The following is a 113,633-nucleotide window of genomic DNA, read 5'->3' as shown; positions in this document are numbered from 1 at the left end:
ATAGCCTTCGAAATCCAGCATCATCGCATCATTGAAGCCTTGACGCTCAACCTTGTGCTTGGACAGGGTGCAAATCATGTAAAGACCAGCGGCCTTGGCACGGCAAGGAATGGTACGTGGATCCGGGCGACGCCATTCAGCAGTCGCCAGACGCAGACCTTTGAGGCGATCTTCCGGTTTGAAATAGGATGGCCATTCCCAAGCGGCAACAGCAACATTGATCCGGTTCGACTGGGCAGAGATGCCCATCATTTCGGAACCGCGCCAGACAATCGGCCGCAGATAAGCGTCCTGAAGGCCTTCTTTTTCAAGAATGTCGATCTGAATCCGGTTCAGTTCTTCCCGGCTGTAAGGCATTTCCATGCCAAGCATGTCTGCCGAGGCGAAGAGCCGGTTGGTATGCTGCTCCAGCTTAAAAATCTCGCCACCATAGGCCCGAACACCTTCAAACACGCTGGAAGCGTAATGCAGACCGTGGGACAAGACATGCATCTTGGCATCCTTCCAGTCGACATAGTCACCATTATACCAGATATGGCCTTCGCGTTGATCAAATGCAGGTCCTGCCATCGTTTCACTCCTGTACAGACAGTCGGTTCGGTCCGGCTGTGGTTGCTTGCCCGAAAGACTTTTGCTTTGTCCGATGACTGTCGCTATGGTCTGGGCAGCTTTATGATTCCAATCAGCGAAGGAACAGATCTCCAAATTTCCGCATGAAAATGATCATTCCTTTCGCCTGTCGTGCTATCTAGGTAACAAATGACACAAATTAAGTCAACAATGCTGACTTAATTTTTTATCTCCCCCTGTGCAGCAACACAGGCAAGAGAAAACGGTTCCATCCGGATGTAACAATATTGTAAGAATATATTTCCAGATGACGCTGCCAAAACGGTATACATCTCGCAGGAAGACCAAAAAAGCGAAACAGAAAAATGGTTGAAAAAAACTCTGACTCCGGATCAGTCGTGACGCTCCCCATGTCTGAACAGGATGGAATCTCGTTTGAAATGATCGAGCTTCTCTTCTTTGCCTACCGCGATTTCGTTGCCGACCCAGACTCGATGCTGGCTCAATATTCCTATGGCCGCGCCCATCACCGGGTGCTGCATTTTGTCAACCGCACCCCGGGCATCCCCGTTGCCACCCTGCTCGAAATCCTCAAGATCACCAAGCAGAGCCTTGCCCGTGTCTTGAAACAGTTGATAGAGGACGGCTATATCACCCAGCAGACAGGCGAGCAGGACCGCCGCCAACGGCTGCTTTATCCCACTGAGAAGGGTCGCGCGCTGGCGCTGGAAATTTCCCGCTGTCAGGCCCGCCGAATAGAGGACGCCCTGCAAACCCTGCCAGAAAGCACCAGACAGGCCAGCAAGGCCTTTCTCTATGCCATGATTGAGCCACAAGACCGCCCCATGGTGCGCCACCTCAACAAGGGTCTTGCCGCCTTGAATAACGCGGACAGCGATGCTGACGTCATCCGCATTTCGAAATAAAGGACACATCAATGCCCAGCGCAGATCACGCTCTGCCCGACAATGCCCAGCATCTGCTGGTGATTGACGACGACAGCCGCATTCGCAATCTTCTGCAACGCTTTCTGGTCAAGGAAGGCTTTCGGGTCTCCACAGCGCAAAATGCCCTGGAAGCCCGCAAGATGTTTTCCGGGCTGGCCTTTGATCTCCTGATCCTCGATGTGATGATGCCCGGCGAAAGCGGCATGGAGCTTGCCCGCGACCTGCGCAAAGATGACGACGTACCCATCCTGATGCTGACCGCTCGCGATGAGAGCGAGAGCCGCATTCAGGGTCTTGAAATCGGTGTTGATGATTATCTCACCAAGCCCTTCGAACCGCGCGAGTTGCTTCTGCGCATCCGCAACATCCTCAAGCGCCACAATCTGCGTGCCGCAGTCCCCATTGATCAGGTGACCTTCGGCCCCTTCTGCTACAAGCTGGAACGCCAGGAACTGCTCTGCGGCGAGGATGTCATCCGCCTGACCGACAGAGAGCGCGAATTGCTATCGCTCTTTGCGGCCCAACCCGGCGCAACCGTCACCCGCACTGCCCTTGCCGGAGAAGACGGCACCGGCGAACGCACGGTCGATGTGCAGATCAACCGCCTGCGCCGCAAGATTGAACCGGACCCGTCCAATCCGATCTACTTGCAAACCATCCGCGGCATCGGCTATCGCTTGCTGACCGACTAGAGGCAGAAGGGGCCAACTCCGAACCCTGTCACCTGATCCGAGACATACAGGCATGAGCGACCAGAAACCCAAACCCGACCAGCACAAGACGTCCGAGCGCTCGAAGGCAGCAGCAGACGAGGATATGTCCCGCGCCTTGAGCGCCCGGCAAGCCGTGTTGCGGCTGGTTGGTCCCCTTGGCTGGCTTTATCGTGGCTATGGCAAGGTTGCGCGGCAATTGTCCAGATTGATGCCCAAGGGCCTTTATGCTCGCTCACTCATCATCATTGTCGCGCCGATGGTCATTCTTCAATCGGTTCTGGCCTTTGTCTTTATGGAACGCCACTGGCAGACCGTCACCAACCGCCTATCGACGGCTGTAACACAGGATATTGCCGCAATCATCGCGGTGCTGGAAACCTATCCGCAGGACGAGAATTACGACCGGATCATCAATCTGGCCAAGGACAAGCTGGATCTCAACATTTCGATCCTGCCCGACGGCCCCTTGCCTCCCCCGGCCCCGAAGCCCTTTTTCACCCTGCTTGATCACGCCCTGTCGAAACGCATCACCAATCTGATCGGCAAACCCTTCTGGATCGACACGGTCGGCCGTTCCAACATTGTTGAAGTCCGCATCAAGCTCGACGACAAGGTCTTGAGGGTCTTTGCCCGCCGGTCACAGGCCTATGCCTCCAACTCTCACATCTTTCTGCTCTGGATGATTGGCACGTCACTGGTCTTGCTGGTGGTCGCCATTCTCTTCCTGCGCAACCAGATCCGCCCGATTCAGCGCTTGGCTGACGCCGCCGAGCGTTTCGGCAAAGGACAGGAGGCCCGTAACTTCCGCCCCTCGGGTGCCCGCGAAGTGCGCCGCGCCGCCCATGCCTTCCTTGAAATGAAGCGCCGCATTGAGCGCCAGATTGAACAGCGCACCACCATGCTGGCCGGTGTCAGCCACGATCTGCGCACCATTCTGACCCGCTTCAAACTGCAGTTGGCCCTGTTGGATGACGAACCGGAAGTGCGCGACATGCAGCGCGATGTGGACGAAATGCAATTGATGCTGGAAGACTATCTGGCGTTTGCCCGAGGGTCCTCGTCTGAGACAGCGGAAATGATCTCGATCCCCGAATTGCTTGAAGAACTAGAGCATGATGCTCAGCGCACTGGGATGGCCCTGACCATCCAGCACACGGGTGGCAACCGTGTCGAAGTCAGGCCCAACACCATCAAGCGCTGCCTCCATAATCTGCTGAGCAACGCGGAACGCTATGCCGACCGGATCGAACTGACCTCCGAACGGCTCGGCAACTGGTGGCTGATTGAAATTGATGACAATGGCCCCGGCATCCCGGAAGCCGAGCTGGAAAGCGTCTTCCGCCCCTTCCATCGCCTTGATACGGCCCGCAATCAGGACACGCCCAACACCGGACTCGGTCTTGCCATCGCCCGCGACATTGCCCGCGGCCATGGTGGCGACATCAAACTGGGCCGCAGCAAACTGGGCGGTCTCAAAGCCACCCTCCGTTTGCCTTCCTGACGATGCGACAACGTGCGCCCTAGTGCAGACGTGACCCGTTCGGTACCGGCTTGTCGACCTTGGCCAACACAATGTTGCCTTCGCCATCATCATAACCAAGGGTCAGCACTTCGGACATAAACGGCCCGATCTGGCGCGGCGGGAAATTGACCACTGCCATCACCTGCCGCCCAACCAGATCCTCCGGTTTGTAATGCACCGTGATCTGGGCCGAGCTTTTCTTCACGCCAATGGCGTCGCCAAAGTCGATTTTCAGCTTATAGGCCGGTTTACGGGCCTGAGGAAAATCCACCGCCTCTACGACCGTCCCAACACGAATATCGACTTTCAGAAAATCATCAAACTGGATTTCGGGGGTGATATCCGTCATGGCGGGCTCCTTGGCAAATTGTCAAAGCCCGAATGGTTGCCGATCAGCCCGTCCCGTTCAAGAAGGCATTGGCTGAGCCGGTGGCTCATCCACAGCGGACATGTCGGTCACATTGCCTTCAGATGGAGTCAACCCGTCGGTTGAGGCCGCCTCATCACGCCCAGTTCTGCGAGCGCTTTTCCGGCACCGCCGCCCTGCCTTTGGCAACAGACAGGCAATCCGCTCGGCCCTCCGCAAGGCACTTTCCCCTTGCTTGAGATATTTATCAAGCGCCGACATCGTCTTGGTGAGGTCGTCACTGTCATCCTCAAGCCAGACCCGGAACACCCGTGCATAGGTCGCCAAAGCGCCCTTGCTGCGGATGATGCCGGAGATCCCGGCTGGCGAAATCTGGGCGATATCGAGAAACCAGTCCGCGGTCAGGCGTGACAGGGCCACCAGATGCAGCGACAGCATCGGATCCCGGCGTGCCGCCTTGCTCAGGGCAACGATCAACGCCCGATTGCCCTGCATGGCCTCGAACCGCGCCATCATCACGTCAAGCAAGCGTTCACGCGCCGGTTCGTCCACCATCTCCCGATCATAGGCATCCAGCATCGCCGCATCGGTCCGGCGGATCAGTTCGGTGACATAGGCATAGCGGTTCCGAAACTCGACAAAGGCGATATGCAAGTCGACCCCGGCAGCCGTCGCAATCTCGGCGCACGAGACGCTCCGCCAGCCATCAGCCAGCACGGAGCGGGAAAACTGGTCGAAGAGTGTCTGACGGACATCCTGATTCTGCTGCATTCTATCCCCTTTCACGAGTATGGTTCGACGTCGGGTTGCTTGTCCCATCTTTACGGCCTGTAGAGCAGCAATGGATCATCCAAAGCGCTTCAGCCGTGGCAAAAGCAGACAAACAGTCTACCACACTTTAGGGACAACCGCTCAAAGGATTGGATATCAATCCCCTCACACAGGCATCACTTCGACAGTTCGATGGAGCGATCGCGCGCGGCCTCCGTCGCCTTGGCCATCAGAGGGGACAAACCCGATCCCTCGTCCATCAAAACCGCCAAGGCCGCAGCAGTGGTGCCCCCCGGCGAGGTGACATTGGTCCGCAAGGTCGCGGCATCCAGATCAGACTGATGCATCAATTCCCCTGCTCCGACCACCGTCTGGCGGGCCAGCAAGGCCGCGACGTCAGGAGCCAATCCCAGAGCTTCCCCGGCTTTCGCCATGGCTTCGACCATATGAAAGACATAAGCCGGGCCGGAGCCGGAAATCGCCGTCACCGCATCCATCTGCCCTTCATCGCCAACCCAGACAAAAGCCCCCATTGAGGAAAGCAAGGTGGCGGTCACCGCTTTCATGCTTTCATCCACGCCAGCGCTGGCAAAGGCCGCAGTCATGCCACGCCCCACCTGCGCCGGAGTGTTCGGCATAGCGCGCACCACCAAAGCATCCGTACCAAAATGGCTCTGAAAGGTCGAAACCGGCGTGCCCGCTGCCACCGAGACCACCACAGTCTTCGGCCCGACCAATGCTTTCAGGCCGGGCAAAACCTTGTCCATCATTTGCGGCTTGATGGCGATCACCACCATGTCGGGGGCATCAACCCCTTCGGCCGATGATGCCAACGTGAAGCCCTTTTCAGCCGCCGCGCTGGCAATCTCCTCAGGCTGGCTTGGATCGATGACCACGGTCTTGGACGCATCAAGCCCCATATCGAGCCAGCCAGCCAGCATCGCACCGCCCATTTTGCCAGCCCCAACCAACACCAGAGAAATATCACCAATCGTCATTTTACCTCGCCTTTCTAAGCGCCTGAAACCGAGTATTTTATCGACTTCTGCCACATCGCCTATTGTTTATCAGTTGCAACGGCCAGTATCAGGCAATCAAAGCGCCAAACAAAAAGCCCACCAAAACTGACAGGCTTTCCATTCAGGCCACTTAGTGCCCGTCACCTCTTTCAACGCCACAGCCAATCAGGCATCGGGCCCGCTTGCCGTGTCCTCAGACCCGCCAAGTTTGGCTTCCAGCACAGCAAGCCGTGCTGCCAGACGATCATTTTCGTCACGCGCCGCTACGGCCATTTCCTTCACCGCTTCAAACTCGTCGCGGGTGACAAGATCCATGTCACCCATCAAGCGCTCCAACTGCGCCCGAATTGCGGTTTCCGCCTCGTCGCGCACCCCTTGGGCCACACCGGCGGCATCGGTCATCAATTTGGCAAATTCGTCAAACAGCCGATTGTTGGTATGGGTCATAGCACTTGCTCCTCGCTGCGGCGGCCTCGGTCTTGCATGGGACCGTGCCTGCCTTTGCCTTCAATCTGTCACTATCTGAGATATAGTATCGCCAGCGATTTTCACAACGAATATTTGCGCTTTCCCTTGACTTGTTGCGATCAAGGCAACACACCCTCTAGACCCATTCATTGAATTGCAGAGGCAAAGCCCGTGACCTTTCTGGCCATTCCCTTCCCGATGATTGATCCCGTTCTTCTGTCTCTTGGTCCCGTTCAGATCCATTGGTATGCCATCGCCTATATTGCGGGCATCCTGCTGGCCTGGAGCTATACCAAGCGTGTTGCCCGACAGTCCCATCTCTGGCCCCATGCCAAAAGCCCGATGAGCAGCCTCGCTCTGGATGATTTTGTTCTCTGGGCCACTGTGGGGATCATTCTTGGGGGACGGCTCGGCTATGTGCTCTTTTACAATTTCGGCGCCTATCTTGCCGACCCGACCCAGATTTTTGCGGTCTGGAAGGGTGGAATGGCCTTTCATGGCGGTTTCCTCGGTGTCACGCTGGCGATGGTGCTCTTCGCCCGTGTTCGGTCGATCCCGCTTTTGTCGATGTTCGATCTGATTGCTCTTGCAGCCCCTTTCGGACTGTTGTTTGGCCGCATCGCCAATTTCATCAATTCCGAACTTTGGGGCCGGGTCACCGACCTGCCATGGGGCGTTGTCTTTCCCAATGGCGGTCCAGAACCACGCCACCCCAGCCAGCTCTATGAAGCCGCGCTCGAAGGCCTGCTGATGCTGATCCTGCTGCGTATTCTCAGCCATTCCCTCGGCGCCCTGAAACGCCCCGGTCTGGTGGCAGGCTGCTTTGTCATTCTTTACGCCCTCTTCCGCTCGCTGGTCGAACTGGTCCGGGTGCCAGATGTCCAGATCGGCTATCTCTCCCATGGCACCACCATGGGCATGTGGCTCTCCGTCCCGATGGTGCTGGCGGGCCTGCTGCTGGTACTCCTTGCCCTGCGCAAACCAGCCGCAAAGTGAGAGGCCCCATGCGCGACAAAGCAACACCACTTGAAAGCCGCCTCAAAAGGCTGATTACCGCCTCCGGCCCGATTGATCTGGCGACCTATATGAGCCTCTGCCTTGGCGATCCGGAGCATGGCTATTACACCAGACACACACCGATTGGTGCGGACGGTGACTTCACCACGGCACCAGAGGTCAGCCAGCTCTTTGGCGAATTGCTTGGTATCTGGATGTTATCGGTCTGGCAACAGAGCGGATGCCCGTCGCCTTTCCATCTGGTCGAGCTTGGCCCCGGCCGTGGCACGCTGATGCAGGACATGGCCCGCACGATCCAGTCCCAGCCGGATGCCTTTGCTGCCCTCCATATTCATCTGGTTGAGATCAGCCCGACCTTGCGCGACCAGCAGGCCCACCGCCTTGAAAGCGTCAAACGTCCCATCACGTGGCATGACACGATCGAAAGCCTACCCGAAGCGCCCCTCTTCCTCATCGCCAACGAGTTTTTCGACTGTCTGCCGATCCATCAATGGGTCCGAAAGGGCGACTCTTGGCATGAGCGCGTGGTCGGCCTTGATGACAATGGCAACCTCGCCTTCGGCCTTGGCCCGGTCCGGGCGCTAAGTGCCCCATCGCCAGATGCCGAGACAGAAGATGGCGCAATTCTCGAACAATCCCCGGCCAGTGATGCCGTCATGGCCACCCTCGCCCACAAACTGGCCAGCCATGGGGGCGCGGGCCTTTTCATCGATTATGGCTATGCCAAACCCGGCTATGGCGACACCCTACAAGCCATGCGCAATCATGCCTATGCCAACCCCTTGGCCAAACCCGGTGAGCAGGATCTGACGGCCCATGTCAATTTCAGCGCTCTTGCCCACGCGGCAAGCAGCGCCATTCAAACCAATCCGCATGGCCTCACGGTCTCTCCAGCAATCAAGCAGGGCGATTTCCTTCTCGCCATGGGGCTGCTCGAGCGCGCCGGACGCTTGGGCGCAGGCAAGAGCGCCCAAGAGCAGGAAGCCATCCGCGATGCCGTCGAACGCCTCGCCGCACCCGACCAGATGGGCAGTCTATTCCATTGCCTCGCCATTCTGCCTCACCACTGCCCAATTCCTCCGCTCTCTTGACTTGAAGAGCCCCACAAGGAACAGTGGCTTGATCCCGTCCGCCAAGGGATTGACGCCCCGATAATTGACACAACCGGAGCCCCCATGCGCATCGAGCATCCTGCCCTCGCCTGCCTACCTGCCATCGATCATGGTTTTTTCACCCGCAAGGGCGGCACCTCCAAGGATACCTATCACAGCCTCAATTGCGGCTATGGATCGGCTGATGATCGCGCACAGGTGACCGAGAATCGTGGCCTTGTCGCCGACAGTCTGGGCGTGGCCCGTGACCGGCTGGTGACCGCCTATCAGGTCCATTCGCCGCTTGCACTGGCCATCGACGCACCGCTCGACCGCGACGCCCTGCCCAAGGTTGATGCGTTGGTCACCAACAAACCGGGCCTTGCCGTGGCGGTCCTGACAGCGGATTGCGGCCCGATCCTTTTTGCCGACAACAAGGCCGGTGTGGTCGCTGCCGCCCATGCTGGTTGGCGCGGAGCCTTTGAGGGCGTTATCGAAGCAACCATCAAAACCATGGAGGAGAATGGTGCCAGCAAGGCCAACATGACGGCCATACTGGGCCCCACCATTTCGCTGGCCAACTACGAAGTGGATGATGGTTTCATGGACCGTTTTATCGCCCGCAACAAGGACTGGAGCCGGTTCTTTGAGGCCGGAGACCGCGATGGCCACAAACAGTTTGATCTGCCCGCCTTTATCCTCGCCCGACTTGAAATGGCAGGGGTCGGGTCTGCCATCAATCTGGATCGCTGCACCTATGGCGAGTCGGACCATTTCTTCAGTTACCGCCGTTCCACCCACCGCAACGAACCCGATTATGGACGGCAAATCGCCGCAATCGCCTTGCGTGATTGACCGCAAGACAGAGTAAATGGCCTATCTGCAAGGCCTTGGAGCTGCCGCTCGATACAAGCAAGGCGAGCGTGGAAACAGGGCCGTCGCGCTTTATCCTGACGGTTTTATCTGCAATGATGGCCTCGACAAAAGGTCAGGTCGAGAGGATTGGATTTATGGCTTTGCATTTTTCCCCTGATGAATATGAGCGTCGCAAGGCGTCCGTTCTGGCGAAAATGGCGGATCGGAAACTGGATGCCCTGCTGATTTTCTCACAGGAAAGCATGTATTGGCTGACCGGCTACGACACGACGGGATTCCACCTGTTCCAGTGTCTGGTGCTGCGCAAGAATGGTGCAACGGACCTTTTGACCCGCTCGGTCGATTTACGGCAGGCCCGCCAGACCTCCAACATCGAAACCGTTCACGTCTGGTCAGACCGGGTGAAGAAGAAAGCCTCCCCGGCCATGCAGCTGCGTGGATTGCTTGATGAGCTGGACCTGCTGGGTGCCAAGATCGGCATTGAATATGACAGCCACGGCCTGACAGCCAAGGACGGCAAGACACTGGATGAGTCCTTGCGCTCCTTTGCCGACACTGAAGATGCCTCTCGTTTGATTCCCCCCTTGCGCGCCATCAAGTCCGGTGCGGAAATCACCTTCATGCGCAAGGCTGCCGAGCTGACCGATCTGGCGCTGACCGAAACCCTGCCGATCATTCAGGCCGGCGCCGACGAAGGCCGGATCCTAGCCCGCTTGCAAGGCACCATTCTGGAAAATGGTGGTGACTTTGCTGCCAACCATTTCGTGGTCGGGTCAGGGGAAGCCGCGCTTCTTTGTCGCTATCAGGCCGATCGCCGGGTGCTCGACAACAACGATCAGTTGACGCTCGAATGGTCCGGCGCCTTCCGCCACTATCACGCCCCCGCCATGCGCACATTGGTCATTGGCCAACCCTCGGCTCGCCACCGTGAGCTGTTCGAGATCGCCTTAGAGGCACTTGCTGCTGTCGAGGAAATCCTGCGTCCGGGCACCACCTTTGGCGAAGTGTTCGACACCCATGCCCGGGTGATTGACGAAATGGGGGCCAGCAAGCACAGGCTTAATGCCTGCGGTTACAGTGTGGGCGCACGGTTTGCACCAAGCTGGACCGACTGGCCGCTTTTCTATCGTGGCAATGACAATGAAATTTGCCCGAATATGACCTTATTTGCCCATATGATTTTGGTGGATAGTGAAGCAAGCACGGCCATGTGTCTGGGACGCACCTATTTGACCACCGAAGAGGCACCGGAACCTCTCTCCAAGCTGCCGCTGGACCTGATGATCCGCTAAAGGCCTCTCGACAGGCGAGCATGGCCCCGGCCTTCAAGGCGCTGCGATGGAAAACTGTGTCAGGGAGCGTCGTCCTGATGCCCGCGGCGTCAGGGGCAGAGCCTGCGGCCAGGCCGTGAACCGACGGGTGGAACATGGCTTCCAGATCGATAAGAGCCTAACCGCTCAGTGCACACAGACCCAATTGGCCACAATTGGCACTGTGCGAAACGGGAAATCGGATAAGGTTAAGAATTGGAAAACCCAAGCCGATTATAGTGAAAGAGCAAACGCGGCCATTCTGATGCTCAGTGCGTGAGGAAGGCCGGGTTTTCGTGTGTTTGAGTAAATGTCGATGCGGAGATAGACAATATGCAATCTGTGCAGTCCGGTTTCATCACCAAGCTTGGCCTTGCCGCCCTTCTGGCAGTGTCTCTGGCGGCCTGTTCCAGCAATGGATCGCCAACCCCTCCAGGCACCATTGGCAACAGCTCACCACCTTCCATCACCGAGACCATGCCTCCGGATGACACCCTGATGGATCAGCAGCAGCCAGAGATGGCGGCCAACAATGACGATACGGCCAATCTGCCACCTGCCAACCAGATCCCGTCCGCGGCCGAGTCCAACCGCTATCAAACGCCCGCATCGAGCGCGATTCTGACCTTTGAACCGATGGTTGGCGCGCCCAAAACCGTGGCACGGGAATTGTCCTCAGCCCTCGGCATGCGCGTTGCGCAGCATTCCCTGCCGGTTGTTGCCCGCAGCGACAAGAAGGCAACCCATCGCATCAAGGGCTATTTCACCGCCAACCAGTCCGGTGACGACTGTGTGGTCGCCTATGTCTGGGACATTTTCGACGCCTCTGGCAAACGGATCAACCGTGTGACAGGCTCTCAGAAGACCCCCATGGTGTCTACGGACCCTTGGGACAGCGTCAAAGGCCCCGTGCTGGACAAAGTCGCGGTCGATACCGCCGCGAAACTGAAGAGCTGGCATGCCAGCATCTAGAACCAACATCTAGAAAGTGCATCTGAGGCGAACCGCTGGGACAGGCGAGCGCGGACCGAAGACCGCGATCCGATGGGATCGAACCGGAAGCGAATCTGTTTTTCGCCTTCCCGTTATCAGAAGCATCAACCCGACGCCTCATTCCGCCGAGAGGACGGCAGCCCCAGTAGACTGGCCGCATTTTTCATCCTTTCTCAACGACACCTCCCAAATGATGCACCCGACTGTGTGCTTTTAGGCGTAAAATTGGCGCAACGCTGTCACTGAAACTTTACATTCACCAGCTTCCATGCTTACAACGCCCCTGTCACAGGGCGTATCGGAGCCATCCCCGCATCCAAAGGCTCCCATCTCATCGAATCGACAGGGCACAGGATTCATGAAACTTCTCTCCGGCAATTCCAATCTCACCCTCACCAAACGCATTGCCGACTATCTCGGCATCGAAATCAGCGACGTTTCCGTCCGCCGCTTTGCGGATCAGGAAATCTTCGTTGAAGTGCATGAAAATGTACGTGGTGAGGACGTGTTCGTGGTTCAGCCAACTTCTTACCCGGCCAATGACCACCTGATGGAACTTCTCATCATCATTGACGCATTGCGCCGTGCATCCGCGCGCCGCATCACGGCCGTCATTCCATATTTCGGCTATGCGCGTCAGGATCGCAAACCTGGCCCACGCACGCCGATTTCGGCCAAATTGGTTGCCAATCTGATCTCCAATGCCGGGGCCGATCGCGTCCTGACCCTCGATTTGCACGCAGCCCAGATTCAGGGCTTCTTCGACATTCCAACCGACAATCTTTATGCAGCACCAGTTTTGTCCCGTGACATTCTGGAGCGCAACGAAGTCGAGAATGTCATGGTGGTCTCCCCTGACGTGGGCGGCGTGGTTCGTGCCCGTGCATTGGCCAAGCGCATCGGAGCGCCTCTGGCGATCGTTGACAAACGCCGTGAGCGCGCCGGCGAATCCGAAGTCATGAACATCATCGGTGACGTCTCCGGCCGCAACTGCATTCTGGTCGATGACATCATCGATTCCGGCGGCACCCTGTGCAACGCCGCTGAAGCCCTGATCAACAAAGGCGCGGAATCGGTCACCGCCTACATCACCCACGGCGTCTTGTCCGGTGGCGCGGTTGCCCGCATCACCGCATCCAAGCTGCGCGAACTGGTGATCACCGATTCCATCGAGCCAACCGAAGCCATCATCAATGCCCACAATATCCGGGTCTTGAGCGCCTCCAATCTGCTCGGCGAAGCCATTTCGCGCACCGCCAACGAACAGTCAGTATCGAGTCTCTTTGATTAAGGGTTTGGCGCAGCCAAACCCGTCCCCAGCGGCAAGCGCTTTTGCAAAGCAAAACGCCGATAGCCTTACAAAAAAAGCCCGGTCACCGACCGGGCTTTTTTGATCGACATCCGCCTCACACATTGGGGCGATACAGCGCCAATTTGGCACCAAAGCCAAGGAAAACGACGCCTGTCACACCCTTCAACCAACGCTGGAAGCTGCCATTTTGGGCCATCGCCGTCAGGCGCGACAAAACCAGCACCATCGCCGAGAACCACACCGCATTGATCAGCGAATGAACAAAAACCAGCGAGAACGACGCCGCCAGTGACGTTTCTCCAACACTGATAAATTGTGGGAAGGCAGCGAGATAAAACATCGACACCTTTGGATTGAGGGCATTTGTCAGCAGTCCTTCCAAATAGGCACCAGCCAGACGGCGCTTTCTTTTGGCGGGCTGGACAGAAGCAACCGCAGAGCCACCCTTATAAGCCGCAATCAGTGACTTGATCCCAATCCAACACAAATAGGCAGCCCCGACATACTTGACGATCGCGAAAGCCGTAGCGGATTTCACAAGCAAGATGGAAATGCCCAGAATGGCCATAGCCCCATGCAAATAGAAACCGGTGACGAACCCCGCCACATTGGCGAAACCCGCAGCGCGCCCGGACGTCGGAACGGTTCTGGCAATCAGCACCCCATTGGGGCCAGGCGAGATGACCAGCAAACTGGCCACAAATGCAAATGTAAGAATGTCAGATAGTGTCATCGCAGTCCCCCTAATGAGCGTTCCACGCTACGCACATTTCCTCAGAAACACAATATGAGCGCGCGACCGAGTCCAAGCCGAACAAATGTTGAAAGCGCCCCCAATCCGCATTTTCCCATAGGCGATCTCTCAACAACCGCCTATATAAGAGCCATGATGAATAGCGCTATCAATTGGACCGACCTGATCAGAGAGCTGATCACGATATTCGTCGTGATCGATCCGATCGGCTCCATTCCTGTCTATCTGTTTGCAGTCCAATCGGTGCCAGCCCATTTGCATCGACGCTTTGCTGTGCGCGCTGTTGCGATTGCCACCCTTGTGTTGCTGGCCTTCCTGATTGGCGGGCAAGTCGTTCTTGAAACCATCGGCTTGCGCCTCGGCTCCTTTCAGATTGCCGGGGGCCTTGTCCTTTTCCTGTTTGCTCTGAGCATGATTTTCGGTGAATCAAAGCCCAATCTGGAAATCGCCGAAGCGGAACGGGACCATTTATCGAGTGCCGTCTTCCCCCTTGCCATCCCAAGCATCGCATCCCCCGGGGCCATGCTCGCCATTGTCATTCTGACTGAGAATCGCAGCAACACGCTCGCCGAGCAAACTGTCACGGCAAGCCTATTGCTTCTCGTCTTGCTCTTCACTTTGCTATTGCTGCTGGCGGCGACCTTCATCTTCAAACTGATCGGCAAGACTGGTGCCTCCATCATCTCACGCGTGATGGGGCTGATCCTCGCCACCATTGCCGTTGACGCCATCCTCAATGGTCTGGATGCTGTCGGCATATTGGAAGTGGCTAACACTGGAACCCCTGCCCTTTGAGCAGGCTTTGCCGATTGGCAGCAATCAGACCATCAGAATGACGCCCAAAACAGCAAAAAACCGCACCTTTGCGCCCTTTGCCTGCTTGCCATCGTCGCCATCTTGCCCTATAAGCCCTCCAGCTGCCTCTACACCCTTGGAGGAGTTGCAGCAAATGGGCCGATGGATCGGCCCTTTTTTGATCTTTTTAGGAGTTCTCAAATGGCTGAATTTGAATTCAAAGCAGAACGCCGTGACCGGGCCGGTAAGGGGGCCGCTCGTGCATTGCGTCGCGCTGGCCGCGTACCTGCCGTAATCTATGGCGACAAGAAAGACCCCATCTCCATTTCCATCCCTTACAAGGAAACGGAATTGCAGATCCAGAAGGGCGGCTTTCTGTCCCACGTCATCACCGTTGATATTGATGGCGAGAAAATCCGCGTGATCCCACGTGACTACCAGCTCGACGTTGTTCGTGACTTCCCTGTCCATGTTGATTTCCTGCGCGTTTCCCGCAGCACCAAAATCACTGTTGGTGTGCATGTTACGTTCCTCAACGAAGAGACCTGCCCAGGCCTCAAGCGTGGTGGTGCTTTGAACATTGTGCGCCGTGAAGTGGAAGTCCTGTGCCCAGCGACTGAAATTCCAGAATCCATCGTCATCGATCTGAAAGACGCTGACCTCGGTGATTCCATCCACATTTCCGCAGTTGCTCTGCCGGAAGGTGTGACCCCAACCATCACTGATCGCGACTTCACCATCGTCACCATCGCAGCTCCTGCCGGCTTCAATGAAGCAGAAGAAGGCGAAGAAGACGAAGCAGCGGAAGCTGAATAATAGGTCCTGTCTAACAGAACCTGACGAAATCAGGGTTCGGGAGGATATTCCATGTATCTGCTTGTCGGACTTGGTAACCCCGGACCCAAATATGCGTCCAACCGCCACAATATCGGCTTCATGGCAGTGGACGAGATCGCCCGCCAGCACAATTTTTCCCCTTGGCGGCGCAAATTTCAGGGTGAAGTCTGTGAAGGCCAGATCGGTCGCCACAAAGCCCTGTTGCTCAAGCCTACCACCTATATGAATGAATCCGGTCGCTCTGTTGCGGAAGCCTGTCGCTTCTACAAGATTGAGCCGAAGGATGTCTTCGTCTATCACGACGAGCTTGATTTGGCCCCCGGCAAGGTCAAGGCCAAGCTTGGTGGCGGTGTCGCGGGACACAATGGCTTGCGCTCCACCGGAGCCCATATCGGCAACGATTTTCATCGCGTCCGTCTGGGGATCGGCCATCCGGGCCGTGACCGGGTCACTCAATGGGTGCTGGGCGATTTTGCCAAGGCCGATCGTGATTGGCTCGAGCCATTGATCGATGCGCTCGCCAAGTCTGCACCAAGCCTTTTGGCCGGAGATCTCGGCCGCTTCATGACAGATTTCAGCCACACGCTGAACCCTCCCGTCAATGGCCACAAAAAGGCGCGCCCGGAGAACAAGGCCGAGCAGAACCAACCAGATAATTCAGACAAATCAGTCAAATCAGACAAGGGCGCGACGCCAACAAGCACGTCGGACGCGGCCCCGAAAAACGCAATGGCCGAAGCTCTCAAGAAGCTGATGTCGGTCAAGAAGGATAACTAGTATGGGTTTCAAATGCGGCATTGTCGGCCTGCCCAACGTCGGCAAATCCACCCTGTTCAACGCACTGACCAAAACGGCAGCCGCTCAGGCCGCCAACTATCCCTTCTGCACCATTGAACCAAATACCGGTGACGTGGCCGTGCCGGATTCCCGCATGGATGCCATCGCCAAGGTTGCTGGGTCCAAGGAAATCATCCCGACCCGCCTCACCTTCGTTGACATTGCCGGTCTGGTGCGTGGTGCCTCCAAGGGTGAAGGCCTCGGCAACCAGTTCCTCGCCAACATCCGCGAAGTGGACGCCATTGTTCATGTCTTGCGCTGCTTTGAAGACGAAGACATCACCCATGTCGAAGGCAAGATCGATCCGGTGGTCGATGCCGACACGGTGGAAACCGAGCTGATGATCTCTGATATGGAGAGCCTTGAGCGCCGCGTCGCCAACCTGCGCAAGCGCGGCCAGACCGGCGACAAGGAAGCCAAGCTTCAGGTCGCCCTGATGGACCGCATCCTCGAGCTGCTGCATGACGGCAAGCCTGCCCGCATGCTCGACACGGCGGACGAAGAAGAACGCAAGGCCGTCAAGGCCCTCAACCTGCTGACCACCAAACCAGTGCTTTATGTCTGCAACGTCGACGAAGAAAGCACAGCCACAGGCAACAGCTTCTCCAAAGCGGTCGAGGAAATGGCCGCCGCGCAGGGCAACGGCGCCGTGGTCATTTCGGCCGCCATTGAAGCCGAAATTTCTCAGCTGGACGCAGAGGAACAGGAAGAATTCCTCGAAACCCTCGGGCTGGAAGAACCGGGCCTCGACCGGATGATCCGCGCTGGCTATGACCTGTTGCACCTGATCACCTATTTCACCGCAGGTCCGAAAGAAACCCGCGCATGGACCGTGACCAAAGGCTCCCGTGCCCCGCAAGCTGCTGGCGTCATTCATACCGATTTCGAGCGCGGCTTCATTCGCGCCCAGACCATCGCTTATGATGATTATGTCTCTTTGGGTGGCGAGACCGCGGCCAAGGAAGCGGGCAAGGCGCGCGACGAAGGCAAGGAATATGTGGTGCAGGACGGCGACGTCATGCTCTTCAAGTTCAACACTTGATCACGCCAACAACCACACATAAAAAAACCGGTCTGGATTGCTCCAGACCGGTTTTTTGTTGTCTGAGCGGCAAGTCTTACTTGCGGACACCTTCAACATTCAAGGTCAGATCGATGGTTCCGAAATCCATTTTGAAACCATAGTCTTTCAACGCAATCGAAGTGGTGCCTTTGAAGCCTGCACGATAGCCACCCCAAGGGTCTTTGCCTTCACCAACGAATTCTGCATCGATCACCACTGGCTTGGTTACTCCGCGCAAGGTGAAGTCGCCCGTGATTTTGGCGGTTTTGTCGCCGGTCAGCTCAATGCCGGTGGATACGAAGGACGCAGTCGGATATTTGCTGACTTCCAGGAAATCGGCGGTGCGCAAATGCTTGTCACGCTCGGCATGATTGGTATCAACGCTGTCTGTTTCGATTTCGACGGCCACTTTGGAGGCTGCCGGAGCATCTTTGTCGTAGGAGAAGCCACCACTGAAGGTGTTGAAGCGACCGGTGGTGTAAGAAATACCAAGGTGAGACGCAGAAAAAGCGATGGAAGCGTGCGCCCCTTGGGTATCAATCACATAGTCAGCAGCCAGTGCAGGGCTGGCAACTGCAGCAGCGAGACCGAGGCCGCCAACAACGGCGAAAGCGCGAAGATTTTTGATGAACATGGGAAGTTTCCTTTTGAGTGGGAGATGTTACGTCTGAGATCCAGTTTGAAGCAAGGTCGCCCTAGCCGCGAAGCATGCGCTTCAGGGTGACGTCCTTATCGAGAAAATGATGTTTGAGAGCTGCCAGCGCGTGAAATCCGGCCAAGCCAATCACGCCCCATGCGAGCCATTCATGGACAAGACCGGCGACATCTTCCAAGCCGCGTTGCTCGATGAGCGAGGGCACTTCGAACAGACCGAACACGACGATGCCGCGGCCATCAGCGGTGGAAATGAAATAGCCGGACACCATTATGACCAGAAGCAGACCATAAAAGGCCAGATGCGCCACGTGCGAGCCAAGTCGCTCCCAGCGGCCCAGATGATTATCGGACGGTACTTTGTTCACCTGACGCCAAACAAAGCGGAGCAGCAGCAAAGCCAGCAGAAGCAAGCCAACCGATTTGTGCAAATCCGGCGCAGATCGATAATAAGGGCTGTAATAGTCGAGCCCGCGCATCCATATTCCCAGCCCAAACATTATGAATATTGCCAAGGCCATACCCCAATGCAACAGACGGGAAAGCCATCCATAGGTACTATCACTGTTCTTGATGGTCATATGCGGGTCCATTCATGATCTACAACTCATTGCTATGCACTGTTTCATGCCTTCATATACATAACAGTGCCGATGGCTGATAAAATGGAGTGCCAATGCTGAGACTTAAACACCAGAATTGGCAATTCATAATCAATGATGTATTGATAATCCCATGGATACACTTTTGGGGATGCGCACCTTCTGCGCCGTGGTCAATGAAGGCTCCTTCATCAAGGGTGCCGAAAGCCTTGACATGTCAGCCGCCTTGGCCAGCAAATATGTCGGTCAGTTGGAGGAGCGCCTTGGCGTGCGGTTGCTGAATCGCACCACCCGCTCCATGGCCCTGACGGAAGCGGGGCAGGCCTATTTTGATGAATGTGCCCAGCTGATTGCCGATTTTGACATGCTGGAGACGGTCACGCGGGATCGACAGGCCACACCGGTGGGCCATTTGCGGATCTCCGCCCCGGTCTCCTTTGGTCAGGACCGCCTGACGGAGGCTCTTGCTGCCTTCTTGCGACAGCATCCGGGCATTTCCATTGAAACCAAGCTGACCGATCGCTTCGTCAATATCGTCAACGAAGGCTATGACATGGCAATCCGTATCGGCAAACTTGAGGATTCAAGCCTCATTGCCCGCAAATTGCTGCCAATTTCTATCAGCTTCTTTGCCGCGCCAACTTATCTCGCTGCCCATGGCACCCCGCAACGCCCCGAAGACCTGCTCGCCCATCAATGCATCGTCGACATGAATCATCGAGGCCGCAACAATTGGCAGTTTGAGACGGATGAGGGCACACGGATGATCAGCGTCAAAGGACAGTATCTCACTGACAGCGCCGATTCCTGCCGCATGATGGCCCTTTGTGGCCTTGGCATAGGCTGCGCGCCCTCCTTCGTGGTTGAAGATGACGTCAGGAACGGGCATTTGGTCCCCCTGCTGACGGATCTCACCCATGCTGAGCACAATTTGTATGCGCTTTATCCTCACAGCCGCCACGTGGCCAGCAAGGTGCGCCTTTGTGTCGATTTCCTCGCGCACTATTTTGCCGATGGCAATCCCGCCCTTTCGTCGCGATAATCAGAGCAGCAGCTGTCAGGCAACAAAAAAGCCGGGCTTGAACCAAGCTCGGCTATTGACGATCCGCCAGGGATCAATTGTCCGGTCTCCATGCTGCGGCATCCCCACGGCTTACCGCACTGCAGCAACGGTATTTAAGCCAACAAGATTATAGAGTGGGCAGAAGCGGAAAATACCGGAAATGTAAGGAGCAAGTCCAAGCAATCCCCACCAGCCAACTGGTTCGAAGAAAATCATTCCGAGCAGCACGAACCCAATAATGATCCGAAACGTGCGATCGGTAGAGCCAACATTTTCTCTCATGAGCCTTCTCCCTTATTGTCATACAAGGGAGATTGTACCGCAAAACTACGCAATTTCGGTTGGTACGCCCGTATATGTGCGCATCGGTCACAGATCCAAAAGTCGACAAAGGCAGACATAACACGGAGAAGTTGGTCGCAACTTCATTGTAAGTGTTTGAAAATAATAAACATTGCTTTCGCTTCCGCCTTTTGTAAAGCCATGAATAAAACAGTGGAGAACAAAAAAAGCCACCCCATTTTTGCATAGCAGGGTGGCTTCCACAGATGGCATCAAACGGATCGCGCGTAAGTCGCCCGATTTACAATCTCAAAGACCTTCAAAAGCCATCAAAGTATGCACTTCGATGCCTTTCTCGCGCAGCAAGGCTGCACCGCCCAAATCAGGCAAATCGATCACGAAAGAAGCAGCGACAATCTCGCCACCAACCCGGTCGAGCAGATCAAAGGCCGCCACAGCCGTTCCGCCAGTGGCAATCAGGTCATCAATCAGCAGGATTTTCTCCCCCGGAGCAATCGCATCTGCATGCAGCTCAATCCGGTCGGTGCCATATTCGAGCGCATAGTCCTGACCGACCACCTCGCCGGGCAACTTGCCCTGCTTGCGGATCGGCACAAAACCGACGCCCAGCAGATCGGCAATCGCCCCACCAAAAATGAAGCCACGGGCCTCGATGCCTGCCACTTTGGAAATGCCCTTGCCCTGATAAGGTGCCGCCAGTTCGCGCACCGACTGACGAAATCCCTCGCCATGCGCGATCAGGCTGGTGATATCGCGGAAGATAATCCCGGCTTTGGGATAATCCGGGATCGACCGGATCAGGCTTTTGAGGTCGAGTGCTTCACTGGTTTGCATGGGTTGCTCCACTTGTCATTTCTTCAGAATGCGCCCGGCCACAGCGTCCAGCTTGGCCATCAATTTCGGATCACGTTGGTCATAAGCGGTCACCAATGCATATTCAAGCGCCCTGTCCGACCCAATCGGGCACTCGACATGGTCCTTTGGCATGATCTGGGCCAAACGGGCCACCAACCGCTGCGCTTTTTCGGAATTTTCCTGCAGCACGCGAATGATATCCTTGATATCAACACTGCCATGGTCCGGGTGCCAACAATCATAATCGGTCACCATCGCCACCGTCGCATAGCAAATCTCTGCCTCACGGGCCAGTTTGGCTTCTGGCATGTTGGTCATGCCGATCACGTCGCAGCCCCAGCTGCGATAAAGCTGGCTCTCGGCAAGCGAGGAAAATTGCGGCCCCTCCATCGCCAGATAGGTGCCTCCCTTGGCATAGTCGAGCCTTTCTTGCTTGGCGGCATCCTCAACCATATCCATCAGCGCCGGACTGATAGGGTCAGCAAGCGAAACATGGGCCACACAGCCCGAGCCGAAAAAGCTTTTCTCGCGCGCAAAGGTGCGATCGATAAACTGATCCACCAGCACAAAACTGCCCGGTGCATAGGCTTCCTTCAAGGAGCCGCAGGCGGAGACAGACACCAGATCGGTCACCCCGGCCCGTTTCATCACATCGATGTTGGCGCGATAATTGATCTCGCTGGGACTATGCACATGACCGCGCCCATGGCGGGGCAGGAAAACAGTTTTGCGGCCATGCAACTCACCAATCCGCACGGCATCCGAAGGTGCGCCCCAGGGACTGTCGATGGTCACCCACTCACCATTTTCAAATCCGGGCAGATCATAAAGCCCCGATCCTCCGATAATGCCCAACACCGCTTCTGTCATCGTCCCCACTCCATTGTCTGCCTGCATCCAGCCTCTCGCCCATTGCTCCGGGCCGAAACGCCTCGCCGGGCAGTTTGCCAAAGCCTGATGGCAACCGAAAGGAAAAAGCCATTTGCACACAAAAAAAGGGGCTCCGAAAAGCCCCTTTCCAATCTTGTCACCCGGCAGGCCCTAGTGATCGACGTTGGACCACAGCTTGCGCTTGGTGAAGAACAGCAGACCGGCAAAGACGATCAGGAAGATCAGGGCGTTGATACCAACGCGCTTGCGTTCTTCCAGCTTCGGTTCTGCCGTCCACATCAGGAATGCGGTGACGTCCTTGGCATATTGCTCAAGCGTCATCGGCGTACCATCGGTATATTCCACCAGCTCATCAGACAATGGCGGCGCCATGCCGATAGCAACACCATTGGCGAAGAATGGGTTGTAATGCTTGTCACCGACTTTCTCAGCCAGTTCGGCAGGCACTTCATCCTTGTAACCGGTCAGCAGGCTATAGACATAGTCGGCGCCATATTCCTGATAGGTGGTGATCGGATGCCAGATCATGCGCACCAGATCGGTGAGCAACTGATTGTGCAGGTCCGGACCAACATTGGCAGCGCGTGCCTTGGTGATCAGCGACAGATCAGGAGGATAGGCCCCACCGTTGGCAGCCTTGGCTTCCTCCGGATTGGCAAATGGAGACGGGAAGCGATCGAACGGTTTGGCGGGACGGGTGAACATCTCGCCATCGCTGTTCGGGCCATCTTCGACTTCATATTCGGCAGCCAGAGCCTTGATCTGCTCTTCGTTATAGCCAAGCGCACCCTCTTCGCCGAGGTTACGGAAGGCAATATACTCCAACGAGTGACAGCTGGAGCAGACTTCCTTGTAGATCTGGAAGCCACGCTGCAATTGTGCCTTGTCAAACTTGCCGAACGGGCCAGAGAAGCTCCAGTCCTGCTTTTCGACATGCACGCCACCACCTGCGGCCAGTGCTGCGGCGGATGACACCGCCATGGCACCAGCTACAACGAGCGCGCGAACCGTGTTTTTGGTCAGCGTAATCATGGTTTTACCCTTTCCTCGCCCGTTATTCTGCAGGTTCTGCAGCAGCAGATCCGCCATGTTTCGCCAAGACCGCTTCACTGATTGAAGCAGGCAGCTCCTTCGGCTTTTCGATAAAGCCGAGCACAGGCAGAACAATGATGAAATATGCGAAATACAGCGCGGTGAAGATCTGCGACGCAATCACATAATTGCCTTCCGCCGGCTTCGCACCCAGATAGCCAAGGGCCAGACAGGTTACAGCGAAGATCCAGAAAGCAATACGACCGATTGGGCGATAGTTCATCGAACGCACCTTGGAAGTATCCAGCCAAGGCAGAACAAACAGAACCGCAATCGCACCAAACATCAGCAACACGCCGCCCAGTTTATCAGGCACAGCACGCAGGATCGCATAGAATGGCAGGAAGTACCATTCCGGCACGATGTGCGGAGGCGTGACAAGCGGATCAGCCGGGATATAGTTATCCGGATGGCCCATGAAGTTCGGCACCATGAACATCATCCACGCAAAGAAGATGAAGAAGACGATGATCGCATACAGGTCTTTCACCGTGTAGTATGGCGTGAATGCGACGGTGTCTTTGCTGTCCTTGACTTCAACGCCGGTCGGGTTGTTGTTGCCCACTTCGTGGAAGGCCCAGATATGCAGGCCGACAACGCCAGCCAGCATGAATGGCAGCAGATAGTGCAGCGAGAAGAAGCGGTTCAGCGTTGCGTTATCAACGGCAAAGCCACCCCACAGCCACTCAACAATCGGACCACCGACAACCGGGAAGGCCGAGAAGAGGTTGGTGATAACGGTCGCACCCCAGAAGGACATCTGACCCCAAGGCAGAACATAGCCCATGAAGCCGGTTGCCATCATCAGAAGGAAGATGACCACACCAAGAATCCAGACAACCTCACGAGGCTCTTTGTAGGAACCATAGTAAAGGCCGCGGAAAATATGGATATAAACGGCGATGAAGAACATCGACGCGCCGTTGGCATGCATGTAACGCATGAACCAGCCCCAGTTCACGTCGCGCATAATATGCTCGACGGAAGAGAAAGCCATCGCGGTATTGGGCGTATAATGCATGACCAGCACAATGCCGGTGATGATCTGGACGACAAGGCACATCGCGAGGATGGCACCAAAGGTCCAGAAGTAATTGAGATTCTTCGGAACAGGGTATGCAACGAAGGAGCCGTGCGCGAAACTGATGATCGGCAGGCGGCGCTCCATCCATTTAACCAACCCGTTCTGCGGCTCGAAAGTCGAATGTCCGCTCATAACTGGTCTCCTTAAGACAAATGCCGTGCGTCAGCCGATCTTGATAACAGTATCGGACAGGAATTCGTAAGGCGGGATTTCCAGGTTCAGCGGAGCTGGCCCCTTACGGATACGCCCTGCGGTGTCATAGTGCGAACCGTGGCATGGGCAGAACCAGCCCTCATAGTCGCCGGACTCACCCAGTGGCACGCAGCCAAGATGCGTACAGATACCGATTTGCACCAGCCATTGTTCTTTTCCTGGCTTGGTACGCTCTACATCGGTCTGTGGATCTCGCAAGCTCGCGACATCAACGGCCTTGGCCGCATCAATCTCTGCCTGTGTACGATACCGGATGAAAATCGGCTTTCCGCGCCATTTGGCGACAATGCCCTGGCCTTCTTCGAGAGAAGAAACATCCACTTCGATCGAAGCAAGTGCCAGTGCGGAAGCATCGGGATTCATCTGGTCAATAAATGGCCAAGCAAGCGCAGCTGCGCCAACGGCCCCAAACGCGCCAGTTGCGATGTAAAGAAAATCGCGGCGGGTATGTTCTGCCTTATCGCTGGTAGCCAAGGCTAGGTCCTCTTCTAACCAGTGTCCAACTCAAGCTCGCCCTCTCCAAACCTTAGTCAGACATCCTTACTGCTGGATGTTTCGGTCCCACGACGTCAGACGAGCCAATTCAATAAAAGACGTCCTAAAGGCGGACATCTGCGGATATCTTTTTGCATTGAAACACCGCCTTGTCCAGAGCGGCAAACCAATCTAGTGCGATTTGTGGCTATATGTGCATCACACATTCGTCTTATGCAGCTCTACGTTGGGACAATATGTCTCAGACCATCCTTTCCGGGTGGAAAAGACGCGCAAAAACCCGCCGACCTCCATCAAGGAGCCCGGCGGGCTGCGATTTTGGGGAAGGCTGCACTGATTCTCACCATCACAACCATGCCGCCTGTTTTACACATCAAATGTCGGGGCGACGCCCCGAATCCGACGCCATCAAGCGATGAAACCACCCGATTGCCGTTCCCACAGGCTGGCATAGAGACCACCCTTGGTAAGCAGCTCCTCGTGACTGCCCATCTCGATGATCCGGCCAGCATCCATGACGATCAGCCGGTCCATCGAGGCAATGGTCGACAGGCGGTGCGCAATCGCCAACACCGTTTTGTCTTGCATCAACAGATTGAGGCTGTCCTGAATGGCCGCCTCGACCTCGGAGTCCAGCGCCGAAGTTGCCTCATCCAGCACAAGGATCGGCGCATTCTTGAGGAGAACCCGTGCGATGGCGATCCGCTGCCGCTGACCGCCGGACAACTTGACGCCCCGCTCACCAACCTGTGCATACAGACCCTTGCCACCGGAATTGTCCTCAAGCCCATGAATGAAGTCCAAGGCTTGTGCCTTTTCTGCCGCAGCAATGGCTTCAGCTTCAGACGCCCCTTCCCGGCCATAGACGATATTTTCCAGCACCGTCCGATGCAACAGCGAGGTATCCTGTGTCACCACCCCGATCTGGGCGCGCAAGCTGTCCTGCTGCACTTCGCAGACGCTTTGGCCGTCGATCCGGATCGCCCCGGACTTGAGATCATAGAAGCGCAGCAGCAGATTGATCAGCGTTGACTTGCCCGCTCCGGAGCGGCCAACCAGACCGATCTTTTCGCCCGGTCGAATGACCAGATCGAGCTGATCGATCACCGGATCTTCCTTGCCATAATCGAACGAGACCTTGTCGAACTCGATTTTTCCGTGAGGAACCGCAAGAGGAACAGCGGATGCTTTGTCGAGCACGATCTGGGGTTGGGAAATCGTGCCGATCCCGTCCTGAATCGTCCCGACATTCTCAAACACACCGCCCACTTCCCAAAGGATCCATTCCGACATGCCACGCAACCGCAGCACCAGACCCGTTGCAAGTGCCACGTCACCGGGTGTGACCACACCCTGATGCCAGTAATAGATGGCGACCACCACAGTGCCCAGCAACAGCAACTGGTTGATCGTCTTGAGCGCAATCTCGAGCACGGTCACCAGACGCATCTGCCGATAGACTGCATCCATGAAGCCGACCATTGAGCCTTTGGCATAATTGTCTTCCCGCGCCGCATGGGAGAACAGCTTGACGACAGAGATGTTCGAATAGGCATCGACAATCTTGCCGGTCATGTCAGAGCGCGCATCCGCCTGCTTGCGGGAAATCTCCCGCAGGCGTGGCACAAAGATCACCAACACGCCGATATAGCCGACGATCCACATCGCCATCGGCATGGCCATCTGCCATTTCGCCTGAGACAGAAGAAACAGCGCCGACATGAAATAGACCGTGACGAACACGAACACATCGGCCATCCGGGTGATGACCTCACGCACCGCGAGCGCCGTTTGCATCAGCTTTTGGGCGACACGCCCGGCAAACTCGTCCTGATAAAAGGACATCGACTGGCGCAAAAGATAGCGGTGAACCCGCCACCGGATCGACATGGGATAGTTGCCCATGATTGTCTGATGAAACAGGAACTGCCAGACAAACTCGATCACCGGCATGACCAGCAGGACCAGAATACCGATCCACAGCAATTCGTCGCCATGATCGTCAAAAAAGGTCTCTGGTGTCGAGGTTGAGAACCAGTTGACCAGATCCCCGACAAAGCCATAGAGCGCCACTTCAATGACCGCGATGGTGGCACTCATCAGCGAGACGAGCAGCAGATAGGGCGCAATCGGCTTGGTATAGTGCCAGCAGAAGCCCCAGAAGGACTTGGGCGGCTGTTCCAATGCATCCAGCTTGAACGGATCAACCAGTTTTTCAAAACGCGAAAACATCGCATGGCTCCAAAAGAACTGCGTGAAAAGGATTGGTTTGGTTGAATGGATGTTCGAACAGGCGACAGACGCGATACCAGCTTGGGGCCCATCCAGCGAAGAGAGCCGGACCCTATCATATCAGGGAAGAAAAGGTGAACAAATCAGCCATTTCCCGCAGTTGCGGCAAATCTGTGACATTATTCCCACGATTTCCCGTCAAACCATCCGGTTTATCCTTGCTGCATCGGACCAGCCAATAGGGCCGCACCGTGGCTCCCTGCGCCCTCGAGCAAAGCAGATGGCAAGCAAAGCGCGGGGAAATCACCGTACCAAGACGCAAAAGTTCGACAAAGACCATTGCCATTGCCGGTCACTTGCGCGAAACCAGATGTATGACTGACTTATCCATTGCCCTTTACCAGCCCGACATCCCGCAAAATACCGGCACCATTTTGCGGATGGCCGCCTGTCTTGACCTGCATGTCCATATCATCGAGCCTTGCGGGTTCGCACTCAGCGATCGCACCTTGAAACGGGCGGGCATGGACTATCTCGAACGCTCCCGATACACCAAGCACCTGTCGTGGGATCACTTTTCGGACTGGGTGCGCGATGAACACAAACGCCTCGTGTTGGCCACCACCAAGGCCAACCAGAGCTTCCTCGACATACCCTATGCCGACGGCGACATTCTGCTCTTTGGTCGCGAATCCGTTGGCGTGCCAGACGATGTGCATGCCAGAGCCGACATCCGCATGACGATCCCGATGAAGCAAGGGGAGCGTTCCCTCAATCTTGCCATTTCCACTGCCATGGTCGCGACCGAAGCCATGCGTCAATTGAAAGCCTTTCCGAGATGACCGAGACCATCAATTCGACCTTGCCGGACGGCCTCCCCCACGACATCGAAGACAAGAAGCAATTGGCCGCCCAATGGTTCGCCGTGCTGCGCGACCAGATCTGCGCAAGCTTTGAGGCCATTGAGGATGACATCAAAGGACCGAATGCGGAGATGAAGCCGGGCCGGTTCGAACGCACCCCATGGGAGCGCACCGACCATACCGGGACCAAGGGCGGCGGCGGCACCATGGCGATCATGAAGGGCCGGGTGTTCGAGAAAGTCGGTGTGCACGTTTCCACCGTTCACGGTGAATTCGCCCCACAGTTCCGCGACCAGATCCCCGGTGCATCGGACGACCCGCGCTTCTGGGCGGCGGGCATTTCACTAATCGCCCACTTGCACAATCCCAATGTCCCGGCGGTTCACATGAATACCCGGATGATCGTCACCACCAAGCAGTGGTTTGGCGGCGGGGCTGACCTGACCCCGGTATTGGATCGCCGCCGGGTGCAGGACGATCCGGACAGCCAAGATTTCCACGCCGCCATGAAACGTGCCTGTGACGCGCATGCTGTGGCCGACTATGACGCCTATAAAGCCTGGTGTGATCGCTACTTCTATCTGCCCCATCGGGATGAGCCGCGCGGCATTGGCGGCATTTTCTATGATCGCCACAACAAGGGCGACTGGCAGGCGGATTTCGACTTCACCAAGGATGTCGGCCTTGCCTTCCTCGACATCTATCCCAAGCTCGTCCGCCGCAACATGGAAGATCCATGGACGCCGGAAGACCGCGAAGAACAGCTCATCCGGCGCGGGCGTTATGTGGAATTCAACCTGCTTTATGATCGCGGCACGATCTTTGGCCTGAAGACCGGCGGCAATGTCGCCTCGATCCTGTCCTCCATGCCGCCAGAGGTCAAATGGCCCTGAAAGCTGACCAGCCTTTCAGCCCATGAAACAATCAAAGCGACCCTCAGTCCTCTGTGGGTCGCTTTTTCAAATCATCCTGTATGATGACAATCGGGTCCGGAACGGCTAACACACGACCCAGTCAGTGACGCATACGCTTGCGGGCCAGCAAAGAAGCCTTGCCCATCGCGAAACCGCTTTCCACCCAGAGCGTCTCCAGATCATGCAGCCATTCGCCCATCTTTGGACCGGGCTTGATGCCAAAGGCAATCAGATCCCGCCCATTGATCGGAAAACGCGGAGCGTCCCAAAGATCAAGATTGCGCATCATCATCGACAGGGAGGTGAGGTCAGGCGCGATTTGATGGTAGACAAGGGCCAGCATGGCCAGATCCTGTGCCACATCCTTGCCATGCCAATAGGCAAGCTGCTGCAATCTTTCCTCAGACATATCATCAATGGGGCCAACCCCATTGACCAACCGGACCATGTGGTCCCGCATACGGTTTGGCAACCGCAGGGTCCGCGCCAGCCGCAAAGCATCTTCCTCGACCTTGACGCACAAAACCGTTAGCAACAAAGGCACGGTCGGTTTCAGGTGCATTTCGCGCGACATCGACACCAGACGGTCAAACCGTCCCAAGCGCGGCACGCAGCGCAAGATATCGCCCAGCATACCACCTTCATGCATCACTTGAAGAGCTTCGGACGCATAGGCTCCGCGCAACAGCTTGGTCATTTCCGCCCCCACCCGCTCGGCAGACAGGGAGGACAGATTGCTCTGCGCCTCGATGCAGGCGTGATAGTCCTGATCGGTGAAATGCTTGCCATAATGGGCATAAAACCGGAAGAAGCGCAGCACCCGGAGATAATCCTCGGCAATCCGCTCTGAAGCATCACCAATGAACCGCACACAGCGAATGCGCGCATCCGCAATGCCCAGCCCGGTCGGATCATAAAGGCGCCCCTCATGGTCCAGATACAGGGCATTCATCGTGAAGTCTCGACGCCGGGCATCCTCCGCCCAGTCGCGGCCAAAAGCCACCTTGGCGTGCCGCCCGTCCGTTTCGACATCTGAACGCAGGGTGGTGACCTCAAAAGGCGTGTCATCGATCAACAATGTCACGGTGCCATGGTCCAGCCCCGTTGGCAGCACCCGAATGTCTTCGGCCCGCGCCCAATCCATCACCAGCGAGGGTGGCGCCGTGGTGGCGCAGTCAATGTCCCCGACAGGTTCCCCGAGCAGAGCGTTCCGGACAGCCCCGCCAACAACCCGAACCTCGTGTCCGTCGCGATTGAGCAAGGTGAAGAGCGCCTGCAAATCCGGCCGATTGAGCCAATCAAAGGCACAATCATCCGTTACGAGAAAAAACCGTTCGTTCGCACTCATTCCGCTCTCTTGAATTCCCCGGGCACAACCACCCCATTGTCAAAATGCGCAGGAACATAGGTCCCACCGGGCGAGTTGTTGTTAATTTGCGACATGATCAGAAAGCCAGCCAGGGTGAAAACCAGCCCGGTGACAATCAACCAATAGCGCGGCGCATCGATCCACGCCTGACGGTTCAGTTTCTGGGTCAGGAACAAATAACCCGCATACAAAAGGAAGGGCAGCAGGAACAGGATGACCTGAGTGATCAAAACGCGGATCATGAAGAATACACCGTCTCATAAAGGTTGCGTAAAATGCCAGCAGTAACACCCCAGATATAGTGTTCTCCATAAGGCATTGCAAAATAATGGCGGGTTTTTCCGCGCCACTCCGCGCTTTTTCTCTGATGGTTGGCTGCATCCATCAAAAAACGCAGCGGCACCTCAAATACATCAGACACTTCCCCCGGATTGGGCACCAGATCAAAGCCCTGCCGAACGGTCGACAAGACTGGAAAAATCCGATAGCCGGTCGAGGAAATATAGGGACGCATCTGACCGAAAATATCGACAAACTCGGCCTTCAGACCGATTTCCTCATCCGCTTCACGCAAGGCGGCCATCTCTGCCGACAGATCCTCCGCATCCACCTTGCCGCCGGGAAAGGCGATTTGCCCCGCATGGGACGCCAGATGGTGGGTACGCTGGGTCAGGATCACCGACGCTTCGTCTCCCCGATCGACGATGGGGATCAGCACCGCCGCATCCTTGAGCTGCAACACTTCGCCTTCATGCCAAGCCAGATCCTTGATCGGCGTGCGGTCTTCTGGCGCCCGTTGTTGTTCTTCGCACTGTTGCAGAATGCCCAGCACACGATCCCGAAATGACGGGGCAGAAAAATCGCTCATGCATGCACCTCGAAAGCCTCAAGCTCTGCCAACGAGCAAATCGGAAAGAAAGCATCACCGCTGGCGATCCCATACTGATCCGCATGGGGCCCCTTGCCAGCATCGGCCAAAGCGATCAGGTCATACATCAAAGCGCGCGTCAGGCGCGCTTCAAGACGACCGCGCACGCGGATATAGGCCTTCAGGCCGCCTGTCTCTGCCTCGAGCTCGAACCGCATGGGATGATCCTGATCGAGCTGGACGAGATCCCCCAATTGTGTCCGGAACGTCAACCGCCCGCCCGTCTCCGGGTTGCTGTCGCTTGCCATTTCAACGGCCTGAAAATGCGCATCCTCTACTGAGATGCCGATTTTCTCGACCGGTGTCACCAGATAGGTCTTGCCATCGGCATCCTTGCGCAGAACCGACGCAAACAGCTTGACCAACGGCAACCGCCCGATCGGTGTGCCAAGATAGAACCACGTCCCGTCTGCCGCAATCCGCATGTCGAGATCACCGCAAAATTCCGGATTCCATTGATCGACCGGCGGCAGCGGGCGGCCCGCAGGACCATCCGACCGACGGATCAAGGCCGCAAGGCTGGCTGGCATAGACGCCAGAGCAACATCGCCCGCATCCTTACCATCGTCAGCCTGCTTGTCATCATGCATGTATCCGTCAGACATTCCCCAATTTCCTTGCCCCAATTGCTTACTCAGTTCCCTTGCCTCAATGCCCTGACGATCACGCACAAGGACCACCCCACCCGAATGCTCATTTCGGATGCGGCTTCCAGTCCATCGTGAATCGCGCATGACATTAGAATGGGTTCACAACGACCCAAAGACAAGGGTTATTCCAATGGGAACGTGGCAAGTCCTGACTGAATGCAAAGCAAGGCTGGGCATTGCATCCCGCTCAGGGTCAGGAAAGAGCGAGCAAAGGGCCGGCGGAAATCAATTGACGCCAGCCTGCACAACCCCTTCGCAAGCATGCGCTTCGGCCTTGTCAAAAGGTAGCAGCAGCACACGCATCGGATCCACCGGGCCGGGTAAGGCGATTTTGCCAACCGGCACCCGCTGGAACCCGAAGCGGCAATAATAGTCATAGTCACCGACCAGCAGAATGGCACAATAATCAAGCGCCTTGGCTTCCTCGATCGCCTTTTCCATCAACAAGGCGCCTGCACCCTTCTTCTTGAAGTTCGGATGCACCGCCAAAGGTCCCAGCAACAAGGCCCGGCATTTACCAATCGCAATGGGCGACAGACGCACGGATCCGGCCATATGCCCATGACACAGGGCGACATAGCTCAGGGATGGTTCGGGTTCCACCGCCTCGCGCACACGAAAAGCCGTACGGGCAAACCGTCCGGGGCCAAAGGCGTCCCTGTGCAATTGTTCAATCGCATCCACATGGAGCGGCAATTCGCGCTCCAGATTAAAGTCAGACCGGCACATGTCGGAGTTCCATTTCCATTGCCCAGGATGGGCAATCACACACTCTAGTGAAGCTTTGAAGGTGAAACAGCTTTCCTGTTATCCCCCTTGACGAGATCATTCAACACCGCTCATACGGCCTGTGGCCTGCATGAGGAACGGTGCCTTGCATTTGTCATCGTCGTCGCATCATTTCAGTGGTCCAATTCTGTTTGTCTGCCTCCCCTAGCATGGCATCGAAATCCTGTCTACATGATATTTTATGATATAAAGACAAATTTTGCCGCATAATATGCCACAGAAAACAGATAAACAGCATTTAATCAAACCCAGTCAAGCCCGCCGCAGCCACTGGTCATCGACCGGCCCATCTTCGATAATTTCCTTGATGCGCGCGCGTGTTGCGGCCGTGGCCCCGTCTGGCAAGGCTTCAGGCGCGAAAAACGCCCCTTCGACAATCTCCCCATCTCCAGACGCGCCATTGGAATTGGCACCGTCCATTGGGATCCACTGCCCATCCCGCACGATAAAACAGCAAATGTGATCAGGCACTGCATAGCCATCATAAAGAAACACCCCGTGCAATTCAGGTATTCCGGTCATCTGAATGCCCGCTTCCTCGGCGACCTCCCTTTTTGCCGCTTCCAGCGCGGTTTCTCCCCGCTCAACACCACCGCCGGGGAGGTACCACCCCTTCATATAACTGTGCCTGACCAAATAGACAGCACCTTCTGCATCCAAAATGACCACCCGCACACCAAGCGAAACCCCTCGAAACCCCGACTGGAAGAGGACAAATAAACTTATCAACCACTTTGGCAAATGGAGAGAAATTTTCGCTTTTGATAACATATTGAGAACGTTCATTTTCCTTAGCCTATTCACGGAATGCAAAGCTGTTATGCACAATTATCGCTACTGAAAGCCGCCTGTTTGAGGCATATCAGCGCGCAATTAAGAGTTTTGCTGTAAATTTCAGCACACGATGCACAAAAATTGATCAACAGGAGCCTGATCATGATGAAGTTTCTGAAAAAGTCCAAAAAGGCTGCTGCTTATCATTGGCGTCCGGCAGTCGACATGACTGACCGCAAGGTTGTCAACACCCTGATCAACCCACTGGTCTAATCATCAACTGCCAGGCTCCGAATGGTGGCCAGCAGACAGATAAGACACTCTGAACAAAGCGGCGAGACTTCGATGAAGTCTCGCCGCTTTGTTATTTTGGCCCATTTTTACCCAAACCGAACCGGAATTTGCAAGAAAGCGGCTGGACCTGACTGCAAAAAGAGACTAATCGCTGTCGCATGTGCCAGAGCGATGGCCCAAGCACTTGAATGACATCATACGGCTTCGACGGGCCAAAGCGGCCAGACCAAGCCTGCCCCTTCGACTGACAGGCTCAAGCTCTATGTTTCGTCTCGCCCATATTTCCGATCCGCATCTCGGCCCCTTGCCAAGCCCAACCCTGCGCCAACTGGCCAACAAGCGCATCTTTGGCTATGTCAATTGGCGGCGCAATCGCAAGGGCGTGCTGACCACTGCCATTCTCGATGGCCTGATCGATGACCTGCAAGCACAGGCACCTGATCATCTGGCGGTCACAGGCGATCTGGTCAATCTGGCCCTGCCCAACGAGATCGACAATGCCCGCGATTGGCTCGAGACGCTGGGAACACCGCATGACGTCTCCATCGTGCAGGGCAACCATGATGCCTATGTTCCCTATGCGCGCCGGATCGCGGAAAAATCCTGGACCCACTATCTGACGGGCGACGAACCGGTATCCGAAGAGCACGCCTTCCCTTATCTGCGGGTCCGCAACAATGTGGCCCTGATTGGCGTCAATTCTGCTCGGGCCACCTTGCCTCTGATGGCAACCGGCTATTTCCGCTCCAAACAGGCCAGACAGCTGGGACAGATCCTTGACCATTGCAAGGCAAACGGGCTTTTCCGGGTGGTGATGATCCATCATCCCCCCTGTCGCAACGCCACCCACTGGCACAAGCGCCTGATTGGCGCCTCGCGCTTTCGCGCCGTGATCAAGTCACACGGAGCCGAGCTCGTGCTCCATGGGCACACCCATCTGGCAACCAAAAATGTCCTGCCCGGTCCTGACGCTGCCGTACCGGTCGTTTGTGTCCCCAGCGCCTCACAGGGCCTCGGCAGTCACAAGCCACCAGCCCGCTACAATCTGTTCGAAATTTCAGGAGAACCCGGTCAGTGGTCCTGCCGGCTCATCGAGCGTGGCTACCCGCAAGGAGAGCCTTCCGAGACCGTACCGCCCGTCATCGAAATCAACAGCCAGATACTGCCCTTTTCCGACGCGTAACGAACGGTACCAGCACCAAATGCAAAGAGCCGCCTTACAGTTCGTAAGGCGGCTCTTTGCATTCAATTGGCAAGATCAGGCAACCCCCGATCAGAAATTGGTAGGCAGAAACCAGGCATAGAGCACAAGGCCGATGGCCCCGGCCAAAATGCCCAGCAGGAACCACCACACGCCGCCAAAGCCACTGCCTTCCTTGGCAGTCTTGGCGCGCTTGGCGCCCTCGACCGCTGTTTCATCGACGGCACTCTTGCCCATTTTCTCCAACAGATAGTCGGATTCCATCGCCTTTTCGCGCTCGATAATCCGCTCTGCCAGATAATGGGTCACTGCATCAGCAGTGTCTTCCACATCGGTGCTCTCCGACAGAACGACCCGGCCAAGCCGCGTATCTTTCAAGAAGCGATAAGTCCGCTTGTCGCGTGCCATCTCGACAAAGGAAGTGATATCCACCCAGAAGCGGGGCTTGCGGCCCGGAACAATCTGGAAGGTCAGCATATCCATGTCGTCGGGCAATTCCTTTTCGACATCAACCAGCGCCTCGCCGAGCAGTTCAAGCCGCGCCCGCTCTGTATCGCCCAGCTCGACAATGACGCTATTCTGCTCAACATCCGCAATCCTCACATCGCGAATGGCGCGACCAAGACTGCGAACCGGTTCAGATTTTTGCTGCTCATCCATGTCTCGTACCATCTCACAAATGCGTCCATGCGCGCCGATTGATCATCTGACCGGGAGTGATTCCCTTGCGGCCAACAGGGCCCCATTTGCTAGAATCGCAGGCCCCTTGCCAATGGGCATTTTTTCGTAAGACACTATAAGCGGTTAAGGAAGGTTAATCAAATATGAAGACATATGCGCAACTTGGATTCACCCGCAAAAGGCGCGCCCCGTTAAAACACCCCAGTCCGCTTCAGGCAGCGCGCCCGGCTGCAATATTTTGCCGGATCAATGCCAACACGCCACGCCCCACTTCCAGATGCGGCATGTGACCGACCCGATCAAAAACATGCACAGCAATCATCGGCGGCAGCTTATGACTATGACGGGTTGGCAAAACACGATCCTGCGTCCCCCAAATCACCTTGATCGGCATGGACAGCTTGCCCAGTTCCTCAAGCGGCAGCACCTTCTGCACCTTGCCATCGATGATCGCCTCTGCGGTCGCCTGCAAGGCCTCGAGCGCCCCTGCACAGGTCCGATGTCTGGCCTCATGTTCGGCCAGAGCCCGAGGCACCTCAAACTCCCAGCCGAAAAACTGCTCAAGCAGCATATGGATGGTATCGACATCGGCTGCCTTGGCATAATTGCGCAACAGGGATTGGTTGATCTCATAGCCAAAGCCCCCCGGCGCAATCAATGTCAGGGACGCCACCAAAGAAGGCTCTCGGAGCGCGATCAGCGCCGCAACAGCGCCCCCCATTGAGTGACCCACAAGATGCACTCTGGACAGCCCCAACGCCTTCATATCGGCCATTACGGCCTTGGCAGCCACAACGGCATTGCACGGATCGGGATAATCAAGAGATTTGCCGTGACCGGGCAGATCAAACGCGATGCTGCGGACAGAGGATGACAACCCGATCTGCAAGTTGGCCCACCCATTCAGATCTCCGGCAAAGCCATGCAGGAACACCACCACAGCCCCCTCATAACCCTCCTGATCCGGTCCCATGATGGTATGATTGAGCTTGGCATTGGACATGGATAGGTCTCCGGCTGTGCTTGGTCTGAAAGTAGGACGCATTCCTGCACAACCGGACCAGCGAGGCCAGCCCTGCGATAGTCGCGTAGACCGCAGAGCAAATTGGCTCCGGATTCAGGCCCGAAGATCAGCTGTTGCTGATTCCATGGAAGATCAGAGAGGAGTATTTCTCGACCAGATCTGCAATCGAATAGCCGCCACGCGGGTCATACCAGACACAAACCCCGGTCAGCATCGGAATAAGCGCTTTGGCGGTCATCCGCATGTCGGCGGCAGCCCAGCAACCTTCTTGTGCACCGCGCTCGAGAATGTCCACCAGCTTCTTTTCATACTGGTCACGCAGAACAACAATCTGACGATAATTTTCGCCCTGAAGGCTGCGCAATTCGAAATTGCCGATAAAGACCTGCTTCTTGCGTGCAGCATAATAGGTGATGTGAAAACGAACATAGGTCTTGAGCTGCTCAACCGGATCTTCGATGCCGCGCAACTCTTCATCAAGCGCGCCGTTCAGTTCCACCATGATGGTCGATGTCAGCTTGTAAAGCAGGTCCTGCTTCGAGGCGATATGGTTATACAGAGACCCAGCCTGAATGCCCACCGCACTTGCCAGCTGTCGCAAGGACACCGCCTCATAGCCATTCTGATAAATCAGGTCGGTTGCCGCCTCATAGATCGCCTTGAGAGTCTTTTCGCCATTGGAGCCTGGGATGCGAGCCATGGGATATCTTCTGTTTCTCTGGGTCAGCTTTCGCGGATCAGGGACCAATATGCCTGCCCCGTCATCGTGCCAGCCGGACCGGCAAAATGCAGGCCCTTCACATTCACTTATGGAGGCGACATCACGACGCTTCCCGCGCCGTTATGCACAAATTCGCAATTTCTGTCCACTTGTGCCAATGCCAGCTTGACAGCTCCAAACACGATGCCTATAACCCGCTCACGTCTCATCCAATGAGGCTTTTTGTTGGTTTGGCGGAGTAGCTCAGTTGGTTAGAGCAGCGGAATCATAATCCGCGTGTCGGGGGTTCAAGTCCCTCCTCCGCTACCAAAATTTCCCTTATTTTTCAAATTGATAGATACTGGATGCGCTAAACGTTTATGCTAGCGTAGAACGTGGGTGCCGTTTGGATCCGTTTTTCCTCTGAAATTGAATGCAAAAGACCGCATCAACCCGCAGGGAAATTGAATTGCCCCTAGAATTGTAGACACCTTGGTGCTTCAAATTTTTCTGTCACTCATACTCGGCTGGTGAGAGCAGATAGCCAATAAGTGGACTGAAAAGAGATACAGCGTTATTTATCCCCTTATTGTCTCTTTTCGTCTCGCAGCATGTATTGTGTGGCGAATGACGTACATTATCAACGCGATGTAATTAGTCCGCATTTCTGGATATGCCATGCTCGCCGCACAATTGGGCCAATAGACCATGCAACCGATGAATGACATCGCCTCGTGGGGCGTTGATCCGTTCGACAATACCAATCTGCCGATTGACCTGAGGCATACCAAAAGGAATGCGGACCAGTGAGCCATCATCAGGGGAAGGCAGTGAGACATGGGGCACCACGGAGACGCCGAGCCCTTGCCGCACGCAGGAGACAATCGATCCGATGGTATCAATCTCCGCAACATCGAGGGTGATGACACCCATTCTAGATATTTCAGTATCGATCAGATTGGCCAATGGCACATTGTTGACATAGCGCACAAAGGGGTAGGTGCCCAGAATATGCACTGGATCTCGTTCCTTGACTGAGCCCGGCACAATCAACCAAAGAGGTTCACACAGAAAGGGACTCCATCTGAGCTGTGGTGGCAAACTCACATGCTCTGCAACCAAAGCTGCGTCCAAACGTCCAGAAGCGACATCGGATATCATTGACGACGACAGGCCAACACGCAGATTGATCTTCAACGCAGGATATTGGTCATGCATCTTGACAATCGCTTCGGGCAGCAGGTTAAGGGCATTTGTACGCACCGTCCCCAGACGCAGAACACCCGAAATCCGATTGCCCTTGAGACTGGCAACCGCATTTTCTTCCAAACGCAAAATTTCCTTTGCCAAGTCAAGCACTTGGACTCCTTGAGGAGTCAGACTGGGCGGGCGTGACGAGCGTTCGAATAGCTGCACATCCAGCTCTGCTTCAAGCGCCTGAATCTGCTGACTGACAGCAGAGGGCGTCAGCCCCACCACCTCGGCAGCCTTGGCAAAGGTTCGGTGGGCGGCAATTGCAACCAATGTTTTGAGTTGTCGAGTATCCATCACTACATCCAGTTTTCCTTAATATAACAACCAGAATTTTTCGCTTCCATAAAGATATTTTTTTCAACTACCCTTTTGGGTGAGGATAACCGCAAAGCCTGTTGGGAGACGGCGGCGGGATCAACCGAAAAAGCAAGACTTATCACTTGCCGTTGGACGGCAAGCTGGGAGGAATTTATCATGCCGAACACGATTCTCGTGACCGGGCCTGATCTGGCACCCGCAGCTCAAGCGCTCGTGGAATCTCATGGTTTCGAAACGGTGCATACCCCTGCCTATGCAGCCAGCGATGTCATCGCTGATTTTCTGATCAAGACCGAAGCCGTCGGCGTGGTTTCTCGCCTCGGGCGCATTGATGCTGCCGCGATTGCGCAAGCCCCTGCCCTTCGGGTCATTTCCAAACATGGCGTCGGTGTCGACAATATCGATCTGGACGCGGCTGCCGCGAAAGGTATTCCGGTTCTCAAGGCGACCGGAGCCAATGCAGTGTCCGTGGCCGAACACGCGATCGCCCTGATGCTGACCACCGTCAAGCGTATCCTTCCTCTTGATGCCAGCCTGCGGGCTGGTCGCTGGGACAAGCCCGGCTTTAAAGGCCGCGAGCTAGCCGGTTCGACCTTCGCCTTGATGGGCATGGGGTCGATCGCACAGGAAACCGGACGCATCGCCAGCGGCCTCGGGCTAAAGCTGGTGGGGTATGATCCATTTGCCGATGAAGCGGTTTTCAAGAAATTCAATGTCCAACGCTGTGAGCGTTTCGAGGATCTGTTGGGCCAGGCGGATATTCTCAGCCTGCATTGTCCCCTCAATGACAGCACACGACAGATCATCAATGCGGATGCGATCCGGCAGATGCCTCAGGGCAGCTACATCGTCAATACCGCTCGCGGTGGTCTGATCGATGAAGATGCTCTGGTTGCAGCTCTTCGGTCCGGTCATCTGGCTGGCGCCGGTCTGGACACCTTCGCCATCGAGCCTCCCGCTGCCGATCACCCCTTCTGGCAGGAACCGGGCATCGTCGCCACACCGCATGTCGGTGGTGTCACGGCACAGGCAAATGCCCGCGTGGGCACAGATGCTGTCAATGGAATTTTCCAAGTCCTGAACGGAAGCCCTGTTGCGGTTGAGCGCATCGCCAACGCGCGGCAATTGGCTGCTGCCGGGCACAAAGCCTCTTAACTGGAGAATTGAAAATGGATATCGGATTCCGGATTTGCAAACGGGAACGCATTGCACCGAAACCTCTGATCGAAGCCTATGCCAAGGTGCCTGTCGCCAACGTCTCGGACAGCATGAGCCGCATGACGGCTGCCGGGTCGCGCTTGCGTCCGATGCACAAGAGTGGCGGCATGGCGGGTGCAGCCCTGACCGTTCGCGCACGCCCCGGCGACAATCTTATGTTCCAGAAGGCCATCGACATGGCCGAACCGGGAGACATCATTGTCGTGGATGCTGGAGGCGATCTGACCAATGCCCTGATGGGCGAATTGATGCTGGCTTATGCCATCACACGTGGTGTAGCCGGTTTCGTGATCAATGGCGCAATCCGCGATGTGGATGCCTTTGTTGAGACCAACTTGCCAACCTTTGCTGCCGGCGTCACGCATCGTGGTCCTTATAAAGACGGTCCGGGCGAGATCAATGTGCCGATCAGCATCGACGGTATGGTCATTGAACCAGGAGACATCATCATTGGCGATTCCGATGGTGTTCTGTGTGTGCCACTTGATGACGCCGAAGAGGTTCTTGCGAAGGCCAAGGCCAAGCATGAGGCAGAGACAAACCAGATGCAAAAGATTGCCGATGGGAAAAACGACCGTTCTTGGGTCGATGCTGCCCTGAAGGCAAAAGGTTGCCTATTCCCCTAAAACCCACAGCATGTACGGAGGAGAAACATGCAGAAATTTATCAAGACTGTCACGCTCGCAAGCGCGTTCCTGACCATCGCCGGAGCAGCGGCTGCCGAGTTTCCTGAAAAACCGATCAAGGTGATTGTCGGTTATTCCGCTGGTGGTGGCACCGACGTCATGGCACGCACGGTTGCTCCATTCCTTGAGAAATATCTCGGTGAAGGCTCCAGCATTGTTGTTAAAAACATGCCCGGCGCCAGTGGCCAGATCGGTGTGACCGAAGCCGCTAACGCAGAGAAAGACGGCTACACGCTTGGCACCTACAATCTGCCGGGCATGATGGCACGTACCCTTGACCGCAAGGCCGATTATGACGCAGACAGCTTCACCTATCTGGCCAATGTCGTCAACGACCCGAACGTCATTGTCACATCCAAGAAAAGCGGTTTGGACACGTTTGAAAAGCTGTTGGCAGAAGCCAAAGCCAATCCGCGTGCGGTAACAGTTGGCATGTCCAGCCTTGGTGGGGACGATCACTTCCTGCTCACCAAACTGCAGAAAATGACCGATACAGAATTCACCATTGTACCTTTCCGTGGCTCCGCTCCGGCTCGTACGGCGCTCATGGGTGGTCACGTCGCAATGGGCGTGCTGAACGTATCGGAAGTCTCGGCTTTCAAGGAAGAGATCAATATTCTTGGTATCGCCCTTGCCGAACGCTCTGAATTTGCCCCAGATGTACCTACATTCAAAGAACAGGGCATCGATCTCATCAACGGCTCCATGCGTGGCTTCATTGCACCAGCCGGCCTGCCAGACGATGTCCGTGCAAAACTGCTCGACGCTTTCAACAAACTGGAAGGCGATGCCGAGTTCAAAGCGGCCATGAAAGCAACGGCCAACCCCGTAGAAGTTGTCACAGGCGATGACTTCAAGGCACTCAACGCTGAAATCCTGGACCTTGCCAAAGCGGTCTGGGCAGAAACACCCTGGCGTTGATTAACATGATGCGGGGAGAAGGCCTTGCTTTCCCAAGGCCTCTCCCTGCATCTCCCCTCGTGTCCCCATCGCTGGAGCCTGTCTCATGCAACCGAGCAAACAGCAATCGAGCAATCGGTCGCGCTTTCTACGCGCGGAAACAATCACGGCCCTTGGCATTTTGATCGGTGCAATCGGTTTCCTCTTTCCGACGTCAAAGCTACCTGCGCTACCGTCGCTTCTTCCTGCCGCCATGCTTGGTGGCCTGATCATCCTGTCGATATTGATGCTGTTGTCTGACCAGCGCAAGGCCAGCACGGGGGCCGAACAGGAGCCTGTTCTCAAAGCACCGCGCCGTGTCTTTGGTGCCTTTGGTCTGATTGTAGCCTATGCGATATCGGTCGATTTGATCGGCTTCTATCCCAGCACCGCCATCTCCCTGCCGCTTGTTGCCTATGTCTTTGGCTATCGCAGCCCTGTGGGCCTGCTGATTGCCACCGCCATCGTCTTGACCGCCATTTACCTGATTTTTGGCGTTGCAATGTCGCAGGAATTTCCGTCAGGCCTTCTTTGGTCCAAGTGAGGTGCCATGTATACCGATCTCATCCAATCTCTTCCGAATGTCATTGCCTGGACCAATCTGGCAGCGCTTGTTATCGGCGTGCTCGCTGGCATCGTGGTCGGAGCCATGCCCGGACTGAGCGCTACCATGGCGATCTCCGTTCTGGTCCCCTTTACATTTGGTCTCGAACCGCTCGTCGCACTGGGCCTGATGGCAGGCATCTATAATGGTGCCATGTATGGCGGTGCCATTCCTGCGGTTCTGCTGCGCATCCCGGGCACCCCAGCCGCGGTCGCGACCACCTTTGACGGCTATCCCCTCGCCCAACGAGGTGAAGGCGGATATGCACTTCAAGTCGCAGTTGTCTCCTCTGCCATCGGCGGTGTCGCCAGCGCGTTTGCGCTGATGTTGCTCGCCCCGCCTTTGTCCCGCGTCACCTTGTTGTTTGGTCCCGCAGAAGTATTCTGGGTTGCCGTCTTCGGCCTCTGCAGCATCATCTTTCTGCTTGGTGGCAACATCGTCAAAGGCTTGATCAGCGCCTGTTTTGGCGTCTTTGTGTCGGTCATCGGCTCTGATCCGATCTTCGGCAATGACCGGTTTACCTTTGATCAACTGGAACTGCTGGATGGCATTCATATCGTCATTCTGCTGGTTGGCCTCTATGCCCTGCCTCCGGTCATCGATCTGCTGGAAAGCCCGCTCAAGACTGACGGTGGCGCAAGTGAACATCTCGGCACCCAACCGATCTGGCGAACTCTGCCGCGCATGAAAGGCTATTGGAAGACTTGGCTGCGCTCATCTTTGATTGGTATCTGGATCGGCATTCTGCCCGGTGCCGGTGGGTCCATGGCTGCCTTCATGTCCTACAATGAAGCCCGTCGTGCCAGCAAAAACCCTGAAGAATGGGGCAAAGGCGAAGGAGAAGGCGTTGCCGCTTCTGAGACGGCCAACAATGCCGACACGGCTTCCGCACTCATCCCTGCCCTGACCCTTGGCATTCCCGGTACGGCTGTCGCGGCAATCATGCTGGGTGGTCTGCTGATCCATGGTTTGCAGCCCGGCCCGATGCTGTTCCGCAACAATCCCGACATTGTCTTTGGCTTCATGTGGCAGTTCCTGTTTGGCGCCATCCTGTTGGTGTTCCTTGGCGGTTCGCTGGCGACCAACAGCTTTGCCAAGCTGCTCAAGTTGCCACGCCCGTTGCTCGGCTCCGTTATCATCATTCTGATGTTGATCGGCGTCTATTCCATCCATGGTCGGATGTTCGACGTCTATCTGATGCTCGGCTTCGGGGCCATCGGCTATGTCATGGACAAGTTGAAGTTCCCGCTTCCTCCTGTGGTACTGGGCCTCATTCTCGGTGGCTTTGCTGAAGAGAATTTGCGTCTTGCCTTGCGCATCGGACGGGGTGATTGGGCAGTCCTGTTCCAGAACACGACCAGTCTGATTTTGGTTGCCCTGACGCTGGCAGTGATCACTGGACCGATGATCAAGAAGCGCTTGCTCAAAGCCAAAGCATCCAACGGAAAGGCATAAAGGATGGTCGGGGCGAACCCTCACTTCCCGGTCAGGCAAAAGTGGCTGGCTTTTAACACCGAGGACGTCATCGACCCCGACCTTCCAATTTTCGACTGCCATGATCATCTCTGGGACCGGATGAAGGGCTTTGCGGCTTCTAAGGAGTCACTGGTATGATTTTGAACCTGGATGACTTCGAAATCGCTGCACGTCGCAGGCTTCCGCGTCCGCTCTTTGGATATATCGCAGGCGCTGCGGAAACCGCTTCAGCCTATGCGGATAACCGCGCAGTTTTCTCTGAAATGCGACTGATCCCCAATGTTTTGCGAGGCGTTGAAGGCCGCACGATCACGCGTCCCCTTTTCGATAGATTATATGATGCTCCATTCGGCATCGCCCCCATGGGCATTTCTTCGCTCATGGCACTGGATGGCGATGTCGTGCTGGCACGTGCGGCGAAAGACGCAGGCATACCATTTATCTTGAGCGGCTCCTCGCTCACCCCTTTGGAACGTGTGCTGGAAAGCAATCCAGATGCCTGGTTTCAAGCCTATTTGCCGGGTGAGGAAGACCGTATTCGCGCCTTGGTGCAGCGGGTCGAGCAGGCAGGCTACAAAACACTCGTTTTGACCGCCGATACAGCGGTTCTGGCGAACCGTGAGAACAATCTGCGCGCCGGTTTTTCAACGCCGCTGAGGATTACGCCGCGCTTGATCTTCGATTTTGCGCTCAAGCCGCGATGGGTTTTTGGAACGTTTTTAAGAAGTCTCGTAGAGCGTGGGATACCGCATTTCGAGAATTCCTTTGCCGAACGCGGTGTGCCGATCGTCTCCAAAAATGTGGTGCGTGATTTTGGGCGTAAAGATCATCTGAACTGGGAGCATGTGCGTCTGATCCGCGATATCTGGAAAGGCAGGCTGGTCCTGAAAGGCCTGCTTGCGCATACGGATGTGGCGCGTGCCCGCAAACATGGGTGCGATGGTGTGATTTTGTCCAATCATGGCGGGCGGCAACTCGATTTCGCCATCAGCGGTGTGCGAGCGCTGAAGGCCGCGCGAGGCGAAGCGGGTGCAATGATGCTCGGTGTGGATGGCGGCATTCGCCGCGGAACCGATATCTTGAAAGCCGTGGCGCTAGGCGCTGATTTTGTCTTTGTAGGACGGCCTATGCTCTATGCTGCCGCTGTTGGTGGGCAGTCTATGGTTGAACAGGCGATCCAAATCCTGAAAAAGGAGTTGAATCAGGATCTAGGTCTTGTCGGCCTTCGCGGACTTGATGAAGTGGGAGAAACGATACTGGATCGTTAAGTGCCCGATTACTGTGGGCTATGAGACCGTCGCTTCATAGAATATCGAAAGCCGGTTTCCTCCCCTTCATGTTATCCTGCCACAAGACACCTGATAGACCTCATCCATTCCCGAATTGGCCTGATCGCCGGTCCATCCTATGCCTCAACAGCCTGTGAGCGAACAAAAGGGTTCTGAAAAGCCATGGCTAAAGCCGGCCTTGAAGTCGATGAAACCCTGGTTGCAGACTCCACATTCGGCATTGAATCGGGACGCGATCACAAAAAAGGGGAGCAATCGCTCCCCTAGTTCAATGTGCAGCTTGTCTCACCGCCAATCAGAAACTGATAACGAAGAAGGCAAACCAGGCGTAGATCGCAGCAATCAATGTGGTGAACAGCATCAGCGGGAAGGCCAAAGCCATGAACTTCATGAAGGAAATCCGCTGCCCTGCCCGTTCGGCAAAGCTGGCAACCATGACGTTGGCACTGGCACCGATAAGCGTGCCGTTGCCACCAAGACAGGCACCAAGGGACAGACACCACCAGAGCGGCTTAATCGCATCTGCTCCACCAAGATCAGTTTGCATCGCTTCGATCAGCGGGATCATCGTCGCAACAAACGGAATGTTGTCAACGATGGCTGAAAGAACGGCAGACGATCCAAGAATGATCATGCCAGCAAGCGGAACATTGGTGCCTGTGATTTGCAGCAACTGCTCTGCAATCATTTTCAGCAAGCCGGTATGTTCAACACCATAGACCAGCACGAACAGACCGAAGAAGAAGAAGATCGTTTCCCATTCAACCTGCTGGAAAGCCTTGTGGACGTTGTGAGACTGCTCTTCCGGACCGAATTTGAAGCTCTGCAACAGCAACAGGAAGGCAGCACCGGTCAGGGCGATCGTGCCTGGCTGCCAGCCAAGATCGTGCCCCCAGATGAAGCCAGCCATCACCAGCGCCAGCGTGAACAGAGACTTGTAGAGCAAGGGACGATCTTCAATGGCCTCACCGGCATTGTAGCGCATCATCATGACCTGCGCCCGCCGTGTCGTCTTCAACTTGCGCCCCCACAGGAGGTCGAAGAAGATCAGGCAAAGGATCATGATAACCACTGCGGGAGGACCAACATGTTCCACGAAATCCATGAAACTGAGACCAACCGCAGACCCGATCAGAATGTTGGGTGGGTCACCGATCAGGGTAGCCGAACCACCAATGTTGGAGGAAAAGATCTGCGAGAACAGGAACGGATAGGGGTTCAGCTCCAATTGATCGGTCAAAAGCAGTGTCACCGGCACGACCAGCAAGACGGTTGTCACGTTGTCCAACAGGGATGAGAAGACTGCCGTCACAACGGCCAGCGCCGCCAACAGGGCCCGCGGATTGGCTTTCACCGTCTTGGCGGTATAAATCGCCACAAACTGGAAAATGCCTGAATCCTTGGTGATGGCCACAATGACCATCATGCCGATCAGCAAAAACAGAGTATTGAAGTCAGTCCCGGCAACCACCAGCTCAAAGTTCAAAACCCCGAGCAGGACCAGCAGACCCGCCCCCAAAAGGGAGATGATCGCGCGGTTGATCTTTTCCGAGATGATAAAGATATAGGCAGTTACAAGAATGACGGTCGCAACAACCAGTGGCGACCAGCCAAAGGCTGCGCTTGTGGCCATCTCCGTGGCATGTCCCATTTTGTTTCGGGCCCCTATTCACAAGTGGTTAGCGAGGCCGGAACAGGCATCTGGTCAAGAGTCAGATGCGTCCATTTCCGGCCCAGTCAAGGTAGGATCCGCCTCGCTTCGCTCAAGCTCGGCAATAGCGGACCGCTCGGTCACAATTCCAAGAAACTTGTTGGTCTTCTTATCAACCACAGCAAGAGGAAGTCGAGCCTTGGCCAGCGTGCGGATGGTTTCCCAAAGGGACATTTCCGGCTGCAACGTCAGCGGTTTGCGGTTCATGACTTCTGCGAGTGGCTTGGCTTTGACCTTGCGCAGGCGACGAGCGATATCCGGCCCGGCTCCTCGTGCAAAATCGAGCCGCCCAAGACCTATCCCCATTGAGAGGGCTTGGGGCAAAACAGCCTGCATCAGGGTTTCGTAGCCGAACAGACCAAGCATGGTCTTGTCGCTATCGAGAACAGGCGCGGTACGGATGTTGTTGTTATCAAGCACGTTGAGTGCTTCCTCGACCGTAATATCGAGTGGCAAGCTGACGACTTCGTCAATCATTGCATCAATGCAAGGCACGGCAATTTCCTCCAGCTCATTTCGCCATACGCGACCGACAGGCCTGAAACGTACAACAAAATCTTTGGGTTAAACCCTATTGCGAATGTAACGAGCGTTGCAATAATCGCATACGAATTCAGCCCCAGGCAAGGTAGCAGATAGGGTACCTGCAACTGATTTCACCGATTTTGGACAGGGCTTGAAGTGGCTTTATCCAAAAGTAGAACTCGACCTCACCGAAAGTATAGGATTGCTTCGTATCAGCCTTCCCTCGCGACATCAAGTTAAAGTCGATTCCGATGAAAATACCTCGCCATCCCGACTCACGCTGTTTAAAAAATAAGTAAGAATTGCAACCACTTGCAAAAAAGGTTCGATCATCGACCCTGTGCATTTCGAAACGCAGTTTGCGTTACCGGAGGCATTTGCTGAGGACTCACCCCTGTCTGGACTTCTGACCCAAGCGATACAGAAGGCAGCGCCACTCAGCCCCTTTTCACCGCCAGACCATAGTTCGAAACGGAGAAACAATGGCCCCTTAAGCCATGCAAAATTCACATAGCTCCTTCAGTGAGACGCCCTTCATAGGCAGGCGATAACAGAGCCTGAAAACACAAAAAAGGCGTCCTTCGACGCCCTTTTTTCGCGTATCTTGCTTGCTTGACATCCAGACAGGGGATCACGCTTGCATGTGGGATTTGGCAATCTGCCTGAGCTTGTGCAACAACGGCTCGGTATAGCCGCTGGGCTGATCCTTGCCTTTGAAGACCAAATCGCAGGCTGCGCGGAAAGCAACCGAGGCGACATAATTGTCGGCCATGTTGCGATAGGCCGGATCATCAGCATTTTGCTGATCGACGACGCGAGCCATTTTCTCCATTGTTTCGATCACCTGCTCCGGGGTTACCAGCCCATGATAAAGCCAGTTAGCCATATGCTGGCTGGAAATCCGCAAGGTCGCCCGATCTTCCATCAGGGCCACATTGTTGATGTCCGGCACCTTGGAGCAGCCCACCCCCTGATCGATCCAGCGCACCACATAGCCAAGAATGCCCTGTGCATTATTCTCAAGCTCATTCTGGATGGTTTGCGGGTCGAGATTTTTCCCCTCCAGCAGCGGTACGGTCAAGATCGTATCCAGATTTGCCTTCTGGCGCGAGGCCAGAGCATCCTGAATGGAGGCAACATGCACCTTGTGATAATGGATCGCATGCAAGGTCGCCGCCGTTGGCGACGGCACCCAGGCACAAGTCGCCCCGGCCTTCGGATGGCCGATCTTGGCCACCATCATTTCCGCCATTTCATCGGGTTTGGCCCACATGCCCTTGCCGATCTGGCCCTTACCATTCAGCGCGGTTTGCAAGCCCGTATCGACATTCCAGTCCTCATAGGCGGCAATCCAAGGCTCCGCCTTGATCTGCTCTTTGGGCAGGAACGGCCCCAGTTCCATCGAGGTATGGATTTCATCGCCGGTGCGGTCAAGGAAACCTGTATTGATGAAGACGATCCGGTCCTTCACCGCCCGAATGCACTCTTTCAGATTAACGGTGGTGCGGCGCTCTTCATCCATCACCCCGATCTTGATGCTGTTGCGCGGCAGGCCAAAACAGCCCTCGACCGCATCAAACAGGTCATTGGCATAGGCCACTTCTTCCGGTCCGTGCATCTTGGGCTTGACGATATAAATGCTGCCAGTCCGGCTGTTGCCCTTGCGTGGCAAATCATGCAAGGCGGCGGCAACAGTCACGAAGGCATCCAGAATGCCTTCAAAAATCTCGTCGCCCTTGGCATCCAAAATGGCCGGGTTGGTCATCAGATGACCGACATTACGCACCAGCAGCAGGCTGCGCCCATGCAGGGTCAGGGTGCCGCCGCTACGGTCCGTATAGGTCCGGTCCTCGGCCAGCTTGCGCGTCACCACCCGTCCGCCTTTGGTGAAACTGTCTTCCAGATCGCCCTTCATCAGGCCGAGCCAGTTGCGATAGACAAGACATTTATCCTCGGCATCAACCGCGGCAACAGAATCCTCGCAATCCTGAATGGTGCTCAGAGCGGATTCAAGAACCACATCCTTAACACCCGCCTTGGACAGCCCACCGATCGGATGATCCGGGTCGATCTGCAACTCGATATGCAAGCCATTATTCTGGAACAGGATCACGGACGCTTCGACAAAGCCGACAAACTGGCTTTCATCTTTAAGGCTGGTTTCGCTGCCATCGGTCAGCGTGATCATCAAAGACCGGGTCTCCGGGTCGACCCTGTAGGCGGTAACATCCCCATGGCTGCCGGCTGCCAGCGGTACAGCATCATCAAGGAAGGCATGCGTCTTTGCAATCACCGCCAATCCGCGCGCCTCATTGAAGCCTTCACCCGGTGCAAGATCCCCGTCCTGCGGCACCACATCGGTACCATAAAGCGCATCATACAGACTGCCCCAACGGGCATTCGCCGCATTCAGGGCAAAGCGGGCATTCATCACAGGCACGACCAACTGCGGCCCGGCCAGCGTCGCCATTTCGCCATCCACATTGGCGGTCGTGACCTCGAAGTCGTCGCCTTCAGGCACAATATAGCCAATGTCTTCAAGGAAGGAGCGATAGGCCACCGGATCAAGCGGCTGGCCCTTATGCGCTTTGCACCAAGCATCGACTTGTTTTTGCAGATCGGCCCGCTTGGCTAGCAGGGCCCTGTTGGTCGGGGTGAAACGGGCAACCGCATCGGACAGGCCTCGCCAGAAAACAGTTGGAGAGACCTCGGTACCGGGCAGGATCTCTTCCTCGATCAGCGCCACCAGCTGCTCATCCACCTTCAGGTCATTCTTGTCTAGTCTGCGTGCCATCGTCTCAATCCCGTTGAAGTTCCTCAAAATGCGGGATGTGTTGCCCATCCCTTGTCCGGGAAGGATTATGCTCACAAGGCATCTATTCTGAAAAGCAGAAAATCGTGCGAAATTTTCAAACGATACAAGGAGATGTTTCGTTCAGAACCAGTCAGTGACACAAAAAATGCCCGGAATTCCTTGCAGAAATCCGGGCAGTCGCTGGAAAGGCTTTGGTTAGTGAACTGTGGGAACCATGCCTTTCGAGATGCTGCATCACAGGCATCGCGACAACAGCGACGCACAAGACGCGACAGCTACTCGGCAGCCGGTGCCGCTGCATCGGTGGTCAGGACGCCGCGTTCGATCTGATCGCGCTCGATCGATTCAAACAGGGCCTTGAAATTGCCTTCGCCAAAGCCGTCATCGCCCTTGCGCTGAATGAATTCAAAGAAGATCGGGCCGATCACCGTTTTCGAAAAGATCTGCAACAGAATACGGGTCCGGCCGCCATCGACCACCCCTTCCCCGTCGATCAGAATGCCATTGCGCTGCATCCGCTCCAGCGGCTCCTGATGCCCTTTCACCCGCTCGCGCGACATATCATAATAAGCATCGGGAGGGGCAGGCATGAAATCGAGCCCTTTGGCGGCAATCTGGTCTGTTGAGCGATAAATATCCTCTGTCCCGACGGCAATATGCTGGATGCCTTCGCCCTTATATGCGTTGAGATATTCCTCAATCTGGCTCTTGTCGTCTGAGCTTTCATTGATCGGAATGCGGATCTTGCCATCTGGCGATGTCAGCGCCCGGGAATATAGCCCGGTATATTCGCCTTTGATGTCAAAGAAACGGATTTCCTTGAAGTTGAAGGCCTTGGCATAGAAATCATACCAGGTGTTCATGTTGCCGCGCATCACATTGTGGGTCAGATGGTCGAGATAGTAAAAGCCTGCGCCTTCCGGCTTCGGGTCCCGCTCGCCAAGCCATTGATAATCCGCATCATAGGCAGACCCATCCGCACCATAGGTGTCGACGAAATAGAGCAGCGAACCGCCAATGCCATAAACCGCAGGCACATCAAGTGCTTTGCCCGGACCTTTATATTCCTCGGCCCCATAATCAAGGGCGCATTGCAGCGCCACTTGTGCGTCAACCACCCGCCATGCCATCGCAGGAGCGCAGGGACCATGGTCCTTGACGAACTGGGCCGCATGGCCGTCCGGATCGCGGTTGATCAGATAATTGACATGTCCTTGTCGATAGAGCGAAATATCCTTGTGCTTGTGTCGCGCCACCTCGACAAACCCCATGCTCTCGAACAGAGCTTCCAATTTGCCCGCTTCCGGATGGGCAAATTCGACAAATTCAAAACCATCGGTCCCGGCCACATTGACCTCATCGATCACCGCCTTTGGCGCGTCATGCGGAAATGGTCCCATTGCTATCCTCCCAGTCTATTGATTAGGCATTTATACTAATAGAAACCTCCTGCGCCTTGTGCGCAAAATCAACGCCCTGTAAAAAGAATGTGCGCCACTTTGAGCGTCAAAATTCAAAATTTGCGAGAAATCAGCATGGATCGCTTTGACATCAAAATTCTGGAAGCTTTACAGCGGGATGGTCGCCTGACCAGTCAGGAACTGGCCGAAGAAGTCGGCCTGTCCTCATCCCAATGCGCCCGGCGCAGGGCTCTTCTTGAAAAGTCTGGTGTCATTGAAGGCTATCACGCCCGCCTCAACCAGTCTGCTCTGGGGCTTGATCTGATTGTCTTCATCCAGATCGCGCTCGACACCCACTCACCCGATGCCTCTAAACGGCTGTTGTCCCTGCTCAACTCCATGCCCGAGGTCAGCGAAGCTTATTCGATGACCGGTTCGACCGATTATCACGTCAAGCTGGTGGTCCCAGACCTCAAAGGCCTGTCCAACATCATCAACAACAAGCTGTTGCCGCAGGAAGGGGTCTCGCATTTGAAGTCTTCCATCGTGTTGGATCGCCTGAAGGAAAGTGGCCATCTGTCGCTGAACCACCTCAAGTCTGACAACAAAAAGGCGCCTCCCCAATAGGGAGACGCCCATTGATCCTCACGCAGTGTTTCACCGCCTATTCGGCTGCTGCAAAGCCCGAAGCCTGTGGCGCATCGCCGGCATTCTCGTCCAGTAAGGCCGCCGGGCTGGCCAATTCGATCGCTTGTTTCAAATCCTCAAGGCAACCAACCTGATTGGCCAGAATAAGCACAAGCCGCGCATTCATGTCATTGGCGTCAGCCTCGGACAGGTCCCGTTGCGCCACGGTCAGCGCCTCGTAAAAGCAGTCGGGACTCTCGATATTGGGGGTCAGGATCAGACTCATTTCACACCTCCTGCCGTCGCACGACTGATCGCCTTGCGGATGGCCTCTGGATCAAACGTGCGCCAACGCGCTACCACATGCTGGTCCGGGCGGATCAGATAGGCCGCCCCCTTGCGCCCGTCATAGCGATCGGCAGCCAGTCCCTCGACATCAACAAAGTCCTTGCCTTCAATCAGAATTGTCGGCGTAAAAGGCCCAGCATCAACCGGCTCACTATCCAAGCCGAACACCAGCAAAGTGAAGCCATCGCCTAAGCAATGGATCAACCACTCCTCTTGACCATCGACGACAATCGGTGCATCGGCAATGCAAGTGCCGGGCCGCATACTGCCCTGCCATGTGTCCGCATCCGCGGTGTTGAGCGGACTGTCGGCATAAGGTGTGGGAGAAGACAGACGTCCAGAATTGACCAAAGGCCGCGCAAAGGCATGATTGCGTGACAGATCGAGCACTGCATTGCGATAGCGCAGCGAGGCGGCATTTTTCGGCGTGATGAAATCCGTCGAGCGGGTCGAATTCAGCAGATTGTCATCTGCCGCATAGGCTCGCTCAAGGTGATAGCTGTCGACCAAGGCCTCTGGCGCGTCACCGCGCAGCACAGCCGCCAGTTTCCAGCCCAGATTGTCCGCATCCTGCACGCCCGTATTGGCCCCACGCGCCCCAAAAGGCGAGACCTGATGGGCCGAGTCACCCGCAAAGATCACCCGCCCCTTGCGGAACTCATCAACCCGACGACAGGCAAACTGGTAGACGCTGCCCCATTCCAGCTCGAACTCCACATCCGCGCCGAGCATTGCCTTGACCCGTGGGATAATATTCTCCGGCTTCTTCTCTTCTTCCGGATCGCAATCCCACCCGAGTTGGAAATCCAGCCGCCAGACATCATCCGATTGCTTGTGCAGCAAGGCCGACTGGCCCTTGTGAAAATCCGGGTCAAACCAGAACCAGCGTTCGGTCGGGAAATCCGCCTTCATCACGATATCGGCAATCAGAAAGCGATCTTGGAAAAATTGCCCGGTAAAGTCCGCCCCAACCATGCCGCGCACCGACGAGTTGGCCCCGTCGCAGGCGATCACCCAACTGGCCTCACTGGCGAATGCTCCGTCCGGCGTCTCGATCTCCAGACGGGCGTGATCGCTCTTCTGTTCCAGCGACACCAGCTTGTGCTTCCAGCGCAACTCAATAAGGTCGGAGGCCTCGCAGGCGGCGACCAAGTATTCCTCGAGATAATATTGCTGCAGGTTGATGAAGGCCGGGATCTTGTGACCCTCTTCAGGCAGCAGATCGAAATCATAGACTTCCTTGTCACGGAAGAAGACCCGCCCACGCTTCCAACTGATGCCCTTGTCGATCATTCGGCCCGCAACCCCGAGGCGTTCCCAGATTTCCAACGGCCGCTTGGCATAGCACACCGCCCGCGAACCGACCGAGACGGTGTTGTTGTCGTCGATGACCACCACCGCAATGCCGCGCGAGGCCAGATCAAGCGCCATGGTCAGACCAATCGGTCCAGCCCCGACCACCATCACCGGATGGCGGACGGGCGCACCCGCACGTTGCTCCTCGGACTGGACATAGGCAAAGTCCGGCCAGTCATAGGTGTTAAGCATCAAGGCTCTCCCCGCCTTCAGTCTTGTCCAGTTCCTTGGCATGCAGCCATGCCGCATGCTGCGGGGCCTTCTTGGTGCGCGACCATTCCTCGAGCATATCCCATTTCACCGCATCCAGCCGCTTCAAGAGCGCTTCTTCCTGCGGGTCTGGACAGGCCAGTTCAACCCGATGGCCATTGGGGTCAAAGAAATAGATTGAATGGAAAATCGAATGATCCGTCACCCCAAGCACATCCACGCCATTGGCTTCCAGATGCTCCTTGAAAGCGATCAGCGTGTCGCGATCCTTGACCTTGAAAGCAATATGCTGAACCCAGACCGGGGTATTCTCATCCCGCCCCATTTCCGGCTTGGTTGGCAGCTCGAAGAAAGCCAGCACATTGCCCATGCCCGCATCAAGAAACAGATGCATATAGGGGTCCGGCTCATGGGTCGAAGGCACGCGGTCTTCGGCAATCGCCAGAATAAAATCCATGTTGAGCATCTTGGTGTAGAATTCAACAGTTTGTTTGGCATCCTTGCAGCGATAGGCCACATGATGGATCTGGTCGAGCTTCAGCGCGACATTTGACATGATTATTCCTCCCATTATCGTTGCAATTGCAACAAATATCAGACAAACATAGTCTTGAATTTGACAAAAATCAAGTCGTTGCATTTGCAATGATGTCAAATGTAACAAAAAGGATGATCCATGGACCTAGACTCTTTCTTTCCCTATCGCATGGCCATTGCGGCTGAAGGCTTTTCGCGCAACATTTCCAGCGTCTATGGCCAGACCTATGGCCTGTCACGCGAAGAATGGCGCTTGCTTTATCTGCTGGCAAAGGCGGGAAAGCTGGATTCGCAAGAACTGAGCCGCCGCACCACCCTCGACAAGGTGCAGGTCAGTCGTGCCTCTCAACGGCTCGAAGATAAAAAGCTGATCACCCGCGCCATCTCGAAAAAAGATCGCCGCCTGCGTGACTTCCGCATCACCAAGGCGGGCACCGCTTTGTTTGACGAGATCAAGCCCAAGATCGACGCTCAGGCCGAACAAATCCTCTCAGCCATGCCAACCGAAGACAGAGCTGCACTCAGTCAAGGCATCGAAAGCCTGATCCGTGCCATCAGGGCGCAGGAAAACGGCGAGACATAAAAAAGCCGGCATCTGCCGGCTTTTCCATTTGGATCGTCAGGACAGTAAATAGAGCGATATGCTCGGGAACAGTACGATCAACGTGATCCGCACGATATCCGCCACCCAGAACCAGAAAATGCCCTTGAACATGGTCTTCAATGGCACTTCTGGCAGCACCGAACGCAGAACGAAGATATTCATCCCCACCGGCGGGGTGATCAGCGAAATCTCGGTCGCCACGACCACAATCACCGCAAACCAGATCAACGCCATCTCGGGATCAGCCAGAACACCCGTGCCGAAATCAAGCGTATAGAGCAATGGATAAAAGACCGGCACCGTCAGCAGGATCATCGACAGGCTTTCGAGCACCGTGCCAAGCAGCAAATAGATCACCACGATGATGAAAATCACCATCCAGGCATTCAGTCCCAGATCATAGACCAGATCGCCCAGCTCATCAGGCAGACCGGCAAAAGTGACGAAATTGCCAAAGATCTCTGCGCCAATGATAATGGCGAAGATCATGGCCGAGGCCTTGGCGGCATCCACCAAAGCATGTCTAAGGCCCTTAAGCGAAAAGCCACCGACCAGAGCGGCAATCACAACCGACATGGCAGCACCCATTCCGGCCGCTTCAATCGGCGTGAAGAAACCGCCATAGATCCCCACCATAATGAAGACAAACAAGCCAACGGTTGCCAGCACACCAACCATGTCCGTGCGCGAAATCGGGTGCGGTTCGGTGACGTCCGGGGCCAGATCGGGCTGAAAGCGCACTGCCACCATCACCGCCGCCAGATAGAGCAATACACCCAGCAGTCCGGGAATGATCCCGGCAATGAACAGCTTGCCAATGTCGCTTTCGGTCAGAAGGCCGAAGATGATCAGAATGACCGACGGTGGAATAAGGATACCAAGCGTGCCCCCCGCCGCAATCGATCCGGTGGCAAGGCTGTCATGATAGCCATATTTGCGCATCGAGGGCATCGCCACCTTCGACATCGTTGCTGCAGTCGCCAGTGATGAGCCGCAAACGGCAGAAAATCCGCCGCAGGAAAAGATGGTTGCCATGGCAAGCCCGCCCTTCATGCGACCAAAAATCCGGTCCGCGCCGCTGAACAGCCCCTGCGCAATGCCGGAGCCAGCCAGCACATTGCCCATGAAAATGAACAAAGGAACCACAGACAAAGAATAGCTGAGCCCGGTTTCAAACACCGCATTGCCAACCATGGCGCCCGCCGCTTCCATGCCGCGCATATAGGCAAAGCCGCCACCACCGACCAAGGCCATGGCAAAGGCGATGGGAACACGCAGAAAGACCAGAACCAGAAGGATGGCAAAGGCGATAAGTGAAATGGTCATCCTTGCCTCCGGACAATCGCCAGAATACCCGACGCAAAACAGCTCAAACCACCAAGAGCAGCAAGCCACCAATAGGAAATACCAAGCCCGGCCGTCCGGGTGCCCGCCGTAAACTGATCCTCGGCCATGATCACCAGACGATAGGCAAAATAGATGAATATCAGCCCCATGACCGCACCACCAACACGCCCGAGCGCATGGCGCAGTTTATAGGGCAGGAAAGGCAACAGAAGATCGACCTCCACATGCCCCCCATGCAAGGTCGTCAGCGGCAGAGCGACAAAAACCAGAGCCGCAAGACAGACCTGCGTTAGCTCGAAAGCACCGCCAAGGGGTGCATTGAAGGCATAGCGCCCGACCACATCGACACAGGTGACGAGGACAAGCCCCGTCACCAGAAGTGCGGCGATCCCTTCAAGGAAGAGTTTCGCCTTGCCAATCATTTGCCAACGCCCGTCATGGAGCGGAAGCTCTCAAGGGCCGCACGGCCATCATAGTCGCCCCCAAGGCTGTCGGCCCATGCCCCTTCAAGCTCGGCAGCGCGTGCGCGGACGGAATCCACCACCGCATCTGGCGCAGGCGCGATTTTGATGCCTGCTTTTTCCATCGCCCCGATGGCTTTGGCGTCGGCATCATTCCATGCCTTGCCCACCAGTTCCGCAAAAGCCATACCGGAAATGCCTTCAATGGCCTTGCGGTCGGCTTCGGAAATGCCATTCCACTTGTCCTCATTCATCACCAGGAACCAGGTGGTGTTGTAAAGACCGCCCGGGAAGATGGTGGTGTTGGTGACATAGTCGGTCAGTTTGAAGGAGGTGATGGCTTCATAGGTAATGGTCACCCCGTCAACCACACCACGCGACAGCTTTTCATAGATCTCGCCAGACGACATGAAGACCGGTTCGACACCATAACCCTTCAGCAGATCGGGAATATAGCCGCCGGGCACCCGAATTTTGAGGCCGGAGAAATCTTCAAGTTTGTTGATCGCGGTCTTGTTGTTGTGGAACAGACCCGGGCCGTGCATGAAGAGGCCAAGCAGATGCGTGCCCTTATGCTCTTCACGGGCATCAAGCTTGTCGTTATAGACGGTCCAAAAGGCTTCAGAGCTTTTGACCGCATCGTCCCCAAGGAAGGAAAACTGACCGATCCGAGCCTTCTTGAAACGGTCATCCTTGGTGAAGGAATGCAGACCGTAAGTGATGTCGGCAACCCCGTCGCGTGCCATATCAAAATGGGCGGGTGGCGAGCCGAGCGGCTTGGCCAGAACCCGCACATTGACGCGTCCCTCCGTCACCTCTTTCACCTGCTTGGCCCAGGGCTTGATGGCATTGATGACCACCGGATGGCGTGGCGGCAACCAGCTGGACAGGACCAGATCCTGTGCCATGGCTGTCAATGGCCCCGATACGCTGAGCAATGCGCCCATCAGCGCAGCTTTTACCAATTTCATGATGTTCCTCCCAGAAGATAACGGCCTGAACGGCCAGATGGTGTTGGTGAACCCGGCAGAGATGTCCTCTCCTTGCCCCCGCCGGGATGGTTCGTGCAGGCAGTTTTGGCCTGTTATTTGTGCGGGCTCAGCCCTGCAAATCGTTCCACATGGCAACATCGCGCTCGGCGGTCCACACACGCGGCGTATCAATACCGCGCGCCTCGTCATAGGCACGTGCGACATTGAAGGGCAGACAATGCTCATAGATCGCATAGGAGCCGAATTTCTCGTCACAGGCCGCACGCACCGCGTCCCATGCCTCTTTCAGGCTGCCACCCCGCGCCACCACACGGGCCACAGGCTTGTAGGTGCTTTCGATGAAGTCGGCTGTGTTGGCAATCGCGGCGGACACCATCTCCTCGCCAATCAGGGCATCGCCGCGTCCCGGCGCAATGGCCTGTGGCTCAAAGCTGGCAATATTGGCAAGCGTCTGCGGCCAGTCCTGAAAATGCCCGTCGCCGCAATAGCAGGCCGAGTGATATTCAACGATATCGCCAGTGAACATGACCTCCTGATCCGGCACCCAGATCACCGCATCACCTGCGGTATGGGCTCGCCCCAGTTTCATGATGTCAACCCGGCGCTTGCCCAGATAGACCGTCATGCTGTCGGAAAAGGTCGTGGTCGGACGGGTCAGTCCCGGAATTTCCTCATGTCCCTCAAACAGGCGAGGGAAACGACCAAACTCACTGTCCCAGTCTTCCTGACCGCGTTCTTCAACCATGGCCCCGGCCACATCAGACATAATGATTTCCCGTGCCCCATAGGCAGATGCCCCCAGCACGCGCACCGCGTGATAATGGGTCAGCACCAGATGGGAAATCGGTTTGTCGGTCACCGAGCGAACACACTCGATCACCTTGCGTGCCAGACGCGGGGTGGCTTGCGCTTCGACAATCATCACGCTGTCATCGCCGATGATCACCCCGGTATTGGGGTCCCCTTCTGCGGTGAAGGCATAAAGCCCCTCGCCCACTTGGGTGAAGCTGATTGTCTTCTCTTCCATGTCCCCTTGGGAAGCAAACGCCTTTGCCATTGTGTCTTTCCTTAGTCCTGTGCCCAATCGGGCAGATCAATCGCAGGCAACACCTTGCCCGTGCATTCGCCAAATCCGACGCGGTAACCATCCCCCTTGGCGGCACCGCGCAAGGTCAGCACGTCGCCATCTTCCAGAAAGCTTCGTTCGTCACCGCTCGCCAATTTCAAAGGCTCCTTGCCACCCCAGCTCAGTTCCAGAAGCGATCCGCGCGATTCTTTGCTCTCTCCAGAAATGGTCCCCGACCCCAACATGTCGCCTGTGCGCATCACACATCCCGATGAGGTGTGATGGGCCAACTGCTGCGCCGCGGAGTAATACATCTGGGAATAGTTGGTCCGCGAGATGATGCTTTCTGCCTTGCCCTCAGGCGCCAGCCCGACCTCCAGCTCGATGTCATAAAGCATCGGACCGGGCTCGCTGAGATAAGGCAGCAAGTCCCTCTCTCGATCTGGTGTCGAGGTACGGAACGGCGCCAATGCCGCCTTGGGCACAATCCACGGGCTGATCGTTGTTGCCGTCGCCTTGGATTGAAACGGCCCAAGCGGCTGATATTCCCACGCCTGAATGTCCCGCGCCGACCAGTCATTGAGCAGCACATAGCCAAAAATCATCTCATCGGCCTCAGCAACCGACACCATGCCGCTGGATGGCGTGCCGACAATCGCCCCCATTTCCAACTCAAGGTCAAAGCGAGCGCATTTGGCAAAGCGCGGAAGATCGTCATTGGGCCCCTTCACCTGCCCCCATGGACGGGTGACATCGGTACCCGAGACGACCACTGACGAGGCGCGACCATTGTAACCGATGGGGATCGACAGCCAGTTGGGCGGCAGGGCATTTTCCGGCCCTCGGAACATGGACCCAACATTGAAGGCATGGTTTTTTGCCGCATAAAAATCGGTATATTCCGCGACAATGAACGGCAGCAGCATCCTTGCATCGGCCTGTGGCACCAGATGCGGCTCAATCGCCGCCCGGTTGTTTTCATCCGACAGAAGCGCAGTCAGCCGTGCCCGGAAAGATGACCAGACGTCGCTACCAGCCGCCATGAACAAGTTCCACGCAGGCACCGCAAACAGGGCAGCATCCTGTCCATGATCAATCGCCGTGACATCGATGATCTGGTCGCCAATGGCCACCCCGACCCGAGGCCCCTTGCCATCATCAAACACCCCATAGGGCAGATTTTGAATCGGGAAATCCGTATCGCCATTGGCGCTTTCCAGCCAGCTTGTCAAAAGCTTGTCACTCATTCCAACTCTATCCTCATATTGTCGACGCCCAAATCCCAAGGACCGTTCCAATGGGCGGACACTTCACACTTCCAATCCTCAGGCCCGAAATCCGGATCATCCGAGGGAATAAGATGATTGAGCGCCAGTCGCTTGACCCCGGCAGCCGCAGCGATCTTCGCCACCTCTCCGGCTGCACTGTGGGAGCGCTCCAGATGAATGCGCAGCCGATCATCGCCATTGCCCACCCGAGCGCAAAGGGCTTCAATGCCCGCCGTCAGCATGGCTTCATGCACCAGCAAATCCGCCCCCTTGGCAAAGGTCACCATCGCCTCCATCGGTGCGGTATCGCCCGACAACACCACCCGATGGTGCGAGCCCGATATCTTCAGCGCGTAGCTTTCCTCAATCGGCGGATGAACATTCAGCATCGTTTCAATCAACAGACCATTGAAAGAGAAGCAACCTTGCGCAAGGCGCTCGATCGTCACCAGGCTGGCCAAATCGGGGCGTCCTTCGTCACGCACCCGCAATTCGATATCAAACGCCATACTGTCGAGAAATTTCTCCCAATAGTGCGCAAGCCCGTCAGGCCCCCAGACAGTGAGAGGCTTCTTGAGCCCCGCTGTCCAAGCCGTATGCAGCAGCGGCCCCAGTTCCAGATAATGATCCGAATGCAAATGGGTGATCAGGATCGCATCCAGCTCGGTCAGCGCAACGCCTGCATCGCAAACGCCCCGCGTTACCCCAAGCCCTGCATCGACCAAAAGCCGCTGACCATCCATCTCGACCAGCATCGATGTCGGCATCGGCGTGCCGGGACGAATGGCCGGGCCACCTTTGGTCCCCAACAGGGTCACGCTATTTGTCATCGCCATCTCCTTTTCAACCGCACTCGCGTTTGCTCAAAACGCCAGATATCTATTTCTCTCCGGGCGTGCCGTCGAATTTCTTCTCAAGGCTCGTCCAGCAATCGATATAGGTATCCTGCATCGGCGCTTCGCTGGCTGCAAATGCGGTCAAATGTTGCGGGAAGCGGGTTTCGAACATGAAGGACATGGTTTTGTCGAGGAAAGCTGGCTCCATCGGCTCGTTTGACCCGTGATTGAAGGCATTGAGATCCGGCCCATGAGGCAACATGCAATTATGCAAGCTCATCCCGCCGGGCACGAAGCCTTCAGGCTTGGCGTCATAAATGCCATAGATATTGCCCATCAACTCGGACATCAGATTCTTGTGATACCAAGGCGGACGGAAGGTATTTTCTGCCACCAGCCAGCGCTCGCGGAACAGCACAAAATCGATATTGGCCGTTCCCGGCTGGCCAGACGGTGCCGTCAACACCGTGAAGATTGACGGATCGGGATGGTCAAACAGGATCGCGCCCACCGGACTGTAGGTGCGCAGGTCATATTTATAGGCGCAGTAATTGCCGTGCCATGCCACCACATCCAGCGGCGAATGATCGATAAAAGTTTCGTGGAACTGACCACACCATTTGATCACCACCCGGCTTTTGGCATCGCGATCCTCAAAGGCCGCAACCGGGCATTTGAAGTCGCGCGGATTGGCAAGACAATTCGCCCCGATCGGCCCGCGATCTGGCAGGTCGAATTTCTGGCCATAATTTTCACAGACAAAGCCCCGACACGGCCCTTCCAGCACCTCGACCCGGTAGACCAGCCCGCGCGGCAGAATGGCGATTTCCTTCGGCTCGAGATCGATAATGCCAAGCTCGGTGCAAAAGCGCAGGCGCCCTTCCTGTGGCACCACCAGCAATTCGGAATCGGCGGAATAGAAATATTCATCCACCATCGAGCGATTGACCAGATAGATATGCGACGCCATGCCGACCTGCGTGTTGACGTCCCCCGCCGTGGTCATGGTCCGCATGCCGGTGATCCATGTCAGCGGTTCGTCGGAATGGGGCACCGGGTCCCAGCGATACTGACCCAACGACACGATGTCGTTGCCACCATTGTCTTTGTCTGTCGTGACATGGGGCGCGCTTTTCCAATATGGCACGTCGACCCGTGCAAAACGGCCCGCATGTTTCACCGACGGGCGAATGCGATAGCACCATGTCCGCTCATTCTGACCGCGCGGTGCGGTGAAGGCAGTACCGGACAATTGCTCCGCATAAAGGCCGTAATTGCATTTCTGGGGGGAATTTTGTCCCTGAGGCAAGGCACCGGGCAAAGCTTCGGTCTCGAAATCATTGCCAAATCCGGGCATGTAACCCACATGCATGCCGGTCGCGTCGCTTGCACGCACCATGTTGTCGGGCAATGCGAAATCCGCCATGACCCTTCCTCCCCTCGCCTCTTTTTTTGCTTGCGGGTTTTCCCGTAGCTCTATTGGCCCCAGTATTTCGTTGCACCTGCAACGTTGTCAAGAAGAAATTGTTGCGAATGCAACGAAAATACTTGCAATTTGGAAAAAAGCCCGGCGTAATATCGCCAACTTGAAAGGATGAATCCATGGCGGACGAGACGCTCCCACCGTTACCCGACTTTGATCTGATGGGCTACACACCCTACCGATTAGCTGTTGCTGCCCAAACACTTAGCGAAGAATTGGCAAAGCAGTACAAGGAACGGTTCGGCATCTCGATTCCCGAATGGCGGGTGATTGTTCATGTCGCCCATGCAGGGGGTGCATCAGTGCGCGACATAGAAGCGCGCGTCGGTATGGAGAAGTCCAAAGTCAGCCGAGCGGCCAGCCGACTCGAGGAACGTGGCTTTGTGACAAAGCGGATCAACGCACAGGACCGGCGCCTGATCCATCTCTGCATGACCCCCGAAGGCCATGCCCTGATGACCGAGTTGCTGCCCATCGCCCAAGCCTTCCAGCAGGAAGTTGAGAAACGCCTCGGGGCGACCTTTGCCGGTTTTGAGGCTGGTCTCGACAAGATCATCGGAGACGATGTGTCATGATCACCCTGCATGATTATTGGCGCTCGACAGCCAGCTATCGCGTCCGCATCACCCTCGGTCTTGCGGGCCTTGAATGGCAATCAAACCTGATCAATCTGGTTGAAGGCGAGCAAAGCACTCAAGCCCATCTGGCCCGCAACCCGCAAGGACTGGTGCCTGTCTTGGAGATTGATGGTCAGAGCTTCACCCAGTCGATGGCGATCATCGAATATCTCAACGAGACCCGCTCGCTTTCCCTGTTGCCGGACGAGCCAGTCGGTCGTGCCAAGGCGCGGGCATTGGCCTACGCCATCGCCATGGATCTCCATCCGGTCTGCAATCTGCGCGTCGCCAAATATGCGGTCGGCCAGTCCAATGGCGCGATCACGATGGAAGGCTGGATGCAGGCCCATATTGCCCCTGCCCTAGAGGCCTTTGAAGCGATGCTGGAGGGTGGCAATTATTGTTATGGTGACCGCCTGTCGCTTGCCGACATTTGCCTTGTGCCACAGCTTTACAATGCTCATCGCTGGGGCGTCTCACTCGACGCCCTGCCAAAAATCAGCCGCATCGAAGCCCATCTGGCAACCATTCCGGCCTTTGCTGCGGCCCATCCAGACCAAAGCCCGCACTGAGCAACAGGCACAAAAAAGGCGACGCCCTCCTCAAAGAAGGGTGTGCACCGCCTTTTCTTCCCGCTTATCGCACTCAGCTATCGAGTGCGGCCCGCATCTGGCGAATGGCATCGCCAATCTCTTCACCAAAACGCAACAGACTGCCGCCCAGCAAATAGACGCAATCCTCGCCATAGAGCTTTTTCATGTCTGCGAGGCGATCAAGGCTCATGCCGCCACCGGGGCTTGGCAGGATCGCTCGTCCGGGACCATCCTTGGACCGGCAGCTCGCAACAATCGCCTCGCATTCCTCCACCGAGAAGCCAAAGCGCCCACCATGGTTGGGAAAGACCGAGATGTCGGCCCCTGCCAGACGCATCAGATCGCCAAACAGCATGCCATGACCATAGCCGGTATCTTCTGACAGGACATAAGGCCCCAGATGGCTCGGATGGGCCATGATCGGTAGATTGAAGTCCGGATCCTGCGCCAGACGGTTCATGGCATCAAAGCCCAGCAGCCCCGGAATGATCAACACGCCATGCGCACCGACCTCTTGTGCATAATAGGCCAGCTCGCGCACCTGATCCCCATGGCCACCAATACTGGCAAAATAGAGGGATTTGGTGGTCTCCCCCTCTTCTGCCCGCTCTGCATTGGCCCGGTTGACCGCGGCTGCCGCCAGCTTGACCCGTAGCCGGAAGGGGGCGGCATCCTGATTGCACAGGCCATGATCTTCTTTGACAATGTCAGCCCCCGCCCTTGCGGTCAAATAGCACAAATGCGCCAGCCGCTCCGCCGAGGACCCTTGCGGTTTGATCACCGGACAGACATAGCCCCCGCTTTTGCGCCCGGTCAGGGCTCTTAAACCCTCGACGCCATAGCGCGCACCGGGGAAGCGATCCCGCACATCCTCATTGGCCTCAATGGCAATGGCCTTGACGCCCTTGAGGATCGAGGCATTGCCCAGCATCACATTGAGAAATTGCGGAAATTCCCGCCCCACCGCGTCAATATGATAGGCGACCCGTCCATGCCATGTGCGATCCGTGACCTGTTCGACGCTTTCCACGCGCCCCAGCACCACATCTTCCACATAGCCCGACGGCACCACATCACGCGGGATCTCGACGGTATCTTCCAGAGCGATGTTGGCCGCGCGGTCCTCCGCGTCGGCCTGATCCTCGGCAAAAATCCGATAGGTGACGACGAAGCGATCCATCAGAGCGCCTCCGCCTTGACCAGCGAATGCACATCCTCGACGCGGGCGGCATCCAGATCATTTTCGGAAATGCCGAATTGCTGGCCCATCAGATCCTCGATGCCCTTGACCAGAGCCACCGCATCCAGACCATAATAACGCATCAAATAAGGCCGCGAACCGCCGTGAGCATAGGTGTCTTTGAGGCCCAGACGAATAAGCCGCTTGCCGACGCCCGCATCCGCCATGGTTTCGGCCACCAGCGAGCCAACGCCGCCTTCGGTGACATGGTTCTCCAGCGTGATCACCCCATGCTTGACCGAGCCGATATGGTCGAGCAAAGCCTTGGCGTCGAACGGCTTGATCGTGTGCAGATGCAAATGGCGGATCGACAGACCAGCCTTGGCCAGCGCCGAGCGAGCCCGCAGAGCCTCTTCGGTGCAAATGCCAGAGGTGACAACCAGAATGTCATCGCCAGCGGACAATTCGCGCATCTCGCCCACCTTGATCGGCGTATCAAACAGCCGCGGCACAGAGCCGCGCAACACCCGGCACCAGACCGGCCCGTCAATGCTGTCTGCCGCTTCGCAGATCGATTCCACCTCGGTCGCATCCCCGGTTTCAAGGATCGTCATATTCGGGATCGAGCGCATCACGCTGATATCTTCGATCGACTGGTGGGTCATGCCGCCGGGCGTTGTCACACCGGGCAAGAAGCCCATCAGCCGCACCTTGCGGCGCGGATAAGCGATCGAGGCCATCAGCTGATCGTAAGGGCGGCGATACATGAAGACACCGAAAGTGTGAATGAAGGGCCGGAAGCCAGCCAACCCCAGACCACCGGCAAAGCTGAGCATATTCTGCTCGGCCATCCCCATCGAGATGAACTGGTCCGGATGCCGATCACGGAACCCGTCAATCTCGCAGGACGAAGTCAGATCGGCAGACAGGCAGAGAATATCAGGATTGCCAGCGGCGAATTTTTCGAAGGCCGTAGCATAAGGGCGGTTTACCATTTCAACCATTTCGGGCCTCCTTAATGCGCATAATCAACGGGATCAACACCGAGATCTTCGGCAATCGATGTGTTGAAGCGGGCGCGTTCATCTTCGGATTTGAAGCGGACATAATGCAGACGCGGGAAGCGCTCTTCCAGAATTTGCATGCTCTTGAACGGAGACGTCCGGGCCAGAATGATCAAGGGACGCCCTTCATGGGGTTCATTCACTGCCTGCCGCATGGCGTCGAGATCATGGCCGTCAATCTCAATGCAGGCAGCACCGAACTCAATCATCTTGCGGCGAATGTCGCCGACTTCCATCACCGAATCCATCGCCCCGTCGCATTGCTGATCATTGACATCCATGATGGCATGAAGGTTGTCGATGCCATGGAAGCGAGCGGCCTGAATGGCTTCCCACGTTTGGCCCTCCTGCACTTCCCCGTCCGACATGAAGACCCATGTCTTGCCTTTATCGCCTTTCAGGCGACGGCCATAGGCAAGGCCTGCGGCGGTGGAAAGCCCGATGCCGAGGGTACCGTTATGCACTTCCATGCCGGGCGAATGCTCCGCGCCGATCATCTCGACCGACGAGCCATCCTGATTGAACATTTTCAGACCCGCTTCATCCATCCGGCCCACTTCGATCAGGGTCGCATAGGCAACCAGCGCATAATGGGCAGGCGCGATGAACAGACGGTCAAGGTCCGGCGTTGCCGGGCCATTATAGCCTGCCCCGGTGTGATAATTCGGGTTGTTGGGTGATGGCACACCTTCAAACGGCTTGGGGATCGCAGGCAAGGTCGGCGCGCCCAAATTGAGCTGCTCATTATAGAGCCATGCCAATTGCTCGGCGGCTGAACAGGCTTGGCTCAGATAGCCGCCATTGTTGCGGATCGTGTGCTCGAAAACGCGACGGCGAATGCCGAGAGCAACGTCCTCCGTCCTCTTTTCATTGCGCATGTGAATACCTCATCGTCAAGCCACTTCATGCTGATAAAGGGGCTGCCTATCTTGGGAGACTGGGAACAAGTCATTTGGACTGGCCTGTGGGGCAGGTCAGTCCTTTAAAAAAGCAATGTCTTTGAAGATGGTGCCTTAAAAAACGACACCCTTACGCAGAATGAAGCAGCCGAAGGGCCGGGCTTCGGTGGTGCGCACCACGGCAAAGGCGCGTTTGGCCTGTACATAAAAGTCTTGCCGCTCAAGACTGGATAGCGATCCCGTTTCTGGCAGGCGCGACTCCATCACCGCAAAGCCTTCACTATGCACTTCGCCAAGGGTCTCTGGCTCACCGTCAATTTCCATCCGAAGCGCGGAATAGTCGGCAAAGCCTTCAAGCGGCATCAATTGCGTGATCAGTTCGATCGTTGCTGGTGCATCAAGACCGGGCAGCTGGATGGCCTCTTTAACATTGCAATGCTCAGCGGTGGAATTTGCCGGGAAATTGGCATCCGCAACAACAATCTCATCGCCATGTCCCATCCGTGCCAGACAATGCAGCAGCTCCGGGGTCATGCGACCATCAATTCCAATCAACATCTCAATACTCCGTGTCGTCTGTCAGAATTCGGGTGGGCATAGCCTTGGAAAGGAAAGCGCCCGGCATGGCTTTTTCCGGGGAACCAGCCGGGCGCTCTGCGGGGGTTACCGCTTAGGCACAGGCATCCAAGGAGCCATTGCCACGTCAGCATGGGCAAACTGCGGCATTTTCTGGCCAAGCTCGTCCATGTTCTTGATGTCATTGTCATTCAGGAAGGTCTGGGTGATCAGGGTTGGTGGAACCACGACCTGTTCGCCCGGATTGGTACCTGCCAGCATCAGGGCAAGGGTGCGCACGGACACTTCACCAACCACGGCGGGGTTGGTTGCAACCGTTGCGGCCCAAGCTGAATTCGGTTCGCGCATTGCCGAAATATCAGCAGTCGAGACATCAGCAGAATAAATCTTGATATCCTCATTCAGACCAGCTTCATCGACGGCAATCTTCACGCCCTTGGCAAAGGCGTCATAAGGAGCGAAGACCACATTGATGGTTGGATTGGCCTGCAGCACGGCACGGGCTTGGTTGGCCACCGAGTTGGCAATCGGGTTGTCGAGGGTGCCGAACATGGCGGCTTCCTTGATGCCTGGATTGGCCTTCTTCACTTCTTCCCAAGCCACATGACGACGGTCAAGCGGTGCGATACCCGGCACATAGACATAGCCAGCAGTGAAGGAATTGCCATTATCCTTCATGGCCTGTTCCAGAGCCAGCTTGCCGAGCAGATAGTCGGACTGCTCGACCTGCGGGATGGCTTTATTCTCGACATTGACGTCGAAGGCCACGACCTTGATGCCAGCTTCCACCGCCCGCTGGGCAGCTTCCTTCATGGATTCGGTCAGACCATGCTGGATGACGATGCCGTCAACACCCAGAGCAATGGCCTGATCAACCATATCGGCCTGCAGGGCTGCATCCTGACGGCTGTCGAAAATGCGCAGATTGACCCCAAGGGCTGCCGACTGTTTTTCCACGCCGGAAAGATAGGCTTGGAAGAAGTCACCGGTGGAGAGATAGCGCACCAGAGCGATGGTGACATCTTCGGGCTTGTCAAATGGCTTTGGCATATCGGCCGCAGCGGCAGCCGTGACACCAAACGCCCCGAAAGCGAGCGAAGTGGCGCAGGCCAGTTTCATAAATTCACGTCTCAACATGTTAGATCCTCCCAAACTATGAGACTTCATGGCGAGCCCGGCTCCTCCCGTTGATAATCAGAGCCGCACTCATGACTGGATCGATGGGCCGACAAGAGATCGGCCCGTCGAAATTTTAGGCTTTCCCGCCTGACCCGCGACGCGAGGACAGGTAGAAAGTGAAGACAAGAGCAACGACAAGGACAGCGCCCTTGACGAAATCCTGTGTGTAGTAAGGGGCGTTGAGCATGGTCATGCCCTGCAAAAGAATACCGACAAACAGCGCTCCGATGGCCGTCCCGAACGCATTCGGACGGGCAGCGCCAAGCACGGCAAAGCCGATGAGGGCAGCGGCCACACTGTCGAGCAGCAGATTGTTGCCTGATGCGATATCCCCGCGCCCGAGGCGGGCCGCCAGCAGAATGCCACCGACAGAAGCCATGACGCCGGACACCATGTAGGCAACGACCTTGTATTTGTTGACCGGGGTACCGACGAGACCGGCGGCACGCTCATTAGACCCGATGGCATACATCAGACGGCCATGACGGGTCAGCGCCAGGAACACCCAGATGCCGAAGGCAATGATGATGAAGATCAGAACAGGCACCGGCACAAGGCGTTCCATCACCAGATCAAAGCGATGACGGCCAAGCCACAGGAAGGCCTGCGAGAAGACACCGGTTGCCTGAGAGCCATCTGGCAGGCTCATGCCCGTGGCAATCGAGTTGCCCTGTGTCGGAATGCGTTGCAGACCGATCAGCAGGAACATCATGCCAAGGGTTGCCAGCAGATCCGGCACGCGGAATTTCACGATCAGAATGCCATTGACCAAACCGACCAGAGCGCCCATCAGCAGACACAGCATCACCGCCACAAAGGCAGACTGTTCAAGGATAACCATTGAATAGGCTGACAGCATCAGTGCCGAGGTAGCGACCGCACCAATCGACAGATCGAACCCGTCAACCACGAGCGTACAGGTAACACCCAGCGCAAGGATGCCTGTGATTGCCACCGACTGAAGAACGAACACAGCAGAGCGTGGCGAGGCGAAGCCGGAGGCCGCAACAGAGAAGTAAATGACGAGGCCCACCAGCAGGATCAGAAAGCCGTATTTGATGGCAAAGTTGATGATTTTGTCGTTTTGCATAACTATTCGGCCGCTTGGTTGGTTGCACCTTGACCGGAAACCTGGCCAACCAGGGCGGTCATATCGATATTGCTGTTGCGATGTTCGCCGACGACGGCGCCCTCATGGAGCACGATCACCCGATCGGCGATCTCCAGAGCTTCGTCGATTTCGGAGACGAAGACGATGGTCGCCCGCCCTTTGGCTGTGGCCCGGATATGCTGGCCAATGTCCCTTCGGGCGCCGATATCAACCCCTTGGAAAGGCTCGTCGAGCAGCAGAACCCGGCATGGCTCAAGCAACCAGCGCCCAATCATCACTTTTTGCTGATTGCCGCCCGACAGGGTATTGATCCCGTCCCCATTGCCCTGACAGACAACGCCGATCTGGCTGATCATCGCGTCCGCTGCCCTGCGCTGGCGTTTGCCACTGAGCAGGGACAGGCGACTGAAGGCGCCAAGGAACGGCAGGGTCATATTGTCGGCAATGTCGAAGTCGGGAATGACCGCATTGGTTGCCCGGTCTTTCGGCGACATATAGACGCCTCCGCGCACAGCATCCTTGGCATTGTTCGGCGCATAGGCCTTGCCATCGATTTTCATCGAGCCTGTCGGCGACTGGTCGAGACCGAAAATGATTTCCCCGAGCTTTGACTTTCCACTGCCAAGCAGGCCGGTGATGGCAACCACTTCGCCGTCGCCAGCACTCAGACTGACCTTGCCGCCATGCTCAAGCAGGGTGAGATCATTGATCTCTAAAATCGGGTCCCCTGCCGCCATTGGGTCAATCGCCGCTTCGCTCATCTGACGACCAAGCATCGCGGTGACCGCACCCTTGTAATCAAGCGTCGGCCCTTCAAACAGGCCGGAAATCTTGCCATCCCGCATACAGATGATCCGATCGGCAATCCGGCGAATGTCTGACATGCGGTGGGAAATATACAGAATGGTCACACCCTGATCCCGCAACCGGTCGATGAGCGCAAACAGGCGATCTGCTTCTGATGCGGAGAGTGACGATGTCGGCTCATCAAGGATCAGTAATTTCGGTGCGCGCGCCATGGCCCGTGCAATGGCGATCATCTGGCGATCAGCAACCCCGAGGTCGGATACCCGGGTGCGGACATCCATCGACAGCCCCATACCGGCTGCCACGCGCTCAGCTTCCGCACGCATTGGGCGTTCACGCACGAACAGACCCGCATCCGATCGGGCGAGCCGGTCGAGCAACAGATTGTTGGCCACATCTAGATCTGGAATGACCCCGTCATCGATGGATTGATGCACCGTCACCACGCCCTTGGCAATGGCGTCAGCGGCATCCTCCGGCTCAAAGGCAGAGCCTTCAAGTTCCATCGCTCCCTCATCGGCGCCGTGATAGCCGCAGATGACTTTGACGAGTGTCGATTTGCCCGCCCCGTTCGCGCCCATCAGCACGGTAACGGTCCCGGGATAAAGCTCCATGTCAAGCCCGCGCAGCACTCGGTTTTGGCCGAATGACTTGCGCAGCCCTGTCACTTTCAGCGCTGCTTCACTCAATTATTCCTCCCTGCGCCGACCAGTGCGGCGTAGCTTCCATGAGCGATTATCAGCACAGATTATTCATTTGTCAACCCACTTGACGTTTGAATAATTTGATGTCAGTGTGAAGCCACCATGGGAGGAACAAAGCCATGTCTGAACATAGTCAATACACACCATTTTCAACCGAAAGCCTGCCCGGTTACCTCGCCGGCGTAGCTGCCATTGCCGACCGACTCGGTGGTGACCAGAGCGCCTGGAAGGTCCGTGAAGTGGGCGACGGAAACCTCAACCTCGTCTTCATTGTGGATGGGGAAATCGAGACCATCATCGTCAAGCAGGCCCTGCCCTATGTCCGCCTTGTCGGCGACAGCTGGCCCTTGCCGCTTTACCGGGCCTTTTTCGAATATCACGCGCTGATCCGTCAGGAAGCCCGTGACCCCGGCTCGGTACCCGAAGTGTTCCATTTCGATGAAACCAACGCCCTAATCGCGATGGAATTCATCAAGCCGCACCTGATTCTGCGCCACAAACTGATCAGGGGTGAAAGGGTTGAGGGTCTTGCCACTTTCCTTGGTAATTTCTGTGCCCGTACGGCCTTCCGCGGATCCGAATTGTCAATGAAATCTGCGGACAAGAAAGCCGATGTCGGCCTCTTTGCCGGCAATGTTGAAATCCCCGCCATCACCGAGGCTCTGGTCTTCACCGATCCCTATTATGACGCGGAAATGAACCACCATACCGATGGTCTTGACCCGGTGGTGGCGCAGCTGCGCGGCAATACAGAACTCAAAGCCTGCGCCCAGCGCATGTTGATGAAATTTGCGTCCAACACCGAAACCATGGCCCACGGCGATCTGCATTCCGGCTCGATCATGTCCACCGACAGTGACAGCCGGGTCATCGACCCGGAATTCGTCCAATATGCCCCGATTGGTTTTGACATCGGCATGCTGACTGCCAACTTCCTGATGGCCTATTTCAGCCAACCGGCCCATCGCGGTGCAGAGCTTGATGACTATCAGGAATGGATCCTTTCGGTGATCGCCGATTGTTATCAGCAGTTCGAGGCCGAGTTCATCCATCTCTGGAAGACCGAGCGCACCGGCATGCTCTATCCGAAAAGCCTGTTCGAAGATCAGGGTCACAGTTCGGAAGCGGCCTGTAAGGCTTTGCTCAAAGACATCTGGATCGACGCGCTTGCCATCTGCGGCATCGAAATGCACCGCCGCACCCTGTCCCTCGCCCACAATGCCGACTTTGAAAGCATCGAGGACGTCACGGTTCGTGCCCCACTGGAAGCACGCAACCTGATGATGGGAGCAGAAATCATTCTCAAAGCCGAAACCATCGCCGATCCCACCGCCCTCGTGGCCATGGCACGCGACTTCAACAAGAGGGACATCCTATGAAGGTCAACGGAAAACACTATCGTTCACTCTGGTGGGATGAAAGCACCAACGCGGTCGCGATCATCGATCAGCGCTGGCTGCCCCATGAATTTCGCATCCAGCAAGTGACCACCATGGAGGAGTTTGCCGACGCCATCGTGGAAATGCGCGTCCGCGGCGCTCCGCTGATCGGGGCAACGGCTGCCTATGGCATGGCGCTTGCGATGAAGCTCGACCCGTCCGACAAGCATCTCGACGAGGCATGGCATTATCTCGACAAGACCCGTCCAACGGCCATCAACCTGCGCTGGGCGCTCAATCGCTGCAAAGCCCATTTGAGCCCCCTGCCCGAAGCGGATCGTGCGGCGGCTGCTTTGGCATTGGCCCATGAAATCGCCGATGAAGATGTGGAAATCAACCGCCGCATCGGCGAAAATGGCCTCGCCATCATCCGCGAAATCGCTGCCAAAAAGCCAAAGGGCGAACCGGTCCGCATTCTCACCCACTGCAATGCCGGTTGGCTGGCCACTGTGGATTGGGGCACGGCAACCTCACCGATGTATCACGCCTATAATGAAGGCATTCCACTCCATGTCTGGGTCGATGAAACCCGTCCGCGCAATCAGGGTGCCATCACAGCCTGGGAGCTGGGCAGCCATGGTGTGGAGCACAAATATATCGTCGACAATGCCGGCGGCCATTTGATGCAGCATGGTTTGGTAGACATGGTCATTGTCGGGACCGACCGCACCACCCGCCGCGGCGATGTCTGCAACAAGATCGGCACCTATCTCAAGGCGCTCGCCGCCCATGACAATGGGGTGCCCTTCTATGTCGCCCTGCCTTCTCCGACCATTGACTGGACGGTGGATGACGGCGTTGCCGAAATTCCCATCGAGGAACGCAATGCCTTCGAAACCACCCATGTTCAGGGTCAGACGGAAGCAGGTGACATCGGCACAGTGCAAGTCACCCCGATGGGAACTGAGGGCGGCAACCCGGCCTTTGATGTCACGCCGAACAGGCTCGTCACCGGATTGATCACGGAACGCGGTGTCTGTGAGGCCACCCCGGAAGGTCTGGCGGCGCTCTTCCCAGACCTGTCCAAGACTGACTGACGCTTCAACCGCACCCGGCCCCCGCAGCTTTTTTCCGCGCGCTAAAGGGGCCGGGTGATGGCGCAAATTGCATCCCGAGCCAAATCAGGCTAGAGCGACAAGCGCCTAAAGATCTCACATCCCGGTCCACAAACAAAAAAGGACCAGCCGGGCAGTGAGCCAATTGGGGGGAGAACCGACCATGGCGACAGACAGTTCCAAAGCAAAACCGACCCATTCTCTGACGCGCCGCATTTCAAGGCAGGACGACGCGATCATCGAGGCGACATGGGCCTATTATCATGACGGCCTCAATCAGAATGACATTGCCAAGCGCCTCGGCGTCAGCCGCGCATCCGTTGTCAATTATCTGACCGAAGCCCGCCGCCGTGAATATGTTCGTATCACGCTCGACAGCGAGATCTTTCTCAATCACGAACTGTCTGAACGGCTCAAGGATGCCTATGGCCTGACCGCAGCTTTGGTGGTGCCTTCCGACCCTTCCAGTCCGGCAGGCTCAACCGAGCGCGTCGCCCGCTCCACCGCAGACTGGCTGCCCCATTTGCTCGAACCGGGCGACCGGATGGGCGTTGCCTGGGGCGAGACCATCTATCGGGTGGCCGAAATGGCCCCACATCTATCCATCGAAGACATCACGGTTGTCCAGCTGGTTGGCTCCCGCGCTGCCGATCTTGGCTTTGCCGCCGAAGTCTGCTCGGGCACCATCGCCCGCCATTTCGGCGCGCACTGCATCAACCTGCACGTACCGCTCACGGTCTCCAATGCCGAGCTGGCCACCCAGTTGCGCGCCGAGCCCGACATCACAGAACAATTGGCCGCCGTGGCCGACTGCAACAAGGTGCTGTTTGCCTGCGGCACAGTCACCGATACCAGCCACATTGCCCGCACGCGCATTCTCAGCCTCGACAGTCTGGAAAAACACCGCCAGGAGGGCGCAACCGGCGTCATCTGCGCCCGCCTGATCGATCAGGATGGCACCCCGATCCCGACCGACATCGACGACCGGATGCTCGGCGTCACCCTCGAACAGATGCGCAATAAGGAAATGGGCATTCTGGTTGCCTCCGGCGCAGCAAGGGTGCCCGGTGCACGCGCCGCCATCAAGGGTGGTTATGTCACCCATCTGGCCACCTGTTCCCAAACCGCACAATTATTATTGGAGCAAGAGACGTGACCAACGCTCTCCCGGATACCGTTACCACCCGCCAAGCCATCATCGACGCCTGCCGCTGGATGAATAGCAGCGGCATCAATCAAGGCACCTCAGGCAATATTTCCGTACGCACCGGTGATCGGGGCGACGACATGCTGATCACCCCGTCCGGCGTTCCCTATGCCGACCTCGAACCGGACATGCTCGTCCGCATGCCAATCGACAGCGCCCCCACCGGCAACGAGCCTTTGAAGCCGTCAAGCGAATGGCGCTTCCATCAGGGCCTGTTGCGTAGCCGCCCCGACATGGCCGCTGTCGTCCATGCCCACCCGGCCTATGCGTCGGCGCTGGCCATCAATCGCCAGACGATCCCCGCCTGCCATTACATGATTGCGGCCTTTGGCGGCTATGATGTGCCGCTGGCTGGCTATCACCTGTTTGGCAGTGTCGAATTGTCCGATGAAGTCAATCGTGTGATGCAGGATCGCCATGGCTGCCTGATGGCCAACCACGGGGCAATTGTTGTCGGCGAAAGCCTGGACAAAGCCCTCTGGCGCCTCGAAGAGCTGGAAAATATCGCCAAGGTCTATTGCCTGAGCAAACAGGTCGGCGATCCGGTCATCCTGTCCAACGCCGAAATGGACGATGTCATATCGGCCTTCGCCAATTATGGCCCTGTGAAAGTCTGATCTCTCCGCAAGCAGCATTGGGGTGAAACTGAGCAGCCATTTACCCCTTATGATTGATTGCAACCTTAAGGGCCGCGACCCTGTCGCGGTCCGTTTTTTTTGCCCCCGCCGCAACAAAGCCGAGCGCCAACTCCCGCGTTGCACCTCCAGCCAACTGACAAGGAGATGAACAAGAGGCATGCAGTTCCTTCATCCCCATAGCCTTGAATAGAGGCGCATTGTCGATTGTCACCCCACCACCGGGCATGATGCCAATCCTGCCGGCAGCCCAATCGATCGACGCCTGCAACTGGTCGCGACCTTCATTCACACAAGGCGCACCGCCCGAGGTCAAGATCCGCTCGATCCCAAGAGATATGGCCTCTTCAATGGCAGCTTCAGGGTCGGCAAGTAGATCAAACACCCGATGCAGGGTCACTCCCATGCCCTCTGCCGCCTCAACCATCCGCGCCAAGGCGTCCAGATCGAGCGTCAGATCCGGACGCGCTGCCCCGATCACCACCCCCGCAAGACCAGCATCGCGAGCGGAGCGAATGTCGGCGCACATCAAGGCGATCTCTTCAGCGGAAAAACAGAAGTTCCCGGCCCGGGGCCGGATCATGCCATAGACAGGCAAGGGGGAGTGCGTCGCCGCATGGGCCATGAACCCTGCCGATGGTGTCAGGCCACCCACTGCCAGAGAAGAACAAAGCTCGATCCGGTCCGCCCCGCCAGCCAAAGCGGCCTCAAGCCCTTCGACATTATCGACACAGACTTCCAGCAAGACATCGGCTGACCCGGCTTGACCCTCTTGGAACTGGCGATGATCGTCCTTAGCCATCAAACCGACTGCCAAGAATTGCAGCCCCCAGAATGCCCGGCTCAATCCGGTTTTCGGCCGGAACAACGATATGCTCAAGGCCATGCAACAAAATACGCTGCCGCACCATCGCGTCAATGGCTGCGATCAGCGCGGTCGCATTGGACAAACCGCCACCGACCGGCACAATCGACGCCCCTGTCACATTGATCACAAGTGCCAACGGCCCGGAGATCAGGTCCACATAGACAGCTATGGTCTTGCTGGCCGCAGCGTCATCAGCCTCCCAAGCCGCAACAATCTGTTCTGCGGAGAGACAGGTGCCGGTCAGATGCTTGTGGATCTTTTCCAGCCCCCGTGCACTACAGGTGGCATCAATGCAGCCTTTCAGACCACAGCCACATTCAAAACGCGGCAAGTGAATAGGCGGATCGCCCACTTCGGTTGCCGCTACGGGACCATGGCCCCACTCTCCGGCATACCCGCCGCGGCGATTGACCAACTGTCCGTCGATCACCAGACCACCTCCGACCCCGGTACCCAAAATGACCCCAAAGACGACTTCATGCCCCTTGGCCGATCCAAGCTCGGCCTCGGCCAGCGCAAAACAGTCGGCATCATTGGCAATGATCACCGGCAGGCCAAGGGCTGCCTGCAGATCGGCCTGCATTGGACGTCGATGCAAGCAGGGAATGTTGGCAACAACCGCCAGACCACTAGCAGGATCAATGATCCCGGCAATCGAAATGGATATGCAGCGCGGTCTTTCCGGCGCCAACGCGATCACGCTGCGCAACGCAGCCACAAAGGACTCAAAACAATGGCCCGGTGTCGGGATACGCGGCACGATTTCCAGCGATCGTGGGTCGGCACCAAATGCACCCTTGATAGAGGTGCCGCCGATATCGAAACAGACAATCATTCAAGCGCCCTCACTGTCAGGTGCGGGAAAAGCAGCACTGCCCGCCAATCCAGGTGGAATGCAGTGACAGATCAGCCCCCATCAGCACAAAGTCGGCATCCGCCCCGGTGCGCAAGTGCCCCTTGTTAGCGGCACCAATGGCCTGCGAGGGATAGAGCGACGCCATTTTCAGCACATCAGCCAAGGACAAGGACAATCTCTCATGGGCCAGCTTGATCATCGACAGCATGTCGATATCAGCCCCGGCCAACGTGCCATCGGCCAAGGTCAGTCGCCCGTCGCGGCGATAGATGGTCCGGCCCCCAAGAATGAATTCGGTCGCATCGGTACCTGTGGGCGACATGGCATCGGTGACAAAGAAAATACGCCCTGCCCCCTGCTTGGCCCGCAAGGCTATCGCCATGGAAAGCGGATCGACATGAACGCAATCGGCAATCAAGCCGCACCAGACCGTGTCACTGGTCAGCGCCGCCCCCACCACACCGGGTTCGCGATTGCCCATCTGGCTCATGGCATTGAACAGATGGGTCACCATCGACGCCCCTGCCTCGAAATAAGCCTTGGCATCCGCCGCCTTGCAATCGGTATGGCCAACACTGACCTTCCAGCCCGCCGCCACCAGAGCCTTTACCTGATCCAACGTGACATTTTCCGGCGCGACCGTCGTCATGGCCTGCCCAAAGGTGCCAGCTGCCTTGGTCAGCACCGCCAGATCAGCGTCATCCATTGGCCGAATGAAGTCTTCCACATGGGCCCCTTTGCGGGACCGCGACAAATGCGGCCCTTCCAGATGCAACCCCAGAAAGCCCGGCACCTTGGCACGCTTGGCCTCGGCACCGGCTGCAAGCACCGCATCGCGCACCTCTGGCGCGTCGGTGATCAGCGTCGGTAAAACAGACGTGGTACCAAAGCGGGCATTGGCCGAGCAAATGGTCTCGATGGCATCCTTGGTGGGCGTGTCATTGAGCAATGCCCCACCACCGCCATTGACCTGTAGATCGACAAAGCCCGGCACCAGAAGATCGCTCACATGATCGTGCAAAGCATAACCATCCGGCACATCAGAGAGGGACGCAAGCCCTGCAACCGATCCATTCCGGACCAACAGGGCAACATCGTCATGAAAATGCTCGCCATCAAACAGGCGCTTGGCGGAATAGGCAACGGAACCGGTCATCGCGTCACCGTCACTTTCTTCAGCGCTGCAGGCTTGTCCGGATCAAGGCCACGATGCCGCGACAATTGCTCGACAAAGCGATAGAAAGGCACGATCAATGTCAGGGCGTCGGTCAGCGGGTGACCGGTAACGACAAAGGGCAACCGCACTGCGTCGCCTGCATGGTTCGATGAAATGTAGCAATGAGGATTCTTTGCCACCACTCCATTGACGATCTCGACAATCGAGTTTTCAGCAGCATCCCGCGCCGCAAAGGCGATAACCGGAAAGTCCCGATCCACCAGCGACACCGGACCATGCAACATTTCCGCCGACGAATAGGCCTCTGCATGCAGCTCGCAAGTCTCCTTGCATTTGAGCGCCGCTTCCGCCGCAATCGCCATGGTCGGTCCGCGCCCCAGCATGTAAAGGGAGTTGGCTTTCGAAACCGGCTCGATCATCTCTGACCAGTCAATCGACAAGGCAGTGTTGAGATGCTCTGGCAGACGCGCCAGTGCATTCTTCAACGTGTAATCCTCGGCCCATCCGGCGAGGATCGCCAGCCCGGCGACGATCGAGTTGACATAAGACTTGGTGGCGGCAACCGCCTGTTCTTCTCCGGCTTTGATGTCGACCGCCAGTTCGCATTGATTGGCCAGATCGGATGGCAGCGTGTTGACCAGAGCCGCCGTCAGCGCCCCGCCTTCTCGCGCCGCCTTGGCCATCGCCACGATATCAGCACTCGCCCCGGACTGGGAAATCGCAAACACGGCCGCGCTGTCCATCTTCATTTTGGCGCCGTAGATCGAGGCAATCGACGGCCCTTGCGAGGCAACGGGCAGGCCCATCACCAGCTCGATGGCATATTTCATGAAATAGGCAGCATGATCGGACGAGCCGCGGGCAATGGTCACCACGACCTTGGGATCACGCGCACGCAGGGCAGCCGCAACCGGGTCAATGCTGTCCGGCACGCTCTTTAGCAGTCGCTCCACGGCTACAGGGATTTCTTCGGTTTCTTCCCGCATCTTCGTCATTGGGCACTGCCTTCTGTCATTGTGAAAAACTCATTTCGGCGACAAAGTCATAAGCGTCGCCACGATAGATGGATTTGGTCAACTCGATCGCCCGACCGCTTTGCAGATAGGAAATGCGCCGAATGCTCAGCCCCGCCATCCCCACCGGCACACCGAGCAACTCGGCCTCGCGCGCCTCCAGATTGATCGCAGAAATCTTCTGCACCGCCCGCACCGGACGATTGCCGTCCCGGTCCAGCTGATCATACAGTGACGTTGTGACTTTGGAGGGGTCCGACAGGATATCGACCGGCAGAACCGCACATTCCAAGGCCATCGGCTGGCCATTGGCTTCCCGCAGCCGATTGAGGCAGGCAATCGAGACGCCCCCGGACAAACCCAGCGTGAACATCTCATCCGGCGATGGCCTGCGCACTTCGCGTTCCAGCCAGATCGACGAGGTTTCAAAGCCCCGCGCCATCATGTCTTCGGTAAAGGAGGTGAGATGGGACAAAGATTGCTCAAGTTTGCCCGGCTGCTGACGCACGAAGGAACCGGAGCCATGACGTTGCTCGACAATCCCCTTCTTTACCAGCTCCTGAATGCCCTTGCGCACGGTGACCCGCGACAGATCGGTCAGATCGGCAATTTCCCGCTCGGCAGGCAGCGAATGGTCAGGCAGCAACAACCCCATGGCAATGGCCTGCTCAATCCGCCGGGACAGCAGCACATAGAGAGGCCCAGCCTTCTTACTCAACCAGTCCCCCGCTCGCAGATAATCTTCCACTGTCATCAAGGCATGCCTCACAGTTCTGATTGCGCCTCTCTTCGGGCTCCCTCGCATCCAGATCAGAATGCCAAAAGCGCGGTCAGCGCAAAAACCCTCCAAAACAATTCCAATCCTATTCAGTCATACAGGACCAGACGGAATAAAGAAAGACCAAAATAAGACCAAATATATCAATAAGCAAAAATTTTTCGCACAAGCCTAGATATTATGCAAACTTTAGAGGTGGACAGATGGTATTTAAAAGGTATTATATTGGAGAGCGCTGTCAGGAGGAGTAAGCAGTGGACCTTGTCACCGAAACACGCCACAGAAGCGCAATCGGCCTGGAAATCCAGCCCCCGCTGGACATTGCGACGATTCTTGCCAATGGCCAGATAGAGGCAGCCAAGGCGATTGAAGCGGCAAAGCCCGCCATCTGCGACGGATCCGCTGCAATGGCCCGTCAGTTCCTCGCCGGTGGAAAGCTGATTTACGCCGCAGCAGGCTCGTCCGGGCTGATGGCATTGGCAGATGCCTCCGAGCTTGGCGGCACCTTTGGCATCGATACAGCCAAGATCCGTATTCTGATGGCTGGCGGCATCCCCACCAATGGCGACATGCCCGGCAACACCGAAGATGACAGCTCCAGCCTGACGCAAGCCTTGTCTGATCTGTCCGACCGGGACTGCCTGATCGCGATTTCTGCCAGCGGCAGCACCCCTTACACTTTGGAAGCGGCACATATTGCCAAGAATGCTGGCACCTACGTGATTGGCATCGCCAACAATCCAGGCTCTCCGCTGCTTGGCCAGAGCAACTGTCCAATCCTGTTGCCGACCCCTCCGGAAGTGATTTCCGGATCGACCCGCATGGGTGCAGCGACCGCCCAGAAAATGGCACTCAACATGCTTTCCACCATGATGGCGATCCATTTGGGCCATGTTCATGACGGCATGATGATCAATTTGAAGGCAGACAATATCAAACTGCGCCAGCGGGCAAGAATCATCGTTCAAACCATTGCCCAGACATCCGAGGATGACGCCACCAACGCCCTTGAAACTGCACAGGGCAATGTCAAACAGGCCATTCTTCTGTGCGCCGGCATCAGCGACAAGGCCGAGGCCGAGGCGCTTCTCAGCCGTCACGACGACCATTTGCGTGCAGCGCTCAATGCGCTCGCCGCCAAGGACTAGAACCAGCACCATAACAAGAAAAGCAACTTGCCCATTCCACTTGCAACCAAGCAACACAACATACAGAGAGGTTCAACGTGAACACCAAATTGACAACTGCAGTCCTTCTCGCAGCCACCGTGCTGAGCAGCGCTGCCTATGCCGCCGACGCTACCCTCACCATCGAGAGCTGGCGCAATGACGACCTGACTCTCTGGCAGGACAAGATCATTCCAGCCTTTGAAGCCAAGCATCCAGGTATCAAAGTCAAGTTCACCCCATCGGCTCCAACCGAATATAACGCGGTGCTGAACTCCAAGCTTGATGCAGGCTCTGCTGGTGACATCATCACCTGCCGTCCATTCGATGCCTCGCTGGCTCTATATGATGCCGGTCATCTGGCAAAACTCGACGACATGGACGCCATGAACAACTTCTCCGACGTTGCCAAATCCGCTTGGCAGACGGACGATGGTTCTGCAACCTTCTGCGTACCGATGGCTTCCGTGATCCACGGCTTCATCTACAACAAAGACGCCTTCGACGAGCTGGGCCTCAAAGCCCCGGAAACCGAAGACGAATTCTTTGCAGCCCTTGAGAAAATCAAGGAAGACGGCAGCTATATTCCGATGGCCATGGGCACCAATGACCAGTGGGAAGCGGCCACCATGGGCTACAACAATATTGGTCCAAACTACTGGAAAGGCGAAGAAGGCCGTCTGGCTCTGATCAAGGGCGAGCAGAAGCTGACCGACCCGCAGTGGGTTGAGCCATATGCGACCCTTGCCAAATGGGCCCCATATCTCGGCGACGGCTTTGAAGCCCAGACCTATCCGGACAGCCAGAACCTCTTCACCCTTGGCCGCGCCGCTGTTTATCCAGCAGGCTCTTGGGAAATTTCCGGCTTCAACGCACAGGCTGACTTCAAGATGGGTGCCTTCATGCCACCGGTCAAAAAGGCTGGCGACAAATGTTATATTTCCGACCACACCGATATCGGCATTGGCATGAATGCCAAAACCCCGAATCCGGAAGCCGCCAAAACCTTCCTGAGCTGGGTGGCTTCGCCTGAATTTGCTGAAATCTTCGGCAATGCTCTGCCGGGCTTTTTCCCGCTGTCGAAAACCCCTGTCGAGCTGAGCGATCCGCTCGCCAAGGAATTTGTCAGCTGGCGCGGCAAGTGTGAAAGCACCATTCGTTCCACCTATCAGATCCTGTCCCGCGGCACACCAAACCTCGAAAACGAGACCTGGGGTGCGTCAGCCGCCGCGATCAAGGGTACCGCGACCCCTGAAGCGCTTGGCAAGAAACTGCAGGATGGTCTGGCCAGCTGGTACAAACCACAAATGTAAGACCAACGGGCAAGCGGCGCACCGCGTCGCTTGCCTCACATAGCCTGTCGGCAGCCCAAGGGCTGCGGACAGGATCGGCCCGGCCTTGAACGGCCCTCGCCCAACCTGCGATGTCCGCACCCGTCAAGCCTAAAGGCACCGAGACGACATCAAGCTGGGTGCGAGCAACAGACTGACTTTCAAGCCTCATCGGACCGGGAAAGCGCGAGGGGCTTCGAAACTGGAGAATGTGATGCAAGCGCCCCGCTTTCGATGGCACATCGTCGTGTTTTTGGCACCAGCCGTGCTGGTCTATACTGCGGTCATGATCTTTCCGCTCTTCAACACCCTGCGCCTCGCTCTTTACAGCGAGATCGATCATGTGCGCACCTATGTCGGATTCGCCAATTTCGAACGTCTGTTCGGCAACTCGATCTGGTCCGAGCAATTCTGGAACGCGCTGGGGAACAATTTCTGGTTCTTCTTCATTCATATGCTGGTCCAGAACCCGATTGGTGTCGCACTGGCAGCGATCCTGTCCCATCCGCGCTTGCGCTTTGCGGCGCTTTATCGGTCTGCCATCTTCATTCCAACCATTCTGAGCTTCGTGATTGTCGGCTTTGCATGGAAGCTGATCCTGTCGCCCATCTGGGGCATCGCCCCCAATATGCTCGATGCGATTGGCCTGAAGGCCCTCTTTGCCCCGTGGCTGGGCAAGGAAGCCTATGCCCTGACCGCCCTGTCACTGGTCTCGGTCTGGCAGTTTGTCGGCATCCCGATGATGTTGATCTATGCTGCTTTGCTGTCGATCCCCGAGGAAGTGCTTGAAGCGGGTGAAATTGACGGCATCACCGGCATTTCCGCCTTCTGGAAAATCAAGCTGCCGCTGATCCTGCCCTCCATCGGCATCATTTCCATTCTCACCTTCGTGGGCAATTTCAACGCCTTCGACCTGATCTATACCGCGCAGGGGGCCCTTGCCGGTCCGGACTTCTCGACCGACATTCTGGGCACCTTCATGTATCGCACCTTCTTCGGCTTCCAGCTGCAATTGGGTGACCCGCATATGGGCTCGGCCATTGCTGGTTCCATGTTCGCGATCATTCTCATTGGCGTCTGCATCTATTTGTTCGGCATTCAGACGCGCCTGCGCCGTTATCAGATGTAGAAGGAGGCAGACATGGAAAATACAGCCCGTACCAACCGCTTCAATGCGCTGGCCATGCATGGCGCTCTGGGTCTTTACACCCTGATCGCCCTGTTCCCGGTCTTCGTCATCCTGATCAACAGCTTCAAAACCCGCAAAGCCATCTTTCGTGAGCCTTTGGCCCTGCCCAATGCGGACAGCTTCTCGCTGATCGGCTATGAAACCGTGATGAAACAAGGGGATTTCTTCCTCTATTTCCAGAACAGCTTCATCGTCACTGTGGCCTCCCTGTTCTTCATCCTGTTGTTCGGCGCCATGGCCGCCTTTGCACTGAGTGAATATCGCTTCAAGGGCAACACCCTGATGGGGCTTTATCTGGCCCTTGGCATCATGATCCCAATCCGCATTGGCACCGTTGCCATTCTGGAAATGATGGTCGCCACCGGCCTTGTGAACACCCTCTGGGCGCTTATTCTGGTCTATACAGCCCAAGGCCTGCCGCTGGCGGTCTTCATCCTCAGCGAATTCATGAAGCAGGTTTCCAATGACCTCAAAGACGCTGCCCGCGTCGATGGCCTCAATGAATATGTGATCTTCGGGCGCATCGTCGTGCCTTTGGTCCGTCCGGCCATGGCCACGGTCGCGGTGTTCAACATGATCCCGATCTGGAACGACCTGTGGTTCCCGTTGATCCTCGCTCCGGCCGAGGAAACCAAAACCCTGACCCTTGGCAGTCAGGTCTTTATCGGCCAGTTCGTCACCGACTGGAATGCGGTTCTCTCCGCCCTGTCGATGGCCATCCTGCCGGTCCTCATTCTTTACGTCATCTTCTCCCGCCAGCTCATTCGCGGCATCACTTCAGGAGCGGTGAAATGATCAGAACCCTGATTGCAGGCCTTGGCAATATGGGCTTTTCCCATGCCCTCGCCCACCATCATCATCCCGATTCCGAAATTGTCGGTCTCGTTGCCCGAACGCAAAGCGCCAAAAAGGACGAACTGGCCGCCTATCCCTTCTTCACCGACTTTCATCAAGCGCTGAGCGAGACCAAGCCTGACCTCGTGGTGATCGCCACCTATACCGACACCCATGTGGATTTTGCTTGCGCTGCCATGGAAGCCGGGGCCCATGTGTTCGTCGAAAAGCCCCTTGCCATGAGCGTGGCGGATGCCGAACGGGTGGTCGCCACCGCCAAACGCACCAACCGCAAGCTGGTGGTTGGCTATATTCTGCGCCATCACCCCTCATGGATCCGCTTTGTGGCCGAAGCCCGTGCGCTGGGTGGACCTTATGTCTTCCGCCTCAATCTCAACCAGCAATCAAGCGGCGCTGAATGGGAAACCCACAAGGCCCTGATGCAAACCACCAGCCCGCTGGTCGATTGCGGCGTCCATTATGTCGATGTCATGTGTCAGATCACCGATGCCAAGCCTGTCAGCGTCAATGGCATGGGCTTGCGCCTGTCCGATGAGATCGCCGAGGACATGTATAATTATGGCCAGCTGCAAGTCATCTTCGCCGATGGCTCGGTCGGCTGGTATGAGGCAGGCTGGGGGCCGATGATGTCCGAGACCGCCTTTTTCGTCAAAGACATCGTCTCTCCCAATGGCTCGGTTTCGATCACCGATGGCAACAAGGGCGCATCGGCCGACATTGATGGCCACACCAAGGTTGGCGGCATTCTGGTTCACAAACCGGACGGCGACAGGACCATCGATCTCGCAGGAGAGCCCGGCCATAACGAGCTTTGCGCCAACGAGCAGGATTTCATCCTGCGCGCCATCAAGGACGATATCGATCTGGAACGACATATGCAGGATGCGGTGCAATCGCTGGCCATTTGCCTTGCCGCCGACCAGAGCATCCGCACCGGCAAACCTGTAATGCTTGAGGAGGCAACGCTGTGACTGCGCTGACCCTGAAAAATGTGTGCAAGGCCTTTGGCAAGACCGAGGTCTTGAAAGACATCAATATCGACGTCGAGGATGGTGAGTTCGTCGTTTTCGTCGGCCCTTCCGGCTGTGGCAAGTCCACCCTGCTGCGGGTCATTGCGGGCCTTGAAGATGCCTCATCGGGAGAAGTCTCTATTGGCGGCGAAGTCGTCAACAGCGTGCCGCCTTCCAAACGCGGTATCGCCATGGTGTTCCAGTCCTACGCCCTCTACCCCCATCTCAATGTCGCCAACAACATGTCGCTGGCCTTGAAGCAGGAAGGCGTACCGAAAGATCAGATTACCGCCCGCGTCAATGAAGCCTCGCGGATGCTCAAACTGGATGACTATCTCAGCCGCTATCCGTCCGAATTGTCCGGCGGCCAGCGCCAGCGCGTCGCCATTGGCCGGGCCATCGTCCGCAAGCCCAAGCTGTTCCTGCTCGATGAGCCTTTGTCGAACCTCGACGCAGCACTGCGCATGAATACCCGCATCGAAATCGCCAATCTGCACAAACAGCTCAATGCCTCGATGATCTATGTGACCCACGACCAGACCGAGGCCATGACCTTGGCTGACAAGATCGTCGTGCTGCGTGATGGCCGGGTCGAGCAAATCGGCAGCCCGATGGATCTGTATAACAATCCGGCCAACAAGTTCGTTGCCGGATTCCTTGGCTCGCCTTCGATGAATTTCCTGCCCGCCTCGCTGCTTGAGGAGGGCGACCGCCGCACCATCGGGCTACGCCCGGAAGACCTTTATCTCGCAGACGATGGCCCGCTGAGCGCAGATGTGCAGCATGTTGAGCATCTGGGAGGCGACACCAATGTCATCTCCAAGATTGCCAACATCGACTCCACCATACGCCTGTTTGGCCAGCATGACATCAATCCCGGCCAGCAATTGAAACTGGGCTTTGATCCCGCAAAACTGCACTATTTCGACGACTAGCAGCAACGGGCTGCCATCAAGACACAACAATATCAAGGCCGACGGGACATCTTGTCGGCCTTGATGCATTCCAGGCCCACGCATTGCTGCTACAGATGTCCAATGTGACAAGGTGCTCGAGACAAGGCGTCGCTGCTCCGCTATCATGAAGACCTCCTCCCTGACACTGAACAAGGAAGGGACCCCATGACAAAGGCAGAGACCAAGACAGCAACAAAAGACAAGAAAGCTGTCACCCAAGACCCCTTCAACGGCCCCGAAAAGACGAGTGAAGACACCTTTGGCAACACACCGATCGAGTGGACCATTGATGTTCCGCTGGCCACCAATCGCGTCGTCCTGCGCCAACTTGGGCTGGTGATCCTTATTCCGGCTGCGGCCCTTGCCCTTCTCATGCTGGTCCTTGGGGTCATCGACAATGATCCGGGCGAGATCAGGGTCGCCATCATCCTGTTTTTTGGTGCGATCGGGGTTCTGACGGTCCTCGTTGCCATTGCTGTTCTGCTGGTCCTTGGCAACCGGATGAAAATGCAGTTCCAACTGGGACGCGATGACATTCAATCGCGCGTCATCGACAGCCGCGCCAAGGTCAGTCGCAGTCTGGCCATTTCCCTCGGGCTGATCACCTTCAATCCTGGACTGGCCGGAGCCGGCCTACTCGCCAGCGCCAACAGCGGCAGACAAACCCGTTGGGAGGATATTGAAGAGCTGGAAATCATCCGCACCCAACACACCATTGTCTTGCGCTCGGGCCTTTTGGTGCTTGATGCAATTTTCTGCACGCCAGAGAATTTCCAAACCGTCTGCAGCCAGATCGAAACCAACGTGATGCGCACGGGTCAATGAGCGGCACTCCACAGGCCTCAAAGGGGAAAGGAGACCGCAATGCCAGATCCTGTCGGAAAAGCCCCTTTCTACTGGGACTATGATTTCCCCGTGCTGTCAGCCTGTGTCATAAAGCAAGTGGCCATTCCGATGATCGGCATTCCCCTTCTCTTTGCCACACTCTTTACCGGATACTCCGCCTATCAGGGCTATTATGAACCGGTACTCGGGGTTTATGTCGGTGCCTTCGGCTTCTCCATCTTTCTCGGTCTTTGCTACTTGATCGTTGTCGCCCTGACCGGCAACCACCTTCAGGTCGGCTATGTGATCACCGAGCAAGGGCTGTTTTCCGCAACGATCGGCGCTGGCAGACGCGGCGCATCCATACTGGGCACCTTGCTGCTGGCCATTTCTGACGACATGACCATGCAGGGCATTGGCCTGCTGGCCCAGCGCAGCGACGCCAAATTCACCCCGTGGGACAAGGTGGCCGACCTCCGCCCCGCCGGACCGAACAAAGACCTCAAATTGCTCAATGGAAAAGGCCGCATGATCGACCGTCTACGCGCAGGAACCGAAGAATATGACCGCGTGCTGCACCTCGTCACCCGAATGATCGCCCAACGCAAGTCCGAAGCCCAAGCACCAGGGCAAGACCTACTTGATGGCATGGGGCGTCGAGCAGGAACTGCGAACGATCAAATCCCCATGCAATAGGGTCCGTCCAAGATGGCGCCGATGGCTGGTGAGCTGATCGAGCAGTTCCGTCATGGCAATCTCGCCAATATGGGTGCGTGGCTGACGAATGGTTGTCAGTGCAGGCGTAATGTGGCTGGCAAAGGGAATATCATCAAAGCCAACCACCGAAAAATCATGAGGCACCTGCATGCCGCGCGAATTGAGTGCGCTGATCACGCCGATGGCCGTGCTGTCACTGAAGCAGAAAAAGGCCGTCGGCAGGGTGTCACGAATGAACAACAATTCCACGGCAGCCCGTCCACCTTCGGTCGAACCATCCCCACGCACCTTCCAGATGTCGGGCCGGTCAAAGGATTCAAGCATTGCCTGACAATAACCCGCATAGCGCATATCATCGACCAGACTGCCCTGCGGCCCCGCTACATAGGCGATCCGCCGATGGCCCAACGAGATCAGATAGTCCGTTGCCACCTTGGCGGCAGCCGTGTCATCGACACCGACATAAGGGATTTCGGCATGATCGACGGGATTGCAGGCAGCCACCATCGGCGGGAAGCTGGAGGCGGACCGCTCGGGCCAACCAGCCACCGGCAAATGTCCGGTTAGCAGAACCAGCCCATCCACCATTCCGGTCGAGAGGAAATGAAGATATTTTTCCTCATGCTCCACATTGCCCTCTGTATTGCCGATCAGCACACCATAGCCGCGCTGGTTGGCGACTTTCTCCAGCCCCACCAGAATGCCTGAAAAGTTCGGATCGGAAATGGACGGTGCAAGCGCCATCACCATCTTGGACCTTTGCATGCGCAGATTCTGCGCCATGGCATTGACCGTGTAGCCGGTCCGGGCAATCGCCGCAGTTACCTTCTTGCGCGTGCTTTCCGCGACCTTTTCCGGCGTCCGCATCGCTCGACTGACAGTGGCGATCGAAACCCCGGCAAGCTTGGCCACATCTTCAATGGTGGCAGCCTTTTTCCCTGTTGGCTCCAATCCAGTCCCCTGTCTTTCAAATTGTCGGCATATCAAAGCTGGTGGAGTTTAGAGAAGTTACACCGCCCGGTCCACCAAACACCGACCTTCGCACCCCACTCTACGCTCCATTTTGAACAATGAAAAGGTTTACATCGATTATGAAAAGGTTTACATTGACCAAAATCAGCCCAAAAGGCTGAACAAACGCTTGTGCTAGGGAGGAAAGCAAGTGTTGGAAAAGTGTCCTGACGACGCTCCGATTCTGGCTGCGCAAAGGGTAAGCAAATCCTTTGGCTCGGTGCCTGTCCTGTTCTCTATCAATTTCGACATTCGAGCAGGCGAAGTGCATGCTGTAATCGGCGAAAATGGTGCAGGCAAATCCACCCTCATGAAAATCCTCTCGGGCTTTCATCCCGCGACCTCTGGCACCATCCTGCTTGACGGGGAACCGATCACCCTGCCCCCCAACGGGCAAGCGGAAGAGCTGGGTATTGTCCTGATCCATCAGGAGCTCAATCTCGCCGAACAGATGACGGTTGAAGAGAACATCTTCCTGGGACGCGAGCAGATTGCCAAGGGCTTTCTCAAGCGGGCCGAGATGCATGATCAGGTTCTCAAGATGCTGACTGAAGTTGGCCTCGACATCTCGCCTGACGATCGCATTTCCAATCTGTCGATTGCCCAGAAGCAAATGGTCGAAATCGTCAAGGCGATGAGCCGCAACGCTCGCATCCTGATCATGGATGAGCCGACTGCCGTGTTGACCGAGGCGGAGACGGCTTTGTTCTTCAAACAGGTAAAACGGTTGAAGGCGCAAGGCACGGCGGTCATGTTTGTCTCGCACAAATTGAAGGAAGTCGCCGCCATCGCCGACCGCATCACCATCCTGCGTGATGGCCAGTGGATCACCACCAAACCGACAGAGGATTTCACCCTCGACACGATGGCGCAAATGATGGTTGGGCGTGAATTGTCCGATCTTTTCCCGCCCATGTCCGAAGCGGATTTCGACGCCGAGCGTGTGCTTGAGGTCAAGGGACTGAGCACTGACTTGGTAAAAAGAGCCTCTTTTTCCTTGCGTAAAGGCGAAATTCTGGGCTTCTCCGGGCTGATCGGCTCTGGCCGAACGGAACTATTCGAGGCCATCTGCGGCCTGCGTCCCATGACGTCTGGCCATGTATCTCTGTTTGGCAAGGACGCCCATATCCGGTCTGCCGCCGACGCACGGAATGCTGGCATCGTTTATCTCACCAAAGACCGCAAGGGCAAGGGGCTGCTGGTTGACAAGCAGATGCAACCAAACCTGACCCTGTTTGCCTTACCCAAATTCATCAAGGGCCTGCTGCTCGACCGCAATGGGGAAGAACAGGCCCTGCGCCGTGGCATCCGCCGCTTCGACATCCGCGCCCGCGACCCCAACTGCAAAATCTCGGAAATGTCCGGCGGCAACCAGCAGAAATTGTTGCTCGCCAAGGTGATGGAATGCGACCCACGCATTGTCATTGTCGACGAGCCGACCCGTGGCATCGACGTGGGCACCAAACAGCAAATCTATCATTTCATCGCGGCACTGGCAGCCGAAGGCATGTCGGTCGTCGTCATCTCATCGGAAATGCCCGAAATCATCGGGATCTGTCATCGGGTGATTGTGATGCGCGAAGGGCGCATCACGGGAGAGCTCACCGGCGACGCCATCAACGAACATGAAATAGTCCGCTTTGCGGCCGGCTTGAAGGAGGAGGCCAGCGCATGACAGACAATCCTGCGGGCAAAAAGGCGAAAAGCCTGCCTTTTGCGACAGACTTCAAAACCCTTGGACCTGCGATCGCGCTGCTTTTGCTGTGTGTCATCGGGTTTTCGCTCAACAGTGCCTTTCTGTCTGAGGGCAACATCACCAACCTGCTGACGCGCTCGGCCTTCATCGGCATCATCGCCGTTGGCGCAACCTTCGTGATCACATCGGGAGGCATTGATCTGTCGGTCGGCTCAATGGCTGCGGTGATTGCGGGCGTCATGATCATCACCATGAACATGCTCGTCCCCATCACGGGTACAGGCATCACGACAGTGCTGATTGGATGTGCCATTTCGGTTGTGCTGGGGCTTGGGGCCGGTTTGGTCAACGGACTGCTGACCACCAAGGGCAAAATAGAAGCCTTCATCGTAACCCTTGGCACCATGGGCATTTTCCGCTCGCTGGTCACCTATTTCGCCGATGGCGGCACCCTGTCGCTGGACTATGGCATCCGCGGCACCTATCGCCCGGTCTATTATGACAGCTTCATGGGCCTGCCCATCCCGGTCTGGGTGTTCATCAGTGTCGCCATCATTGGCTGGGTGTTGCTCAACCGGACCGCCTTTGGCCGCTATTGCACGGCCATCGGCTCCAATGAGGCTGTGGCCAAATATTCCGCCATCAAGGTCGACCGCATCAAGACCTGGACCTATGTCATTCAGGGCATTTGCGTGGCGCTTGCCACGATCATCTATGTGCCACGTCTTGGCTCGGCCTCCTCGTCGACCGGTGTGTTGTGGGAGCTGGAAGCGATTGCTGCGGTGATCATTGGCGGTACGGTTCTCAAAGGCGGCTATGGCCGGATTGGCGGCACCATTCTGGGCGCCCTGATCCTGACCACCATCGGCAACATTCTCAATTTCACCGACATGATTTCCAACTATCTGAACGGCACCATGCAAGGCCTGATCATCATCACCGCCGTTTGGCTCCAACGCGGCAATTTTGGCCGCAAAAAGGAGAAAAAGGCCTGACCGGACCACAATGATCGATCCCCGGCATCGACCCCAAATCGATCACGAAAAGACCGCCACCCCGCCCCCTCGCGGGATGGCATTGGGAACGCAACGCCTGCTCTCGAACGAGCCTGCAGGCCAAAGCGCCCCCTGCTCAAGACCTGAACCACTTCATACTGGCGCATTTCTGCAATTCTGGGAGGAAACCATGAAAGCACCAAAAAGCCTATTCGCCGCCGCGCTGACCGGAGCCATGATGCTCGCTGGCACGGCTCTCGCCGCCGACAAGATCAAGATCGGCGTATCTTATCCAACCCCGACCCATGCTTGGGCGGCTGGCATGAACTGGCATGCTGAAAAGGCCGAAGAGCGGCTCGAAGCTCTCTATCCCGACGTTGATCTCATCTTGGTCAACTCGCCGGATCCAAGCCAGCAGGCCTCTGCGATTGAGGATCTGGTCTCGGTCCATCAGATCGACGCTCTGGTCGTCCTGCCCTTTGAATCCGAGCCTCTGACCGACCCGGTGCTCAATGCCAAGAAGTCCGGCGCCATGATCACCGTGGTGGATCGCGGCCTGAGCCAACCGGGCATCGAAGACATTTATGTTGCCGGCAACAACCCTGAAATGGGTCGCGTTTCTGCCGAATATATGAAGTCACGTCTGAAATCCGGCGACAATATCGTTATCCTGCGCGGCATTCCAACCATTATCGACAATGAACGCTTCGACGCTTTCATGGAAGGCATCAAGGATACCGGCATCAATGTGCTCGATCACAAGCATGCCAACTGGAACCGCGATGATGGCTTTGAAGTGATGCAGGACTTCCTGTCCCGCTTCCCGGACATCGACGCTGTATGGGCACAGGATGATGACATTGCCATCGGTGTGGTCGCTGCGCTCAAGCAGGCTGGTCGTGATGGCAATGGCATGTTCGTTGTCGGCGGCGCTGGCATGAAGGAAACCATCAAAGGCGTGATGGAAGGCAATGAGCTGGTACCGGTTGACGTGCTCTATCCACCGGCAATGATTGCCACCGCGATGGATGTCACCGTTGCAGCCTTCAAGTCCAACGGTCCGGTCGCCGGTCGTTACATTCTGGGCGCAACCCTCATCACCAAGGACAATGCCAAGGACTTCTATTTCCCGGATTCTCCGTTCTAAGAAATAGACATCAAACAAACCAGAGCCGGGGCAAGTCATGCTCCGGCTCCGATCCGGCCCGCCACCTTGCCATGGCAAGGATACAGGTGTACGGCATGTAAGGCAGGCGCGCCACCATATGAAGGCGCCAAAGATCTTGGGAGAAAAAGCCATGAAAACCATCAAGGGTCCAGCGCTGTTTCTGGCACAGTTTGCCGGGGACGAAGCACCATTCAACAGCTGGGCTGACATCACCCGCTGGGCGGCGGATTGCGGCTATAAGGGCGTTCAGGTCCCCTCTTGGGATGGTCGCCTGATCGATCTGGAACAGGCTTCCAGCTCGAAAGATTATTGCGATGAGTTCAAGGGCATTGCCGCAGAAGCCGGTGTCGAAGTCACGGAATTGTCGACCCACCTGCAAGGCCAGCTGGTTGCCGTCCATCCCGCCTATGACGAAGCCTTCGATGGCTTTGCCGCCCCAGAAGTGCGGGGCAATCCCAAGGCCCGCCAGCTCTGGGCTGTCGATCAGGTCAAGAAGGCCCTGATGGCCTCTCGCCTGATGGGGATCAAAAATCACGCCACCTTCTCCGGTGCCCTTTGCTGGCCCTATATGTATCCATGGCCGCAGCGCCCGGCTGGCTTGGTGGAAACCGCCTTTGACGAACTGGCAGCCCGCTGGCAACCCCTGCTGGATTTCGCCGATGAGTGCGATGTCAATCTCTGCTATGAAATTCATCCGGGCGAAGACCTGCATGACGGCGTGACCTTCGAGATGTTCCTTGAGCGGGTCAACAACCATTCCCGCGCCAACATGCTCTATGACCCGTCCCACTACATCCTGCAATGCCTCGACTATCTGGACAATATCGACATCTATAAGGACCGGATCAAGATGTTCCATGTCAAGGATGCCGAGTTCAATCCAACCGGCCGTCAGGGCGTTTATGGCGGCTATCAGGGTTGGGTCGATCGGGCTGGCCGCTTCCGCTCCCTTGGGGATGGTCAGGTTGATTTCGGCGCGGTCTTCTCAAAGCTGTCTGCCATGGATTTCGATGGCTGGGCCGTGGTGGAATGGGAATGCTGCCTCAAACATCCCGAAGATGGGGCCCGTGAAGGCGCGCAATTCGTCACGGATCATATCATCCGCGTCACCGAGAAAGCCTTTGACGACTTTGCCGACGGTGGCACCGACGCAGCCATGAACCGCAAAATGCTCGGACTGGAGAATTAAGATGGCCATCACCGGACGCAATGAGAGCCTTGGAGGCCGTATCCGCCTTGGCATGGTGGGCGGCGGCAACGACGCCTTTATCGGCGGTGTGCACCGCATCGCCTCACGCATTGACGACAAATACCAGCTGGTTGCAGGCGCCCTCTCCTCGACCCCGGAAAAGTCGCATGCTTCAGCTGCGGCTTTGGGGCTGGACCCCGAGCGCAGCTATGACAATTTCACCCTCATGGCAGAAATCGAGGCCAATCGTGAGGATGGCATTGAGGCGGTATCGATCGTCACGCCCAACCATATGCACTATGCCGCGGCCATCGAATTCTTGCGCCGAGGCATCCATGTCATTTGCGACAAGCCCCTGACTTCGACGCTGGAAGAGGCCGAGAAGCTCGTCAAGGAAGCCGAACAGTCCGACGCCCTGTTCATCCTGACCCACAATTATACCGGCTACCCGATGATCCGGCAGGCAAACGCGATGATCGCCAATGGCGACATTGGCACCATCCGTGTGGTTCAGGTGGAATATCCGCAGGATTGGCTGACCGAATTTGCCGACTTCAAACAGGCCGCTTGGCGGACCGATCCCGCCCGTTCCGGTGCGGGTGGATCGACCGGCGACATTGGCACCCACGCCTTCAATCTCGCCAGCTTTGTGACCGGATTGGAGCTGGAAAGCCTTGCCGCAGACCTGCAGTCCTTCGTGCCGGGTCGTCAGGTCGATGACAATGGCCATATCATGATGCGTTTCAAGGGCGGGGCTCGTGGCATGCTCTGGTGCAGTCAGGTCGCTCCGGGCTGCGAAAACAGCCTCAAACTGCGCGTCTTTGGCGACAAGGGCGGACTGGAATGGTGTCAGGAAGACCCCAACTATCTCTGGTACACACCGTTTGGCGAACCCAAACGCCTGATCACCCGCAATGGCGCAGGCGCAGGCAATGCCGCGGCCCGCATGAGCCGCACCCCATCAGGTCACCCGGAAGGCTATCTGGAAGGCTTTGCCAACATCTACAGCGAAGCCGCAGGGGCCATTCTGGCCAAACGGGACGGCTCAGCGCCGGATCCGGCGGTAACCTATCCGACCGTTCAGGATGGACTGAAAGGCGTCCAGTTCATCGACGCCTGCGTTCGTTCGTCTGCAGCCAATGCCGCTTGGGTCACCATCGGCTAACATACCAGCCTCTCCACTCCCAAGAGCACTCCCAAGGAATGGAGGCTCTTCACCCCGTCAGTGCCCATCTGGCGGGGTGCTTTTTTGCCCGGTTCCAGGTGTTTGCAGAGTTGACAGCACAGATGGATTTGGCAAATCAGGCCTTGCGGAAAATTTCAGTGACGCCGATCATATTTTCCATTTCCCGGATACGCTTGCTGCTCTTGTCCGGGCTGAGGATCTGGATCTGAGCAATCATCGCTTCCACCAAAAGATTGATGGCGATCGTACTGTCCCAGCTGGACGGCGCTTCCACCATGGCCCGGAAACAATGATCGGCTATGCCCTCGATCGGCGAACCCCACTGATCGGTGAACAGCACGATTTTCGCCCCTTGCGAGGAAGCCAATGAGGCCAGACGCTCCAGCTCCTGCTCATAGCGACGAATGTCAAACAGGATCAGAACAGACCTGTCATCCATATCCAGCAAGGTTTGAGGCCAGACGCTTGGAGACGCCCCCAGCATCGAGACATTGGGGCGAATGATCTGCAGGTGATTGAAGAAATGAAAGGCACTTGCTTGGGAAATCTTGCCGCCACGCAGATAGATCTTGTTGTCGGTGTCTGCCAGCAGCGCAGCAACACGGTCGAACAATTCATAATCAAGCTGGTTCATCGTCCGGTTGACATTCTCCACCACATGCATGGTGAAGCGATTGACAATGTGACGCTCATGCTCCGCACCCAGCTTGGTTTCGAACTTGGCAAGCGGCTGCTTGATCCGCTCGGCCAGCTCGGTCCGGATGGCATTTTGCATATCCGGGAACCCGTCAAATCCCAGCTTACGCGCAAAGCGAATGACGGTCGGCGTGGACACATCCGCAGCTTCGGCCAGCTTGGTGATCGACTTCAATTCAATCGCCAGCGAGTCGTCCTTGATATAGGGCACCAGCCGCCGCTCCGCCGGGGTCAGGTCTGCCTTGTGCGCCTCAATCAGATCACGAACAAGCATGATGTCCTTCTTGGTCTTTTGTTTCATTTCTACATCTTACTCAAATATGTAGAAAAAAATACAGAAAAAAATTGACACTGGTGCCCGGCATGTAGTTTTCTTTACAGAAGTTAACAGGGAGTAAGTAGAATGCCCGAAGCCATTTGGTCGCCAGTTCATCTGCATCGGACAACAGGATCCGCGCCCTTTGTGTTGCTTTGCGAGCATGCCTCCCTGCATATTCCCACTGAATTCAACGGATTAGGAATAGACACCGAAACCGCCACCTCCCATGCTGCATGGGACATCGGTGCGCTGGATGTTGCCACGGCCCTGTCCGACCTGCTCGATGCCCCTTTGGTGGCTGGTGGCGTCTCCCGTCTGGTCTATGATTGCAACCGCCCGCTCGAAGCCCCCGATGCCATGCCCGCCAAGAGTGAAATTTTCGCCGTTCCGGGCAATGAAGATCTGACCGATGGCGAACGCCAAAACCGTTTCGGCCTCATTCACAACCCGTTCCACAACACCGCAGCGGAACTGGTGCGCACCCAGCGCGCGCGTGTCGGCGATGCCCTGACCATTCTGACCATTCACAGCTTCACGCCAATCTATCATGGCGGCCGCCGGGAAGTGGAAATCGGCTTCCTGTTCGACAAGTCCTCCGCCTTCAGCGAAGCGATGCATTCCATCGAAGCCGCCGGGGGGCAATTCATCACCGCCCTCAACCAACCTTATGACGCCACCGACGGCGTCACCTACAGTCTGAGAAAACATGGCGAAGACCATGGGCTGGATTCGACAATGATCGAAATCCGCAACGACTTGATCAATACAAAAGAAAAAGCAATCACAATGGCAAATCACCTCTCCCGTTCCATCCTCCGCTCCCAAGAGGCTCTTGAACGATTAAGGCAGGTGTCCCCATGACACCCATGACACCGCTTCTTCGCTTCGTCGACATCATTGACGGTTTCAACCTCCGCGTTGGCCGTTTCGTGATGTATGGCGTGTTTGTCCTAATGGCGATCCTGCTCTGGTCCTCGATCTCGAAGACCTTCTTTCAACCATCGCTTTGGACGCTGGAAATGGCCCAATTCGCCATGGTCGCCTATTATATGCTGGGCGGACCCTATTCTCTATTGATGGGCTCCAATGTCCGCATGGATCTCTTCTATGGGGACTGGACCATCCGTCGCAAGGCCGCTGTGGATTGCTTCACGGTGATGTTCCTGATCTTCTATCTCGGTGTCCTGCTCTATGGCGCGCTTGGCTCGACAGCCTACTCGCTGGGCTATTGGGGTATGGAGCCGGTTGACTATTTTCTGGGCCTGATCGATGGCAGCGAGAAAATCGGCCGCCTTGAACGCTCCTCCACCGCTTGGCGTCCTTATGCCTGGCCCATCAAGGTCATCATGATCATCGGCATCCTGATGATGCTCCTGCAATCCATTTCCGAGCTCTGCAAAGACATTCTGCGTCTCAACGGGCACATCATTCCGGAGGCTAAAGAATGAGCCAGGAGCATATCGCCCTTTTCATGTTTGCATCAATGATGCTGATGCTCTTTTCCGGTCAGCGCGTTTTTGGCGCGATTGGGGCCATCGCGGCCATTTCCGCCATTGCCCTTTGGGGCACCGGTGGGCAGGACATCCCCTTCTCGGCCGCCATGAAGCTGATGAAATGGTATCCGCTATTGACCCTGCCGATGTTTATTTTCATGGGCTACGTGCTGTCTGAAAGCCGTCTGGCGGACGACCTCTACCGCATGTTCCATGTCTGGTTCGGCAATGTGAATGGCGGTCTCGCCATGGGTACCATCGGCCTGATGGTGCTGATTTCCGCTATGAATGGCCTGTCCGTTGCTGGTATGGCGATTGGGGCCACCATCGCCCTGCCTGAGCTGTTGCGCCGTGGCTATGACAAGATCATGGTCACCGGCGTCATTCAGGCAGGCTCCTCACTTGGTATTTTGGTGCCGCCGTCGGTGGTTCTGGTGCTTTATGCGATGATTGCTCGCCAGCCGGTTGGCCAATTGTGGCTGGCAGGCATCCTGCCCGGCCTGATGATGGCCGCGATGTTCATCCTGTATATCTGGATCCGCTGCCGTCTCCAGCCAGAGCTTGGCCCGGCCTTGAAAGACGCCACCGACGTGCCGCGCGAGGAAAAACTGCGTCTGCTGGGCGCTGGCGTCCTGCCACTGGCGATTTTCGCCGCCATGATGGTGCCGTTCGTCAATGGTTGGACCTCGCTGGTCGAAAGTTCGGCCATCGGTGCCCTCACCGCGCTCGCGGCCTCAATCCTCAAACGCCGCATGACATGGAAAATCTTCCAGACCTGCACCCGTCAGACTCTGGGCATTTCCTGCATGTTCATGTGGATCATCCTTGCAGCCCTCGGTTTTGGGGCGATCTTTGATGGGCTGGGGGCCGTAAAGGCCATCGACAATCTCTTCACCGAACAAATGGGCTTGTCCCCCTGGATGATCCTGATCCTGATGCAGCTGAGCTTCATCCTGATGGGCACCTTCCTTGATGACACGGCAATGCTGGTGATTGTTGCTCCGCTTTATGTGCCGTTGGTCGGTGCACTGGGCTTCGATCTGATCTGGTATGGGGTGCTTTACACCATCACCACCCAGATCGCCTATATGACGCCGCCCTTTGGCTATAACCTATTCCTGATGCGGGCGATGGCGCCACCGGAAATCAGCCTGCGCGACATTTACAAATCCATCCTGCCCTTCGTGGTCGTCATGGTCATTGCCCTGACCATCATCATGGTCTTCCCACAGATTGCCCTGTGGCTGCCAGAAATGGTCTATGGCAAGTAAGGATGCGTTTGAAAGCCAATAACAAGAAAAGACCCTGAAGCAATCTACCGAATAAACCCCAAGAGTTTCTGAAAAAGAAACCGCAATCACCTTAACGGAGACGAACGATGACTACCTCGAGACGTAATTTTTTGAAGACAGCTGCAATCGGTGCGGCCACCGCGCCTCTGGCAGCTCCAGCGATCGCAAGCAGCACCATCAAATGGCGCATGCAGACCTATGCCGGTCCGGCATTGGCAGCACACGTGATTGATCCAGCCATCAAGATGTTCAACCAGATCGCTGGCGACCGCATGCAGATCGAGCTTTTCTATGCCGATCAGCTGGTCCCAACCGGCGAGCTGTTCCGTGCCCTGCAGCGCGGCACCATTGATGCGGTTCAGTCTGACGATGATTCCATGGCATCGCCAACCGACGTGACCGTGTTCGGCGGCTACTTCCCCTTTGCCTCGCGCTATAGCCTCGACGTGCCTGTGCTGTTCAACCAGTATGGCCTGAATGAGATCTGGGACGAGGAATATTCCAAAGTCGGCGTCAAGCACATCTCTGCCGGTTCTTGGGATCCTTGCCACTTCGCCACCAAGGATCCAATCAACTCGCTCGCCGACCTCAAAGGCAAGCGCGTCTTCACCTTCCCGACCGCTGGCCGTTTCCTCAGCCAGTTTGGCGTGGTGCCAGTCACCCTGCCATGGGAAGACATCGAAGTGGCTGTCCAGACCGGCGAGCTTGACGGCATTGCATGGTCCGGCATCACCGAAGATTACACCGTTGGCTGGGCAGACGTGACCAACTACTTCCTGACCAACAACATTTCCGGCGCTTGGGCTGGTTCTTTCTTCGCCAATATGGGCCGCTGGAACGAGTTGCCGGAAGATCTCCAGACCTTGTTCCGCGTCTGCTGTGACCAGTCTCACTATTACCGTCAGTGGTGGTACTGGGGTGGTGAAGCATCCCTGCGCGTTGATGGCACCAAGATGAAACTGACCTCCATTCCCGATGCCGAATGGGCGCAGGTTGAAGAAGCCGCCGTCAAATTCTGGGATGAGATCGCAGCCGAGTCCGAAACCAAGGCCAAGGTTGTTGAAATCATCAAGAAATACAACGCCGACATGCAAAAAGCCGGCCGTCCTTATCGTTACTCCTGATGAGTGTCACCGAAGGCGGCTCGCCGCCTTCGGCTCCCTTATGGAAAGCACGCCATGACTTTTGAAGAACTGAAACAAGCCATTGCTGGCAAAAGCATCGATACCGTTCTGGTTTGCATGGTCGACATGCAGGGCCGCCTTATGGGCAAGCGCTTCCATGCCGAGGCCTTTCTCGACATTGCCGAGGATGAAACCCATTGCTGCAACTATCTGCTCGCCACCGATCTGGCCATGGCGACCCCGGATGGCTATCGCTCGACGAGCTGGCAAAGCGGTTATGGCGACTATGTGATGAAACCCGACCTCAGCACAATCCGCCCGATGCCGTGGCTGGAGGGCACCGCCATGGTGCTGTGTGACGTGATCGACCATCACAGCCACCAACCAGTGGCCCACGCCCCGCGTGAAATGCTCAAAAAGCAGATCGCCCGCGCCAAAGCCCTTGGCTTTGATGCTGTGATGGCGACCGAGCTTGAATTTTTCCTCTTCAACGGCACCCATGACGAGATTGCCCGCAACGGCTTCAAGCTGGAGACGATCTCGAACTATAACGAGGATTACCACATCTTCCAGACCTCGAAGGAAGAGTTTGTGATGCGCCCGATCCGCAATCATCTGCGCGAGATGGGCATCCCGATCGAAGGCTCGAAAGGCGAAGCAGAAGCCGGTCAGGAAGAGCTGAATATCAAATATGCCGAGGCTCTGGCGACCGCCGATCACCACACCATCGCCAAGCATGGCATCAAGGAAATCGCCCATCAGCATGGAGTGGCCGCCAGTTTCCTGCCCAAATGGCATCAGGACCGCGTCGGCAGCGCCTCCCATGTTCACCAGTCGATCTGGAAGGATGGGGACAATGCCTTCTATGACCCCTCAAAGCCTCTCGCCAAGTCCGAATTGATGGATCATTATATGGCCGGGCTGATCAAATATGCCTCCGACTATACCTATTTTCTGGCGCCTTACATCAACAGCTACAAACGCTTTGCCAAAGGCACCTTTGCACCGACCCAAACCGTCTGGTCTGTCGACAACCGCACCGCTGCCTTCCGTCTTTGTGGCGATGGCACCAAGGGGGTGCGGGTTGAATGTCGCACACCGGGCTCTGACATGAACCCCTATCTCGGCCTAGCCGCCATGCTGGCTGCCGGTCTCAAGGGGATCGAGGAAAAGCTTGAATTGCCCGCCGCCTTTGCTGGCGACGCCTATAGCGATGATGAAGCCCATCACATCCCGCGCAGCCTGCGGGACGCCCGCGACAGCCTGATGCAATCAGCGATGCTGCGCGAAGCGATGGGCGACGAAGTGATCGACCATTATGCCCGTGCGGCAGAATGGGAAATCGAAGAATTCAACCGGGTTGTAACCGACTATGAAATCGCGCGCGGTTTTGAAAAAGCCTGACCGCCGCACCAGTCAAGGACGTAAAGAATGAAGATGCTGACCTGTATCTCGCCAATCGACGGATCGGTCTTTGCCGAAAGACCGGCCCTGTCGCTCGAGGCAGCAAAAGAGGCCGTCAACAAGGCCCGCACAGCCCAAACCGCATGGGCCGCGCGCCCATTGAGCGAACGCATCGCGCTTGTCATGGCGGGCGTTGCCAAAGTGGGCGAGATGAATGACACCATCGTGCCAGAACTGGCCAAAATGATGGGTCGCCCGGTCCGTTATGGCGGCGAATTTGGAGGCTTCAACGAGCGCGCCTCGCACATGGCCAAGATTGCCGAAGAGTCGCTGGCCGATATCGAAGTGGGCGAAGATGCCACTTTTAAACGCTTCATCAAGCGCATCCCCCATGGCGTGGTCTTTGTGGTCGCCCCTTGGAACTATCCTTTCATGACGGCCATCAACACCGTTGCTCCGGCGCTGATTGCTGGCAACACAGTGATGCTGAAACATGCCACCCAGACCCTGCTGGTCGGTGAGCGCATGGCCGAAGCCTTCCATGCAGCTGGCGTGCCGGAAGATGTGTTCCAGAATCTCTTCCTTGATCATGGCACCACCTCGGCCCTGATCGCCGACAACAGCTTCGATTTCATCAATTTCACCGGCTCCGTTGGCGGTGGCGTGGCGATGGAACAGGCGGCCGCGGGCACCTTTACCGGTGTTGGCACCGAGCTTGGCGGCAAGGATCCGGGCTATGTGATGGAAGATGCGGATCTGGACGCCGCCGTCGACACCCTGATCGATGGCGCCATGTTCAATTCTGGCCAATGCTGCTGTGGCATCGAGCGCATCTATGTCCATGAGAGCCTCTATGATGCTTTCCTTGAGAAAGCCATTGCCATCGTCAAGGGCTACAAGCTGGGCAACCCGCTCGACGCGGAAACCACCATGGGCCCGATGGCCAATGTTCGCTTTGCCGACGAAGTCCGCGCTCAGATCGCCGAGGCCCTTAAGGCCGGAGCCGTCGCCCATATTGACACCTTCGCCGAGGATGACGGCGGCGCATATTTGACCCCGCAAATCCTGACCAATGTCACCCATGACATGCGAGTGATGCGCGAGGAAAGCTTCGGTCCGGTCGTCGGCATCATGAAGGTCAAGGATGATGCTGAAGCCATCACCCTGATGAATGACAGCGACTTCGGCCTCACCGCCAGTCTCTGGACCAAAGATGTCGACCGCGCCATTGCGGTTGGTGACCAGATCGAAACCGGCACCGTCTTTATGAACCGCGCCGACTATCTCGATCCGGGCCTCTGCTGGACCGGCTGCAAACAAACCGGCCGCGGCGGTGGTCTGTCGGTCATCGGCTTCCACAATCTGACCCGTCCAAAATCTTATCATCTCAAGAAGGTGACCAAATGAATCTCGTAGGAAACTGGAATTACCCAACCGCCATCAAATTCGGTGCGGGTCGCATCGCGGAATTGGGCGCAGCCTGTGCGCAGGCTGGCATCACCAAGCCGCTGCTGGTCACCGACCGGGGCCTTGCCGCTTTGCCTGTCACGCAGTCCACCCTCGATGTGATGGAAGCCGCAGGCCTTGGCCGCGCCATCTTCAGCGAGGTGGACCCGAACCCGAACGAGAACAATCTCGATGCCGGTGTCGCCGCCTATAAAGCCGGTGGCCATGATGGCGTCATCGCTTTTGGCGGTGGCTCTGGCCTTGATCTGGCAAAAATGGTCGCTTTCATGGCTGGCCAAACCCGCCCGATCTGGGATTTTGAAGATATTGGTGACTGGTGGACCCGCGCCGATGCAGACGCCATCGCGCCCATCGTTGCGGTGCCAACCACCGCAGGCACGGGCTCAGAAGTCGGCCGCGCCAGCGTCATCACCAATTCCCAGACCCACGAGAAGAAAATCATCTTCCATCCAAAGGTCCTGCCAAGCATCGTCATCTGTGACCCGGAGCTGACGGTCGGCATGCCGCCAGCCATCACCGCAGGTACAGGCCTTGATGCCTTTGCCCATTGCGTGGAAGCCTTCTCTTCGCCTTTCTATCATCCAATGAGCCAAGGCATTGCGCTTGAAGGCATGCGCTTGGTGGTCGAAAACCTGCCCCGCGCCTATAAGGACGGCTCTGACATCGAGGCCCGCGCCCACATGATGTCCGCCGCCGCCATGGGTGCCACCGCCTTCCAGAAGGGCCTCGGCGCCATCCATGCGCTCAGCCACCCGCTCGGTGCCATGTATCACACCCATCACGGCACCACCAACGCGGTCTGCATGCCCGCAGTGCTGCAATTTAACCGCCCGGCCATTGAAGCCCGCTTCAACATTGTCACCGAATATCTCGGCCTCAGCGGTGGCTTTGATGGCTTCTGCGCCTTTGTCGATGAATTCAACAACAGCTTCAACATTCCAAAGCGCATGTCGGGCTTGGGCGTCACCGATCCAGATCTCGACAAGCTGATTGAAGGCGCGCTGAAGGATCCATCCTGCGGCGGCAACCCGATTGAACTGAATGCGGACAATGTCCGTGGCCTGTTCGAGGCCGTGCTCTGATCCATCCCGGAGAAGAGACTCTGAAAGGCCCGCTCGCAGTGAAAAAATTCTGCGAGCGGATCGCGCGGTCAAGCACAACCGGCCGACAACTCAAAGCCTCTCATCCGCCAAAGATCCCACCATCCCACAGAGCATCAACACACTCCAACGAATTGATATAGCGAAATAATGTGTTGGAAGACGAGGCTCATGATATGATAAGGGCCGAACTCAGCTAGCAACAAAACAAAGCTGATCTTTTCGGCCAATTGCCTGACAAAAGGCAGCATGCCGACCCACCGAAATTCTCAGCATCAGCGTATGAGGACGCCAATGCTGCAGCGGCCCGAATGAAACAAGTTGGAACAGCGATCCCGGCCGGGGCGTGATTGTTCCACAGAGTGGAGGAATAGATGTACAAGAATATTCTGGTTCCCGTCGCCTTTGACGCCGACCATGATCCATCCGCCGCTTTGGCAGCAGCCAAAGTGCTGGCTGATCAGGGCGGCAAGGTCACCCTGATCCATGTGCTTGACGCAGTACCAGCCTATGTGGCAGCCCAGGTCCCCAAGGAAGTGCGCATCGAGGCCCGCGACAAGATCAAGCATGATCTGAAGGAAAAGGCCACCATTTTCCCCGATGCCGAAATCGTCGTCATTGACGGACATGCAGGCACAGCCATCGTCGAATATGCCGACGATCATGACATTGATCTGATCGTGGTCGCCTCTCATCGTCCGGGTCTGCAGGACTATTTCCTCGGCTCCACTGCCGCCCGTGTCGTCCGCCACGCCAACTGCGCGGTCCATGTGACTCGCTAAACGACCCCATCAAGAAAAAGCCCTGCCGACGGATGTTGGCAGGGCTTTTTCGTTGCTTCAGAGGGCTTAGCGCATGTCTTCATGCCGCCAATGAAGCGGGAAACCGGGATCGAACACCGTTACGGTCTCGCTCTGCACTGCCACCGTGCTGGGCAGCTCCAGCGGTGCATCGCTCTTGTAAAGGCGGATGGTCTCTTCATTGACCGGCAAACGATAGAAAGCCGGACCATTGAGCGAGGCAAAGGCTTCGAGCTTGTCGAGCGCGCCCTCTTCCTCAAACACATGGGCCAGACAGCTGATCGTGTTGATCGAGGTATAAATGCCCGCACAGCCACAGGCGCTTTCCTTGGCATGGGTCGGATGTGGTGCAGAATCGGTCCCAAGGAAGAATTTCGCGCTGCCCGAGGTCGCCGCCGCCCGCAAGGCCAGACGATGCTTTTCGCGCTTGGCCACCGGCAGGCAATAATAATGCGGCTTGATGCCCCCAACCAAATAGGCATTGCGGTTGATGATCAGGTGATGGGTGGTGATGGTGGCCGCAATATTGTCGCCCGCCTCATTGACAAACGCCACCCCATCTTCCGTGGTGATATGCTCCATCACAATGCGCAAATCCGGAAAACGATCCCGGATTGGCGACAGGACGCGCTCGATAAACACCGCCTCACGGTCATAAATGTCAATATCCGCGTCCGTCACTTCCCCATGCACGCAGAGCGGCACACCGATCTCGGCCATTTTCTCAAGCACCGGATAGATCTTTTCAATCACCCGCACGCCGCTGTCCGAATTGGTTGTCGCGCCTGCCGGATAAAGCTTCAGAGCTTTGATCAGCCCGGCCTTCACGCCCTGCTCAACATCGACCGGGTCGGTCGCCTCGGTCAGATAGAGGGTCATCAATGGCTCGAACCGGTGCCCTTCTGGCAAAGCCGCCATGATCCGCTCACGATAGGCGCTCGCATCGGCAACGGTGACCACTGGCGGCACCAGATTGGGCATGATGATCGCACGGGCGAAATTGGCGCTGGTATGGGGCAGAACAGCATTCAACATGGCACCATCGCGCAAATGCAGATGCCAGTCGTCTGGGCGGCGGATCACGAACTCAGCTTGGCTCATGGTAAACTCCATCCTCTTGGCAACCATCTGCACAGGCGCGCAGAAGATTGCTGGTCTTTCTAGGGTCTCAGGTCCTTCAGGCTCTGGATCGCGCTGAATTTGGCGCTGTCTCCAAGATGGGACGGACCAACTTTGGCCCCTCTTTACCAGCAATCGAATGAGAAATCTCTAGGCCATGTTGACGAAATGAGGATTCCGCGAGCCTCAGCGATAAATCTGGCTTTCGCTTGGGAAGGTGCGGTTCTTCACCTCTTCTGCATAGCTCTTGACCGCTTGGTCGATCTGCTCACCGAGATTGCCATAGACCTTGACGAATTTCGGCGGCTTGGGATTGAAACCGAGCATGTCTTCGAGCACCAGAATTTGCCCGTCACACACCGCAGACGCCCCGATTCCGATGGTTGGAATGGCCACCCGATGGGTGATTTCTGCGGCCAGCGGCTCGACCATACCCTCAAGCACCAGAGCGAAAGCCCCGGCTTCGCTCACCGCACGGGCATCCTCGAAATGCTGTTCCCATTCCGCTTCCTGCCGCCCTTGGGTCTTAAAGCCACCCATCGTGTGGACCGATTGTGGCGTCAGGCCGATATGGGCCATCACCGGAATGCCGCGCTCTGTCAGGAACCGGATCGTCTCCGCCATTCGCTTGCCACCTTCCAGCTTCACCGCCCCGCACTGGGTTTCCTTCATGATATGGGCCGCATTGCGAAAGGCCACCGACGGGCTTTCCTCATAAGAGCCAAAGGGCATATCGACCACCACAAGGGCCTTTTCAGTACCCCGCACCACTGCCTTGCCATGCATGATCATCAGCTCAAGCGAAACACCGACGGTCGATTCCATCCCATGCATCACCATGCCGAGGCTATCGCCGACCAGAATGAAATCGGCATATTGATCGACAATCGCTGCCGTATGGGCGTGATAGGACGTGAGGGAAACAATCGGCTCGCCACCCTTGCGGGCCGCGATTTGTGGCACAGTGATGCGGCGAACCTGTTTTTGCGCGCTCATGATAGAACCTCTTGGAATTTTGACTGGGTGGACGGGAGCCATCGGCTCAATCCGGGTAAACCACCTGTTGATCGATCAGCAGAACCGAACCGAACTGCACCGCCAACAAAATGACGGCAGCGCCTTTCAGCGCCCCTTGCAATGGGTCAAGCGAGCGGGCATCGCGTATATCGATGCTTATGATCTCCCCATCGGGCGCTTCTGACAAGACGGTGCGGATACGCTGCTCTAACTGTTCGACGCTTGGCTCCTCGGTCATCATGTCGGCAGCTTGGGCAAGCGAACGCGACAAGGCCACAGCCTGCATCCGGTGCGACGGCAACAAACGCACATTGCGCGAGGACATGGCCAGTCCATCATCCTCCCGCACCGTCGGGTGAGCAATGATATCGACCGGCACATCGAGATCTCGCACCATCTGCCGGATCACCGTCAGCTGCTGATAGTCTTTCTCACCAAACACTGCGATGTCTGGGGTGACGATGTTGAACAGCTTGGTGACGACCGTCGTAACACCGCGAAAATGCCCCGGTCGCAATGCACCCTGAAGGATGCTGGACAGACCGGGCACCTCGACCAGACTGTCCCCCATGGTCGAATACATCTCCGCGACATCCGGCATCAGGACCGCATCCACCCCTTTAGCCTCCAGCAAGGCCAAATCACGGGCTTCATCACGGGGATAGCTGTCGAGATCTTCATTCGGGCCAAACTGGGTCGGATTGACAAAGATCGACACCACCACCCGGTTCGCCTTGTCCGCAGCCATCCGCACAAGCGACATATGCCCCTCATGCAAAAAGCCCATGGTCGGCACAAGGCCCACCAGTTGCCCGGCTTGACGCCACTGGCGCACAAGCGCTCTGATCTCGGCCTTGCTACGGCAGATCTGCATATGCTTCCCTCCGGCTCATCGAACCGATTTTTCGACAAGGTCCACTCACCGAACCTGCCAATTGAGTGGCCGCAACATATCGATCAAGGCAAGTGATTTCCAGCCCTAACAACTAGAGCAGGACTGCCCCTTGGTATAAGAGAGAGAAAAGCAAGAGAAAACAATCACTCAAATGTGAAAATATCACACCAGATAGATTGATTACACGTATCATCAGCCCGACTTACGTCAGTTAGACTTACATGCAAAGGGCATTACTTGAACGTAAGAATAACAAATCTACGATCCCACAACCCCGTCAATGAGATTGCATTCAGCCAGATGATTCCAGAACTGCGCTTGTTCACTTGGCACCGCCTTGAAAGCTGCGATGGACTGGGCAAGCTGTTGCTCAAGCAATCGGCGGGCTTTTTCCGCCTGCGCCACCGTGACCGAGGCAAAAGTCAATGCACAGCCCGGCTTCATCCGACCAAGGCGCGGCAGATCGGCGCTTGCGACACAGCCGATTTTCGGATAGCCACCCGTCGTCTGATGATCGGCCAGCAGCACAATCGGCAAGCCATTGCCCGGCACCTGAATGGCTCCGGTGACAATGCCGTCGGAATTGATATCCGCGCCCTTCTCATGCGCCACCGGCGCCCCTTCGAGCCGCGACCCCATGCGGTTGGAATCGCCTGAAATCACATAACTTTCCGAGAAGAAGGTCTTGAGGCCAGCCTTACTGAAATAATCCTTTTGCGGCCCCGGCACCACCCGGATCGGGTCGGTGCTGTCGAGCAAAAGGGGAGCATCACACACCTGCTCGTGTCGATCCGGCACACTTGCAAGTGCAAGCGGCAGGAGATCCCCGACTTGCAGGGCTCGCCCTTCGAACCCGCCAAAACCGCCGGACATGTAGGTTGACTGGCTGGCATAGACGTCCGGTACATCAAAGCCGCCCTCCACCGCCAGATAGGCCACCGCCGTGTCTGCCGTCACACCGACCTTAAACAAAGCGCCTTTTTGCAAGGAGACAGACTGATAGGAAGGCACCCGCTTGGCCACTGGCTCCATCAACTCGATGACGGCTTCGGTACCAGTCAGAGCGATCCGCACGCTATCGGCCAATACCCGGATGGTCGGCCCCATGATGCGGAATTCCAGCGCTCCTTGACCCTCTTCATTGCCAACCAGCCGATTGGCAAGGCGCAAATTGACAAAATCCAGCGCGCCAGAGGTCGGCACTCCCTTGGCCTGATAGCCAAAGCGCCCCAAATCTTGAATGGAGGCCATCATACCCGGATTGACGATTTCCAACATAGCTTTGGTCATCCCGCCAACTTCTCCAGATCGAAGCGACCTTCGGCCACCCGGCCCTCAATATCGGCAAATTCCGCACCATCCACCGCCCGGAACCGCACTCGGTCCCCCGGTGACAACAAAACCGGATCGGCGCGTGCGAGATCAAAAATCGGCACAGGACAGCGCCCCACCACATGCCAGCCAGTCGGATTGGCCGACGGATAGATAACGGTCAGCCCAGTGGCGACCATCACCGAGCCTTTTTCCACCCGCTTGACCGGCACTTTTTTGCGTGGAATATTCAGCGCCTCGGGCAAATCGCCCATATAGGGCATCCCCGGCGCAAAACCGAGCATATAGATGAAATAGTCCGTCTGGGTGATCACCGAGATCACCTCTTCCGGGCTCATTTTGGCAAAGTCGGCGACATGGGTGAGATCGATCGCAAAGTCCCCTTCCCAGCAGAGCGGCAAGGAAAAGGTCCGCGCCTTGTCATTCTTGCCCGAATCCAGCTGGGCAATCATCGGCTTCAAAGCGGCAATCAATTTCGATTGCGAGGTCTCCATAGGGTTGTAATGGACCAGCAGTGAGCGATAGGTCGGAACGGTTTCGATCACACCAGCCAAACCGGCATCATCCACCGCCGCCCGCAAAGCCATGATCTGGGCGCTCAGAGCCCGATCGACATCAAAGCCAAACTGCACCGTCAGCCCGGTATCGCCGGACGCCAGAAACTGCACCGCCATCAACCAGCCCTCAGGCTTTCAACCATAGGCCGGATGGTGACCCCTGCCGCTTCCAGCGCCGCCCGCACCTTGCGTGCCGTTGCCACCGCATGGGGATTGTCCCCGTGAACGCAAATGGAATCGATGGCCACCGGCATGCGCTTGCCATTGACGCTTTCGACAATGCCGTTGGTAACGAAATCCACCATCCGCCGTGCGGCTTCATCGGTGTCTTCGATCATCGCGCCGGGCAATTTGCGTGACACCAGCATGCCCGTATCCTCATAGGCCCGGTCGGCAAAAATCTCGCGGGCAATGTTAAGGCCCAGCTTTTCGCCGGCCTTTTCCATCTCGCTGCCCGGCATGACCAGATAGATCAGATCCGGATCAACCGACTTCAGCGCCCGTGCGGTCGCCATCGCCAAGTCTGCATCGACGCAGGCCATATTGTTCAGCGCCCCATGCACCTTAAAATGCCCGACGCTCACGCCAACCGCTTTGGCCACCCCAAGGATCGCGCCAAGCTGATAGACCAGTTGTTTTTCGATGTCGGAAGGTTTCTCGCCCTGAATGGGCCGGCGACCAAAGCCCCAGAGATCCTGAAAGCCCGGATGAGCACCAATGGCGACGCCCTTTTCCTTGGCCAAAGCCAGGGTGTCATGCATGACCAGCGCGTCGCCGCCATGAAAGCCGCAAGCCACATTGGCTGAACTGATGATATCAAGCATCGCGCCATCATCGCCGATCGTATAGGCGCCGAAGCTTTCCCCCAGATCCGCATTCAAATCAACAACATGCATGAGCGTCCCTCCATATATCTGACCCGATATTACTACACGCCGATGCCGCCCTCTGACCAGCACAAAGTGCCCCAAACGCTTCGCCTTTGATGCAGATGTCCAAAAACGACTTCGTGAAAGTCCGCCCCTTATGGATCAAGGATCCCAAGACATCCTCATCGGTCAAACACCTAATAGTGCGTCACCGCGAAAAAACACAACCTTTTAAACTAAAGTTGCAAATCGCCCGATTTCCCACATTCATCCACGTTGAAACGATGCAAGAGCACGCAATTAAGGCAATTTTATCGAATTATTGCTCTATTACTTAATAACCGCGCCACGTCATTCAGCTGGCGGAAATCGAACCTGAACCAAGTGTTCCTGCCCAAAGTTCTGGCAAGAAAGACAACGAGAAATGATGAAACATTTCAGGTCCCTGAGTGCAAAGATCATCGCCGCGATCTTCGCACTTGTCGCCTTCGCATTCGTTGCGGACACGCTTCTGACCCGCTCGATAACCCAGAGTGTCTATGATCGCACCGAAGCACTCACTGGCCAGATGCGTGATATTGTCGAGGAGAAGGATCACCAAATTCAGGAACTGATGTCCGGTCTGCTTGCTTCCAAGGAAAATCATCAGGAACTGTCGCAGTCCCTTTCCACCAAGAAATTGACGGCCGAGAGCGAACATAAGGCCGCCTTTCTGGAAGGCACGCGCAATGGCATCTCGCTGTCCATTGCCTCGCTGGTCAGCTCGGCAATGATGTCTGGTGACGCGGAAGCCGCCGTCGACCAGATGGATATCCTGCTGGAAAATGATCAGATCGCCGCCATCAATCTCTGGCGCGCAGATGGCGAACTTGCTTTCCGTGACAACAAGACCATTCAGAAGGTCAATCGCTTCGTCGAGTCAGACGCTTTCGAGCTGCGTGATGAAGAAGGCTCCGTCAAGATCTCGACCGACCGCAAGGCAGTGCTGGATCAGGCGCTGGCCAAGGATTCCAATCATGAGAGTCTTGAATCAAGCCTGAAAAATGATGATGGCGAAGAAATCACGATCACCTATTCCTACTTCATCCTGAAAAATGCCGAAGACTGCCAAAGCTGCCATGATCCGAAGGAAAAGGTTCGGGGGGTTTTGGAAGTCGCCGTCGCCAATGACGAGTTGCTGGCTCTGCGCGCAAAGTCAGAGAAGCTGATCAAGGAACTTGACGAGCGGTTGCATGCCGAGCGGGAAACACTGGTGAAAGCCAGCCAAGCCGAACGCGAGAAGGTCGCCAACCAGACCAAGCAATATACCGCCGAGTTGAACGCCGCCAATACAAGCCTGATCGAGACCCGCGAAGACGCCTCAATGATGAGCATGGGCTCGAAGCTCTTCTTCTTCTTGCTGACCATTGCCGTATTGGCGATTGCGCTGAACAAATTGCTTACCAAGCCCCTGCATCAATTGACCTCCGTGATGCTGCGGCTGGCAAAGAACGACCTGACGGTCGAAGCAACAGGCCGAGATCGCACTGACGAGATCGGCTCCATGAGCCAGGCCATCGCCATTTTCAAGGACAATGCCCTTGAACGGCAAAAACTGGAAAGAGAGAGCGAGCAGCATTTTGAGCAGCAGCGCGAACGGCAAATGCGCATTGACGCACTGCTCAATGACTTCCGCTCGAAAATCCAGCAGTCGCTCGAAACCGTCTCGACCCGCGCGGAACTGATGCACCAGTCGGCGTCAGCCCTCAATGACCAATCAACGGCCACTTCCGAACGCGCCCACTCGGTCAATGAGGCATCTGGCCATTCCGCCGAAAATGTCCAGATGATGGCTGCCGCCAGCACCGAGATGACATCGTCCATCGCCGAGATTGGCGAGCAGGTCCATCGGACCAATGATCTGGTCAGCGCCGCATCCATCGAAGCCAATGAAACCGATGCCAAGGTGGCAGGCCTTGCCAGTGCGGCAGAAAAGATCGGTGAGGTTGTTTCACTCATCCGCGACATTTCCGAACAGACCAATCTGTTGGCACTGAACGCCACCATCGAGGCAGCCCGGGCCGGAGAAGCGGGCCATGGCTTTGCCGTTGTCGCCGCTGAAGTAAAGGATCTGGCGGCCCAGACAGGCAAGGCGACCGAGGACATTGCCAGCCGTATTCAGGCCATCCAGTCCTCGTCTGACGCGTCCGTGGGAGCCATTCGCGCCATTGCCACCAAGATGACGGAAATCAGCGAATATACCACCGCCATCAGCGCAGCGGTGCAGCAGCAGAATGCATCGACCAACGAGATTTCTCACAATATTCAGCAGGCCGCCGAAGGCACCCGCGAGATTGTAACCAACATCTCCGAAGTCGCCCATTCGACCGAAGAAACCCGCCATTCCGCGCTTCAAGTGGAAAATGCCTCCACCACGGTCGCCAATGTCGCCACCGAAATGCGTGATGTGATCGACGATTTCCTCGACAAGGTCGCAGCCGCCTAGAACGGCCCGACAGTTTCCATGGCAGAAAAAGACGAAAACCGCGCCTCGCAATCAGCAAGGCGCGGTTTTCTTATCCATGTCCAGTCATCACGACAAAGGCATCAAGCCTTGTCTTCTGCTGGTTTTTTTGCCCCGGTCATGAAAGCCACCGCATCGGACATGGAATATTCCTTGGGATCGATGACACAAAGCTGCCGCCCCAGACGATGGACGTGAATGCGGTCAGCAACCTCGAAGACGTGAGGCATATTGTGTGAGATCAATATGATCGGCAGGCCGCGTGAGCGTACATCCTGAATGAGCTCCAGC

Annotated in this window: 113 protein-coding genes and 1 tRNA gene (2 of these 114 running past the window's edge); 54 read left to right on the top strand and 60 right to left on the bottom strand. The window is 56.5% G+C overall.

What is annotated here, in order from left to right:
• On the bottom strand, positions 1–570 hold the 5' portion of the coding sequence (locus tag FDK21_RS01300; protein ID WP_138147234.1) for a branched-chain amino acid aminotransferase. 321 nt of this gene lie to the left of the window's left edge; 570 of the gene's 891 nt are visible here — the first part of the coding sequence; the start codon lies at positions 568–570; its stop codon lies beyond the left edge, outside the window.
• 410 nt (positions 571–980) lie between these two features.
• On the opposite strand from FDK21_RS01300, the gene FDK21_RS01295 reads away from it, so the two are divergent.
• The 3 genes from FDK21_RS01295 to FDK21_RS01285 are packed head-to-tail and all read left to right on the top strand — an operon-like array spanning position 981 to position 3,731.
• Positions 981–1,496 carry a MarR family transcriptional regulator gene (locus tag FDK21_RS01295; protein ID WP_245418423.1) on the top strand — a complete coding sequence of 172 codons (516 nt, stop codon included), beginning with the start codon at positions 981–983 and terminating at the stop codon, positions 1,494–1,496.
• An 11-nt stretch (positions 1,497–1,507) separates the two neighbouring features.
• Entirely contained in the window at positions 1,508–2,209 is a 702-nt protein-coding gene (locus FDK21_RS01290) for a response regulator transcription factor (RefSeq protein WP_114009557.1), read from the top strand.
• Between the two features lie 52 nt (positions 2,210–2,261).
• Positions 2,262–3,731, top strand: coding sequence for an ATP-binding protein (locus FDK21_RS01285; RefSeq protein ID WP_246657465.1), 1,470 nt, complete (start codon positions 2,262–2,264; stop codon positions 3,729–3,731).
• A 19-nt stretch (positions 3,732–3,750) separates the two neighbouring features.
• Here FDK21_RS01285 and FDK21_RS01280 read toward each other — a convergent pair whose 3' ends face one another.
• From FDK21_RS01280 to FDK21_RS01265, 4 genes are all read right to left on the bottom strand, one after another.
• The gene (locus FDK21_RS01280) at positions 3,751–4,101 is read right to left on the bottom strand and encodes a tRNA-binding protein (protein WP_138147233.1); all 351 of its coding nucleotides are present in this window, start codon (positions 4,099–4,101) and stop codon (positions 3,751–3,753) included.
• A gap of 57 nt (positions 4,102–4,158) precedes the next feature.
• A complete protein-coding gene (locus FDK21_RS01275; protein WP_138147232.1) occupies positions 4,159–4,890 on the bottom strand; it encodes a hypothetical protein in 732 nt (243 codons plus the stop codon).
• Between the two features lie 176 nt (positions 4,891–5,066).
• Entirely contained in the window at positions 5,067–5,888 is an 822-nt protein-coding gene (gene proC, locus FDK21_RS01270; protein WP_138147231.1) for a pyrroline-5-carboxylate reductase, read from the bottom strand.
• Between the two features lie 186 nt (positions 5,889–6,074).
• Complete coding sequence (locus FDK21_RS01265; protein ID WP_114009561.1) at positions 6,075–6,356, bottom strand: accessory factor UbiK family protein; 282 nt, start codon at positions 6,354–6,356, stop codon at positions 6,075–6,077.
• Positions 6,357–6,575: 219 nt separating this feature from the next.
• On the opposite strand from FDK21_RS01265, the gene lgt reads away from it, so the two are divergent.
• From lgt to FDK21_RS01235, 6 genes are all read left to right on the top strand, one after another.
• On the top strand, positions 6,576–7,373 hold the full coding sequence (gene lgt / locus FDK21_RS01260; protein WP_138147918.1) for a prolipoprotein diacylglyceryl transferase: 798 nt from the start codon (positions 6,576–6,578) through the stop codon (positions 7,371–7,373).
• 8 nt (positions 7,374–7,381) lie between these two features.
• Positions 7,382–8,485: a class I SAM-dependent methyltransferase gene (locus FDK21_RS01255; protein WP_138147230.1), complete on the top strand. Its 1,104-nt coding sequence runs from the start codon at positions 7,382–7,384 to the stop codon at positions 8,483–8,485.
• A gap of 84 nt (positions 8,486–8,569) precedes the next feature.
• Positions 8,570–9,340: a peptidoglycan editing factor PgeF gene (gene pgeF, locus FDK21_RS01250; RefSeq protein ID WP_138147229.1), complete on the top strand. Its 771-nt coding sequence runs from the start codon at positions 8,570–8,572 to the stop codon at positions 9,338–9,340.
• Between the two features lie 155 nt (positions 9,341–9,495).
• Positions 9,496–10,653 (top strand): Xaa-Pro peptidase family protein, encoded by a 1,158-nt coding sequence (locus tag FDK21_RS01245; RefSeq protein ID WP_114009719.1) that lies wholly within the window; start codon positions 9,496–9,498, stop codon positions 10,651–10,653.
• A 351-nt stretch (positions 10,654–11,004) separates the two neighbouring features.
• Entirely contained in the window at positions 11,005–11,643 is a 639-nt protein-coding gene (locus FDK21_RS01240; protein ID WP_114009564.1) for a hypothetical protein, read from the top strand.
• A 379-nt stretch (positions 11,644–12,022) separates the two neighbouring features.
• A complete protein-coding gene (locus FDK21_RS01235; protein WP_114009565.1) occupies positions 12,023–12,955 on the top strand; it encodes a ribose-phosphate pyrophosphokinase in 933 nt (310 codons plus the stop codon).
• A 115-nt stretch (positions 12,956–13,070) separates the two neighbouring features.
• Here the strand turns inward: FDK21_RS01235 and FDK21_RS01230 are convergent, their stop codons facing one another.
• Positions 13,071–13,709, bottom strand: coding sequence for a LysE family translocator (locus FDK21_RS01230; RefSeq protein WP_138147228.1), 639 nt, complete (start codon positions 13,707–13,709; stop codon positions 13,071–13,073).
• A gap of 156 nt (positions 13,710–13,865) precedes the next feature.
• On the opposite strand from FDK21_RS01230, the gene FDK21_RS01225 reads away from it, so the two are divergent.
• The 4 genes from FDK21_RS01225 (at position 13,866) to ychF (ending at position 17,241) form a co-directional block, all read left to right on the top strand.
• Positions 13,866–14,525 carry a MarC family protein gene (locus tag FDK21_RS01225; protein ID WP_210238658.1) on the top strand — a complete coding sequence of 220 codons (660 nt, stop codon included), beginning with the start codon at positions 13,866–13,868 and terminating at the stop codon, positions 14,523–14,525.
• Positions 14,526–14,726: 201 nt separating this feature from the next.
• A complete protein-coding gene (locus FDK21_RS01220; RefSeq protein WP_114009568.1) occupies positions 14,727–15,341 on the top strand; it encodes a 50S ribosomal protein L25/general stress protein Ctc in 615 nt (204 codons plus the stop codon).
• Between the two features lie 51 nt (positions 15,342–15,392).
• Positions 15,393–16,139 (top strand): aminoacyl-tRNA hydrolase, encoded by a 747-nt coding sequence (pth, locus tag FDK21_RS01215; protein ID WP_138147226.1) that lies wholly within the window; start codon positions 15,393–15,395, stop codon positions 16,137–16,139.
• 1 nt (position 16,140) lies between these two features.
• Positions 16,141–17,241, top strand: a complete 1,101-nt coding sequence (gene ychF / locus FDK21_RS01210) for a redox-regulated ATPase YchF (RefSeq protein ID WP_114009570.1) — start codon at positions 16,141–16,143, stop codon at positions 17,239–17,241.
• 76 nt (positions 17,242–17,317) lie between these two features.
• On the opposite strand, the gene FDK21_RS01205 is transcribed toward ychF, so the two are convergent.
• Entirely contained in the window at positions 17,318–17,896 is a 579-nt protein-coding gene (locus tag FDK21_RS01205) for a YceI family protein (protein ID WP_138147225.1), read from the bottom strand.
• Between the two features lie 61 nt (positions 17,897–17,957).
• A complete protein-coding gene (locus FDK21_RS01200; RefSeq protein ID WP_138147224.1) occupies positions 17,958–18,497 on the bottom strand; it encodes a cytochrome b in 540 nt (179 codons plus the stop codon).
• A gap of 154 nt (positions 18,498–18,651) precedes the next feature.
• Here FDK21_RS01200 and FDK21_RS01195 point away from each other — a divergent pair, with 154 nt between their 5' ends.
• Positions 18,652–19,560 (top strand): LysR family transcriptional regulator, encoded by a 909-nt coding sequence (locus FDK21_RS01195; RefSeq protein ID WP_138147223.1) that lies wholly within the window; start codon positions 18,652–18,654, stop codon positions 19,558–19,560.
• Positions 19,561–19,671: 111 nt separating this feature from the next.
• Here FDK21_RS01195 and FDK21_RS01190 read toward each other — a convergent pair whose 3' ends face one another.
• The 7 genes from FDK21_RS01190 to FDK21_RS01160 form a co-directional block, all read right to left on the bottom strand.
• Positions 19,672–19,863, bottom strand: coding sequence for a DUF2892 domain-containing protein (locus tag FDK21_RS01190; RefSeq protein WP_138147222.1), 192 nt, complete (start codon positions 19,861–19,863; stop codon positions 19,672–19,674).
• Between the two features lie 309 nt (positions 19,864–20,172).
• Positions 20,173–20,718 (bottom strand): adenine phosphoribosyltransferase, encoded by a 546-nt coding sequence (locus tag FDK21_RS01185; protein ID WP_114009574.1) that lies wholly within the window; start codon positions 20,716–20,718, stop codon positions 20,173–20,175.
• A 15-nt stretch (positions 20,719–20,733) separates the two neighbouring features.
• Positions 20,734–21,609, bottom strand: coding sequence for an S-methyl-5'-thioadenosine phosphorylase (locus FDK21_RS01180; RefSeq protein ID WP_114009575.1), 876 nt, complete (start codon positions 21,607–21,609; stop codon positions 20,734–20,736).
• Positions 21,610–21,780: 171 nt separating this feature from the next.
• Complete coding sequence (locus tag FDK21_RS01175; RefSeq protein WP_114009721.1) at positions 21,781–22,662, bottom strand: cytochrome c1; 882 nt, start codon at positions 22,660–22,662, stop codon at positions 21,781–21,783.
• A 22-nt stretch (positions 22,663–22,684) separates the two neighbouring features.
• Entirely contained in the window at positions 22,685–23,938 is a 1,254-nt protein-coding gene (locus tag FDK21_RS01170) for a cytochrome b/b6 (protein WP_114009576.1), read from the bottom strand.
• A gap of 30 nt (positions 23,939–23,968) precedes the next feature.
• Positions 23,969–24,493: a ubiquinol-cytochrome c reductase iron-sulfur subunit gene (gene petA, locus FDK21_RS01165; RefSeq protein ID WP_114009577.1), complete on the bottom strand. Its 525-nt coding sequence runs from the start codon at positions 24,491–24,493 to the stop codon at positions 23,969–23,971.
• A gap of 429 nt (positions 24,494–24,922) precedes the next feature.
• Positions 24,923–26,746, bottom strand: coding sequence for an ABC transporter ATP-binding protein (locus FDK21_RS01160; RefSeq protein ID WP_138147221.1), 1,824 nt, complete (start codon positions 26,744–26,746; stop codon positions 24,923–24,925).
• 374 nt (positions 26,747–27,120) lie between these two features.
• Here FDK21_RS01160 and FDK21_RS01155 point away from each other — a divergent pair, with 374 nt between their 5' ends.
• Both FDK21_RS01155 and hemF read left to right on the top strand, forming a co-directional pair.
• Positions 27,121–27,588 carry a tRNA (cytidine(34)-2'-O)-methyltransferase gene (locus FDK21_RS01155; protein WP_114009580.1) on the top strand — a complete coding sequence of 156 codons (468 nt, stop codon included), beginning with the start codon at positions 27,121–27,123 and terminating at the stop codon, positions 27,586–27,588.
• Positions 27,585–28,502: an oxygen-dependent coproporphyrinogen oxidase gene (gene hemF / locus FDK21_RS01150; protein ID WP_138147220.1), complete on the top strand. Its 918-nt coding sequence runs from the start codon at positions 27,585–27,587 to the stop codon at positions 28,500–28,502. The genes FDK21_RS01155 and hemF overlap by 4 nt, the downstream gene beginning before the upstream one ends.
• A 121-nt stretch (positions 28,503–28,623) precedes the next feature.
• Here hemF and FDK21_RS01145 read toward each other — a convergent pair whose 3' ends face one another.
• The 6 genes from FDK21_RS01145 to FDK21_RS01120 form a co-directional block, all read right to left on the bottom strand.
• Positions 28,624–29,871, bottom strand: coding sequence for a CCA tRNA nucleotidyltransferase (locus FDK21_RS01145; RefSeq protein ID WP_138147219.1), 1,248 nt, complete (start codon positions 29,869–29,871; stop codon positions 28,624–28,626).
• Complete coding sequence (locus FDK21_RS01140) at positions 29,868–30,134, bottom strand: DUF6111 family protein (protein WP_114009583.1); 267 nt, start codon at positions 30,132–30,134, stop codon at positions 29,868–29,870. Before FDK21_RS01140 ends, FDK21_RS01145 begins: the two co-directional genes overlap by 4 nt.
• A complete protein-coding gene (locus FDK21_RS01135) occupies positions 30,131–30,760 on the bottom strand; it encodes a CoA pyrophosphatase (RefSeq protein ID WP_114009584.1) in 630 nt (209 codons plus the stop codon). The genes FDK21_RS01140 and FDK21_RS01135 overlap by 4 nt, the downstream gene beginning before the upstream one ends.
• A complete protein-coding gene (locus FDK21_RS01130; RefSeq protein ID WP_246657503.1) occupies positions 30,757–31,350 on the bottom strand; it encodes a DUF1285 domain-containing protein in 594 nt (197 codons plus the stop codon). The genes FDK21_RS01135 and FDK21_RS01130 overlap by 4 nt, the downstream gene beginning before the upstream one ends.
• Before the next feature lie 345 nt (positions 31,351–31,695).
• Positions 31,696–32,199: an N-acetyltransferase gene (locus FDK21_RS01125; protein ID WP_138147218.1), complete on the bottom strand. Its 504-nt coding sequence runs from the start codon at positions 32,197–32,199 to the stop codon at positions 31,696–31,698.
• 312 nt (positions 32,200–32,511) lie between these two features.
• Positions 32,512–33,045 (bottom strand): NUDIX domain-containing protein, encoded by a 534-nt coding sequence (locus FDK21_RS01120; protein WP_210238657.1) that lies wholly within the window; start codon positions 33,043–33,045, stop codon positions 32,512–32,514.
• A 544-nt stretch (positions 33,046–33,589) separates the two neighbouring features.
• On the opposite strand from FDK21_RS01120, the gene FDK21_RS01115 reads away from it, so the two are divergent.
• Positions 33,590–34,510 carry a metallophosphoesterase gene (locus FDK21_RS01115; RefSeq protein WP_138147216.1) on the top strand — a complete coding sequence of 307 codons (921 nt, stop codon included), beginning with the start codon at positions 33,590–33,592 and terminating at the stop codon, positions 34,508–34,510.
• A 90-nt stretch (positions 34,511–34,600) separates the two neighbouring features.
• Here the strand turns inward: FDK21_RS01115 and FDK21_RS01110 are convergent, their stop codons facing one another.
• The 3 genes from FDK21_RS01110 to FDK21_RS01100 all read right to left on the bottom strand — a co-directional run bounded on the left by FDK21_RS01110 (position 34,601) and on the right by FDK21_RS01100 (position 36,933).
• A complete protein-coding gene (locus tag FDK21_RS01110; RefSeq protein WP_138147215.1) occupies positions 34,601–35,188 on the bottom strand; it encodes a hypothetical protein in 588 nt (195 codons plus the stop codon).
• A gap of 232 nt (positions 35,189–35,420) precedes the next feature.
• On the bottom strand, positions 35,421–36,212 hold the full coding sequence (locus FDK21_RS01105; protein ID WP_138147214.1) for an alpha/beta fold hydrolase: 792 nt from the start codon (positions 36,210–36,212) through the stop codon (positions 35,421–35,423).
• A gap of 127 nt (positions 36,213–36,339) precedes the next feature.
• Positions 36,340–36,933 (bottom strand): TetR/AcrR family transcriptional regulator, encoded by a 594-nt coding sequence (locus FDK21_RS01100; RefSeq protein WP_138147213.1) that lies wholly within the window; start codon positions 36,931–36,933, stop codon positions 36,340–36,342.
• Between the two features lie 253 nt (positions 36,934–37,186).
• Here FDK21_RS01100 and FDK21_RS01095 point away from each other — a divergent pair.
• Positions 37,187–37,263 (top strand) — tRNA-Met (locus FDK21_RS01095).
• Between the two features lie 324 nt (positions 37,264–37,587).
• Here FDK21_RS01095 and FDK21_RS01090 read toward each other — a convergent pair.
• Positions 37,588–38,481, bottom strand: coding sequence for a LysR substrate-binding domain-containing protein (locus tag FDK21_RS01090; RefSeq protein WP_138147212.1), 894 nt, complete (start codon positions 38,479–38,481; stop codon positions 37,588–37,590).
• Positions 38,482–38,661: 180 nt separating this feature from the next.
• Between FDK21_RS01090 and FDK21_RS01085 the strand changes: the two genes are divergently transcribed.
• The 6 genes from FDK21_RS01085 to FDK21_RS01060 all read left to right on the top strand — a co-directional run bounded on the left by FDK21_RS01085 (position 38,662) and on the right by FDK21_RS01060 (position 44,696).
• Complete coding sequence (locus FDK21_RS01085; protein ID WP_114010791.1) at positions 38,662–39,660, top strand: hydroxyacid dehydrogenase; 999 nt, start codon at positions 38,662–38,664, stop codon at positions 39,658–39,660.
• Positions 39,661–39,674: 14 nt separating this feature from the next.
• Positions 39,675–40,349 carry an RraA family protein gene (locus FDK21_RS01080; protein ID WP_171021898.1) on the top strand — a complete coding sequence of 225 codons (675 nt, stop codon included), beginning with the start codon at positions 39,675–39,677 and terminating at the stop codon, positions 40,347–40,349.
• 27 nt (positions 40,350–40,376) lie between these two features.
• Positions 40,377–41,330 (top strand): tripartite tricarboxylate transporter substrate binding protein, encoded by a 954-nt coding sequence (locus tag FDK21_RS01075; RefSeq protein ID WP_114010789.1) that lies wholly within the window; start codon positions 40,377–40,379, stop codon positions 41,328–41,330.
• An 85-nt stretch (positions 41,331–41,415) separates the two neighbouring features.
• A complete protein-coding gene (locus FDK21_RS01070; protein WP_114010788.1) occupies positions 41,416–41,892 on the top strand; it encodes a tripartite tricarboxylate transporter TctB family protein in 477 nt (158 codons plus the stop codon).
• Between the two features lie 6 nt (positions 41,893–41,898).
• On the top strand, positions 41,899–43,407 hold the full coding sequence (locus FDK21_RS01065) for a tripartite tricarboxylate transporter permease (protein ID WP_114010787.1): 1,509 nt from the start codon (positions 41,899–41,901) through the stop codon (positions 43,405–43,407).
• Between the two features lie 155 nt (positions 43,408–43,562).
• The gene (locus FDK21_RS01060) at positions 43,563–44,696 is read left to right on the top strand and encodes an alpha-hydroxy acid oxidase (RefSeq protein WP_138147210.1); all 1,134 of its coding nucleotides are present in this window, start codon (positions 43,563–43,565) and stop codon (positions 44,694–44,696) included.
• 316 nt (positions 44,697–45,012) lie between these two features.
• On the opposite strand, the gene FDK21_RS01055 is transcribed toward FDK21_RS01060, so the two are convergent.
• The 4 genes from FDK21_RS01055 to hppD form a co-directional block, all read right to left on the bottom strand.
• A complete protein-coding gene (locus tag FDK21_RS01055) occupies positions 45,013–46,350 on the bottom strand; it encodes an ArsB/NhaD family transporter (RefSeq protein WP_114010872.1) in 1,338 nt (445 codons plus the stop codon).
• Between the two features lie 72 nt (positions 46,351–46,422).
• Positions 46,423–46,923: a CBS domain-containing protein gene (locus tag FDK21_RS01050; RefSeq protein WP_138147209.1), complete on the bottom strand. Its 501-nt coding sequence runs from the start codon at positions 46,921–46,923 to the stop codon at positions 46,423–46,425.
• Between the two features lie 661 nt (positions 46,924–47,584).
• Positions 47,585–49,795 (bottom strand): malate synthase G, encoded by a 2,211-nt coding sequence (locus FDK21_RS01045; RefSeq protein WP_210238656.1) that lies wholly within the window; start codon positions 49,793–49,795, stop codon positions 47,585–47,587.
• Between the two features lie 248 nt (positions 49,796–50,043).
• Positions 50,044–51,168, bottom strand: coding sequence for a 4-hydroxyphenylpyruvate dioxygenase (gene hppD / locus FDK21_RS01040; protein ID WP_114010782.1), 1,125 nt, complete (start codon positions 51,166–51,168; stop codon positions 50,044–50,046).
• A 135-nt stretch (positions 51,169–51,303) separates the two neighbouring features.
• Here hppD and FDK21_RS01035 point away from each other — a divergent pair, with 135 nt between their 5' ends.
• Positions 51,304–51,795: an Lrp/AsnC family transcriptional regulator gene (locus FDK21_RS01035; RefSeq protein WP_246657464.1), complete on the top strand. Its 492-nt coding sequence runs from the start codon at positions 51,304–51,306 to the stop codon at positions 51,793–51,795.
• Between the two features lie 37 nt (positions 51,796–51,832).
• On the opposite strand, the gene FDK21_RS01030 is transcribed toward FDK21_RS01035, so the two are convergent.
• From FDK21_RS01030 to FDK21_RS01020, 3 genes are read right to left on the bottom strand one after another with little or no spacing between them, the layout of a single operon-like run.
• Complete coding sequence (locus FDK21_RS01030) at positions 51,833–52,081, bottom strand: DUF2783 domain-containing protein (protein ID WP_138147206.1); 249 nt, start codon at positions 52,079–52,081, stop codon at positions 51,833–51,835.
• The gene (locus tag FDK21_RS01025; protein ID WP_138147205.1) at positions 52,078–53,691 is read right to left on the bottom strand and encodes an FAD-dependent oxidoreductase; all 1,614 of its coding nucleotides are present in this window, start codon (positions 53,689–53,691) and stop codon (positions 52,078–52,080) included. Before FDK21_RS01025 ends, FDK21_RS01030 begins: the two co-directional genes overlap by 4 nt.
• The gene (locus FDK21_RS01020; RefSeq protein ID WP_138147916.1) at positions 53,684–54,250 is read right to left on the bottom strand and encodes a VOC family protein; all 567 of its coding nucleotides are present in this window, start codon (positions 54,248–54,250) and stop codon (positions 53,684–53,686) included. The genes FDK21_RS01025 and FDK21_RS01020 overlap by 8 nt, the downstream gene beginning before the upstream one ends.
• 135 nt (positions 54,251–54,385) lie before the next feature.
• On the opposite strand from FDK21_RS01020, the gene FDK21_RS01015 reads away from it, so the two are divergent.
• Entirely contained in the window at positions 54,386–54,829 is a 444-nt protein-coding gene (locus tag FDK21_RS01015) for a MarR family transcriptional regulator (protein WP_114010778.1), read from the top strand.
• 36 nt (positions 54,830–54,865) lie between these two features.
• On the opposite strand, the gene FDK21_RS01010 is transcribed toward FDK21_RS01015, so the two are convergent.
• The 7 genes from FDK21_RS01010 to hmgA all read right to left on the bottom strand — a co-directional run bounded on the left by FDK21_RS01010 (position 54,866) and on the right by hmgA (position 62,219).
• Positions 54,866–56,176, bottom strand: a complete 1,311-nt coding sequence (locus tag FDK21_RS01010) for a TRAP transporter large permease (RefSeq protein ID WP_138147204.1) — start codon at positions 56,174–56,176, stop codon at positions 54,866–54,868.
• On the bottom strand, positions 56,173–56,619 hold the full coding sequence (locus FDK21_RS01005) for a TRAP transporter small permease (protein WP_138147203.1): 447 nt from the start codon (positions 56,617–56,619) through the stop codon (positions 56,173–56,175). The genes FDK21_RS01010 and FDK21_RS01005 overlap by 4 nt, the downstream gene beginning before the upstream one ends.
• Positions 56,616–57,629: a TRAP transporter substrate-binding protein gene (locus FDK21_RS01000; RefSeq protein WP_138147202.1), complete on the bottom strand. Its 1,014-nt coding sequence runs from the start codon at positions 57,627–57,629 to the stop codon at positions 56,616–56,618. Before FDK21_RS01000 ends, FDK21_RS01005 begins: the two co-directional genes overlap by 4 nt.
• Before the next feature lie 127 nt (positions 57,630–57,756).
• Positions 57,757–58,707, bottom strand: coding sequence for an MBL fold metallo-hydrolase (locus tag FDK21_RS00995; protein ID WP_138147201.1), 951 nt, complete (start codon positions 58,705–58,707; stop codon positions 57,757–57,759).
• Positions 58,708–58,718: 11 nt separating this feature from the next.
• Positions 58,719–59,963, bottom strand: a complete 1,245-nt coding sequence (fahA, locus tag FDK21_RS00990) for a fumarylacetoacetase (RefSeq protein ID WP_138147200.1) — start codon at positions 59,961–59,963, stop codon at positions 58,719–58,721.
• Positions 59,960–60,814 carry an MBL fold metallo-hydrolase gene (locus FDK21_RS00985; protein WP_138147199.1) on the bottom strand — a complete coding sequence of 285 codons (855 nt, stop codon included), beginning with the start codon at positions 60,812–60,814 and terminating at the stop codon, positions 59,960–59,962. Before FDK21_RS00985 ends, fahA begins: the two co-directional genes overlap by 4 nt.
• A 49-nt stretch (positions 60,815–60,863) precedes the next feature.
• Positions 60,864–62,219, bottom strand: a complete 1,356-nt coding sequence (hmgA, locus tag FDK21_RS00980) for a homogentisate 1,2-dioxygenase (RefSeq protein WP_198663003.1) — start codon at positions 62,217–62,219, stop codon at positions 60,864–60,866.
• 203 nt (positions 62,220–62,422) lie between these two features.
• Here hmgA and FDK21_RS00975 point away from each other — a divergent pair, with 203 nt between their 5' ends.
• Both FDK21_RS00975 and maiA read left to right on the top strand, forming a co-directional pair.
• Positions 62,423–62,878 carry a MarR family winged helix-turn-helix transcriptional regulator gene (locus FDK21_RS00975; RefSeq protein WP_114010771.1) on the top strand — a complete coding sequence of 152 codons (456 nt, stop codon included), beginning with the start codon at positions 62,423–62,425 and terminating at the stop codon, positions 62,876–62,878.
• Complete coding sequence (maiA, locus tag FDK21_RS00970; RefSeq protein WP_138147198.1) at positions 62,875–63,492, top strand: maleylacetoacetate isomerase; 618 nt, start codon at positions 62,875–62,877, stop codon at positions 63,490–63,492. Before FDK21_RS00975 ends, maiA begins: the two co-directional genes overlap by 4 nt.
• Before the next feature lie 73 nt (positions 63,493–63,565).
• Here the strand turns inward: maiA and FDK21_RS00965 are convergent, their stop codons facing one another.
• The 7 genes from FDK21_RS00965 to FDK21_RS00935 form a co-directional block, all read right to left on the bottom strand.
• The gene (locus FDK21_RS00965) at positions 63,566–64,693 is read right to left on the bottom strand and encodes a RuBisCO large subunit C-terminal-like domain-containing protein (protein ID WP_138147197.1); all 1,128 of its coding nucleotides are present in this window, start codon (positions 64,691–64,693) and stop codon (positions 63,566–63,568) included.
• On the bottom strand, positions 64,693–65,697 hold the full coding sequence (locus FDK21_RS00960) for a transketolase C-terminal domain-containing protein (RefSeq protein WP_138147196.1): 1,005 nt from the start codon (positions 65,695–65,697) through the stop codon (positions 64,693–64,695). The genes FDK21_RS00965 and FDK21_RS00960 overlap by 1 nt, the downstream gene beginning before the upstream one ends.
• 11 nt (positions 65,698–65,708) lie before the next feature.
• Positions 65,709–66,635, bottom strand: a complete 927-nt coding sequence (locus FDK21_RS00955; protein WP_138147195.1) for a thiamine pyrophosphate-dependent enzyme — start codon at positions 66,633–66,635, stop codon at positions 65,709–65,711.
• 135 nt (positions 66,636–66,770) lie between these two features.
• Positions 66,771–67,214 (bottom strand): RbsD/FucU domain-containing protein, encoded by a 444-nt coding sequence (locus FDK21_RS00950; protein WP_114010766.1) that lies wholly within the window; start codon positions 67,212–67,214, stop codon positions 66,771–66,773.
• A 105-nt stretch (positions 67,215–67,319) separates the two neighbouring features.
• Entirely contained in the window at positions 67,320–68,351 is a 1,032-nt protein-coding gene (locus tag FDK21_RS00945) for a substrate-binding domain-containing protein (protein ID WP_245418517.1), read from the bottom strand.
• A 133-nt stretch (positions 68,352–68,484) separates the two neighbouring features.
• On the bottom strand, positions 68,485–69,501 hold the full coding sequence (locus FDK21_RS00940) for an ABC transporter permease (protein WP_114010764.1): 1,017 nt from the start codon (positions 69,499–69,501) through the stop codon (positions 68,485–68,487).
• Positions 69,502–69,503: 2 nt separating this feature from the next.
• The gene (locus FDK21_RS00935) at positions 69,504–71,018 is read right to left on the bottom strand and encodes a sugar ABC transporter ATP-binding protein (RefSeq protein WP_198662992.1); all 1,515 of its coding nucleotides are present in this window, start codon (positions 71,016–71,018) and stop codon (positions 69,504–69,506) included.
• A gap of 134 nt (positions 71,019–71,152) precedes the next feature.
• On the opposite strand from FDK21_RS00935, the gene mtnK reads away from it, so the two are divergent.
• The 4 genes from mtnK to FDK21_RS00915 all read left to right on the top strand — a co-directional run bounded on the left by mtnK (position 71,153) and on the right by FDK21_RS00915 (position 75,351).
• Positions 71,153–72,412, top strand: a complete 1,260-nt coding sequence (mtnK, locus tag FDK21_RS00930) for an S-methyl-5-thioribose kinase (RefSeq protein WP_138147194.1) — start codon at positions 71,153–71,155, stop codon at positions 72,410–72,412.
• On the top strand, positions 72,409–73,509 hold the full coding sequence (gene mtnA, locus FDK21_RS00925) for an S-methyl-5-thioribose-1-phosphate isomerase (protein ID WP_138147193.1): 1,101 nt from the start codon (positions 72,409–72,411) through the stop codon (positions 73,507–73,509). The genes mtnK and mtnA overlap by 4 nt, the downstream gene beginning before the upstream one ends.
• Before the next feature lie 181 nt (positions 73,510–73,690).
• Positions 73,691–74,683, top strand: a complete 993-nt coding sequence (locus tag FDK21_RS00920; RefSeq protein ID WP_138147192.1) for a sugar-binding transcriptional regulator — start codon at positions 73,691–73,693, stop codon at positions 74,681–74,683.
• Positions 74,680–75,351, top strand: a complete 672-nt coding sequence (locus FDK21_RS00915; protein ID WP_138147191.1) for a class II aldolase/adducin family protein — start codon at positions 74,680–74,682, stop codon at positions 75,349–75,351. The genes FDK21_RS00920 and FDK21_RS00915 overlap by 4 nt, the downstream gene beginning before the upstream one ends.
• A gap of 40 nt (positions 75,352–75,391) precedes the next feature.
• On the opposite strand, the gene FDK21_RS00910 is transcribed toward FDK21_RS00915, so the two are convergent.
• The 5 genes from FDK21_RS00910 to FDK21_RS00890 are packed head-to-tail and all read right to left on the bottom strand — an operon-like array spanning position 75,392 to position 80,037.
• Positions 75,392–76,171 (bottom strand): copper homeostasis protein CutC, encoded by a 780-nt coding sequence (locus FDK21_RS00910; RefSeq protein WP_138147190.1) that lies wholly within the window; start codon positions 76,169–76,171, stop codon positions 75,392–75,394.
• On the bottom strand, positions 76,164–77,072 hold the full coding sequence (locus FDK21_RS00905) for an ROK family protein (protein WP_114010758.1): 909 nt from the start codon (positions 77,070–77,072) through the stop codon (positions 76,164–76,166). The genes FDK21_RS00910 and FDK21_RS00905 overlap by 8 nt, the downstream gene beginning before the upstream one ends.
• A 16-nt stretch (positions 77,073–77,088) precedes the next feature.
• Positions 77,089–78,249 (bottom strand): N-acetylglucosamine-6-phosphate deacetylase, encoded by a 1,161-nt coding sequence (nagA, locus tag FDK21_RS00900; RefSeq protein ID WP_138147189.1) that lies wholly within the window; start codon positions 78,247–78,249, stop codon positions 77,089–77,091.
• Positions 78,246–79,265, bottom strand: coding sequence for an SIS domain-containing protein (locus FDK21_RS00895; RefSeq protein ID WP_138147188.1), 1,020 nt, complete (start codon positions 79,263–79,265; stop codon positions 78,246–78,248). Before FDK21_RS00895 ends, nagA begins: the two co-directional genes overlap by 4 nt.
• Positions 79,266–79,281: 16 nt before the next feature.
• On the bottom strand, positions 79,282–80,037 hold the full coding sequence (locus FDK21_RS00890) for a GntR family transcriptional regulator (protein ID WP_114010755.1): 756 nt from the start codon (positions 80,035–80,037) through the stop codon (positions 79,282–79,284).
• A gap of 278 nt (positions 80,038–80,315) precedes the next feature.
• Between FDK21_RS00890 and FDK21_RS00885 the strand changes: the two genes are divergently transcribed.
• From FDK21_RS00885 to FDK21_RS00850, 8 genes are all read left to right on the top strand, one after another.
• Positions 80,316–81,209, top strand: a complete 894-nt coding sequence (locus FDK21_RS00885; protein ID WP_138147187.1) for an N-acetylmuramic acid 6-phosphate etherase — start codon at positions 80,316–80,318, stop codon at positions 81,207–81,209.
• 77 nt (positions 81,210–81,286) lie between these two features.
• The gene (locus tag FDK21_RS00880; protein ID WP_138147186.1) at positions 81,287–82,540 is read left to right on the top strand and encodes an ABC transporter substrate-binding protein; all 1,254 of its coding nucleotides are present in this window, start codon (positions 81,287–81,289) and stop codon (positions 82,538–82,540) included.
• Between the two features lie 232 nt (positions 82,541–82,772).
• Positions 82,773–83,687: a sugar ABC transporter permease gene (locus FDK21_RS00875; RefSeq protein WP_114010752.1), complete on the top strand. Its 915-nt coding sequence runs from the start codon at positions 82,773–82,775 to the stop codon at positions 83,685–83,687.
• Positions 83,688–83,699: 12 nt separating this feature from the next.
• Positions 83,700–84,542 (top strand): carbohydrate ABC transporter permease, encoded by an 843-nt coding sequence (locus FDK21_RS00870; RefSeq protein WP_171021897.1) that lies wholly within the window; start codon positions 83,700–83,702, stop codon positions 84,540–84,542.
• Complete coding sequence (locus FDK21_RS00865; protein ID WP_171021896.1) at positions 84,539–85,573, top strand: Gfo/Idh/MocA family oxidoreductase; 1,035 nt, start codon at positions 84,539–84,541, stop codon at positions 85,571–85,573. Before FDK21_RS00870 ends, FDK21_RS00865 begins: the two co-directional genes overlap by 4 nt.
• Entirely contained in the window at positions 85,570–86,547 is a 978-nt protein-coding gene (locus tag FDK21_RS00860) for an ABC transporter ATP-binding protein (RefSeq protein WP_114010751.1), read from the top strand. Before FDK21_RS00865 ends, FDK21_RS00860 begins: the two co-directional genes overlap by 4 nt.
• Positions 86,548–86,733: 186 nt before the next feature.
• Positions 86,734–87,393, top strand: coding sequence for a hypothetical protein (locus FDK21_RS00855; protein ID WP_138147185.1), 660 nt, complete (start codon positions 86,734–86,736; stop codon positions 87,391–87,393).
• Positions 87,394–87,432: 39 nt separating this feature from the next.
• Positions 87,433–88,089: a hypothetical protein gene (locus FDK21_RS00850; protein ID WP_138147184.1), complete on the top strand. Its 657-nt coding sequence runs from the start codon at positions 87,433–87,435 to the stop codon at positions 88,087–88,089.
• Here the strand turns inward: FDK21_RS00850 and FDK21_RS00845 are convergent.
• Positions 88,030–89,061 (bottom strand): LacI family DNA-binding transcriptional regulator, encoded by a 1,032-nt coding sequence (locus FDK21_RS00845; RefSeq protein ID WP_138147183.1) that lies wholly within the window; start codon positions 89,059–89,061, stop codon positions 88,030–88,032. The genes FDK21_RS00850 and FDK21_RS00845 overlap by 60 nt on opposite strands.
• A 211-nt stretch (positions 89,062–89,272) precedes the next feature.
• On the opposite strand from FDK21_RS00845, the gene FDK21_RS00840 reads away from it, so the two are divergent.
• The 5 genes from FDK21_RS00840 (at position 89,273) to FDK21_RS00820 (ending at position 95,334) form a co-directional block, all read left to right on the top strand.
• Entirely contained in the window at positions 89,273–90,796 is a 1,524-nt protein-coding gene (locus FDK21_RS00840; protein WP_114010747.1) for a sugar ABC transporter ATP-binding protein, read from the top strand.
• Positions 90,793–91,812, top strand: a complete 1,020-nt coding sequence (locus FDK21_RS00835; protein WP_114010746.1) for an ABC transporter permease — start codon at positions 90,793–90,795, stop codon at positions 91,810–91,812. Before FDK21_RS00840 ends, FDK21_RS00835 begins: the two co-directional genes overlap by 4 nt.
• Positions 91,813–92,002: 190 nt before the next feature.
• Positions 92,003–92,959, top strand: coding sequence for a substrate-binding domain-containing protein (locus FDK21_RS00830; RefSeq protein WP_138147182.1), 957 nt, complete (start codon positions 92,003–92,005; stop codon positions 92,957–92,959).
• 151 nt (positions 92,960–93,110) lie between these two features.
• The gene (locus FDK21_RS00825; protein WP_138147181.1) at positions 93,111–94,169 is read left to right on the top strand and encodes a sugar phosphate isomerase/epimerase; all 1,059 of its coding nucleotides are present in this window, start codon (positions 93,111–93,113) and stop codon (positions 94,167–94,169) included.
• 1 nt (position 94,170) lies between these two features.
• Positions 94,171–95,334, top strand: a complete 1,164-nt coding sequence (locus FDK21_RS00820; protein WP_138147180.1) for a Gfo/Idh/MocA family oxidoreductase — start codon at positions 94,171–94,173, stop codon at positions 95,332–95,334.
• Between the two features lie 136 nt (positions 95,335–95,470).
• On the opposite strand, the gene FDK21_RS00815 is transcribed toward FDK21_RS00820, so the two are convergent.
• Positions 95,471–96,352 (bottom strand): MurR/RpiR family transcriptional regulator, encoded by an 882-nt coding sequence (locus FDK21_RS00815; protein ID WP_198662990.1) that lies wholly within the window; start codon positions 96,350–96,352, stop codon positions 95,471–95,473.
• 102 nt (positions 96,353–96,454) lie between these two features.
• Between FDK21_RS00815 and FDK21_RS00810 the strand changes: the two genes are divergently transcribed.
• From FDK21_RS00810 to FDK21_RS00775, 8 genes are all read left to right on the top strand, one after another.
• On the top strand, positions 96,455–97,231 hold the full coding sequence (locus FDK21_RS00810) for an N-formylglutamate amidohydrolase (RefSeq protein ID WP_138147179.1): 777 nt from the start codon (positions 96,455–96,457) through the stop codon (positions 97,229–97,231).
• A gap of 5 nt (positions 97,232–97,236) precedes the next feature.
• The gene (locus tag FDK21_RS00805) at positions 97,237–97,818 is read left to right on the top strand and encodes a TRAP transporter small permease subunit (protein ID WP_138147914.1); all 582 of its coding nucleotides are present in this window, start codon (positions 97,237–97,239) and stop codon (positions 97,816–97,818) included.
• On the top strand, positions 97,815–99,134 hold the full coding sequence (locus tag FDK21_RS00800; protein WP_138147178.1) for a TRAP transporter large permease subunit: 1,320 nt from the start codon (positions 97,815–97,817) through the stop codon (positions 99,132–99,134). The genes FDK21_RS00805 and FDK21_RS00800 overlap by 4 nt, the downstream gene beginning before the upstream one ends.
• A 107-nt stretch (positions 99,135–99,241) precedes the next feature.
• Positions 99,242–100,279, top strand: coding sequence for a TRAP transporter substrate-binding protein (locus FDK21_RS00795; RefSeq protein WP_138147177.1), 1,038 nt, complete (start codon positions 99,242–99,244; stop codon positions 100,277–100,279).
• A gap of 54 nt (positions 100,280–100,333) precedes the next feature.
• Positions 100,334–101,683 (top strand): glutamine synthetase family protein, encoded by a 1,350-nt coding sequence (locus FDK21_RS00790; protein WP_138147176.1) that lies wholly within the window; start codon positions 100,334–100,336, stop codon positions 101,681–101,683.
• A gap of 27 nt (positions 101,684–101,710) precedes the next feature.
• Positions 101,711–103,090 (top strand): aldehyde dehydrogenase family protein, encoded by a 1,380-nt coding sequence (locus FDK21_RS00785; RefSeq protein ID WP_138147175.1) that lies wholly within the window; start codon positions 101,711–101,713, stop codon positions 103,088–103,090.
• Complete coding sequence (locus tag FDK21_RS00780; RefSeq protein WP_138147174.1) at positions 103,087–104,232, top strand: iron-containing alcohol dehydrogenase; 1,146 nt, start codon at positions 103,087–103,089, stop codon at positions 104,230–104,232. Before FDK21_RS00785 ends, FDK21_RS00780 begins: the two co-directional genes overlap by 4 nt.
• Positions 104,233–104,624: 392 nt before the next feature.
• On the top strand, positions 104,625–105,032 hold the full coding sequence (locus FDK21_RS00775) for a universal stress protein (RefSeq protein ID WP_114010737.1): 408 nt from the start codon (positions 104,625–104,627) through the stop codon (positions 105,030–105,032).
• Positions 105,033–105,098: 66 nt separating this feature from the next.
• Here the strand turns inward: FDK21_RS00775 and pyrC are convergent, their stop codons facing one another.
• The 6 genes from pyrC to FDK21_RS00745 form a co-directional block, all read right to left on the bottom strand.
• Positions 105,099–106,151, bottom strand: a complete 1,053-nt coding sequence (gene pyrC / locus FDK21_RS00770) for a dihydroorotase (RefSeq protein ID WP_138147173.1) — start codon at positions 106,149–106,151, stop codon at positions 105,099–105,101.
• A gap of 204 nt (positions 106,152–106,355) precedes the next feature.
• Positions 106,356–107,165, bottom strand: coding sequence for a 3-methyl-2-oxobutanoate hydroxymethyltransferase (panB, locus tag FDK21_RS00765; protein ID WP_138147172.1), 810 nt, complete (start codon positions 107,163–107,165; stop codon positions 106,356–106,358).
• Between the two features lie 46 nt (positions 107,166–107,211).
• Positions 107,212–108,060, bottom strand: a complete 849-nt coding sequence (gene panC, locus FDK21_RS00760) for a pantoate--beta-alanine ligase (protein WP_138147171.1) — start codon at positions 108,058–108,060, stop codon at positions 107,212–107,214.
• A 279-nt stretch (positions 108,061–108,339) separates the two neighbouring features.
• Positions 108,340–109,371, bottom strand: a complete 1,032-nt coding sequence (locus FDK21_RS00755; RefSeq protein WP_138147170.1) for a biotin-dependent carboxyltransferase family protein — start codon at positions 109,369–109,371, stop codon at positions 108,340–108,342.
• Positions 109,368–110,087 (bottom strand): 5-oxoprolinase subunit PxpB, encoded by a 720-nt coding sequence (gene pxpB, locus FDK21_RS00750; RefSeq protein ID WP_138147169.1) that lies wholly within the window; start codon positions 110,085–110,087, stop codon positions 109,368–109,370. The genes FDK21_RS00755 and pxpB overlap by 4 nt, the downstream gene beginning before the upstream one ends.
• The gene (locus FDK21_RS00745; protein ID WP_114010732.1) at positions 110,087–110,866 is read right to left on the bottom strand and encodes a 5-oxoprolinase subunit PxpA; all 780 of its coding nucleotides are present in this window, start codon (positions 110,864–110,866) and stop codon (positions 110,087–110,089) included. Before FDK21_RS00745 ends, pxpB begins: the two co-directional genes overlap by 1 nt.
• 400 nt (positions 110,867–111,266) lie before the next feature.
• Between FDK21_RS00745 and FDK21_RS21025 the strand changes: the two genes are divergently transcribed.
• On the top strand, positions 111,267–113,324 hold the full coding sequence (locus tag FDK21_RS21025) for a HAMP domain-containing methyl-accepting chemotaxis protein (RefSeq protein ID WP_210238655.1): 2,058 nt from the start codon (positions 111,267–111,269) through the stop codon (positions 113,322–113,324).
• 101 nt (positions 113,325–113,425) lie between these two features.
• Here the strand turns inward: FDK21_RS21025 and FDK21_RS00735 are convergent, their stop codons facing one another.
• On the bottom strand, positions 113,426–113,633 hold the 3' portion of the coding sequence (locus FDK21_RS00735) for an ATP-binding cassette domain-containing protein (RefSeq protein WP_245418507.1). 605 nt of this gene lie beyond the right edge of the window; the window shows 208 of its 813 coding nt (coding positions 606–813); its start codon lies beyond the right edge, outside the window; its stop codon occupies positions 113,426–113,428.

Source organism: Cohaesibacter sp. CAU 1516 (assembly GCF_005771485.1).
Lineage (GTDB): Bacteria > Pseudomonadota > Alphaproteobacteria > Rhizobiales > Cohaesibacteraceae > Cohaesibacter > Cohaesibacter intestini.
The sequence above is the reverse complement of the archived record's forward strand: the minus strand, read 5'-3'. Positions and strand labels throughout refer to the sequence as shown.

What these genes read in the sequence shown, in the direction of transcription:
- FDK21_RS01000 (WP_138147202.1), bottom strand. Translation starts at nt 57,629, where the DNA reads ATGAAATTGGTAAAAGCTGCGCTGATGGGCGCATTGCTCAGCGTATCG.
- FDK21_RS00790 (WP_138147176.1), top strand. Translation starts at nt 100,334, where the DNA reads ATGACTTTTGAAGAACTGAAACAAGCCATTGCTGGCAAAAGCATCGAT.
- pth (WP_138147226.1), top strand. Translation starts at nt 15,393, where the DNA reads ATGTATCTGCTTGTCGGACTTGGTAACCCCGGACCCAAATATGCGTCC.
- FDK21_RS01085 (WP_114010791.1), top strand. Translation starts at nt 38,662, where the DNA reads ATGCCGAACACGATTCTCGTGACCGGGCCTGATCTGGCACCCGCAGCT.
- FDK21_RS01245 (WP_114009719.1), top strand. Translation starts at nt 9,496, where the DNA reads ATGGCTTTGCATTTTTCCCCTGATGAATATGAGCGTCGCAAGGCGTCC.
- FDK21_RS01015 (WP_114010778.1), top strand. Translation starts at nt 54,386, where the DNA reads ATGGACCTAGACTCTTTCTTTCCCTATCGCATGGCCATTGCGGCTGAA.
- FDK21_RS00780 (WP_138147174.1), top strand. Translation starts at nt 103,087, where the DNA reads ATGAATCTCGTAGGAAACTGGAATTACCCAACCGCCATCAAATTCGGT.
- FDK21_RS01105 (WP_138147214.1), bottom strand. Translation starts at nt 36,212, where the DNA reads ATGTCCAATGCCAAGCTCAATCATACCATCATGGGACCGGATCAGGAG.
- FDK21_RS00755 (WP_138147170.1), bottom strand. Translation starts at nt 109,371, where the DNA reads ATGACCAAAGCTATGTTGGAAATCGTCAATCCGGGTATGATGGCCTCC.
- FDK21_RS01195 (WP_138147223.1), top strand. Translation starts at nt 18,652, where the DNA reads ATGGATACACTTTTGGGGATGCGCACCTTCTGCGCCGTGGTCAATGAA.
- FDK21_RS00800 (WP_138147178.1), top strand. Translation starts at nt 97,815, where the DNA reads ATGAGCCAGGAGCATATCGCCCTTTTCATGTTTGCATCAATGATGCTG.
- FDK21_RS00905 (WP_114010758.1), bottom strand. Translation starts at nt 77,072, where the DNA reads ATGATTGTCTGTTTCGATATCGGCGGCACCTCTATCAAGGGTGCATTT.
- FDK21_RS00785 (WP_138147175.1), top strand. Translation starts at nt 101,711, where the DNA reads ATGAAGATGCTGACCTGTATCTCGCCAATCGACGGATCGGTCTTTGCC.
- FDK21_RS01130 (WP_246657503.1), bottom strand. Translation starts at nt 31,350, where the DNA reads ATGCCAGCCAGCCTTGCGGCCTTGATCCGTCGGTCGGATGGTCCTGCG.
- FDK21_RS00955 (WP_138147195.1), bottom strand. Translation starts at nt 66,635, where the DNA reads ATGCGCAATGAAAAGAGGACGGAGGACGTTGCTCTCGGCATTCGCCGT.
- FDK21_RS00950 (WP_114010766.1), bottom strand. Translation starts at nt 67,214, where the DNA reads ATGTTGATTGGAATTGATGGTCGCATGACCCCGGAGCTGCTGCATTGT.
- FDK21_RS00875 (WP_114010752.1), top strand. Translation starts at nt 82,773, where the DNA reads ATGCAAGCGCCCCGCTTTCGATGGCACATCGTCGTGTTTTTGGCACCA.
- FDK21_RS01180 (WP_114009575.1), bottom strand. Translation starts at nt 21,609, where the DNA reads ATGACAGAAGCGGTGTTGGGCATTATCGGAGGATCGGGGCTTTATGAT.
- FDK21_RS01140 (WP_114009583.1), bottom strand. Translation starts at nt 30,134, where the DNA reads ATGATCCGCGTTTTGATCACTCAGGTCATCCTGTTCCTGCTGCCCTTC.
- FDK21_RS00995 (WP_138147201.1), bottom strand. Translation starts at nt 58,707, where the DNA reads ATGGCAAAGGCGTTTGCTTCCCAAGGGGACATGGAAGAGAAGACAATC.
- FDK21_RS01125 (WP_138147218.1), bottom strand. Translation starts at nt 32,199, where the DNA reads ATGTGCCGGTCTGACTTTAATCTGGAGCGCGAATTGCCGCTCCATGTG.
- hppD (WP_114010782.1), bottom strand. Translation starts at nt 51,168, where the DNA reads ATGGGACCATTTCCGCATGACGCGCCAAAGGCGGTGATCGATGAGGTC.
- FDK21_RS00975 (WP_114010771.1), top strand. Translation starts at nt 62,423, where the DNA reads ATGGCGGACGAGACGCTCCCACCGTTACCCGACTTTGATCTGATGGGC.
- FDK21_RS01010 (WP_138147204.1), bottom strand. Translation starts at nt 56,176, where the DNA reads ATGACCATTTCACTTATCGCCTTTGCCATCCTTCTGGTTCTGGTCTTT.
- FDK21_RS01285 (WP_246657465.1), top strand. Translation starts at nt 2,262, where the DNA reads ATGAGCGACCAGAAACCCAAACCCGACCAGCACAAGACGTCCGAGCGC.
- FDK21_RS01070 (WP_114010788.1), top strand. Translation starts at nt 41,416, where the DNA reads ATGCAACCGAGCAAACAGCAATCGAGCAATCGGTCGCGCTTTCTACGC.
- FDK21_RS00920 (WP_138147192.1), top strand. Translation starts at nt 73,691, where the DNA reads ATGGCGACAGACAGTTCCAAAGCAAAACCGACCCATTCTCTGACGCGC.
- FDK21_RS01030 (WP_138147206.1), bottom strand. Translation starts at nt 52,081, where the DNA reads ATGAGTCTGATCCTGACCCCCAATATCGAGAGTCCCGACTGCTTTTAC.
- FDK21_RS00945 (WP_245418517.1), bottom strand. Translation starts at nt 68,351, where the DNA reads ATGAAACTGGCCTGCGCCACTTCGCTCGCTTTCGGGGCGTTTGGTGTC.
- FDK21_RS00830 (WP_138147182.1), top strand. Translation starts at nt 92,003, where the DNA reads ATGAAAGCACCAAAAAGCCTATTCGCCGCCGCGCTGACCGGAGCCATG.
- FDK21_RS01255 (WP_138147230.1), top strand. Translation starts at nt 7,382, where the DNA reads ATGCGCGACAAAGCAACACCACTTGAAAGCCGCCTCAAAAGGCTGATT.
- FDK21_RS01265 (WP_114009561.1), bottom strand. Translation starts at nt 6,356, where the DNA reads ATGACCCATACCAACAATCGGCTGTTTGACGAATTTGCCAAATTGATG.
- FDK21_RS01185 (WP_114009574.1), bottom strand. Translation starts at nt 20,718, where the DNA reads ATGCAAACCAGTGAAGCACTCGACCTCAAAAGCCTGATCCGGTCGATC.
- hmgA (WP_198663003.1), bottom strand. Translation starts at nt 62,219, where the DNA reads ATGGTGCGTGCAAGCGACGCGACCGGCATGCATGTGGGTTACATGCCC.
- FDK21_RS00815 (WP_198662990.1), bottom strand. Translation starts at nt 96,352, where the DNA reads ATGAAACAAAAGACCAAGAAGGACATCATGCTTGTTCGTGATCTGATT.
- FDK21_RS00775 (WP_114010737.1), top strand. Translation starts at nt 104,625, where the DNA reads ATGTACAAGAATATTCTGGTTCCCGTCGCCTTTGACGCCGACCATGAT.
- FDK21_RS00820 (WP_138147180.1), top strand. Translation starts at nt 94,171, where the DNA reads ATGGCCATCACCGGACGCAATGAGAGCCTTGGAGGCCGTATCCGCCTT.
- FDK21_RS00940 (WP_114010764.1), bottom strand. Translation starts at nt 69,501, where the DNA reads ATGCAAAACGACAAAATCATCAACTTTGCCATCAAATACGGCTTTCTG.
- FDK21_RS21025 (WP_210238655.1), top strand. Translation starts at nt 111,267, where the DNA reads ATGAAACATTTCAGGTCCCTGAGTGCAAAGATCATCGCCGCGATCTTC.
- FDK21_RS01200 (WP_138147224.1), bottom strand. Translation starts at nt 18,497, where the DNA reads ATGACCATCAAGAACAGTGATAGTACCTATGGATGGCTTTCCCGTCTG.
- fahA (WP_138147200.1), bottom strand. Translation starts at nt 59,963, where the DNA reads ATGAGTGACAAGCTTTTGACAAGCTGGCTGGAAAGCGCCAATGGCGAT.
- FDK21_RS01045 (WP_210238656.1), bottom strand. Translation starts at nt 49,795, where the DNA reads ATGGGCAACACATCCCGCATTTTGAGGAACTTCAACGGGATTGAGACG.
- pyrC (WP_138147173.1), bottom strand. Translation starts at nt 106,151, where the DNA reads ATGAGCCAAGCTGAGTTCGTGATCCGCCGCCCAGACGACTGGCATCTG.
- FDK21_RS00890 (WP_114010755.1), bottom strand. Translation starts at nt 80,037, where the DNA reads ATGACAGTGGAAGATTATCTGCGAGCGGGGGACTGGTTGAGTAAGAAG.
- FDK21_RS01190 (WP_138147222.1), bottom strand. Translation starts at nt 19,863, where the DNA reads ATGAGAGAAAATGTTGGCTCTACCGATCGCACGTTTCGGATCATTATT.
- FDK21_RS00795 (WP_138147177.1), top strand. Translation starts at nt 99,242, where the DNA reads ATGACTACCTCGAGACGTAATTTTTTGAAGACAGCTGCAATCGGTGCG.
- FDK21_RS01275 (WP_138147232.1), bottom strand. Translation starts at nt 4,890, where the DNA reads ATGCAGCAGAATCAGGATGTCCGTCAGACACTCTTCGACCAGTTTTCC.
- FDK21_RS01035 (WP_246657464.1), top strand. Translation starts at nt 51,304, where the DNA reads ATGGATCGCTTTGACATCAAAATTCTGGAAGCTTTACAGCGGGATGGT.
- FDK21_RS01220 (WP_114009568.1), top strand. Translation starts at nt 14,727, where the DNA reads ATGGCTGAATTTGAATTCAAAGCAGAACGCCGTGACCGGGCCGGTAAG.
- FDK21_RS00810 (WP_138147179.1), top strand. Translation starts at nt 96,455, where the DNA reads ATGCCCGAAGCCATTTGGTCGCCAGTTCATCTGCATCGGACAACAGGA.
- FDK21_RS00865 (WP_171021896.1), top strand. Translation starts at nt 84,539, where the DNA reads ATGATCAGAACCCTGATTGCAGGCCTTGGCAATATGGGCTTTTCCCAT.
- FDK21_RS01155 (WP_114009580.1), top strand. Translation starts at nt 27,121, where the DNA reads ATGACTGACTTATCCATTGCCCTTTACCAGCCCGACATCCCGCAAAAT.
- proC (WP_138147231.1), bottom strand. Translation starts at nt 5,888, where the DNA reads ATGACGATTGGTGATATTTCTCTGGTGTTGGTTGGGGCTGGCAAAATG.
- pxpB (WP_138147169.1), bottom strand. Translation starts at nt 110,087, where the DNA reads ATGGCGGTGCAGTTTCTGGCGTCCGGCGATACCGGGCTGACGGTGCAG.
- FDK21_RS00910 (WP_138147190.1), bottom strand. Translation starts at nt 76,171, where the DNA reads ATGGCTAAGGACGATCATCGCCAGTTCCAAGAGGGTCAAGCCGGGTCA.
- FDK21_RS00960 (WP_138147196.1), bottom strand. Translation starts at nt 65,697, where the DNA reads ATGGTTGAAATGGTAAACCGCCCTTATGCTACGGCCTTCGAAAAATTC.
- FDK21_RS00745 (WP_114010732.1), bottom strand. Translation starts at nt 110,866, where the DNA reads ATGCATGTTGTTGATTTGAATGCGGATCTGGGGGAAAGCTTCGGCGCC.
- FDK21_RS01005 (WP_138147203.1), bottom strand. Translation starts at nt 56,619, where the DNA reads ATGATTGGCAAGGCGAAACTCTTCCTTGAAGGGATCGCCGCACTTCTG.
- lgt (WP_138147918.1), top strand. Translation starts at nt 6,576, where the DNA reads ATGATTGATCCCGTTCTTCTGTCTCTTGGTCCCGTTCAGATCCATTGG.
- FDK21_RS01025 (WP_138147205.1), bottom strand. Translation starts at nt 53,691, where the DNA reads ATGCTTAACACCTATGACTGGCCGGACTTTGCCTATGTCCAGTCCGAG.
- FDK21_RS00965 (WP_138147197.1), bottom strand. Translation starts at nt 64,693, where the DNA reads ATGGATCGCTTCGTCGTCACCTATCGGATTTTTGCCGAGGATCAGGCC.
- FDK21_RS01100 (WP_138147213.1), bottom strand. Translation starts at nt 36,933, where the DNA reads ATGGCTCGCATCCCAGGCTCCAATGGCGAAAAGACTCTCAAGGCGATC.
- pgeF (WP_138147229.1), top strand. Translation starts at nt 8,570, where the DNA reads ATGCGCATCGAGCATCCTGCCCTCGCCTGCCTACCTGCCATCGATCAT.
- panC (WP_138147171.1), bottom strand. Translation starts at nt 108,060, where the DNA reads ATGCAGATCTGCCGTAGCAAGGCCGAGATCAGAGCGCTTGTGCGCCAG.
- FDK21_RS01115 (WP_138147216.1), top strand. Translation starts at nt 33,590, where the DNA reads ATGTTTCGTCTCGCCCATATTTCCGATCCGCATCTCGGCCCCTTGCCA.
- mtnK (WP_138147194.1), top strand. Translation starts at nt 71,153, where the DNA reads ATGTCTGAACATAGTCAATACACACCATTTTCAACCGAAAGCCTGCCC.
- FDK21_RS01065 (WP_114010787.1), top strand. Translation starts at nt 41,899, where the DNA reads ATGTATACCGATCTCATCCAATCTCTTCCGAATGTCATTGCCTGGACC.
- FDK21_RS00855 (WP_138147185.1), top strand. Translation starts at nt 86,734, where the DNA reads ATGACAAAGGCAGAGACCAAGACAGCAACAAAAGACAAGAAAGCTGTC.
- nagA (WP_138147189.1), bottom strand. Translation starts at nt 78,249, where the DNA reads ATGACCGGTTCCGTTGCCTATTCCGCCAAGCGCCTGTTTGATGGCGAG.
- FDK21_RS01235 (WP_114009565.1), top strand. Translation starts at nt 12,023, where the DNA reads ATGAAACTTCTCTCCGGCAATTCCAATCTCACCCTCACCAAACGCATT.
- FDK21_RS00805 (WP_138147914.1), top strand. Translation starts at nt 97,237, where the DNA reads ATGACACCGCTTCTTCGCTTCGTCGACATCATTGACGGTTTCAACCTC.
- FDK21_RS01145 (WP_138147219.1), bottom strand. Translation starts at nt 29,871, where the DNA reads ATGAGTGCGAACGAACGGTTTTTTCTCGTAACGGATGATTGTGCCTTT.
- FDK21_RS00985 (WP_138147199.1), bottom strand. Translation starts at nt 60,814, where the DNA reads ATGACAAATAGCGTGACCCTGTTGGGGACCAAAGGTGGCCCGGCCATT.
- FDK21_RS00835 (WP_114010746.1), top strand. Translation starts at nt 90,793, where the DNA reads ATGACAGACAATCCTGCGGGCAAAAAGGCGAAAAGCCTGCCTTTTGCG.
- FDK21_RS01230 (WP_138147228.1), bottom strand. Translation starts at nt 13,709, where the DNA reads ATGACACTATCTGACATTCTTACATTTGCATTTGTGGCCAGTTTGCTG.
- FDK21_RS01240 (WP_114009564.1), top strand. Translation starts at nt 11,005, where the DNA reads ATGCAATCTGTGCAGTCCGGTTTCATCACCAAGCTTGGCCTTGCCGCC.
- FDK21_RS01135 (WP_114009584.1), bottom strand. Translation starts at nt 30,760, where the DNA reads ATGAGCGATTTTTCTGCCCCGTCATTTCGGGATCGTGTGCTGGGCATT.
- mtnA (WP_138147193.1), top strand. Translation starts at nt 72,409, where the DNA reads ATGAAGGTCAACGGAAAACACTATCGTTCACTCTGGTGGGATGAAAGC.
- ychF (WP_114009570.1), top strand. Translation starts at nt 16,141, where the DNA reads ATGGGTTTCAAATGCGGCATTGTCGGCCTGCCCAACGTCGGCAAATCC.
- FDK21_RS00850 (WP_138147184.1), top strand. Translation starts at nt 87,433, where the DNA reads ATGCCAGATCCTGTCGGAAAAGCCCCTTTCTACTGGGACTATGATTTC.
- FDK21_RS01205 (WP_138147225.1), bottom strand. Translation starts at nt 17,896, where the DNA reads ATGTTCATCAAAAATCTTCGCGCTTTCGCCGTTGTTGGCGGCCTCGGT.
- FDK21_RS01160 (WP_138147221.1), bottom strand. Translation starts at nt 26,746, where the DNA reads ATGTTTTCGCGTTTTGAAAAACTGGTTGATCCGTTCAAGCTGGATGCA.
- FDK21_RS01080 (WP_171021898.1), top strand. Translation starts at nt 39,675, where the DNA reads ATGGATATCGGATTCCGGATTTGCAAACGGGAACGCATTGCACCGAAA.
- FDK21_RS01290 (WP_114009557.1), top strand. Translation starts at nt 1,508, where the DNA reads ATGCCCAGCGCAGATCACGCTCTGCCCGACAATGCCCAGCATCTGCTG.
- FDK21_RS01225 (WP_210238658.1), top strand. Translation starts at nt 13,866, where the DNA reads ATGAATAGCGCTATCAATTGGACCGACCTGATCAGAGAGCTGATCACG.
- panB (WP_138147172.1), bottom strand. Translation starts at nt 107,165, where the DNA reads ATGAGCGCGCAAAAACAGGTTCGCCGCATCACTGTGCCACAAATCGCG.
- FDK21_RS01060 (WP_138147210.1), top strand. Translation starts at nt 43,563, where the DNA reads ATGATTTTGAACCTGGATGACTTCGAAATCGCTGCACGTCGCAGGCTT.
- FDK21_RS00895 (WP_138147188.1), bottom strand. Translation starts at nt 79,265, where the DNA reads ATGACGAAGATGCGGGAAGAAACCGAAGAAATCCCTGTAGCCGTGGAG.
- hemF (WP_138147220.1), top strand. Translation starts at nt 27,585, where the DNA reads ATGACCGAGACCATCAATTCGACCTTGCCGGACGGCCTCCCCCACGAC.
- maiA (WP_138147198.1), top strand. Translation starts at nt 62,875, where the DNA reads ATGATCACCCTGCATGATTATTGGCGCTCGACAGCCAGCTATCGCGTC.
- FDK21_RS01170 (WP_114009576.1), bottom strand. Translation starts at nt 23,938, where the DNA reads ATGAGCGGACATTCGACTTTCGAGCCGCAGAACGGGTTGGTTAAATGG.
- FDK21_RS01075 (WP_114010789.1), top strand. Translation starts at nt 40,377, where the DNA reads ATGCAGAAATTTATCAAGACTGTCACGCTCGCAAGCGCGTTCCTGACC.
- FDK21_RS01055 (WP_114010872.1), bottom strand. Translation starts at nt 46,350, where the DNA reads ATGGCCACAAGCGCAGCCTTTGGCTGGTCGCCACTGGTTGTTGCGACC.
- FDK21_RS01110 (WP_138147215.1), bottom strand. Translation starts at nt 35,188, where the DNA reads ATGGATGAGCAGCAAAAATCTGAACCGGTTCGCAGTCTTGGTCGCGCC.
- FDK21_RS01295 (WP_245418423.1), top strand. Translation starts at nt 981, where the DNA reads ATGTCTGAACAGGATGGAATCTCGTTTGAAATGATCGAGCTTCTCTTC.
- FDK21_RS01175 (WP_114009721.1), bottom strand. Translation starts at nt 22,662, where the DNA reads ATGATTACGCTGACCAAAAACACGGTTCGCGCGCTCGTTGTAGCTGGT.
- FDK21_RS01090 (WP_138147212.1), bottom strand. Translation starts at nt 38,481, where the DNA reads ATGGATACTCGACAACTCAAAACATTGGTTGCAATTGCCGCCCACCGA.
- FDK21_RS01280 (WP_138147233.1), bottom strand. Translation starts at nt 4,101, where the DNA reads ATGACGGATATCACCCCCGAAATCCAGTTTGATGATTTTCTGAAAGTC.
- FDK21_RS00825 (WP_138147181.1), top strand. Translation starts at nt 93,111, where the DNA reads ATGAAAACCATCAAGGGTCCAGCGCTGTTTCTGGCACAGTTTGCCGGG.
- FDK21_RS00870 (WP_171021897.1), top strand. Translation starts at nt 83,700, where the DNA reads ATGGAAAATACAGCCCGTACCAACCGCTTCAATGCGCTGGCCATGCAT.
- FDK21_RS01120 (WP_210238657.1), bottom strand. Translation starts at nt 33,045, where the DNA reads ATGAACGTTCTCAATATGTTATCAAAAGCGAAAATTTCTCTCCATTTG.